Below are 112,000 nucleotides of genomic sequence, written 5' to 3'. Positions count from 1 at the left end.
TTCGCATCGGTGATCTGCGTCGGGGTGTTCATGTCGCCCATGTCTTCCTCCCTGATGGTTCGTTCCGGCGCCCTGCCGGTCGTTTGTGTGCTGCAAGCTCGATCCGAGGCGCCGACGATAAGGAGAACTTATGGATAAGAAAAGTTTGTTTTTTTCCCTTTGATATTAAGTTACGCTTATGAACCAAAGGTGCAGCAGAATGTCGCAGCGCAGCAGTTCATCGGAGCTGAGGCCTGTGTGCAGCACAAGAGGTCTTGATTTGATGGAATTCTGGCAAAGTGCTGCAGCGCGACGTATCCGCCGGTCGGTGTCGCGCTGCTTGTGAAGGTCGGGTGTCTGTGATCCCCAGTCCGGGAGTGTGTACATGCTCAAGAACGCCACGCTTCGCCAGCTTTCCGCACTGCACGCAGTCGCCCGACTGGGCAGCGTGTCGCGTGCGGCCAGCGAAATCAATCTCACGCAGCCTGCGGTGTCGATCCAGCTCAAGCTGCTGGAAGAATCGGCCGGCACGCCGCTGATCGAACGCGAAGGACGCGGCATCCGGCTGACCACGGCGGGCGAAGTGATGGCCGACTACGCCGGGCGCATTCTCGAACTGTGGCGCGAGGTGGGCGACGAAATGGCCGCACACCGCGGCGTCGTGTCGCGCCGGTTGCGCATCGGCGTGGTGACCACGGCCGAATATCTGGTGCCGCGCATGCTGGTCGTGTTCGCGCGCGACAATCCGAACGTCGAAGTGAAGCTCAAGGTGGGCAACCGCGACGAAATCGTGCGCCTGCTGTCGAGCCACGAGGTCGATCTGGTCATCATGGGCCGCGCGCCCAAGGAGCTGAAAACCCAGGCCACGCCGTTTGCGCGCCACACGATGGCCTTCATCGCCGCGCCGTCGCATCCGCTGATGGCGCGCGGCCCGCTGCTGCTGAGGGATCTGGCGCAGGAAGACCTGCTGGTGCGCGAACGTGGCTCGGGTACGCGCACCACGCTGGAAAAGCTGTTCCGCGATGCCGAGCTGAATCTGCGCGTCGGCTCCGAGCTGTCGAGCAACGAGGCGATCAAGCAGATGTGCGCCGCCGGATTCGGTCTTGCCTTCATGTCGCAGCACATCTGCCGGCACGAACTGGCATCGGGCGAACTGGCGCTGCTGCCGGTCGAACGCAACCCGATCGAGCGCGAGTGGTTCGTCATCCATCTGGCCGCGCGTACCCTGGCCCCGGTGGCCGCCGCCTTCGAGCAGTTCCTGATCGAACACGGCCAGAAACACGTGCAGGACCAGCTGCTGCGCGCACCGGTCTGACGCCTCCGGGCGCACGCTGCTGCGTCCGGACTGCTCACGGCGATCCCTGCCCGCTGCAAGCGCGCTTTCCGCCGCCTGGTGGAAAGCGCAAATCCACCTTCCACCGTCGCCTGACGACAGCCGCCGCCTGACCTGTCCGCTCGAATGCGTTTTTCGATACGGAACAAGGTCTTGATCTGAATACCTATTTTGCTGCAGCGCAAAATTTCCGTCTGGCCCGCATCTTGTTAGTCATCCCCACCACCGGCGCGAACCAGAGGTTCGATCGGGGCGTGGCATGACAACAAGACGCACAGGGAGACACCAGGATGGAAACCTTCTATGAGGTGATGCGCCGGCAGGGCATTTCGCGCCGCAGCTTTCTCAAGTACTGCTCGCTGACTGCCACGTCGCTCGGGCTCGGCCCGGCCTTCGTGCCGCAGATCGCGCATGCGATGGAAACCAAGCCGCGCACGCCGGTGCTGTGGCTGCACGGGCTGGAATGCACCTGCTGTTCCGAATCCTTCATCCGCTCGGCGCATCCGCTGGCGAAGGACGTGGTGCTATCGATGATTTCGCTCGACTACGACGACACGCTGATGGCCGCCGCCGGGCACCAGGCCGAGGCGATCCTCGAAGAGATCATGACCAAGTACAAGGGCAACTACATCCTGGCGGTCGAGGGCAACCCGCCGCTGAACCAGGACGGCATGAGCTGCATCATCGGCGGCAAGCCCTTCATCGACCAGTTGAAGCACGTGGCCAAGGACGCCAAGGCCATCATCAGCTGGGGCAGCTGCGCCAGCTGGGGCTGCGTGCAGGCGGCGAAGCCGAACCCGACCCAGGCTACGCCGGTGCACAAGGTCATCTTCGACAAGCCCATCATCAAGGTGCCTGGCTGCCCGCCGATCGCCGAGGTGATGACCGGCGTCATCACCTACATGCTCACCTTCGACCGCATTCCCGAACTGGACCGCCAGGGCCGGCCGAAGATGTTCTACAGCCAGCGCATCCACGACAAGTGCTACCGCCGCCCGCACTTCGACGCCGGCCAGTTCGTCGAGGCCTGGGACGACGACTCGGCGCGCAAGGGCTACTGCCTCTACAAGGTCGGCTGCAAGGGCCCGACCACCTACAACGCCTGTTCCACCGTGCAGTGGAACGAGGGCACCAGCTTCCCGATCAAGGCCGGCCACGGCTGCATCGGCTGTTCGGAAGACGGCTTCTGGGACAAGGGTTCGTTCTACGACCGGCTGACCGACATCCACCAGTTCGGCATCGAGGCGAACGCCGATCAGGTCGGCGCGACGGCCGCCGGCGTGGTCGGTGCAGCCGCGGTGGCGCACGCCGCGGTATCGGCGATCAAGCGCGCCTCGCACAAGAACGATACCCCCGCCAGCACGGCTGACCACTGATCACGGACCTGCCCGCGCGGGCAGGTCGGGTTCCAGCAAAGGATACGAAGATGGGTGCTTACGAAACGCAGGGTTTCAACATGGACAACTCGGGCCGGCGCATCGTCGTCGACCCGGTCACGCGCATCGAAGGCCACATGCGCTGCGAAGTGAATGTGGACGAGAACAACATCATCCGCAACGCGGTGTCGACCGGCACCATGTGGCGCGGTCTGGAGGTGATTCTCAAGGGCCGCGATCCGCGCGACGCCTGGGCCTTCGTCGAACGCATCTGCGGCGTGTGTACCGGCTGTCACGCGCTCACCTCGGTGCGTGCGGTCGAGGATGCGCTGGGCATCCGGATTCCGCTGAACGCGCACCTGATCCGCGAAATGATGGCGAAGACGCTGCAGGTGCATGATCACGCGGTGCATTTCTATCACCTGCACGCGCTCGACTGGGTGGACGTCGTGTCGGCGCTCAAGGCCGACCCGAAGCAGACCAGCGAACTGCAGCATCTGGTGTCGCCGTCGCATCCGATGTCTTCGCCCGGCTATTTCCGCGACATCCAGAACCGCCTGAAGAAATTCGTCGAAAGCGGCCAGCTCGGCCCGTTCATGAATGGTTACTGGGGCAGCAAGGCCTATGTGCTGCCGCCGGAAGCCAATCTGATGGCGGTCACCCACTACCTCGAAGCGCTCGACCTGCAGAAGGAGTGGGTCAAGGTGCACACCATCTTCGGCGGCAAGAACCCGCATCCGAACTACCTGGTCGGCGGTGTGCCGTGCGCGATCAATATCGACGGTGATGGCGCCGCCGGTGCGCCGATCAACATGGAGCGGCTGAATTTCGTCGAGGCGCGCATCAAGGAAATGATCGAGTTCAACAACAACGTCTACATCCCGGACGTTCTGGCCATCGGCACGATCTACAAGAACGCCGGCTGGCTGTACGGCGGCGGCCTGTCGGCGACCAACGTGGCCGACTACGGCACCTACGAGAAGGTGCCGTACGACCACAGCACGCACCAGCTGCCGGGCGGCGTCATCCTCGATGGCAACTGGGACGACATCCACGAAATCGATCCGCGCGATCCCGAGCAGGTGCAGGAATTCGTCAATCACAGCTGGTACAGGTACGCCGACGAAAGCAAGGGCCTGCACCCGTGGGACGGCGAGACCGAGCCGAATTACGAGCTCGGCGCCAACACGAAGGGCACGCGCACGAACATCGAGCAAATCGACGAAAGCGCGAAGTACTCGTGGATCAAGTCGCCGCGCTGGCGCGGCCACGCGGTCGAGGTCGGACCGCTGTCGCGCTACATCCTCGGCTATGCGCACGCGCTCAAGGGCAACACGTGGTGCCAGCGCGTGAAGCAGCAGATCGACGAGTCGGCGGTGGCCATCAACAGTGCCATCCCGAAGGCACTCGGCCTGCCCGAGACGCAATACACGCTCAAGCAGCTGCTGCCAACCACCATCGGCCGCACGCTGGCACGCGCACTGGAAAGCCAGTACGCCGCGGAAATGATGATGGACGACTACAAGCAGCTGATCGGCAACATCAAGGCCGGCGACACCAGCACCGCCAACGTCGAGAAGTGGGACCCGAAGACCTGGCCGAAGGAAGCCAAGGGCGTGGGCACCGTCGCCGCGCCGCGCGGCATGCTGGGCCACTGGATCCGCATCAAGGACGGCCGCATCGAGAACTACCAGTGCGTCGTGCCGACCACCTGGAACGGCAGCCCGCGTGACACCAAGGGGCAGATCGGCGCCTTCGAAGCCAGCCTGATGAACACGCCGATGGCCAATCCGGAACAGCCGGTCGAAATCCTGCGCACATTGCATTCCTTCGATCCCTGCCTCGCCTGCTCGACCCACGTGATGAGCGAGGACGGCCGCGAACTGACCACGGTGAAGGTGCGCTGAACGGCGCCCACGACAACAAGACATCAGGAGGAAACAATGAATACGTCCCCATCCATTTTCCCGGCCACCTCCATGGTCCGCCGCGTCTGCGTCGCGGCCGCCATGATGCTGGCAGCCGGTATTGCCCAGGCGCATGAAGGTCACGGCGCACACGGCCTGGCCGCCGGTCTGGCGCATCCCTTCGCCGGCGTCGATCACCTGCTGGCGATGATCGCCGTCGGCATCTGGTCGGCCGCCGTGCTGCCGGCTGCGCAACGCCTGGCCGGCCCGGCCTTCTTCCTGCTCGCGCTGCTGGCCGGTGCCTTCATCGGCGTGCAGACCGGCGCTGGTGTCTACATCGAAGCCGGTGTGGCGCTCAGCGTCGCACTGTTCGGCGTGCTGCTGCTGGCACGCCGCCAGCTGCCGGCGGCGGCCGGCTTCGCACTGGTCGCTGCCGCTGGTGCGCTGCACGGGGTGGCGCACGGCGCCGAGTGGGCGGCAGGTTCGTCCTTCGCTGCCTACGCCGCCGGCTTCATGCTCGGTTCTGCACTGCTGCATGCCGCTGGTCTCGCAGCGGGCGCTGCGCTGGCGCGCGTGCCGGCCTGGGTGTGGCGCGTGCAGGCGGCAGGGCTCGGCGTCGCCGGCCTGTTCATGTTCGCGTCGCGCATCTGAAGCAGTCAACCGCGGGAGACGACAGATGTCCGCCACTACAGAAAAGTTGTCCCACGCCACCGGCATCGATGAGGGGGCAGTCGCCCACGGCCGCTCGATCAAGTCGGTCTACGTGTATGAGGCGCCGGTGCGCGTGTGGCACTGGATCAACGCGCTGGCGATCACGGTGCTCGCGCTGACCGGCTACTTCATCGGCTCGCCGCTGCCGACCCAGCCGGGCGAAGCCAGCGCCAACTACCTGATGGGCTACATCCGCTTCGCCCACTTCGCCGCCGGCTACATCCTCGCTGTCGGTCTAATCGGCCGCACCTACTGGGCCATCGTCGGCAACCACCATGCGCGCGAGCTGTACTGGGTGCCGCTCTTTACGAAGGCCTATTGGGTCGAAGTGCTGGGCATGCTGAAGTGGTACGCCTTCATCAGCCCGCGTCCCGGACGCTATGTCGGCCACAACCCGCTGGCGCGCTTCGCGATGTTCTTCGGCTATCTGGTGCTCACCGTTTTCATGATCGTGACCGGCTTTGCGCTGTACGGCGAAGGCGCGCAGATGGGGTCATGGCAGGAACGCATGTTCGGCTGGGTCATCCCGCTGTTCGGCCAGTCGCAGGATGTGCATACCTGGCACCACCTCGGCATGTGGGCGCTGATCGTGTTCATCATCGTGCACATCTATGCGGCGATCCGCGAGGACATCATGGGTCGCTCCAGCGTGGTGAGCACGATGATTTCCGGCCACCGCACGTTCAAGGACTGACGCCATGTCGGCCGCTGCCCCCTCGTCTCCAGGCAGGCTCGTTGTGCCACCCTTGCGCCCCGGACGGTCACCGCTGCGACGCGCACCCGCCGGCATTCCGGTACGGGCGCCGTGGCATCCGGGACGATTTCTTTCGCGCAACTATCTCGAACCGCTCGGCCTGTCGCAGAGCGAAGCCGCGCGTGCGCTCGGCATGTCGCGCCGCCGCCTGCACGAAATCGTGCACGGCCAGCGCGCGATGACGCCCGACACCGCCATTCGCTGCGCCCTGCTGTTCGGCACCGACGCCGCCTTCTGGCTGGCGCTGCAGTCCGCCTGGGACAGCTTCCACGCCTGGAAGGCGCTGCGCGCCACGCCTCACGCCACGCTTCCGCGCGGCGCTCACTGATTCTTTCCGAAGGGAATTCGACCGTGACCCCGAATCCGTCCGCAAGCAGCTGTCACCCACCCCGTGACAGCATCGTCGTACTCGGCATCGGCAATGTACTGTGGGCCGACGAGGGCTTCGGCGTGCGCTGCGTCGAAGCGCTGCAGCATCGCTTCGAATTCGATTTCGCACCGGAAGGAGGCCCCGAGGTGCAGCTGATCGATGGCGGCACGCAGGGCCTCTACCTCGTGCAGCACGTGCAGGCGGCCGACTGCCTGCTCATCTTCGACGCCATCGACTATAGCCTCGAACCGGGCACGCTCAAGTGCATCGCCGACGACGACGTACCGCGCTTCCTGGGCGCGAAGAAGATGAGCCTGCACCAGACCGGCTTCCAGGAAGTGCTGATGCTGGCGCAGCTGACCGGGCGGTACCCGCGCGAAGTGCTGCTGATCGGCTGTCAGCCGGAAGAGCTGGAGGACTACGGCGGCAGCCTGCGACCCACGGTGCGCCGCGCGATGGAAGGTGCGCTGGCGCTGGGGCTGGATGCGCTGCGCCGCTGGGGCGCACGACCGGTGCCGCGCACCACGCCGCTGACCGTGCGCGAGTGCATCACCTTCGCCGAGCTCGAACTGGCGCGCTACGAGGATGAGCGTCCGCCGGAAGCGCTCGCCTGCCGCAGCGGCGACGCGCGTTTCTTTCCGAACCCCGTCGAGCGCTGAACCATGTGCCTGGGCATACCGATGCAGGTGACGGCGGTCGAGCCGGGTCGCGCGCGCTGCGCGGGCCGGCTGGGCGAACGCCGCGTGCGCAGCGCGCTGGTCGGCGACGTGGCCGTCGGCGACTGGCTGATGGTGTTCCTCGACAGCGCGCAGGAACGCATTACGGTCGAGCGCGCACGCGAAGTCGACGCCACGCTGGACCTGATCGAAGCCGTCATGCAGGGCGAAGCCGGCGATGGCGATGCCGCCTTCGCGCTGCCGTCGGCGATGAGCAGCGAACAACTGCGGGCGCTGTCCGGCGCCCGCGCGGAAGTGCAGTACACCGCACCGGAAAACTCGCAGCACACCACGCAGGGAGAAAGCGCATGAACATCGAAACCGCATCATCGGAAACGGTCGTAACGCTGCCGGTCGCCGCGCCGGCAGCCGTGTCGCCGCTGATCGACCGTCTGGTCAGCGCACACGGCGCGAACTGGCTCACCGCCGACAACGTCGCCGACTGGGCGGCCGCTGGCGGCGACCGCGTCATCCTGCTGGCCGGCGACCCGGTGCGCTTCCCCGAGGCGCTGGACCTCGCCGTCGTGCTGCCCGAACTGCATCGGCACTTCGCGCAGCGCTTCGCCATCGGCGTCGCCACGCGCGAACACGAGGACGCGATCGCCAAACGCTACGGCTCGATCCGCTGGCCGGCGCTGGTGTTCGTGCGCGACGGCCAGTACGTCACCGTGCTGTCCGGCATGCTCGACTGGCAGGTCTATGTCGAGCGCGTCGGCGAAGCGCTCGCGATGCCCGCGTCGCGCGCGCCCACCATCGGCATTCCGGTGCGCAATGGCAGCGCATCCGATTCTTCCTGTCATTGAGCGGAGTACGGCACGTGAAAGAGTTTCCCGCATTTCCCATTCCTGTCGCCGTCATCGGCCCCGGCACCCAGATCGAAGACGAAGCGCTGCACTACCTCAACATGCCGCAGGGCATGGAAACCTTCCGTCCGCCCATCCTGCCCGAGCCGGAAGAGCTGGTCGGCCACGAACAGGCACATCTGGCGCTGCGCGACGTTCTTGCCTGCCTCGGCGAGACGCGCGCGGACGGCCGCAACCGCAGCATCGACCTGACCCGTCTGCCGCCCGAGGATCTGAAGCTGATCAACCAGGTCATGGGCGAGGGCGAGGTCAGCGCGCAGGTGCGCACCGACGGAGATGCGGCCCACCACGTGGCGGTGCAGGAGTCGGTGTTCGCCGGCGTCTGGCGCGTCATCGTCAGCGATGGCGGCCGCGTCGTGTCCGACACGATGGAGGTCGGTGCCATTCCGCAGGTGCTGCGTACCTCGGCCACCGAAGACCTGTGGATCGCCGCGCCGCGCTGGCAGGGCGCGCTGCCGCCCAATGTGCAGAATGCACCGGCGCTGCTGGCCGAGATCGGCGACCAGTGGCGCGGCTGGCAGCCCGGCAAGCCGGCGCACGTGGTGAACCTGACGCTGCTGCCGATGTCGGTCGAAGACATCGGCTTCATGGACCACCACCTCGGCACCGGCCGCGTGCTCATCCTGTCGCGCGGCTATGGCAACTGCCGCATCACCAATACGCGCGTGCCCAACACCTGGCGCGTCGTGTATTACAACTCGCAGGACGTGGTCATCCTGAATACGGTCGAAGTGTCCGCGCTGCCGGAAGTCGCGCTGGCGGCGAAGGAAGATATGGAGGACTCGTTCGAGCGTCTGACCGAAGTGCTGGCCTGGGTGGAAGGCGACTGATCATGTCGGCCAATGTGCGCTTCGAAGGCAGCTATCTCGGCGACGCCGGCAAGTTGCCGGACAATGCGAAGCTCGAATGCAAGATCTGCTGGTGGGTGTATGACCCGCAGCAGGGCGACCCGGTGTGGCAGATCGCGCCGGGCACCGCCTTCGCCGACCTGCCGCCGCACTGGCGCTGCCCGCAGTGCGACGGCGATGCCGACCAGTTCATGGTGATCGACTGAGGTTGATCGCCTCACCTCACCGCACCTGAGCGACCGACATGACCGCCGACCCGATGCTCGCCTACCGTATCAGCGCCCTCGAAGCGCTGTTCCGTCAGATCGCCGACACCCGCATGGCCGGGCTGCCGATCGTGAATGCGGCGCTGCGCGTCGAGGCGGTGGGTTTCGAGCCCTGTGCGTCAGAGCCGGACCTGCCGCCGGCGGCCAGCGGCGTGCTGCTGACGCCGTGGTTCATGAACCTGGTGCGCCTGCCGTTGGCGCGCGAGGACGACCTTGGGCGCATCGGCGTCACGCGCCGGCTGGCGCTCGGGCGCGAGCGCTTCGACTTCATCGGCGCACACGAAGCCGCCATCGGCACCTTCGACGCCTGTTCGCTGTTTTCGCCGATGTTCGATTTCGCTTCGCAGGACACCGCCGTCGCCACCGCGCAGGCGGTGCTGGCTCGGCTGCGCGAACCGCTGCCCGAGGTGGCGAAGGATGCGGCGGAACAGCCGGAACGCCCGGCCCGCCGTGGCTTCCTGTTCGGGCGGAGCCGCACGCCATGATGTCGCTCGACGCACTGGCCGGTGTGCTGCGCGTGCAGCCGGGTGCCCCGCGCCCGGCCGCGCTGAGCGGTCAGCGTCCGGACTGGGCGGCGCGCCTCGCCGTCGGTCGCCCGGCGCAGTCGCTGCCCGATCTGCTCGGCGCCGTGTTCAGCCTGTGCAGCCACGCGCACCGGCTGTGCGCGCGGGCTGCGGTCGGCGCCGCGCAAGGCGTCGATGCGCAGCAGCCGGACACCCTGCACGGCGAAACACTGCGCGAACACCTGCGCCGCGTCCTGCTCGACTGGCCGGTGCTGCTGACGGCCGGGCCGTCGGCCGACGCGCAGCGCGCGCTCGCCAGCTGTCCGATGCTGCGCGACGACGGTTGTGCCGACAACATGCCGGATTGGCTCGAGCATCATCTGCTCGGTGTCGCGCCGGCGCGCTGGCTAACCGCCTTCGAGCGCGCGCCGCAGCAGGCCTTCGCCGACTGGCGCGATGCCGCGCCGTCCTGGCTGGCGCGACTGCTGCGCGATGGGGCTGCGCTGGCCGACGCACCGGTGGCCGCTGCCGCGCCGCTGCACGTGCATGCCAGCGAAGCGGCGCTGCGCGCACTCGCCGTCAGGATGACGGAGGACCCCGCCTTCACCCGTCGCCCGCGGATCGACGGCGCCTGTGCCGAAACCGGCTGCTGGACGCGGCTGGACGATGACGCCCCGCCTGCATCCGCGTCCGATCGCCTCGCCGCGCGACTGGCCGAACTGGTGCGCCTTGCCTTGCCCGGCGGCGAACACCGCCTGCGCAGCGGCCGTCTCGCGCTGGCGCCGGGCGAGGGGCTGGCCTGGGCTGAAATGGCACGCGGACTGCTCATCCATCACGTTCGGCTTGATGGCCACGGCGCTGACGCGCGCATCGAGGCCTGCCACGTGCTGGCGCCGACCGAATGGAATTTCGATGCCGATGGTGCGGTGGCGACTGCGCTCGAAGAACTGGACCCAGCAGAGCCCGACTGTGCGCGCCGTGTCGCGTTGCTGATGGCCGCCTGGGACCCCTGCGTGCGCTATGAGCTGGTCGACGCCGTGGAGGTGGTCGATGCATGAAGCCAGCCTTGCCGGGGGCATCCTGCAGCTGGTCGAACGCACCGCAGCGCGCGAGCGTTTCGCCCGCGTTACGCATCTGCGGCTGGAGGCGGGGCAGCTCGCCGGCGTCGAGTCGCGCGCACTGCGCTTCGCGCTCGAAGCCATCGCGCCCGGCACGCTGCTCGACGGCGCGCAGATCGACATCGACGAACCACCGGGCGAAGCCTGGTGCATGGACTGCAGCCTCACCGTGCAGATCGCGCAGCGTGGCGATGCCTGCATGCATTGCGGCGGCTACCGGCTGCAGCCGACCGGCGGTACCGAACTGAAGGTGATCGACATGCAGGTAGAGGATTGAGAAGCGGTTCTTGTGGGAGCGAGCTTGCTCGCGACGGGCGCCTGCACGGCGCTGCAGGATTTTTCGCGTCGTCGCGAGCACGCTCGCTCCCACAGGAAATGAAGACCCGGCCTGGACCGGGCAAGGACTGAGGAGACCGATATGTGCGTAGTGTGTGGATGTGCCGGTGACGGCAGCCAGGTGACGATGGAAGGGCACGGGCACGCGCATCCGCCCAGTCCTTATTCACCCGCGGCGCGGCGGGCGAAGTCCGGTGCGCCGGCGATCCGCCGGGCGGAACTGGCGCATGCGGGGGCCTCGCACGTCGCGGTGGACCCGGCCAGCGGCGACCTGCATTTCGGCGCCGGCGCGGCGAAGGTGTCGGTGCCCGGCATGAGCCAGGCGCGCGCGATACGGCTGGAAACCGACATCCTCGGCGAGAACGACCGCGTGGCGGCGCAGAACCGCGCGCAGTTCGCGGCGCACGGCGTGACCGCGCTGAACCTCGTGTCCAGCCCCGGCTCCGGCAAGACCACATTGCTGTGCGCCACCATCGAAGCGCTGAAGACGCGCGCCCCCGGTCTGCCGGTGGCGGTGATCGAGGGCGACCAGCAGACCTCGTTCGACGCCGACCGCATCCGCGCCACCGGCGCGCCGGCGCTGCAGATCAACACCGGCAAGGGCTGTCACCTCGACGCGCCCATGGTGGCCGAGGCCTTCGCCCGGCTGCACGACCACCACCATCACGGCCGCAGCCTGCTGTTCATCGAGAACGTCGGCAACCTCGTGTGCCCGGCGATGTGGGATCTGGGCGAGGCGGCCAAGGTGGCCATCCTGTCGGTGACCGAAGGCGAGGACAAGCCCCTGAAGTACCCGGACATGTTCGCCGCCAGCACGCTCATGCTGGTGAACAAGATCGACCTGCTGCCCTACCTGAATTTCGACGTCGAGCGCTGCATCGCCTTCGCGCGCCGCGTCAATCCGGCCATCGAAGTGATCCGCGTATCGGCCACCACCGGCGAAGGCATGGGCGACTGGCTGGCGTGGATCGACGCGCGACTGAAGGTCGACGCGGTGGCGGGCCTGCAGGCGCACATCGACGACATCGTGCGGAGCACCGCTTCATGAGCCCGCGGCTCCCCACCGTGCTGGCGGCCGGCGCCTGGCTGAAGAATGCCGCCTGCCTGTTCGAGGATGGCCGCGCCGTCTGGTCGCCGCTGCACGGCGACCTCGGCGACCCGCAGGCCTGCGTGGCACTCGACCGTTCGCTGGACACCTTGCTCGCGCAGGCAACCACGCCGATTGCAGCGATCGCGCACGACCTGCACCCGGATTTCTACAGCACGCAGCGGGCGGTCGCGCTGGCCGACCGGCTCGGCGTGCCGGCCATCGGCGTGCAGCACCACCACGCGCACATCGCCGCCGTGATGGCCGAACACGGCCTGACCGAACCGGTGATCGGGCTGGCGCTCGACGGCGTGGGCCTGGGCACCGACGGTCTCGCCTGGGGCGGAGAACTGCTGTGGGTCGCCGCCGGCGACTGGCGCCGGCTCGGCCACCTGTGGCCGCTGCGCCTGGCCGGTGGCGACGTCGCCGCGCGCGAGCCGTGGCGCATGGCCGCCGCCGCGATGCAGACCCTGGGTCGCGACGCCGAAATCGAAGCGCGCTACACCGCTGCAGTCGGCGCGCAGGCCGCGCGCACCGTCGCCCGCATGCTGGACAGCGGTCTGAACAGCCCGCCGACCACCAGCACCGGCCGCTGGTTCGACGCCGCCGCTGGCGCGCTCGGCTTCAGCGTGCGCCAGTCGCATGAGGCGGAAGCCGCCATAGCGCTCGAATCGGCCGCGCAGCGCTGGTTCGCGGCACACGGCGAGCCGCCGCTGGACAGCGCCGTCGAGGTCGCGGGCGACAGAATGCTCGACCTGCGTCCGCTGCTCGCCCGCCTGCTCGACTGGCCGCGCGACCGCGCAGACGAAGCCGCCGCGTTCTTCCACGTGGCGCTGGCCGACGGCCTCGCGCACTGGGCAATCAACGCCGCGCAGCACGCCGGGGTCGATACCGTCTGCCTCGGCGGAGGCTGTTTCATGAATGCGCTGCTGACCCGCCGCGTCACGCTGCGGCTGCAGCGCCGCGTGCTGCGCGTGCTGCGGCCGCAAGCCACCTCATGTGGCGATGCCGGTCTGGCACTCGGCCAGGCGTGGGCGGTCGCACAGCAGATCCACCTGTCACCCGGCGTGCTCACGGAGTCCCTGTCATGTGTCTAGCCATCCCAGCCCTTCTGGTCGAACTGCGCGCGGACGAACGCGCGCTGGTGAACCTAGGCGGCATCCGCAAGGACGTGTCGATCGAACTGGTGCCCGAGGCGCAGGTCGGCGACTACGTCATCGTCCATGTCGGCCACGCCATAGGCATGATCGACCCGGAAGAGGCCGAGCGCACGCTGGCGCTGTTCGGCGAAATGTCGGCGGCGATGGCTGCGGCGGAGCCGGCGCCATGAAATACATCGACGAATTCCGCGACGGCGAAGTCGCCCGCAAGATCGCCGACCGCCTGGCCATCGAAGCACGCGGCGATCGCCAGTACAGTTTCATGGAGTTCTGCGGCGGCCATACGCACGCCATCTCGCGCTATGGCGTACGCGAGCTGCTGCCGGTCAATGTGCGCATGATCCACGGCCCGGGCTGCCCGGTGTGCGTGCTGCCGATCGGCCGCGTCGACATGGCGATCAAGCTGGCGCTCGAACACGAGGTCATCGTGTGCACCTACGGTGACACGATGCGCGTGCCGGCGTCCGACAGCCTGTCGCTGACGAAGGCCAAGGCGCGCGGCGGCGACATCCGCATGGTGTATTCGGCGGCCGACGCGCTCACCGTCGCGCGCGACAACCCGGAACGCCAGGTGGTGTTCTTCGCCATCGGCTTCGAAACGACGACGCCGCCGACCGCGCTGGCCATCCTGCGCGCGCAGCGCGAGGGGTTGAAGAATTTCAGCGTGCTGTGCTGTCACGTGCTGACGCCATCGGCCATCACCCACATCCTGGAGTCGCCGGAAGTACGCCAGTACGGCACGGTGCCGATCGACGGCTTCATCGGCCCGGCGCACGTGAGCATCGTCATCGGCTCGGGCCCGTACGAGCACTTCGCCGAGGAATACCGCAAGCCGGTCGTGATCGCCGGCTTCGAACCGCTCGACGTGATGCAGGCCATCCTGATGCTGGTGCGTCAGGTGAACGACGGCCGCGCCCACGTCGAGAACGAGTTCACCCGCGCGGTCGACCGCGACGGCAACCTCGCCGCGCAGCAGAAGGTGTCCGAAGTGTTCGAACTGCGGCCCAGCTTCGAATGGCGCGGCCTGGGCGAAGTGCCGTACAGCGCGCTGAAGATCCGCCCCGCCTTCGCCGAATTCGACGCCGAGCGCCGCTTCGGTCTCGGCTACAGGCCGGTGGCCGACAACAAGGCCTGCGAGTGCGGCGCCATCCTGCGCGGCGTCAAGCAGCCGACCGACTGCAGGATATTCGGCACCGTGTGCACGCCGGAAAACCCGGTGGGCTCGTGCATGGTGTCGAGCGAGGGGGCGTGCGCGGCTCACTATGCGTACGGGAGATTCAAGGACATTCCGGTGGTGACAGCATGAACGCGAGAGACGACAGCAAGGGAGGCACGGTGCGCGCCGGCTATGTGCGGCCGCTGGACATCCGCAACGGCCGCATCGACATGGGCCACGGCGCCGGCGGTCGCGCCGCCGCGCAACTGATCGAGGAAATCTTCCTCGCCGCCTTCGACAACCCCTTCCTGCGCCAGGGCAACGACGGCGCATCGCTGGCCATTCCGCAGGGCAGCCGCCTGGTGATGGCGACCGACGCGCACGTCATTTCGCCGCTGTTCTTTCCCGGCGGCGACATCGGTGCACTCAGCGTGCACGGCACGGTGAACGACGTGGCGATGATGGGCGCCACCCCGCTCTGGCTGTCGGCCAGCTTCATTCTCGAAGAAGGCTTTCCGCTGGCCGACCTCAAGCGCATCGTGCAGTCGATGGCCGCCGCCGCGCGCGAAGCCGGCGTCGCGGTGGTGACCGGCGACACCAAGGTGGTGGAGCAGGGCAAGGGCGACGGCGTATTCATCAGCACCACCGGTGTCGGCGTGGTGCCGCACGGCATCGACGTGTCGGGCGCCAACGCGCGGCCGGGCGACGTCATCCTGCTGTCGGGCACCGTGGGTGATCACGGCGTGGCGGTGCTGTCGCAGCGCGAATCGCTGGAGTTCGAAACCACCATCGTGTCGGACACCGCGGCGCTGAATGGCCTGGTCGCCGACATGCTGGCGGTGTGCCCGGCGATTCGCACGCTGCGCGACCCGACCCGCGGCGGCGTCGCCACCACGCTGAACGAGATCGCCCGCCAGTCCGGCGTTGGCATGCTGCTCGACGAAGCAGCGATACCGGTCAAGCCGGAAGTCGATGCGGCCTGTGAACTGCTCGGGCTGGACCCGCTGTACGTCGCCAACGAAGGCAAGCTCATCGCCATCGTGCCGGCCGAGCACGCCGACGCCGCGCTGGCCGCGATGCGTGCGCATCCGTACGGCGCGGACGCGGTACGCATCGGTGTCGTGCAGGAGGACGCGCACCACTTCGTGCAGATGAACACCCGCTTCGGCGGCCGGCGCGTGGTCGACTGGCTGAGCGGAGAGCAGTTGCCGCGCATCTGCTGATGCATGCGCTGCGCATCCTGCTGCTGTGCCACAGCTTCAACAGCCTGAGCCAGCGCCTGTACGTCGAACTGACGGCGCTCGGTCACACGCTGTCGGTCGAACTGGATATCGCCGACGCGGTGACCGAAGAGGCGATCGCGCTGTTCTGCCCTGACCTCGTGCTGGCGCCCTTCCTGAAGCGACGCACCCCGGAGCCGGTGTGGCGCGCCGTGCCGTGTTTCGTCGTGCACCCGGGTCCGCCCGGCGATCGCGGCCCGGCCGCGCTCGATTGGGCGATTCTGGAAGGGCGGCGAGAATGGGGCGTCACCGTGCTGCAGGCGGATGGCGATTTCGACGCCGGCCCGGTGTGGGCGCACGCCTGTTTCCCGCTGCGTGCGGCGTCCAAGGGCGCGATCTACCGGCGCGAGGTGACCGAGGCGGCGGTCGCGGCGACCTTGCAGGCGCTCGCACGCTTCGCTGCCGGCGATGCGCCGCAGCCGTTGGCGCCCGCTGCCGACGGCTGGCGCGGCGTGCTGCCGCAGTCGCGCCGCGCCATCGACTGGTCGAGCGACGACAGCGCCACGGTGCTGGCGAAGATGCGCGCCTCCGACGGCCAGCCGGGCGTCGTCGACACGCTGTTCGGCCGCCCCTGCCGGCTGTTCGACGCACACCCGGCGAGTACGGACGCGCTGGCCGGCCTCGGTGGAGAGCCGGGCGATGTGGTGGCGCAGCGCGAAGGTGCGCTGCTGCGCCGGACCGTCGATGGTGGCGTCTGGATAGGGCGCGTGTCGGTCTTGCCCGGCGATGCCGCGTCGCCGATCAAACTGCCGGCGACGCAGGCCTTTGCGGCAGAGGCAGCCACGCTGCCCGAACGTCCAGTGCCGCTCATGCGGGCGGCCGATGAGTGGGGCGAGCTGCGCTATACCGAGCGCGGCGAGGCGGACGCCCGCGTCGGCGTGCTGAGTTTCGATTTCTGCAATGGCGCGATGTCGACCGCACAGTGCCTGCGCCTGCGCGACGCGCTGGTCGAAGTGAAGCGGCGCGACACGCAGGTGCTGCTGATTGCCGGTGGCGACGGTTTCTTCAGCAACGGCATCGATCTGAACTGCATCGAGGCGGCGGCCCACCGCGACGGCGACAGCGCGGCCGACGAATCGTGGCGCAACATCAACGCGATGAACGACGTCGCGCTGGAAATCATCACGACGACCGACCGCCTCACCGTGTCGCTGCTGCGCGGCAACGCCGGTGCGGGCGGCGCCTTCCTCGCGCTGGCGGCCGACGAGGTTTGGGCGCAGCGCGGCGTCATGATGAATCCGCACTACAGGAACATGGGCAATCTGTATGGCTCGGAATACTGGACCTATCTGGCGCCGCGACGGCTCGGCGCAGATGGCGCACGCACGCTGATGCAGCGCCGGCTGCCGCTGTCGGCGCCCGAGGCGCTGCGCATCGGCTTCATCGACCGCTGTCTCGACATGCCGGCCGGCGACGCGCTCGATGCGGCGGTGCGGGAAGCCCGCCTGCTGGCTGCGTCGTACAATCTGCGCGATCGCGTGATGCGCAAGCAGACCGAGCGCGCAGCCGACGAAGCCGAATGTCCGCTCGCCGATTACCGCCAGGAAGAACTGTCCCGCATGCACCGCAACTTCTACGGCTTTGACCCCAGCTTCCACATCGCACGCCACCACTTCGTGCACAAGCTGCCGCATGCCTGGACGCCGCGCCATCTCGCCACCCACCGTGAGGTCGCTGCGCAATGAACGCCGCACCGCGCCTTCCGACGGTGCTGGTGGTTGACGACGAAGTGCGTTCGCAGGACGCGATGCGCCGCACGCTGGAAGAGGATTTCTCCGTGCTCACCGCCAGCGGTGCCGACGACGCGCGCCAGCAGCTGGAGCGGCACGAGGTGAACGTCATCCTGTGCGATCAGCGCATGCCCGGCCTGACCGGCGTGCTGTTCCTGAAAGAGGTGCGCGAGCGCTGGCCCGACGTCGTGCGCATCGTCATTTCCGGCTACACCGATTCGGAAGACATCATCGCCGGCATCAACGACGCCGGCATCTACCAGTACATCCTGAAACCATGGGTGCCCGACCACCTGCTGGCCACCGTGCGCAACGCCGCCGAGGCACAGACGCTGCAGCAGGAAACCGCCCGCCTCGACCTCGAACTGCGCACCGCCACACCGGTGCTGCGCCAGCGCGCCGCGCACAAGCTGGAGCGCGCGCGCCGCACCTTCGGTTTCGACCGCATCGAACGCTCGGCCGGCAGCCCGCTGGATTCGGTGTGCGAGATGGCGGCGCGCGTCGCCCGCTATGACCTGTCGGTGCTGGTGCTAGGCGAATCCGGCACCGGCAAGGAACTGCTGGCGCGCGCCATCCACTACGCCAGCCCGCGCGCCGGCGGCGCCTTCGTCGTCGAGAACTGCGCGGCGATACCGGAAACACTGCTCGAATCCGAACTGTTCGGTCACAAGCGCGGTGCCTTCACCGGCGCCTACGAAGACCACATCGGTCTGTTTCAGCGCGCCGATGGCGGCACCGTGTTCCTCGACGAAATCGGCGAAACCTCGCCCGCCTTCCAGGTGCGCCTGCTGCGTGTGCTGCAGGAAGGCGAGGTGCGGCCGGTCGGCGGCACGCGCGCGCTGCCGGTGGACGTGCGCGTCATCGCCGCCACCCACCGCGAGCTCGAACAGCGGGTGCGCGAAGGCCTGTTCCGCGAGGATCTGTATTACCGCATCGCCGGCGCCACCTTCACCGTGCCGCCGCTGCGCGAACGCGTCGGCGACATCGAGCCGATCGCCCGTCGCGTCGTCGAAGAGGTGGGCATCGAACTGGGCCGCCCCGGCGCCTCGCTGAGCGACGAGGCGATGGCCTGTCTGATGGGCTATCCGTGGCCCGGCAACATCCGCGAGCTGCGCAATGAACTGGCGCGCGCGCTGGCGCTGAGCGACAGCGAACGCATTGAGGCGCAGTCGCTGTCGCTGCGCGTGCTGCACGGTCAGGCCGGCCTGACCGCCACCGCCAGCGCCACCCCGCTGCCGGCCAGCGGCACGCTGGCCGAGCGGCTGGATGCCATCGAAGCCATGGTGCTGCGCGAAACGCTGCTGCGTCACCGCTGGAACAAGACGCGCGCCGCCAAGGAACTGGGGCTGTCGCGCGTCGGTCTGCGTGGAAAGATGGCGCGCTTCGGGCTGGAGGGATGATGGGCGACAACGCGGAAGTCCTCGGCGGGGCGGCACGGACAGCCGCCGACGCCGTGCTCGACCGCTGGCAGCGTGATCCGCACGCGCTGGTGCAGGTGCTGCGCGAAACGCAGGCAGTCACGCACTACCTGCCGCGCCCGCTGCTCGCCCACATCGCCGGCGCGCTCGGTCTGACGCTGGCCCACGTTGAAGGCGTGGCCGGCTTCTACCGTTTCTTCCACACCCGCCCGGTCGGCGGCACGCGGCTGCTGTTCTCCGACAACATCACCGACCGCATGCTGGGCAGCGAAGCGCTGCTGGCGCAGCTGTGCGCACGCCTCGGCGTCGTACCGGGCGAGGTGGACGCGCAGGGGCTCTTCAGCGTCGATCGCTGTTCCTGTACCGGGCTGTGTGACCAGGGGCCGGCGCTGCTGGTGAATCACCATCAGGTCATTACGCGACTGGACGCGGCGCGCGTCGATGCACTGGCCGATCTGCTGCTGGCCGGCACGCCGGTCGAGCAGTGGCCGGCGGCGTGGTTCGCGGTGGTCGATGGTGTGCAGCGAGCAGACCTGCTGCTGAGCGGTCTCGCCGCCGACGCGCCGACGTTGCCGGCCGTGCTCGCGCGGTCGCCGCAGGCCCTGCTCGACGGAGTGGCGCGGTCCGGCCTGCGCGGCCGCGGCGGCGCAGGCTTTCCGACCGCGCGCAAGTGGCAGGCCTGCCGCGACGCGGCCGGCGACCTGCGCGTCGTCGTCTGCAATGCCGACGAGGGCGAGCCCGGCACTTTCAAGGACCGCGTGCTGCTGGCGGTTCACGCCGACGCGGTGTTCGACGGCATGACGGTGGCGGCGCGCGCGATCGGCGCGCAGCAGGGCTTCGTGTACCTGCGCGGCGAGTACCGCTTCCTGCTGCCGCAGCTCGAAGAAGTGCTCGCGCGCCGCCGCGCGCAGGGCCTGCTCGGGCGCGATGCGTGCGGCGTCGCTGGCTTCGATTTCAACATCGCGATTCATCTGGGCGCCGGCGCCTACGTCTGCGGCGAAGAATCGGCGCTGATCGAATCGCTCGAAGGCAAACGCGGCACGCCGCGCATCCGCCCGCCCTTCCCGGTGCAGGCCGGCTATCTCGGCCGGCCGACGGTGGTGAACAACGTCGAAACCTTCTGCGCGGTCGCCCATATCGCGCGCCGCGGCGGCGCCTGGTGGGCCGGCATCGGCACCGCGCAATCGACCGGCACCAAGATCCATTCGGTGTCCGGCGACTGCGCGCGGCCCGGCCTGTACGAATACCCGCTGGGTACGACCATCGCGCAGATCCTCGCAGACTGCGGCGCCGGCGACGTACAGGCGGTGCAGGTCGGCGGACCGTCCGGCGCCTGCGTGCCGGCGTCCGAATTCAACCGCGCCATCGCCTTCGAGGACGTGCCCAGCGCTGGCGCCTTCATGGTGTTCGACCGCACGCGCGACCTGTTCGAGGTGGCGCGCCACTTCGCCCGCTTCTTCGCGCACGAGAGCTGTGGCCTGTGCACGCCCTGCCGCGTCGGCACCGAACTGGTGGTGCGGCGGCTGGACAAGCTGGCACACGCGCGCGGCGCCGGCCGGGCTTCGGCCTTCGACATCGAGCGCCTGCTTGACCTCGACACCGTGCTGCACAGCGGCACCCACTGCGGCCTGGGCGCGTCGGCCTGCAATCCGCTGCGCGACACGATGCGGCATTTCGGCGACGCCTATGCGCAGCGCTCGACCGCGCCGCAGTTCCAGCCGGACGTCGACCTCGACGCCGAACTGTCGTCTGCGCGCCGCGTGACCGGCCGGACCGACGCGGGCGCGCATCTGCACACGGACACGCCGGCATGAGCGCCGTCGATCCGACCTTCGAGCTTGACGGCCAGCCGGTCGCGCTGCAGCCGGGCGACACGATACTGGCCGCCGCAGCGCGCGCCGGGCTGGACATTCCCTACCTGTGCTGGAGCGCCGAGGTGTCGGCCAGCGCTTCGTGCCGGCTGTGCACCGTGCTGGCCGACGGCCGCCCGGTGGCCGCCTGCGTGACGCCGGCGGTGGCCGGCCAGAAGGTCGAATGCCGCACCGCGTCGCTGGCCACACAGCGGCTGCGCCTGCTGCAGATGCTGTTCGTCGAGGGCAATCACTTCTGTCCCGGCTGCGAAAAGAGCGGCAACTGCCTGCTGCAGGTGCAGGCCGAACGCGCCGGCATGACCGACCTGCATTTCGAAACGCTGAATCCGGAACGGCCGGTCGATGCCAGCCACCCGGACGTGCTGTTCGAACCCAACCGCTGCATCCTGTGCCAGTTGTGCGTGCGCGCCAGCGACGAAATCGACGGCAAGCGGGTGTTCGCCATCGGCGGCCACGGCATCGCCACCCGGCTGCTGATCGACAGCCCGAGCGGCCGCCTCGGCGACAGCGCGCTGTCGGTGGGCGACCGCGCCGCCCACATCTGCCCGGTCGGCGCGCTGCTGCCCAAGCGGGTCGGCTTCGCGGTGCCGATCGGCCGGCGCCGCTTCGACACGGAGGACACGCGCGGATGAATGCGAGCTCCCCATCGCCGCGCAAGCTGCGCGTCGCCACCGTGTCGCTGGCCGGCTGCTTCGGCTGCCACATGTCGCTGCTGGACATCGACGAGCGGCTGTTCGAACTGATCGAGCGGGTCGAATTCGACCGCTCGCCGCTGACCGACATCAAGACTGTCGGCCCCTGCGACATCGGTCTGGTCGAGGGCGGCCTGTGCAACGCCGAGAACGTCGAGGTGCTGCGCGCCTTTCGCGCGCACTGCAAGGTACTGGTGGCGGTCGGCGCCTGCGCCATCACCGGCGGCCTGCCGGCGCTGCGCAATCACCTGGACGTCGGCGACATCCTGCAGTCGGTGTACGGCGAGGTGCCGGATGACCCGGAGCTGCCGCTGCCGCTGAACCGCGTGCTGCCCATCCACGAGGTGGTGCATATTGACCACGCGCTGCCCGGCTGTCCGCCGCCGGCCGATGCCTTCTGGCAACTGCTGCAGGACCTGATCGCCGGTCGCACGCCGGTGCCGGCACCCGGCCTGATCCGCTACGACTGAAGCCATGAATACGCGCTCGCTCGAAATCGCTCCCGACCCCAAAGGATTGCGCCGCATCGCCATCGACCCGCTGTCGCGCGTCGAAGGGCATGGCAAGGTGACGCTGCTGCTCGACGACGACAATCGCGTGCGCCAGGCGCGGCTGCACATCGTCGAATTCCGCGGCTTCGAGAAATTCATCGAAGGCCGGCCATACTGGGAAGTGCCGGTCATGGTGCAGCGGCTGTGCGGCATCTGCCCGGTGTCGCACCACCTCGCGGCGTCGAAGGCGCTCGACCGCGTGGTCGGCGGCTGGCCGGTGCCGCCGGCGGCCGACCGCATCCGCCGGCTCATGCACTACGGGCAGATCGTGCAGAGTCACGCGCTGCACTTCTTCCACCTCGCCTCGCCCGATCTGCTGTTCGGCTTCGACGCCGAGGTCGACCGCCGCAACATCGTCGGCGTGGCCGCCGCCTTCCCGGACGCCGCGCGCCAGGGCGTCATGCTGCGCAAGTTCGGGCAGGAGGTGATCCGCATCACCTCCGGCAAGCGCATTCACGGCACCGGCTCGATACCCGGCGGCATGAACCGCGCGGTCGACCCGGCCGAGCGCGACGCGCTGCGCGCCGAACTGCCGCAGGTGCTGGCCTGGGCGCAGGACGCGGTGGCGCTCGCCCGCCGGCTCCACGTAAGCCTGCCGGCCCGCTACGCCGACTTCGCCGACACGCCGGCGGCGATGATGTCGCTGGTCGGCCGCGACGGCGCGATGGAGCTGTACGACGGCGTGCTGCGCCTGCGCGAAGCCGACGGGCGCATCGCGGTCGACGGTTTCGACGATCAGTGCTACCGGGAACTGATAGACGAGGCGGTCAAACCCTGGACCTATATGAAGTTTCCCTACCGCCGCGACCTCGGCGTGGATGACGGCTGGTACCGCGTCGGTCCGCTGGCGCGCGTGCAGAACTGCGACTTCATCCCGACGCCGCGCGCCGAAGAGGCACGCCAGGCCTTCGTCGCTGCGCACGGCGGGCAGCCGGTGCACACGGTGCTGGCTACCCACTGGGCGCGCATGATCGAACTGCTGCACGGCGTCGAAACGGTCGCCGCGCTGCTCGACGACGCGCTGATCACCGGCGGTCCGCTGCAGGCCGAGGGCACGCACCAGCGCTCGGGCATCGGCATCATCGAAGCGCCGCGCGGCACGTTGATCCACGAATATGAAGTCGGCGACGACGATCTGGTCACCCGCTGCAACCTCATCGTGTCGACCACGCACAACAACCAGGCGATGAACGAGGCGGTGCGCGCGGTGGCGCTGCGCTACCTCGATGGCGAAGCGATCACCGAAGGCCTGCTCAACCACATCGAGGTGGCGGTACGCGCCTACGATCCCTGCCTGTCCTGCGCCACGCATGCGCTCGGCCAGATGCCGCTGGCGGTGAGCCTGCGCGCGGCCGACGGCCGCGTGCTCGACCACGTGCTGCGCAGTTCGACCGGCGAACTGCTGCGCGACGGCGCGGCGCACGATGCCGAGGCGGCGCAATGACGGCGCCGCTGCTGGTGCTGGGCTGGGGCAACCCGAGCCGCGGCGACGACGCGCTCGGCCCCATGCTGGTCGATGCTCTGGCGGCGTACGCCGGACGCGCCCTGCCTGCCGGCAGCGTGGACTGCCTGACCGATTACCAGCTTCAGATCGAGCATGCGCTCGATCTGGTCGGGCGCGAACGCGTGCTGTTCGTCGATGCGGCGCTCGGGCTGGACGCGGCCTTTGACGTGCGCAGTGTGCAGCCGCAGCGCGAGCGCCGGATCACCAGCCACGCGCTGTCGCCCGAGGCACTGCTGCAGGTGTTCGTCGATACGCAGCGGCGAGCACCGCCGCGCTGTGATGTACTGGCCATCCGCGGCCGCCGCTGGGAACTGGGCGAGCAGCCGGATGCGCGGGCCGCGGCCGATCTCGAACAGGCGCTCGCCCGGGCGCGCGGCTGGCTGCACGACACCGTCGCCCGCGGCGAGCACACCGAAGGAGTGAATGCATGAACGTGCTCTGGTTGCAGTCCGGCGGCTGCGGCGGCTGCAGCATGTCGCTGCTGTGCGCCGACACCGACGATTTCCACGGCCAGCTGCGCGATGCCGGCATCGATCTGCTGTGGCATCCGTCGCTGTCGCTCGACAGCGGCAACGAAGTGACCGCGCTGCTCGGCCGCATCCTCGATGGCGATCTGCCGCTGGACGCGCTGTGCGTCGAAGGGTCGCTGCTGCGCGGGCCGAACGGCACCGGCCGCTTCCATGTCATGGCCGGCACCGGCGTTCCGATGGTTGAGTGGGTGAGTCGCCTCGCCGCGAAGGCACGTCACGTGATCGCCATCGGCAGTTGCGCCGCCTGGGGCGGTGTCACCGCCGGCGGCGACAACCCGACCGACGCCTGCGGCCTGCAGTACGAGGACGACGTGCGCGGCGGCCTGCTCGGTGCCGGTTTCCGCGCGCACGGCGGCCTGCCGGTGATCAATATCGCCGGCTGCCCGACCCATCCGAGCTGGGTGCTCGACACGCTAATGGCGCTGGCCGCCGACGGCTTCACCGAAACCGACCTCGACACGCTGGGCCGGCCGCGCTTCTACGCCGACCAGCTGGTGCACCACGGCTGCACGCGCAACGAGTACTACGAATTCAAGGCCAGCGCCGAGAAGCCCTCGGACCTCGGCTGCATGATGGAGAACATGGGCTGCAAGGGCACGCAGGCGCACGCCGACTGCAACACCCGGCCGTGGAACGGCGAAGGCTCCTGCACCCGCGGCGGCTACGCCTGCATCAGCTGCACCGAACCCGGCTTCCAGGAACCCGGCCACCCCTTCCACGCCACGCCGAAGATCGCCGGCATCCCGATCGGCCTGCCGACCGACATGCCCAAGGCCTGGTTCGTCGCGCTGGCGTCACTGTCGAAGTCGGCGACGCCGAAGCGGGTCAAGGTGAACGCGGTGTCGGACCACGTCGTCGTGCCGCCGGTTGCGCGGCGGACACGGCTGAAATGACGCTGGCGCGGGTGCGGAATTCAGCGCCGGCGGCGGCTCAGTGCGCCCAGCGTGATCAGGCCTGCAATGGCAAGTGCCCAGGGTTGCGGCTCCGGTACCGGCGCCAGCACGATGCCCGGATAGAACGTGTTCTGTTCCGGTGCGCCGAAGATGGGCAGCAGCCCATAGGGCGAGGTCGTGATCGCGACGGAGGGGTCGCCGTCTTCCGTCGCACTGATCAGCGTCAGTTCGAGACGCATGCTGTCGAACTTGAGGCCGGCGTCGAGCGAGATGGTGTTGGTACCGACATGGACCGACGAATTCACCACATCGGCCGCCGTATCGCTGAATACCTCGGCCGCGTCGTTGTAGAGCGAGAACATGTAATTCACGGTGCGGTCGCCGGCCTCGCTGACGCCGAAGGCCATCAACGGAAAGAAATCACCGGATTCCAGCACTTCCCAGTAACGATCGTCAGCGATGGACAGGGTCCAGACGAAGGTGTCGCCGTCGTAGAGCACGGTGCCCTCCGGATCGTCGCTGCCGGCGGCAAGAGCGGCCACACCCGCGCCCTGATACAGCACGTCGAAGGTGTAGCTGGCCGCGTGGGTGGCGGGAGCAATCGCCAGACCGCCGATCAGTGCAGCCAGCGCGGCGCGGCGATGAAACGGGGTGCTCGGTCGGTGTGCAGACATGTCGTTCTTTCCTTCCGCGGAGGTGGATACACGCCCGATCCGTCGAGGCCGGACGCGTCATGAGCGTGCGGGTAGGCACGTCGTCGACAGCAACCTGGATGAAAGCAGGGATCGCGCCAGACTTGTTGCGCCGACGCCGGATGCAACAGCCGGCGCGGAATGCATGGCTAAAAGGCGGGTCTGTGTCGGCAGGGATCGACGCATCCCTGCGTAGTGGTGTAAAGCGTTTCGACAATTGCCGCACGCTCTTCAGGAAGTTCTCATGACCCGCCTCCTCGTCGGCCCCTTCAACCGCGTCGAAGGCGATCTCGAAGTCACGCTCGACATCGCCGATGGCCGCGTCGCATCGGCGCACGTCAATGCGCCGATGTATCGCGGCTTCGAGCAGATACTTCGCGGGCGAGAGCCGCACGACGCGCTGGTGTATGTACCGCGCATCTGCGGCATCTGTTCGGTGTCGCAGTCGGTGGCGGCGGCGCGCGCGCTGGCCGCGCTCGGTGGCATCACGATGCCGGCCAATGGCCAGCACGTGACCAATGTCATCCTCGCCACCGAAAACCTGGCCGATCACCTGACTCATTTCTATCTGTTCTTCATGCCGGATTTCGTGCGTCCGGTCTATGCCGACCGGCCCTGGCATGCCGAGGCGGTGCGCCGCTTCACGCCGCAGACCGGCGAACAGGTGCGCGCCGCGATTGCCGCGCGCCAGCGCTGGTTCACATTGCTCGGCACATTGGCCGGCAAGTGGCCGCACACCCAGAGCATCGATCCCGGCGGTTCGACGCGCGCCATTGACGCCGCCGAACGGGTGCGTCTGCTGGCGCGCGTGCGCGAATTCCGCCGCTTCCTCGAAACCCGCGCCTATGCGGCGCCGCTGGAACAGGTTGCCGCGCTCGATTCGGAAGCGGCACTCGATGCCTGGCATCACGGCACCGATCCGCTGGCCGGCGACCTGCGCTTCTTCCTGACCGTCGCGCGCGACGCGGAGCTGGCCGCACTCGGCGCCGGACCCGGCCGCTTCCTCAGTTACGGCGCCTACCCGCAGCCGGACGGCGGCAGCGCACTCGGCGCCGGCGTGTGGCACGCCGGCGCGCTGTCGCCGCTCGACCCGGCCGCCATCCGCGAAGACGCCACGCACGCCTGGCTGCGCGACGCCGACGGCCCGCAGCATCCGCGCAGCGGCGTTACGCTGCCGGAGCCGGACAAGGCCGGCGCCTATACCTGGAACAAGGCGCCGCGGCTGGCCGGCGAGGTGGTCGAAACCGGCGCCATCGCTCGCCAGCTGGCGAGCGGCGATCCGCTCATCGTCGATCTGGTCGGCCGCCACGGCGGCACCGTCTACACCCGCGTCGTCGCCCGCCTGCTCGAACTGGCGCGTGTGGTGCTCATGATGGAAGACTGGCTGCGCGCGGTGCGGCCGGGCGAGCCCTTCTGCACGCCGGGCCGGCTGCCGGACGAAGGCAGCGGCGCCGGTCTCGGCGAGGCGGCACGCGGCAGCCTGGGCCACTGGGTTTCGGTGCGCGACGGCCGCATCGCCAATTACCAGATCGTCGCGCCCACCACCTGGAACTTCTCGCCGCGCGACGCCGCCGGCCGCCCTGGCGCGCTGGAAGCGGCACTCGAAGGCGCGCCGGTGCGCGAGGGCGAAACGACACCGGTCGCGGTGCAGCACATCGTGCGGTCCTTCGATCCGTGCATGGTGTGTACGGTGCATTGAGTGTGCAAGCGGGACGCGGGACGCGGGGCGCATCGGATCGCGCCATATCCCGGTTGGCGCGATTTCCCGTTTTGTGCCAATATATTGGCGCGATAAATGAATTGCGCCACTCAAATGACCCGGCCCCGCTCGTCCATCGATCCGCACACGCTTGCCGCACAGATCGCTCGCCATCCGGAGGGCGTCGGTGTGGACGGCTTGCTGCGCGCGCTGGGCGAGGGCGTGGCGCGGCGCACGTTGCAGCGCCGGTTGGCCGAGCTGGTCGCGCAGTGCCGCGTCCTGACGCGCGGCGAGGCGCGGGCGCTGAAGTATTTCCCGGCGCCCGTCGGCGCCGCGCTGGCGGCGATGGAGCCTCTGCCAGCCGCCGCCCCGGCCCCCTATGTGACGTTGTCGGCCGAAGGCGCCGAGTTGCGCGATCTGGTGCGCCGGCCGCTCCATCTGCGTCGCCCGGTCGGTTACGACATCGGCTTCGTCGAGCGTTATCGCGCCAATGACACCTTCTATCTGCCGGAGCCGCTGCGCGCGCAACTGCACGTGCTGGGCCGCTCACCGGTCGGCGAAGCGGCGGCGGGCACCTTTGCCGGCGACATCCTGAACCGGCTGCTGATCGACCTGTCCTGGGCCTCGTCGCAACTGGAGGGCAACACCTATTCGCGGCTCGATACCGAACGCCTGATCGAACTGGGCGAGATCGCCGAGGGCAAGGACGCGCTCGAAACGCAGATGATCCTGAACCACAAGGCGGCCATCGAGTATCTGGTGCATGGCGCGGGCCGCATCGGCATCGATCGCGAAACGCTGCTGTCGCTGCACGCGCTGCTGTCCGACGGCCTGCTGCGCGATCCGCAGGCAGGCGGCCGGGTGCGCAGCCGGGCGGTCGAGATCAGCGGCTGCGTGTACCGGCCGCTGGCGTTGCCGCAGCAGCTCGACGAGCTGTTCGGCATCGTCACCGACATCGCCGCCGACATTCTCGACCCGTTCGAGCAGGCCTTCTTCCTGATGGTGCATCTGCCCTATCTGCAGCCCTTCGAGGACGTGAACAAGCGGGTGTCGCGGCTGGCCGCCAACATTCCGCTGATCCGCACCAATCTGTGCCCGCTGTCCTTCATCGACGTGCCGCAGCAGGCCTATGTCGATGCAATGATCGCGGTCTACGAGCTGAACCGCATCGAGCTGCTGCGCGACGTGTTCGTCCAGGCATACGCCCGCTCGTGCCAGCAATACGTGGCGGTAAAACAGCAACTGGTGCCGCCCGACACCTTCCGCCTGCGCCATCGCAAGGCGCTGACCGAAGCGGTGCGCGCGGTCGTGTTGGGCGGTCTGCCGGCGAACGCAGCGACAGCACGCACCGTGATGCCGGCTGACGTGGCGGCAACAGAACGCGCGCGCTTCGTTGAACTGGTGCTGCAGGAGTTCCGCTCGCTGCACGAAGGAAACGCCGTCCGTTTCGGCCTGCGTCCGCTGGAATTTGCCGACTGGCTGGCCACGAACGGCACGTCGATCGATACGACCTCACCGGAGCCATGACATGCAGCGCTTCACCATATCCCTCGACGACCAGCTGGCCGCCCAGTTCGACGACTGGATCGCGCAGCGCGGCTACGGTAACCGCTCCGAGGCGGTGCGCGACCTGTTCCGCGCCGAACTGGACCGCACGGCGCAGCAGACCGGCAGCGCGACGCACTGCGTGGCCTGCCTGTCGTACGTGTTCAATCACCACGAGCGCGACCTGGCCGAACGCATCATCAGCCTGCAGCACGCGCACCACGATCTCACGGTGTCGTCGATGCACGCCCACCTCGACCACGACCACTGCCTTGAAACCGTCATCCTGAAGGGCGAGATCGCAGCGGTGCGGCAGTTCGCCGATGCGGTGTGCGCCGAGCGCGGCGTGCATCACGGCAAGATCAACCTGATCAGCGTCGAACTGGATGCCGGCCACCACCACACGGGACCGGGCGGGCACAGCTATGCGCGGCGGCACGAACGCGGCGGGCATGGCCACGTGCATATCAAGCCCAGCACCTGACGCAAGCGCCGCTGCCGCCGCACCGATCGAAACGGCAGCGCACTGACCACCTCCACCCCGACTGTCTCGCCGGACCGCCGGTCCCGCGTGGCGCCATGACTGGCACGCTTTTCGCGTATGAAGATTGCCTTAAATCTTCATACAAGAACATGAGCACAGTGAAAGACCTGTCCGGGATGGGTTTGCGCGCCTCGGCCGCAGTGGCGCGGGGCGTGTTCCGGCTGCTGTGCGTGCCCGTCATCGGGGCGTGCGGCACCGCGCTGGCGCACGAAGCATCGCCGTCTGCCCACCATCTGGAAACGGTGACGGTCGAGGGCCATTACGACAACGCGGTCGGCACGTCCGACGCGGCCAGTCAGGGCCGCGTCACGGCGCGCCTGATCGAAAGCCGGCCGACGCTGCGTCCGGCCGAGGTACTGGAATTCGTGCCCGGGGTGATCGTCACGCAGCACAGTGGCGGCGGCAAGGCGAACCAGTACTTCCTGCGTGGCTTCAACCTCGACCACGGCACCGACTTCGCCACCTACATCGATGGCATGCCGGCCAACATGCCGACGCATGCGCACGGCCACGGCTACACCGACCTGAACTGGCTGATACCGGAGCTGGTCGGTCGCATCGACTACCGCAAGGGACCGTACTATGCGGAAGAGGGTGACTTCGCGTCGGCCGGCTCTGCGCGGCTGCGGCTGGTCGATCGTCTCGACTACGGCACGGCTGAATTGACCATCGGCCAGGATGGCTACCGGCGCGGCCTGCTGATGAATTCGCACGCGCTTGGCGCCGGTACGCTGCTTTATGCGCTGGAGACCTCGCGCAACGACGGCCCCTGGGACAATCCGGAAGACTTCCGCCGCATCAATGGCGTACTGCGCTACACGCTGGGCGAGGGCGCGGACCGTACCTCGGTCACCGCGATGGCCTATACCGCGCGCTGGGACTCGACCGACCAGATTCCGCTGCGCGCCGTGCAGTCCGGCCTGATCGGCCGCTACGGCACGGTGGACCCGACCGACGGCGGCAAGACCCAGCGCTACAGCCTGTCGATCGACCATCAGCGCGCCCGGGACGACGGCGCCTTCCGCTTCAACGCCTACGCGATCCGGTCCGAACTGGACCTCTGGTCAAACTTCACCTATTTCCTCGAAAACCCGGCCGACGGCGACCAGTTCCGGCAGTCGGAACAGCGCACCGTGTTCGGCGTGGCGATGAGCCGCAGCTGGGACGGCCAGCTCGCCGGTCGGCCGATGACCAACACGCTGGGCGTGCAGATGCGGCACGACCGTCTGAACCCGGTCGGGCTCTACACCACGGTCGCGCGCCGCACCACCGGTGTGACGCAGCAGAGCGACGTACGCCAGACCAGCTTCGGCCTGTACGGCGAAAACAGCGTGCAATGGACGCCCTGGCTGCGCAGCCTGGTCGGGCTGCGCCTCGACCGCTACGACTTCGACGTCAGCAGTTCGATCGCCGCCAACAGCGGCAACGCGAACGACCACATCGCGTCGCCCAAGCTGTCGTTCATCTTCGGGCCCTGGGCGCGCACCGAGTATTTCGTGAACTACGGCTACGGCTTCCACAGCAACGACGCCCGCGGCACCACGGCACGCGTCACCGCCCGGGGCGGGCTGCCGGCCGATCCGGTCGATGCGCTGGTGCGCACCAAGGGTGGCGAAGTCGGCGTGCGCACGGAGCTCGTGCCGGGGCTGCAAAGTTCGCTTGCGGTGTGGACGCTGAAGCTGGATTCGGAACTGCTGTTCGTCGGCGACGCCGGTGAAACCGAGCCCAACCGGGCCAGCCGGCGCAGCGGCATCGAGTGGAACAACCGCTGGACGGTGCGTCCGTGGCTGCTGTTCGACCTCGACATCGCCGCGTCGCGCGCCCGCTTCACCGAGGACGACCCGGCCGGCAACCACGTGCCGGGCGCGGTCGACCGCGTCGTCGCGGCCGGCCTGAGTCTGACCGACGACAATCCGCTGGCAAACGGCTGGTTCGGGCACCTGCAATTGCGCCACGTCGGCCCGCGCCCGCTGGTCGAAGACGATTCGGTCCGTTCGGGCTCGACCACGCTGGCCTATCTGCGCGTCGGCCACCGGCTCAGCCGCGACGTGCGACTGATGCTGGACGTGTTCAACCTGTTCGACAGCGGCGACAGCGACATCGAGTACTTCTACACCTCGCGCCTGCGTGGAGAGGTGGCGGGCGGTGTCGACGATCGCCACTTCCATCCGGTCGAGCCGCGCAGCCTGCGCCTCACGTTGAGCGCGCGCTTCTGACCGCGGGCACGATTCGACGGGTTGGCGGAGCGAACGCCGTCGGCGCTACCATGCGCTGCTGACGCCTCCCTGCCTGCCGCGATGACCGACCACCCGAAGTCCGCCAACACCAGCGCCTTGCTCGCAGGTGCCCACATCGAAGGCGTGGACGAGGCAACCTGGCTGGACGTGATCCAGCGCATGGACGAGGTGTATTCCCAGCTGGTCAGCGACGAAATCGCGCTCGAGCAGAAGAACGTCGAACTGGAACAGTCGCAGCAGTTCATCTTCAGCGTCATGTCGGCGATGTCGGACGTGCTGCTGGTGTGCAACGAGCGCGGCGAGATAGAGGAAACCAACGCCGCGCTGTGCGAACTGGTCGGTTGCAGTGACGACGCGCTGCGCGGCACGCCGGTGTTCGCGTTGCTGGCCGACGACGAAAGCCGCACCCGCATGCGCGGCGTGCTCGATGACGCCAACCCGTCGCGCCGGGGTGAGGCGGTCGAGCTGAACCTGCGCGACGCCGCGGGCGCCGGGGTGCCGGTGGACACCAATCTGACGCCGCGTTTCACGCGCAACGGCCGGCGTGCCGGCACCGTGCTCGTCGGCCGGCCGACGGCCGAACTGAAGCGCGCCTACCATGAGCTGCGCGAGGCGCACGAAGCGCTGAAGCTGGCGCAGCAGCAGTTGCTGCATTCGGAAAAGATGGCTTCGCTCGGTCGCCTGGTGGCCGGTGTCGCGCACGAGCTGAACAACCCGATCAGCTTCGTGCTCGGCAACGTGCATGCGCTGAAGAAGTACAGCGAACGCATGGGGAGCTACATCGACGCCGTGCACGCGGGAGCGTCCGACGAGGAACTGGGCGCGCTGCGCGTCAGGCTGCGCATCGAGCATCTGCTGAAGGATCTGCCGTCGTTGATAGAAGGCACGATGGAAGGCGCGCAGCGCACTGCCGACATCGTCAACGGGCTGAAGCGCTTTTCCGCCGTCGATCCGGAAGGGCGCAGCGCCGTCGATCTCAATGCGGTGATCGAACGGGCCATCCACTGGATACAGAAGGGCACCAGCGAGGTCGTCGCGCTGCACTGGGCGGCGCGCGAACCCTGCGTGGTCACGGGCAGTGCCGGTCAATTGCAGCAGGTGGTGATGAATCTGCTGCAGAACGCCTACGACGCAGCCGGTGCGGAAGATCGTGTCGCCGAGCTCACGTTGAGCTGCACCAACGAGGGCGACCGGGTGCGCATGAGCGTGCGCGACAACGGACCGGGCATACCCGACGAGTACCTGTCGCGCATTTTCGAGCCCTTCTTCACGACCAAGCCGGTCGGCAAGGGTACCGGCCTCGGCCTGTCGATCAGCTACGGCATCGTCGAACAGCACGGCGGCGTGCTGTCCGCCCGCAACCACCCGGAGGGTGGCGCGGAATTCGTGCTGGACCTGCCGCGCGCGCTGGCCGGCCCGTCGGAGGTCGCCGCGTAACGGCCTCCGACGGACGTCCTTGCGACGACTACTCGACCTTGTCCAGCGCCGCCTTGAAGTTCTGCACCGTGCGTTCGACGTTCTGCAGCTTGTCCAGACCGAACAGGCCGATGCGGAAGCTGCGGAAATCGGCCGGTTCGTCGACCTGAAGCGGCACACCGGCGGCGATCTGCAGACCCTGCGCCATGAACTTCTTGCCGTTCTGGATTTCCGGATCGCTGGTGTAGCTGACCACGACGCACGGCGCCTTGAAACCTTCGGCGGCAACGCTTTCGAAGCCGCGCGCTTCCATCAGTGCGCGGATCTGGCGGCCCAGCTCGATCTGGTTGGCTTTCACCTTGTCGAAACCGAAACTTTCGGTTTCCAGCATGACATTGCGCAGTTGCGTCAGACCGTCGGTCGGCAGCGTGGCGTGATAGGCATGGCCGCCGCCTTCATAGGTTTCCATGATCTGCAGCCACTTCTTCAGGTCGGCGGCGTAGCTGGTGCTGGTGGTCGAATCGATGCGCGCGCGGGCGCGCTCGCCCAGCATGACCAGGCCGGCGCACGGCGAGCCGCTCCAGCCCTTCTGCGGCGCGCTGACGACGATGTCGATGCCCAGTGCGCCCATGTCCACCCACAGCGTGCCGGCGGCGATGGCGTCAAGGACGAACAGGCCGTCGACCTCGCGCACCGCGGCGGCCACTTCGCGCAGGTAGTCGTCCGGCAGCTGCAGGCCGGCCGATGTTTCGACCTGCGGTGCGAACACCACGGCCGGTTTGTGTTCGAGGATGGCGGCGACCACTTCGGTGATCGGCGGCGGCGCGAACGCCTTCTGCGAGCCGGGCACCGGCTGGCGCGCCTTCAGAACGACGGATTCGGACGGGATGTGGCCCATGTCGAAAATCTGCGTCCAGCGGAAGCTGAACCAGCCGTTGCGGATGACCATCACCTTCTTGTCGGTGGCGAACTGGCGCGCCACCGCTTCCATGCCGAAGGTGCCGCTGCCCGGCACGACGACCGCCGATTTCGCGTTGTAGACCTGCTTGAGCACGCGCGAAATATCCTTCATGACGCCCTGGAAGGACTGCGACATGTGGTTCAGCGCGCGGTCGGTATACACGACCGAATATTCGAGCAGCCCCTGGGGGTCGACGTTGGGCAACAGGCTGGGCACGGTGTTCTCCGGATAGATGAGGTGGTGTGACAGGACCGCGCCGTCGCTCGTGGCGGCGGCAGGGCAGTGCCTGTGACGATTCGACGGGTCGTCGGTCGGCGGGTGGCCGCGCCGTGCGTACTCGAAGGCCCGCGATTCTAAATCACCACGGGCCGGTCCGCTCGACCGGCCCGCGCAACCTGTCAGGGCAGCGTTGGCCCGGTCTGCTAACGTCCGGTCTGGCAGTCATCGTGCGGGCAGGCTGCGCGCCGGGTAGCCTGCCGCATCACAAGCCGTGAGGACGAACAATCGTGTCTGACCTGAAGGACCCGCGCGTGCTGTTTGCCGCCGAGCGCACGCTGCTGGCTTGGAGCCGCACCAGTCTGGCGCTGATCGCCTTCGGTTTCGTCGTCGAACGCGCCGGCATCCTGATCCGGCTGGTGTCGCCGGCACAGCATGGAGCCGGACTGTCCGGCGCATCGCTGTGGTTCGGGCTGGCGTTCATCGCGCTTGGCGCAGCGGTGGCTGCATGGTCTTCGCGGCAATACCTGCGCCTGCTCGGCACGCTGACGCCGGCCGAATTTCCGCCCGGCTACGGCGCCCGCTGGGGCGCCTGGGTCAATCTGGTCGTGGCGGCGCTGGGCGCCGGGTTGGCGGTCATGCTGTACCGGGCTGCCTGAGCGCCTGTTCTGAAGCGGGAGAGATGATGACGCGCCGATTGATCGATTCGGGTTCCACTTTCGAGGCGCAGGCGGCCTACTCGCGCGCCGTGGTCGACGGTGACTGGATCTTCGTGTCCGGTACCACCGGTTTCGACTATGCGTCGATGACGATCGCCGACGATCTCGTCGCGCAGACCGAACAGTGCTTCCGCAACATCGAAGGCGCGCTTGCGCAGGCCGGTGCGACGCTGGCGGACGTCGTGCGCGTGACCTACATCGTGCCCGATGCAGCGTCGTTTCCGCAGTGCTGGCCGGTGCTGCGCAGCCACTTCGGAGACGTACGGCCGGCCGCCACCATGCTGTCCGCCGGTCTGGCCGATCCGCGCATGAAGATCGAGATCGAAGTGACGGCCCGGCGTCGAAGTGGCCCGAACGATTGATTCCGATGGCATGACGGGTCAGGGTGTGCGCTAGACTTCGCCCATTGCATCACATGACGATCACATGTCACTCGCCATCCTGCGCAGCCGTGCGCTGGCCGGCCTGCACGCACCGGAGGTGGCGGTCGAAGTGCACGTCGCAAACGGGTTGCCCGCGTTCTCGCTGGTCGGTCTGCTCGATGCGGAAGTGCGCGAAGCGCGCGACCGCGTGCGTGCGGCCATACTCTGTTCAGGCTTTGAATTTCCGGCCCGGCGCATCACCGTCAATCTGGCGCCGGCCGACCTGCCGAAGGAATCCGGCCGATTCGACCTGCCGATCGCGCTCGGCATCCTGATCGCGTCCGGTGCGCTCGCCGCGCCCACGCTCGACCGCCACGAGTTTGCCGGCGAACTGTCGCTGACCGGCGCGCTGCGCCCGGTGCGCGGCGCGCTGCCGATGGCCCTTGGCGCGCGCGACGCCGGTCGCTGCTTCGTGCTGCCGGCGGAATCGGCAGCCGAGGCGGTCACGGTGGCCGGCGTCGATGTGCGTGCCGCCCGCTCGCTGCTCGACGTGTGCGCCCACCTGTGCGGTCGCGAGGCGCTGCCCCGCGCGAGTGCGCCGGCGCAGCGCGCAGCACCGGTCTGGCCGGATCTGGCCGATGTGCGGGGCCAGCTGCAGGCCCGCCGAGCGCTGGAAATCGCCGCTGCGGGCAATCATTCGCTGTTGCTGAGCGGCCCGCCCGGCACCGGCAAGTCGATGCTGGCGGCACGTCTTCCCGGCCTGCTGCCCGATCTTGAAGAGGCCGAGGCGCTCGAAACAGCGGCCGTGCTGTCCGGCGCCGGCCTGTTCGATGCCGCCCGCCTGACGCACCGGCCGTTCCGCGCGCCGCACCATTCGGCCAGCGCGGCTGCACTGGTGGGTGGCGGTGCGGTACCGCGACCGGGCGAGATTTCGCTGGCGCACCACGGCGTGCTGTTTCTCGACGAACTGCCTGAGTTCGACCGCCGCGTGCTCGAAGCGCTGCGCGAGCCGCTGGAAACCGGCCATGTGACGATTGCCCGCGCCGCCCACCGGGCACGGTTTCCGGCCCGTTTTCAGCTGGTCGCGGCGATGAATCCGTGCCCGTGTGGCTATCTGGGTCATCCGTCGGCGCACTGTCGCTGCACACCCGAACAGGTGGCGCGTTACCGCAGCCGCCTGTCGGGTCCGCTGCTCGACCGCATCGACCTGCTGGTGACCGTTGCACCGCTGGCCGAGCACGAATTGCGCACCGGGCCCGGCGAAGCGACAGCGGTGGTGCGGGCGCGTGTGCTGGCTGCACGCAGCCGGCAGCTTGCGCGTCAGGCGCGGCCGAACCAGTCGCTGGAGGCGGCCGACATCGATCTGCACTGCATGCTCAGCGATCCGGCGCGCACGCTGCTCGGTCAGGCGATGACGACGCTGAACCTGTCGGCGCGCGCCTATCACCGTTGTCTCAAGGTGGCGCGGACGATCGCTGATCTGGCCGGGATGGATTGCATCGCCCCGGCGCATGTGGCCGAAGCGATCCAGTACCGGCGCGCGCTCGACGTGCCGGCAAGATAGATCGCTCGTTCAGTTCTGGCCGGCGAGCTGGCGGAAGCGTACGAGATCCTCCTGGAAGCGCTGCTGTGTCTCGATCAGATCGCGCTCTTTCGCTGCGATGTTCTCGGCCAGCAGGCGCATGTCCTGCGCGTTGGTGTCCAGCCGGTCCTTGATGCCCGGCGGTATCGGCTTGCCGACGAAGCGTGCGGCGTCCGCTTCGAGATTGACGTGCCGCTGCCTGAGCGTCTGCTGCTGGTCGCGCAGTTGCACAAGCAGCTCCTCGATGTCGGTCACCCGGCGCTTGCGCGCCATGTCGATGTCGCGCTCGCTGGAATAGGTATTGAGCAGCGTGGCGTCGCGCCGACGCTGTTCCTCGCGCGCGCGGTCTTCCGCGCTGGCCCTTTGCGCCTCGGCGTCGCGCTTTGCGCGCTGTTCCGCACTGATCGGCGCATCGACCTGCTTCACCGTCGCGCCCTGCTTGTTCAACTCGCGGTAACTGCGGTCGGCACAGGATTCCGGCAGCACGTCGCCGCACACCTGATGCCCGCGCGCGTCCTTGCAGCAATAGACGCGCGCCTCGGCGAACGGGGCGAGCATCAGGCCGATCAGAGCCAGGGCGGGCAGCAGGTGACGCAGTTCCAGGGTGATCATCTTCAGGTGCCGACTCCGTATTGCGTGCGGTACGCCTGTACCGCCGCCAGATTGCTCTCCATGCCGGGGGTGAGCTGCAGATAGCCCACCAGATCATCGAGACTGGCGCAGGCCACCACCGGCATGCCGTATGAACGTTCCACTTCCTGAACCGCTGACAACGCCCCGCTGCCGCGCTCCATCCGGTCGAGCGCGATGGCGACGCCGGCCGGGATCGCGCCGGCGGCACGGATCAGTTCGACCGACTCGCGCACCGACGTACCGGCGCTGATCACGTCATCAATGATCAGCACGCGACCCTTGAGTGGCGCGCCGATCAACGTGCCGCCTTCGCCGTGGTCCTTCGCTTCCTTGCGGTTGAACGCGAATGGCACGTCGCGACCGCGTTGCGCCATCTGCATCGCCGCACCGGCGGCCAGCACGATGCCCTTGTAGGCCGGTCCGAACAGCATGTCGAACGCAGGCGCACGGTTCAGGATGGTTTCGGCATAGAACTCGGAAAGCTTTAGCACCGACGCGCCGCTGTTGAACAAACCGGCGTTGAAAAAGTACGGTGACTGGCGGCCCGCCTTGGTGGTGAAGCTGCCGAAGCGCAGCACGCCGGTTTCGCAGGCGAACTGCACGAATGAACGTCTAGAATCCACGGATTTTCCCAACGAATCGGATGAACCGACCATGTTACGTATCGTGTCGCTCAACCTCAACGGTATCCGCTCGGCCACGACAAAGGGTGTGTGGCCCTGGCTGGCGGGCGAATCGCCCGACGTGCTGGCGGTGCAGGAACTCAAGGCGCAGGCGGCCGATCTCGATGACACGATGCGCGCGCCAGCCGCTCTCGGCGGCCTGCCCGGCCATTTCCACTACGCGCTGAAGAAGGGCTACAGCGGTGTGGGGCTGTACGCGCGGCGGTCACCCTCTCGCGTGATCACCGGTTTCGGCGAGCAGGAATTCGATGACGAAGGCCGCTACGTGGAAGCCGATTTCGGCGACCTGACGGTCATTTCGCTCTATCTGCCGTCCGGCTCCAGCGCACCGGAGCGGCAGCAGGCGAAATTCCGCTTCCTGGACGCGTTTGTGCCGCATCTGGCCGCGCTGCGCGCCAGCGGCCGCGAGATCGTCATCTGCGGCGACTGGAACATTGCGCATCGGGAAATCGACCTCAAGAACTGGAAGGGCAATCTGAAGAATTCAGGTTTCCTGCCCGAAGAGCGGGCGTGGATGAGCACACTGCTCGGGCAGGGCGGCTGGGTCGATGTGTATCGCAGCCTGCACCCCGACGCGACCGACGACTGCTACACCTGGTGGAGCAACCGCGGCCAGGCGCGCGCAAACAACGTCGGGTGGCGCATCGACTACCAGATCGCGACCCCGGGAATCGCGGCAAAGGCCTGCGCAGCAAGGGTCTTCAAGGATCAACGATTCAGTGATCATGCGCCGTTGATTGTCGACTACGATGTCAGTTCGACCTGATTCGCCAGCCGCGACTCATCGGTTTTCCGTTCATCACAGGAGTGCCTCATGAAGACCAGCCGTGCCGTGTTGTTCGCCCTGCTGACCGCGCCGTTCGCGCTGCCGCTGTCCGCTTCGGCCTATGACCGCATCTATGCCTTCGGCGACAGCCTGTCGGATGACGGCAATCTCTACTCGCTGACCGGAAACCTCTATCCGCCCGTCCCGTACTTCGAAGGGCGGTTGTCGAATGGCATCACGGCGGTCGAGTATCTGGCCGACATGCTCGGCGCCGGACTGTCGAACTTTGCCGTGGCAGGCGCGCGAACCGGCACACCGGTCGGCGGTGGCTCGGACAACTTCATCGATGACGACGATTCGCTGTTCCCGCCGAATTTTTTCAACGGCACCGGCGTCATTGCGCAGGTCAATGGCTACCTGGGCGCCAGCGGCGGAACGGCCAGCGCGAGCGATCTGTACTTCATCTGGGCCGGCCCGAACGATTACTTCCTGCTGTCCGAAGCGACACCGGGATCGGTCGATCCGCAGGACTACGTGACAAACGCCATCGGCAATCTCTACACCTCGGTCACCACGTTGTATGCCGCAGGTGCAAAGAATTTCCTGATCCCGAACCTGCCCAATCTCGGTCTGGTGCCCGAGCTTGCCGATGACGATCCCTTCATTTCGCTGGTGGCGACGCAGATTTCGCTCGGGCACAACGCCGCCCTGGCCGATCTGCTGGCAAGTCTCGACGCTGCGCTGCCGGATGCGAGCTTCTTCACCGCCGATACTTTCGCGCTGACCACCGCGGCCAATGCCGATCCGCAGGCGTTCGGCTTCACGAACGCAACCGACGCCTGCGTCGAAAGCGTGTCCTGCGTCGATGGAAATGGTGCCGGATATCTGTTCTGGGACGGCGTGCATATCACCACGGCCGCTCACCAGCAGGTCGCTGCCGCGTTTGCGTCCGCACTCGCGCCGGTGCCTGAGGCACAGACCTGGGCCATGCTGCTGGCGGGTCTCGGCCTGATCAGCGTAGCCGGTGGCCTACGTGCTTCAAGGGTACCGGCCCACACGGGTGCGTTGCGCGAGGCAACTTAAGGGGTTAACTTCGTGTCTTTAAAGACACCCCATTCAACAAGGAGAACATCAATGTCCGAACTCATCGATCAATCAACGGTAACCAAGCAAAAGCTGATTGCGGACCTGAAGGTGGTGATCGCAGACGCGGAAGAACTGCTGAAGGTCACGGCCAATCAGGCGGGCGAAAAAGTTGGCGAACTGCGCGTGCGCATGCAGGAAAACCTGACCTCCGCACGGCACAAGCTGGCCGACGCCGAAGCCGCGCTGAAGGAAAAGTCGCGCGAAGTGGCGCGCGTCACCGATGACTACGTGCATGATCACCCGTGGAAGGCGATCGGCGTTGCGGCCGGCGCCGGGCTGCTGATCGGGCTGCTGATCGGTCGTCGCTGAGCGCGATGTCGGAACCGCAACGGCCCGAGCGTCTTGCCGTATCGCTGAAGGGGTTCTTCTCCAGCCTGATCGAACTTGTTCATGTCAGGCTGGAACTGGTCACGGTCGAGGCGCGCGATGAAGCGCTACGTCTGACCGAACTGCTGGTGTATGGCGCGCTGGCCATCGCCTTTCTCACCTTCGGCATCGCCTTTCTGGCGGTATTGTTGACGGTGCTTCTGTGGGACAGCCACCGCCTGCTGGCGCTGACGCTGTTTTCCACGCTGTTCATCACGCTCGGGGTGCTCGCGGCGGTCGTCGCGCGGGCACGCATGGCGGAGGGCACGCGCCTGTTCGCATCGTCGCTCGACGAACTGAAACGCGACCGCGATAGTCTGCAGCCATGAATCCGCAACGCATGCGCCTTGCTTTGACGCGCGAGCGGCTGCTGGAGCGCTCGCGCACGCTGCGCAGCATTGCGGTGGAACAATCGGCCGCGCTGTCGCCGGCATTGCGCTTTGGCGACACGGTGCGCGAAGGTGTGCAGTGGGTGCGGATGCATCCTGAAGCCATCGCCGCGGCAGCGGTAGGCATCTTCCTGCTGCGGCCGCGTCGCGTCTGGCGCTGGGGCCTGCGGCTGTGGGGGGGCTGGCGACTGCTGCAGCAGTTGCAGCACCGACTGGGTTCCGACAGCAGGCGATCATGAGCCGTGCGCGAAGCGGGAAGACCCCTCGGCGGGCCCCGCGCCAGCGCCGGTAACTCAAGTTTTCGGCAAGATTGCCGAATTCAGCTAACTGCCACCGTTCCGACACCCGACATGTCCTCCCATACCGCACAGGAACTGGCGCAGCGCACGACAGAACTGGTGACCCTGCCGGCCATCTACCATCGCGTGAAACAGGTGTTCGACGACCCGGAAGGTTCGGTACTCGACCTCGCGAAAGTGGTGGTGGCGGATCCCGGAATCACGATGCGCGTGCTGCGCGTCGTCAATAGCGTGTTCTACGGCTTTCCAGGCAAGGTCGAAACCATGTCGCGCGCGGTCAGCGTGCTCGGCATGCAGCAGGTGCACGACATCGTTCTGGCCACCACGGTGACCGCCGTCTTCTCCGGCATGCGCCCCGAGCGCATGGACGTCGCCCGCTTCTGGCGCGCGTCCGCGATGCGCGGGCTGCTGGCGCGCGCGTCCGCCAAGAGCTGTGGCCTGCTCGATGCCGAACGCCTGTTCGTCGGCGGCCTGCTGGCCGACATCGGCCACATGGTGATGTACATGCATGTTCCTCAACTGGCCGAGGCTGCGCTGGCGGAGTGCCGGGCGTCCGGCGCCGCGCCGGAATTGATCGAACGCGACGTCATCGGATGTGACTATGCCGCTGTTGGTGCCGAACTGCTGCGATCATGGCAATTGCCGACCAGCTTTTCGACCGCCATTGGCGCGCAGATAGACCCGGCACGCGGCGCGCCGCACGAGTTCGAAGCCTGCCTGCTGCATTTTGCGCGCTGCGCGGTCGGTCACGACGGCGAACTGCTCGATTCGGCGCGGATTGTGGCCACCGTGTTACCCGAGGCGTGGAGCATGACCCGGCTGGAACCGCAGGCTTTCGAAGGCGCATGCGCCGAAGCAAGCAGTTCTATGGCCGCGGTGATGGGGCTGTTCTTCCCGGAATACGCCTGACCTCACTGTCGTTCGACCGGCACCGCTGCGCGGTGGGTCGGCGGGGCTGGTATCTTCCGGCCTTGTTCCCCGCCCTGCGCCTCGCCCGTGACCCTGCAATCCACTGATGCCGGCTGGCTCGACAGTCTGAAGGTGTATGCCCACCCGCGCGTCGCCGGCATGCTGTTTCTCGGCTTTTCCGCCGGTCTGCCGCTGATTCTGGTGCTCGGCTCGCTGTCGTACTGGCTGCGCGAGGCGGGCATCGATCGCTCTACCATCGGCTATTTCAGCTGGATCGGTCTCGCCTACGCCTTCAAGTGGATGTGGTCGCCGCTGGTCGATCGCCTGCCACTGCCGCTGCTGACCGGACTGCTCGGTCGGCGCCGCAGCTGGCTGCTGGCGTCGCAGCTCACCATCGCGCTGGCGCTGCTCGGCATGGCCGCAACCGATCCGGCGCAGAACCTGAGCCGCATGGCGTACTGTGCGCTGGCGGTTGCCTTCGCCTCGGCGACGCAGGACATCGCGCTCGACGCCTACCGCATCGAGGCGGTCGAGCAGCGGTTGCAGGGCGCGATGGCAGCGACCTACCAGGGCGGCTACCGCATCGCGATGATCGTCGCCTCGGCCGGTGTGCTGTGGCTGGCGGCGTCGGTCGATGCGACCGAGCTGGTCTATGAGCACGCGCCCTGGCGCTTCGCCTACCTGGTGATGGCGGCCAGCATGTCGGTCGGCGTGGTGACCACGCTGCTGATCCGCGAACCCGAGGTGGTGGTGTCGGCCGAAACCGTGCAGCGCGAGGCGCGCGCCCGGGACTGGCTGATGCGCGAGGGCCTGCACGGCCCGCTGCTGCGGCTTGCTGCCTGGCTGCACGGTGCCGCACTGTCGCCACTGCTCGACTTCATCCGACGCTACCGCTGGCAGGCCGTGCTGCTGCTGGCGCTCATCGGCACCTACCGCATTTCCGACGTGGTCATGGGCATCATGGCCAACGCCTTCTATGTCGACATGGGCTACACGAAGGACGAGGTGGCGACGGTCGCCAAGGTGTACGGCGTGGGCATGACGATCGCCGGCGCGGTGATCGGCGGCGTGCTCACTGCCCGCATCGGTGTCATGAAGACGCTGTTTCTCGGTGCGCTGCTGTCGTCGGTCACCAATCTGCTGTTCGTCTGGCTGGCCGGTCGCGGCCACGACGTCAGCGGTCTCATCTTCGCGATCTCGGCCGACAACCTGTCGGCCGGCATCGCGTCGTCCGCCTTCGTCGCCTATCTGTCCGGGCTGACCAATGTGGCGTATTCGGCCACGCAGTACGCGCTGTTCAGTTCGCTGATGCTGCTGCTGCCCAAATTCATCGCCGGTTTTTCCGGCGTCGTGGTGGACGCACGCGGCTACGAGTTCTTCTTCACCGGCACCGCACTGCTCGGCGTGCCGGTGCTGGCGCTGGTCTGGCTGGCGGCGCGGGCGGAGCGGAGCAGGTAGCAAGGCTCAAGGCTGCGCCTGTTTCCGGGTGTGGCCGTCGCGTTGCGCGACCGCTTCCCGGTTTCAGCGTCGCTTCGCGCGCGCCTGCTCCAGCTGTTCGCAAAGTTGCGCCGCGCCGTCGAGAACGCGTGGTGTATTGCGCTGCAGCTGTTCCGGCGGAATGAAGTAGAGGTTGTCCCGGGCGACGGCCGGCAGGCTGCGCCAGCGCCGCCAGGCGTCCAGCCACGCGGGCCGCGCATCGGCCGTGCCGCTGGCGACGATGACCTCGGGTGCTGCGGCGAGCACCGCCTCTTCGGTCACCGTCGGCGCGAGTATGGCCAGATCGGCGAACACATTGCGCCCGCCGCACAGCGCCATCACGGCGCTGATCAGGTGCTGGCCGTTGACCGTCATCGGTGGCCGGTCCCAGATCTGGTAGAACACGCCGACCGGTGGGCGGGACGCATAGCGCGCCGCCAGCCTGTCGCGTCGCGTGCGGAAGTCGAGCGCCGCGGCCTCCGCGTCCTTCGTTGTACCGGCCAGCCGGCCGAGCAGTTCGAGCGTGCGCGGAATGTCATCCAGCGAGCGCGGTTCGCTGACGAAGACCGGAATGCCCAGCCGGTCGAGCTGACCGTATTGCGCGACCCGGGTGCCGCTCTGCCAGGCGATGACCAGATCGGGCTTCAGCGCTGCGACCGCCTCGATGTCGACGGCACTGGAACTGCCGACCCGCGGCAACGCCTGCGCGGCCGGCGGATAGTCGCTGTATTCGACAGCGCCGACCAGCTTTCCGCCGGCGCCGGCGGCGTACAGCAGTTCGGTCACATGTGGCGCCAGACTGACGATGCGCTGTGCGGCTGCCGGCAGCACGACGCGGCGTCCGGTGTCGTCGGTCACGCTGACACCGGCGCGCGCCGGGGCGGCGGCAAGCATCAGTCCGAGCAGCAGCCAGGCCAGGCGCATCATGCCGGCACGAAATAGCGACGCTCGCCGTCGCGCAGCTCACGCAGCGGATGGCAGAACGCGCGCGACAGCGTGTCCGGCTGCAGCACCGCGTCGACGGCGCCGCAGATCCACTCGCCGCCGCCGGTCAGCAGCAGCACGCGGTCGCAGAAACGCAGCACCTGATTGAGATCATGCAGCACGGCCACCACGGCGCGACCCTCGTCATGCGCCATGCCGGCGAACAGCGCCAGCGTGTCCATCTGGTAATCGAGGTCGAGATGGGTGACCGGCTCGTCGAGCAGGCACAGCGGTGCGTCCTGCGCCAGCAGCGCGGCGATGGCCACACGCTGTCGTTCGCCGCCGGACAGCGTGCGCACATCGCGCGCCTCGAAGCCGGTGAGCGATACGCGGGCCATCGCGTCGAGCGCGACCTGCATGTCGTGCGGGCTGTCGTCCGACCAGCGGCCGATGTGAGGATGGCGACCGACCAGCACGGTGTCCAGCACGGTCGAAGCGAAGGCGTCTTCGTGCGACTGCGCCAGCAGCGCGCGCCGGCACGCCAGCTCGCGCGGCGCCATCGAGGCGAGCGGCAGATCATCCAGCGTCAGGCTGCCGGCGAGCGGTGCGCGCAGCCCGGCCAGCGTGCTCAGCACGGTGGACTTGCCGATGCCGTTGCGGCCGATGACGGCGAGCATTTCACCGGACCGGATGTCGAGATCGAGCGCGGCGCACAGGGTGCGGCCGTCGATGCCGACGGTGACACCGCGCGCGACGAGCAGGGGCGAGGTGGCGCTCATCGGCGGCGATGCAGCAGGAACAGGAATACCGGCACGCCGAGCAGCGCCGTCAGCACGCCGACCGGCAGTTGCGCCGGCGCAATGAGGGTGCGCGCCGCAGTATCGGCCAGCAGCAGCAGCAGCGCGCCGGCCAGCGCACTGGCCGGCAGCAGCAGTCGCTGGTCGTTGCCGAGCGCCAGCCGCATCAGGTGCGGCACGACCAGACCGATAAAGCCGACCGCGCCGACCGTGGTCACCGCGACCGCGGTCAGCGCCGACGCGATCAGGTAGATCGCCAGGCGCAGGCGCAGCACCGGTACGCCGAGCGTTTGCGCGGTGAGGTCGCCGCGTGCCAGCAGGTTCAGGTCGCGCGCCAGCGGCACGCACACCAGCACGCCGGCAGCCAGCGTCCACAGCGCAGCCGCGGGCGGCGCGGCCACGCCGGCGTCGCCCATCAGCCAGAACAGCATGCCGCGCAGCGACTGCTCGTTCGCCACCGTCAGCATGAAGGACACCGCCGCACCGCAGCCGGCCGACACGATGACCCCGGTCAGCAGGAGCCGGGTCGGCGTGCGCCCGCCCTCGCCGTGGGCCAGGCCGAACACCAGCGCCATCGCCGCCAGCGCGCCGGCAAAGGCGGACAGTTCGAACAGCGCGCCCGCCAGGCCGGCTGTCATGGCGAGCAGCGCGCCGACCGAGGCGCCGCCGGAAATGCCGAGCACGTAGGGGTCGGCCAGCGGATTGCGCAGCAGCACCTGCATCAGTGCGCCGGCCAGCGCGAGCAGGCCGCCGCAGGCTGCGGCCGCCAGCACGCGTGGCAGCCGCAGGCCAAGCACCACGTCGCCGGCCACCCCGGCATCGCCACCGGTCGCGATCTGCCACAGTTGCGCCAGGCTCACCGGTATGCTGCCGAGCGACAGCGACAGCGCGATCGACAGCAGCAGGCCGACGGCGAGCAGCGGCAACGCCAGCGTGCGGCGACGCGGCGCGCGGGTGTGCACGGACGCAGGGGGCGGCATGGCGTCAGCACGGATGGACATGTGCCGCTAGCTCCGCCCGAGGCGTTCGTCGAGCGTGCGTCCGGCTCGTTCGCTGACCACCAGCACCAGCTTCATCATGGCGCGCGTGGCGCCGACGAAAAGCTTGCGCAGCGTGCGCTCGTCGAGCGCATCGAAGTCGACTTCGGCCAGGATGACCGCCGGCGCCGACTGACCCTTGAACCGGTAGACCGATTCGATCAGCACATCACCCTCGGAGTACTCGGGCTGGCCGAGCAGGTCGTACTGGCCGGTGAAGCTGCGCAGCGCGTTGGCGCCGAGCCGGTCGTGACGCAGCAGTTCCGACTGTTCGCGGCCACGCCAGCTGACGATGGCGACGTCCTCGGTGCGAAAGCCGGCGGCAAAGCACAGGCGGATCGCCTCCTTGACGCGCTGGGTCAGCGGATGCTCGGCGTCATACACCAGTCTCTCGACGTCGTCGGCATCGAACGGCGATGCCGCCTCGATCTGTGCGGCTTCGGGCAGCACGTCCTGCAGCAGCGTCTGCAGCATGTGCACGACCGGGCGCGGGCTGCGGAAATTGCTGCGCGCACGCAGCGTCACCCAGCCGGGAAGATCGATCGGCGTGCGGCCGTACAGGTTCTGCATCGGGTCTTCCAGCCAGATCAGACGCGCCTCGTCTGCGGCATGGCGCCAGAGCCGGGTCGCCCAGTCGGCGGAAAAGTCCTGGCCCTCGTCGACGATGACGGTGTCGAAACGCAGGGCATCCGGCACGTCGAGTTCGCCGGCGCGCGCGATCAGCGCGTCGAACGCGTCGGGGCGTGCGTAGTCGGGCCGCTCGCCGTGTTCGGCCAGCACGCGTTCGCACAGGTGGTGGAAGGTGCACGCCAGCCCGCCCTCGGGCGCGATGCGCGCCAGGTGATCGGCCAGCGGCCGGTTGAAGCAGACATACAGCGGACGCCGGCCGGCTTCGACTGCCGCGCGGTACTCGGCGAGCGCGAGCTGCGTCTTGCCCGAGCCGGCCGTACCGACGACGCGCAGCCGGTAGGGCGTGAAGTCGAGCGCGCGCGCCCACTGCGACAGGCCGCCGGCAACCCGGGTCACGCGCTCGCGCGCCATGCCCATGCGCGCGCTGACGTCGGCTTCGAGCTTGATTTCGTCGCGCAGGAAACGATGCACTTCGGCGGCGCGCGCGCCGTGCTCGCCCGGAGGAAGAATCGACTGGATGCGCGCTGCCAGTGTGTCGCGCAGCGCCGCATCGACAATGCGTTCCGGCTCGATGCCGGCGGTATGCGCCTGGCGCACGAAGTGGTCGGGGCAGTACAGCAGGTATTCGAGGGTGGGTACGGCCACATCGGCGCCGCCCAGACGCGATGCCAGACGGGTGTGCAGCGCATGGCGTGAGCGTGCGATGCCGACCGCGACATTGCGGTCGCGTCCGCGGTGGCGGGTCAGCAGGCCGTGCGGACCTTCTTCGAGATAGCCGCTGCGCTGTTCGATGGCGAGCAGGTTGCCGGCGGCATTGACGATGACGAAGTCAATGTCGCCGTAGATCGAATAGCCCTGATCCAGACGTGTCCAGTGCACGCCGTGATAGACGGTGTAGGCCGCCGGCAGCGCACGCTCGAGCAGCGCCAGCGTGGCGCGTTCGCGCTCTGCTGCGGCACCCGGACGGATGGCATCGCCGGCGTCGTTGCCGCCATCCATTTCGCGCCAGCCATCGGGTACCACCTTTGCCACGTGTTGCGTCCTGTCGTCAGATCGGTGCGAGCTTACACGGCGTGTGCCGATCGCCGTGCGCGGCATGCCGGTTATCCACAGTATCTGTGGACAAGATGCTTCATCACGCGGTAACACCGGCCGGAGCGCCGCACGCTGCAACGGTGTCAATAGGGTTGCTCATTATTGAGGCAGGGTGCGGACAATTGAGGTGGTCGCTCGTGCATCCGGGTCACTCAGTCCATCCACAGTTTCTGTGGACAAGGCTGTGGGCGAAAGCTGTATGGCGAGGGCAGCGCCGCCGCCAGCAAGGATGTGGGCACGACGCCTCATTTGCAGGCAGTGTGCTCAATCGGGGCCACGGGCGCCGAGCAGTTCGTGCAGGTTCTCGGCCACCATTTCCTCGAAACCGGTTGCCGGGTCGATCTCGCGCCGGATGTCCCAGCCGGTGGCGATGCCGAGCACCAGTTCCATCGTGGTGCGCACGATGCTGCCCGCCAGCAGGTGACCACCGGTGACGCGCCCGTCGGCGTCGGCCACCATCATGTGCAGATGAACGCCGTGCCGGCTCACGGTGCCGGACAGCGTCAGCAGCTCGCTGTCGCCGTCGATGATGGTGGCCGTGTCGCGACCGGCCAGACGCAACATGGCGGGTGCAAGGCTGCCCACCGCCGACAGCACGAAGGCGGCGCCGATGTCCTGCCGGCGCGCGATGGCTTCCAGGCTGCGCCGCAGATCGTCGCCCGGGCGCAGCCGCTCGATGTGCAGGGTGATCACAGGCGTACGTTCAGCCGAAGGGCTTCACGCCGATCAGCGCGAGGTGCAGCCAACCGGCGAACACCGCCCAGCCTGCGACACCGACGACGATGGCGATCGCATCGCGCGGTGCGCTGCCCGGGCGCTGCACACCTGCCGCGCGGTCGCGCCGGCGCAACGTGGCGAACATGACGACCGACCACACCAGAAAGCTGCCGAACAGCAGCAGGTCGGCCAGCGTGCCGTTGGCGACAAGGTGGGCGAACGCCCAGATCTTCACGCCGGCCACCATCGGATGGCCAAGCTTTGCGCGGATGCGCGTGCCCGGCACATAGGCACAGGCCATCAGCACGAAGGCCGGCAGCGTGAGCAGCGCGGCCAGGTGACGCGTCCATACCGGCGGCGCCCACAGCAGCGTCGGCGCCATGCGCGCGTCGCCATAGCCCTGCACGATAAGCGCCAGCCCGATCAGGGACAGCGCCGCATAAAGGACTTTCCACGGCAGCAGACCGAGGCGCGCGACACCCGCATCGCGCAGGCCGGGGGCAATAAGCCGCGTCGAGTGCACGCCGAGCAGCAGCGCCAGACCGAGTACCAGCATAGCCATCATATGTTCTCCAGGACAGGGATCAGAGCGCGAGCGTACCCGAGACGGGCCACGCGCACGTGAGTCGATGCGGGAATCGTCCTACAGCCAACCCTCCATGCGGACGACAGGCGACGGCATGGCCGCTGCACATACTGCAGTCGTGTCATGCAGACGGAGAAACGCATCATGACGATTCGATTGCTGATGTCGGCGCTGTTCGGCGCTCTATTGAGTGCGGGGCTGCTGACCGCCTTCCAGATGGGACGCGGCGCAGCAGCCACACCCGACAGCGTATCTGCGATGTCGCGGCTTGATGGCCGCGAGGTGTTCGATGCGGATGGGGTCACGCTCGGCGTGGTCGAGCAGACCATATCCGGGCGCCACGGTGAACGCAGCGCACGCTATGCGATGGTGCGCGTGTCGCGCTCCGGCAACGCCGGCCTGCGTCTGGCGGTACCCGCCTACCGCTTGCAGGCGGTGGACGACGGCCTGATGTTGACGACCGATACAGAGGATGACCCGGCTGATGCGGGCGAAGACGGTGAAATCGTGCCGGCTGTGTCGCAGCTTCGCAGCACGATCTGAGTGTCACAGGCAGGTTTTCTGAACGCAATACCCACTTCCCCAACGGAGACGAGCATGAACAAGCTGATGACGATACTTATTCTGAGTGCCGGTCTTGCACTGGCAGGCTGCAACACGATTGCCGGCGCCGGCAAGGACATCGAGTCCGGCGGCGAGGCGGTGCAGGACACCGCGCGCGACGTGCAGAAGAAGATGTAGCTCCACGCTTCACCCCTTCCCGTTTTGCCCGACTCAGGCCTCGAGTCGGGCATTTTTTTGGCATCCATCGATCCGCTGCGGGCTCGGCCGGCGATCCCGATCGGGACCATGCCGCATGACGCGATCAAACGCGTCGCGCGCGCCACCTCGGAGAAGCGTCGCACCCGCCGTCCGTTCGCCCGCGTCAGGCGGATTTCTTTGCAGTGGCTTTTTTCGGGGCAGCCTTCTTCGGCGTGGTCTTCTTCGCTGCAGCCTTGGTCGGGGCAGCCTTCTTTGCGACCGCCTTCTTCACTGGCGCTGCGGCAGGCGATTCGCCTTCCGCCACGTCGGCGCCTGGCGTTGCCGCCTTGGCCTCCTTGGCCCCGGCTTTCGGCTTGACCGCACGCGGCTCGAATTCAAAGCCCACCTTGCCGTCCGGCTGGCGCACCAGGAAGGCGGAGAACTTGCGTTTGGTGCGCGACGACACGAATCCCTTCAGCAGATCGGTGCGGCCGGCCTCCAGCAGCTTCTGCATCTGCTCCGGTTCGATCGGCTGCTGCAGGATGATCTTGCCCGAGCGGAAGTCGCAGGACTTTTCCGGACCGACCGCCTTTTCGCAGATGTAGGACATCGGCTGTTCGTACACTTTTGCCGCGCACTTCGGGCACGCGCCGAGCGGCGTCTGCGACGAGAAATCGACCGGCTCGGCGTTTTCGTCATCGCGCGGCTGGCCGAAGTCGAACTCCGGTTCCATCTTGTCATTGAGCTTGATCAGCGCATTGAACGGCCGGCCCATCTTGTTGCGGAAGCCGGTCAGCGGTCCGACCTTGTGATCGCGCAGCAGGGTGTCGATTTCGTGCGTTTCGAACTGGCGGCTGGCGACGATCTTCCACAGCGCGAAGTCACAGCTCTGGCACTGGAACTTCTTGTAGTTTTCCTTCACGACACCGCCGCAGCGCGGGCACTTTTCTTCCAGCGTCGCGAAATCGCCCGGAATGGTGTCGCTTTCGTAGCTCTTCGCCTGATGCACGATGCGCTGCGTCATGTCTGCGATTTCGCCCATGAAGGCTTCGCGCGACAGCTCGCCGCGCTCGATCTGCGACAGCTTGTATTCCCACTCGCCGGTCAGTTCGGGCGAACTGAGTTCGTCGATCTTCAGGCCGCGCAGCGCGATCATCAGCTGGAAACCCTTGGCGGTCGGAATCAGCTCGCGGCCTTCGCGCAGCATGTAGCTTTCGAGAATCAGGTTTTCGATGATCTGCGCTCGCGTCGCCGGCGTGCCCAGACCGCGCCCGGCCATCGCCGCGCGCAGTTCCTCGTCGTCGATGGTCTTGCCGGCGCCTTCCATCGCGGACAGCAGCGTCGCTTCCGAGTAGCGCGCCGGCGGGCGCGTCTGCTGCGCCTTTACCAGCATGTCCTCGACCTTGACCGTCTCGCCCGGCCTGACCGGTACCAGACTGGCCGCAACGGTTTCGCCCTTGGCCTTCGCCTCGTCATCGACCAGTGCCGCTTCCTTGCCATACACGGCCAGCCAGCCGGCATTCACCAGCACCTTGCCTTCGGTCTTGAAGGCTTCGCCCTCGACGCGGGTGATCCGGGTCGTGATCTGGTATTCGGCGGCCGGAAAGAACACCGCGAGAAAGCGGCGCGTCACCAGGTCGTAGATCTTCGCTTCGGCTTCGGACAGCGACTTCGGCTCGGTGCCGGTCGGAATGATGGCGAAGTGATCGGAAATCTTGGCGTTGTTGAAGATGCGCTTGTTCGGCTTGACCCAGCCCTGCTTCACGATTTCGTTGGCATGCGGTGCATAGGTCTGCGGCAGGCGCGCGAGCACGTCATTGACCGTCTGCAGATAGTCTTCCGGCAGCGCGCGTGCATCGGTACGCGGATAGGTCAGCACCTTGTGCTTTTCATACAGCGCCTGCGCGATCTGCAGCGTGACGCGGGCAGAAAAGCCGAAGCGCCCGTTGGCCTCGCGCTGCAGCGACGTGAGGTCATACAGCAGCGGCGACAACTGCGTCGATGGCTTGGCCTCTTCCTCGACCGTACCGGTCTTGCCGGCGCACTTGGCCTGGATGGCACGCGCCTTCGCCTCGTCCCAAACGCGTTCGGCGCGGGCGTGCTCGTCGCCTTCCGGCCGCTTGAATTTCTCGTCGATCCAGCGGCCGGCGTACTCACCGGCCACGGCGCCGAAACGACCTTCGATTTCCCAGTAGTCGCGCGACTTGAAGCGACGGATTTCTTCCTCGCGTCGCACGACGATGGCCAATGTCGGTGTCTGCACCCGGCCGACCGTCGTCAGATGGAAGCCGCCGGTCTTCGAGTTGAAGGCGGTCATCGCGCGTGTGCCGTTGATGCCGATCAGCCAGTCGCTCTCGGCGCGCGACATCGCGGCCTGACGCAGACCTTCGACTTCCTGCGCACTGCGCAGCTTCACGAAGCCGTCGCGGATCGCCGTCGTGGTCATCGACTGCAGCCACAGGCGCTCGATCGGCTTGGTCGATTTGCTGTGCTCGACGATGTAATTGAAGATCAGTTCGCCCTCGCGGCCCGCGTCACAGGCATTCACGAGGCTGTCGACGTCCTTGCGCTTGATCAGCCGGGTCAGCAGGCGCAGTCGCTCCGCGGTCTTGTCGATCGGATTGAGCGTGAACCGGGGCGGGATGACAGGAAGATGGGCAAACGACCACTTGCCGCGTTTGACCTCGTATTCCTCGGGCACGGCCAGTTCCAGCAGATGGCCGACAGCGGACGACAACACGTAGTCGTCGCTTTCGAAGTAGTCACCTTCGCGCGTGAATCCGCCGACGGAGCGCGCGATGTCCTGCGCGACCGACGGTTTTTCCGCGATGATCAGTTTTTTGCCCATGCCTGCCCGATGACCCGATCGCCGACTGCGGCGCACCGGGTGCGCGCCGGATCAAGCGGCGTGAAAGCGGCGCATGATAGGGACAAAAATTCCGAACAGGCAAGCGAATACGCGGGAGCTCGCCAAGCCCGTCGCGTCGCGCGCCGGATCAATGCGGGGCGCGCGGCTCGTCTTCGTCGGACAGCAGCTCCTCGAGGACCAGGGTGTCGGTGGTTGCCTGCTGGTTCCACAGCACCATCAGCACGATCACCTTGAGCTGGCTCAGCGACACCTCGTCATCCTCCAGCGCCAGCGCACGCTCGACCACGATTTCACGGGTCAGGGCGTTGATCGCACCGGCATCTTCGAGGAATGAGAGGAAGCCGCGGCATTCCGTGTCGAGCCGCGATTGCTCCGCTGCCGAGTACAGCCGGATGGAGCGGCTTTCTTCGGCAATCTTCGGCTTGTCTGCGCCACCGGCGCTTTCAAGACCGGACAGCCAACCCATGGCTTCCTCGATTTCGTCCTGCTCGAAACCGGCAGCCGTGAGCTTGCGTGCGAGCTGGTTGGGCTCGGGATAGCTGTCCAGATGCGCGTAAGTTTCGAAAAGATAGACCAGAACGTCGATCATGATTCGGCTCCGCGCGTGCCGGTTGGCGGCAAAGCCCACCGGCGGTTTGTCACCCGGCTCGGGCGGACCCGAACCGTATCACCTGATTCGCTGGAATCGCCCGTCGGGCAGCAACGCAACCCGCCTTTCGAGTTCCAGCGAAAGCAGCATGGCGGAGAGGGTGTCTGCCGTCAAGCCGGTATGTTGCGCGAGCAGGTCGATTCCGATCGGATCGAAGCCCATTGCATCGAGCAGCCCCGAGATGTCGTCAGCCAACGGTGCTGCGGCGGCAGCGCCGGCAGGAGCCACCTCCGGCTGCAACTCGGACAGGATGTCGCGCGCGTCATCCACCAGTTTGGCCCCCTGGCGGATCAACTGGTGGCAGCCCTTGGACAGCGGCGAGTGGATGGACCCCGGAATCGCGAACACCTCGCGTCCCTGGTCGCCGGCAAGACGGGCGGTGATGAGCGTGCCGCTGCGTGCTGCCGCCTCGACCACCAGCACACCACGAGAAAGGCCGGAAATGATGCGGTTGCGGCGCGGAAAGTTCTCCCGCAGCGCCGGCGTGCCGAGCGGAAACTCGCTGAGCACGGCACCCTGTGCCGCCACGCGGCGCGCGAGTTCCTGATTGCGCGGCGGGTAGATGCGGTCGGCACCGGTGCCGATCACCGCAATGGTCGAACCCGGACCGTCGAGCGCGCCGTTGTGGGCTGCAGCGTCGCAGCCTAGCGCGAGGCCGCTGACGATGGTCAGGCCGCCGCGCGACAATTCGCGCGCAAATTGTTCGGCCGTCTGCGCGCCCTGTGCGGTGGCGTTGCGCGCACCGACGATGGCCAGCGCACGCCGGTTCAGCAACTCGACGCGGCCTTTCACATACAGCAGCGTCGGTGGGTCGGCTATTTCGAGCAGTGCTTGCGGATACGCGGCGTCGGCAAGCGTCACGAGGTGATTGCCCTGCTGGTGCGCCCAGTCGAGCGTACGTGCGATCGCCGCATCGTCATCGAAGGCGGCCAGCAGGCGGGCCGCCCTGTCGCCGACCGCCGCGGCGATCGCCGGGCCGGACGCCGCGAACACCCGCTCCGGCGGACCGAATGCAGACAGCAGACGGCGCTGTGCTTCCAGCCCGAGTCCGCGTGTCAGCGTGAGCCGCAGCCAGGCTGCGAGCGACGCATCGGATACGCGCTCCACCGGCGACCGCGCGATCGAGCCGTCGGCGTTCAGGGCTTGCGGAAGCGGTCGCCGACGGTGATCGGGCGCTTGGCATCCATCACCAGCGCATAGGAAATGGTGTCGAATACCCGGAACACGAACACGACGCCCGAGCGCTCATCCGGCATCTGGAAGGTGTTGATCTGCTGGTCGAGACGCTCGGTGATCTTCTTGCCGGCGACGAAGGCGGCGAACACGTGGCCGACCTCGACACCATCGTTCGCGCCGCGGTTCAGCAGCACGACGTTGTGGCGTCCGGCCGATGCCACGCCGCCGACGATGCGCGCCACGCTGCCTTCGATCTCCTTCTCGGGGGCTCGCGGTACATAGGCGACCAGTACAGCCGGGGGCGCCGGAATCAGCCGGTCGCCCTTGCCCATTTCGAACTGCGCCTTCTCGACCTCGAATGTCGCCGGGTCGCCTTCGCGCGTCAGCCGGGCATCGCCGAGGTATTCGGCCTCGAAGCCCAGCACGGCCTTGGTTTCCGGATCGCGGATCGGCGCAGCCGGCCGATAGACATGCCACAGCGACGCGCTGTCGGTCACGCCGGTCACATAGGCCACATCGCCCGCGCTGAGGTACACGCGGCCTTCCTGCGTGCCGACGATGCGCGGCGCCGTTTCGTTGAAACCGGCTTCCACCGCAATCGGCCTGGTCAGGAAGGGTTCGATGGCCTTGTGCGGAATCGAGGCGATCGGCTCGGGCACCGCTTCTTCGTAGGTCTTGGGCGACAGCTTGACCGGCTGACCGACGCGCAGGCGAGGCGAGCCGTTGAAATCTTCCAGATAGACGATCTGCCCGGGGTAGATCAGGTGCGGGTTGCGGATCTGTTCGCGATTCATCCGCCAGACTTCGGGCCAGCGCCACGGCTCCTTCAGGAACAGGCCGGCAATGCCCCACAGCGTGTCGCCCGGCTTGACGACATGGCGGTCAGGCGCGTTGCCGGCAATGGCGGGCGCAGCGTCTGACTGGGCGAAGGCGGTCGCGCTTGAAAGGGCGACCAGCAGGGAGCATATAATCTTGCGCATGTTGTGGCCTCGCACTGGCGGACGCCGGTAGCACAACGGTTACGGACGGATGGTCGCCGCGTTTCGTGTTGCACCGCCGGAACCCGGCCGGGGGTTTGCCTCTCGATATTGGTTCAAGCGTTTGCTACGGCAGCGTGCGCGGCGACTTGAGCTGCGCACGTTCTGGTTCCGCCGCCGAAAATCATGGGTTGCATCATGGATTGCGGCACGCGTTGCATGACGGCAGGCAAGGCTCAGGCCATCGGCATGCATCAGTGTAGCAAGCTGCTTCAACTAATGACAGTCTGCATGAAAATTCACTGCTAATCCATTAAATCAGCACGACTTTTATGGCACTACTTCCGATACTGAAATTTCCCGATCCCCGTCTGCGCAAGAAGGCGTCGCCGGTGCAGCAGGTCGATGAAAGCACCCGCAGACTGGCCGCCGACATGGCGGAAACGATGTATGCCGCACCCGGGATCGGACTGGCTGCGACCCAGGTCGATGTGCACAAGCAGGTCATCGTGATCGATATCAGCGAGGACAGGAGCGGGCTGATCACGCTGATCAACCCGCGCATCGTCGCGCGTGACGGCGAGCAGGTGTACGAGGAGGGGTGTCTGTCGGTGCCCGGCATCTATGAAAAGGTGACGCGCTCGGAGCACATCCGCGTCAGCACGCTGTCGCTCGACGGCGCCGAGCACGAAATCGATGCACACGGCCTGCTCGCCGTATGCATCCAGCACGAAATGGATCACCTTCAGGGCAAGGTGTTCGTCGATCACCTGTCGCAGCTCAAGCAGAGCCGCATCAAGAACCGCATCGCGAAGCAGGCCCGCGAAAGCGCCTGATGCCCTCACGTACCCCCACGGCCCGGCCGCGCATCGCGTTCGCCGGCACACCTGAATTCGCCGCTCGTGCACTCGACGCGCTGATCGGTTTCGACTGCGACATCCCGCTCGTGCTGACCCAGCCTGACCGGCCGGCCGGCCGCGGCATGAAGCTCGCGCCCAGCCCGGTGAAGGCGCGTGCCCTGGCGCATGGCCTGATGGTGGCTCAGCCGGATACGCTGAAAACGCCGGAACTGCGTGCGCCGCTGGCGCAGGCCGCGCCCGACCTGCTGGTGGTCGTCGCCTACGGCCTGCTGCTGCCGCGCGCCGTGCTCGACATTCCGCGCCTCGGCTGCATCAACATCCATGCGTCGCTGCTGCCGCGCTGGCGTGGCGCCGCGCCGATACAGCGCGCCATCGAAGCGGGTGACGCCCGGACCGGCATCACGCTGATGCAGATGGACATCGGTCTGGACACCGGCCCGATGCTGGCAGAGCGCATGGTCGCCATCACGGACATCGACACTGCCGCCTCGCTGCACGACCGGCTGGCTGAAGCCGGCGCGCGGCTGCTGATCGATACCCTGCCCGACCTGCTGGCAGGCCGCGTCACGCCGCGCGCGCAACCGGACCATGGCGCGTGCTACGCGGCCAAGATCAGCAAGGCCGAAGCGGCCCTCGACTTTCGTCGTCCCGCGCTCGAACTGGGTCGCCGGTTGCGCGCCTTCGATCCTTTCCCCGGCGGGCTGATGACGGTGGAGGGAACGCCGATCAAGCTGTGGCGGGCCGACGTGCTGGCCGAGCCGGGCGCACCCGGCCTGATCAGCCGGGTCGATGATCACGGCGTGGTGATCGGCTGCGGCGACGGCTCGCTGTGTGTCACCGAACTGCAGAAGGCCGGCGGGCGCCGGCTGCCAGTGGCCGAATTCCTGCGTGGCCACACGCTTGCAGCAGGCCAGCAGGTACAGCTGCCGGGCTGATCGTCGGCCGGGGTCCGGCTGCGTTGCGCGTCCTTGCAGGGAGCCATCCTGCCGCGTCGTCGCGCCTTGTCAGACACTCTGCCGCCCCTGCCTGCAACGCCGGTCAACTGAGGTTTCCGGCTTGAATTTTCAGCTGAGTGCGCAATCTATATGGCGTCCGATTTCACTGACGGGTAAGCACAATGTTTGGCAACTGGCTGAAAACCTCGATCCTGATGGCCGGCATCGTCGCGCTGTTCGGCGTCGTCGGCGCAGCCATCGGCGGGCAGCAGGGCATGCTGCTGGCGCTGCTGTTCGGCGGCGCGATGAATGTGTGGGCCTACTGGTTTTCCGACAAGATGGTGCTGCGCATGTACAAGGCGCGCGAAGTCGACGCCGCGTCGTCGCCCTATCTTTACAACATGGTGGCCGAACTGGCGCAGCGGGCCGAACTGCCGATGCCGCGCGTCTACCTCATCGACGAGGCGCAGCCGAATGCCTTCGCGACCGGTCGCAACCCGGAGAACGCGGCCGTGGCGGCGACCACCGGCATCGTCCGCATGCTGTCCGCGCGCGAGTTGCGTGGCGTGATGGCGCATGAGCTGGCACATGTGAAGAACCGCGACATCCTGATCTCGACCATTTCGGCCACGGTGTCCGGCGCCATCTCCGCGCTGGCGCAGTTCGGCATGCTGTTTGGCGGCAGCCGCGATGCGGAAGGGCGCCCTGCCAATCCGGTGGTCGGCATCATTGTTGCCCTGCTGGCGCCGATTGCTGCCATGCTGATCCAGATGGCGATATCGCGCACGCGCGAATTCGGAGCCGATCGGGGTGGTGCGGAAATATCGAATGATCCGCATGCATTGGCCGACGCCCTCACTAAAATAGACGCTTACGCGCGGGGTATCCCCATGGCAACCGCCGAAGCGCACCCGGAGACCGGCCAGATGATGATCATGAATCCCCTTTCGGGCGGCGGCCTGCGCGGCCTGTTCAGCACGCATCCGGCAACAGTGGAACGCGTGGCGCGCCTGCGCGCGCTGGTCCGCTGACATGGACCGCGACTGGCGGCCCGACGGCAATGCCCGCAACGTGCTTGGCGGGCCGCTCGAGCCCTGTTCGTTCAAGCCGCTGACCGGATTTTTCCGCGATGGCTGCTGCAACACCGACGACAACGACTTCGGCTCGCACACTGTGTGTGCGGTGCTGACCGACGACTTCCTGCTGTTTTCCCGCGCGCGCGGCAACGATCTGTCGACGCCGCGCCCGGAGTACGACTTCCCCGGCCTGCGGGCCGGCGACCGCTGGTGCCTGTGCGCAGCACGCTGGCGCGAAGCCTTTGACGCCGGTCAGGCGCCGAAGGTGATCCTGGTCGCCACGCACGAGGCTGCGTTGCGCTATGCGTCGATCGAAGCGCTGCGCCAGCACGCCTGGACGGGTTGATCGTCCGCTTATCCCCGATCAGAACCCGCTCCGGAGCGGGTCTGACTCGCCTCTTGCCGGTACCCATGCATTGAATTCCGCATCTTCTGCCGGTCAGCCGGTCGCCGCCGATTCACTGGCTGCAGCCCTGCTCGGAGCAGCCCACGCCGTGGCTGCCGTGCTCAAGGGTGATGCGCTGGACGACGCGTTCAGTCGCACGCCTGACGCCCTGTCATCCAATACCGCCGCCGTGCGCGATCTTGCCTACCAGTGCCTGCGCGCGCATGCCGCGATCGAGGCCCGGCTCGCCGTGCTGGTGCCCAAGCCGCTGCGCGAGCTCGATCGGCGTGCGCTGCTGCTGGTTGCGCTGTGCCGCCTCGACGCGCGACCCGACAGCGCACACACCACGGTCAGCCAGGCGGTCGACGCTGCGCGCACGCTCGGTGGTGACCGCTTCGGCGGGCTGATGAATGCGGTGCTGCGCAGCGCGCAGCGGCGTGGCGACGAGTTGGCTGCCGCGGTCGCGGGTGACGACGCAGCGCGCCTGCAACACCCGCGCTGGTGGCTTGACCGGCTGCGCCGTGACCACCCGAATCACTGGCAGGACATCGCGCAGCAGGGCAATACCCATCCGCCGATGGCGCTGCGCGTCAATCGCCGGCGCGCCACCGTCGATGAAGTACAGGCCCGCCTCGCGGCCGAGGACATCGCGACAACCCGACACGGCGACGCCGGTCTGCTGCTCGACAAGCCGTGCCCGGTCGCCCGGCTGCCGGGGTTTGCCGATGGCCTGATGTCGGTGCAGGACCTCGGTGCCCAGCGCGCCGCCGGCCTGCTCGACGTGCGCGCCGGGCAGCGCGTGCTTGATGCCTGCGCAGCACCCGGCGGCAAGGCGTCGCATCTGCTCGAATGCGCCGACATCGAACTGCTGGCGCTCGACCACAGCGCGCCGCGCGCACAGCGCATCAGCGAAAACTTCGCGCGGCTCGGGCTGACCGGCCGGGTGCAGATCGGCGACGCCGCGGCGGTCGATACCTGGTGGGACGGCCGCCCCTTCGACCGCATCCTGGCTGACGTGCCGTGCAGCGCGTCCGGTGTCGTGCGGCGGCACCCGGACGCGAAGTGGCTGCGCCGGCCGGACGATATCGCCCGTTTCGCCAAGCAGCAGCGCGCCATGCTGGACAGCCTTTGGCGCGTGCTGGCGCCCGGTGGTAAATTGCTGTACGCCACCTGTTCGGTCTTCCGCGCGGAAAACCACAAGCAGGTGGCAGCCTTCGTGACCCGCCACGCCGACTGCCAACGCCTGAGCCCATGCGGCGCTTTCGATCTGCAACTGCTGCCGGACGCCGAGCATGACGGGTTCTTCTACGCCCTGCTGCAGAAAACCCGCGGTGTCTGAACGACCCCCGACCTGGCCGGGGGTCTGGCGCTGCATCGTGACCTGCCTGCTGACGATCTGCCTGATGGCGCCCGGCCATGCTGCTGCTGGCGTGGAAATGCGCGATGTCCGGCTCGATCACAGCGACGAGGGCTACCAGCTGTCCACCGACATCGGCGTCACGCTGTCGCCTCGGCTGGCCGAAGCCGTCACGCGCGGCGTGGCACTGTACTTCGTGCTCGAGTTCGAAATCAGCCGGCCACGCTGGTACTGGCTCGATGAAGACGTGGTCGAGCGCGCGCTGACCTACCGCCTGAGCTATCACGCACTGACCCAGCAGTACCGGGTATCCACCGGCGCGCTGCACCAGGGCTTCGACACGCTGGACGAAGCGCTCAAGCTGATCGGCCGGCTGCGCAGCTGGCCGATCATCGACTCGGGGCGTCTGAAGGCCGGCGGCAGCTATGTCGCGGCGTTGCGTCTGCGGCTCGATGTGACCCAGCTGCCCAAACCGTTCCAGCTCAGCGCGATGAGCAATCGCGACTGGACGCTGGAGTCCGAATGGCAGCGCTGGGGCTTCACCGCGCAGCAGGCGGTGCCGCGATGAGGAACTTCATTTTCGCCAGCGCCGCGCTCAGTGGCGTGCTGCTGCTGCTGCTGTCGCTGGCCAGCGAAAACACCGCGCTGTTCGCGCGCAGCTACCCGCTGCTGCTCGGCCTGAACGTTACTGTGGCGCTCGGCCTGCTCGGTCTGGTGACGTGGCTGGTGGCGCACCTGCTGCGCGAGCACCGCGCCGCCGTGTTCGGCTCGCGCCTGAAACTGCGTCTGTTCGCGGCATTTGCCGCACTGGCGGTGGCGCCGGGCGCGCTGATCTACGTGCTGTCGGTGAATTTCGTGTCGCGTTCCGTCGATTCGTGGTTCAACGTGCGCATCGAACAGGCACTCGAAGGCGGTCTCATCCTCGGGCGCAACACGCTCGACTACCTGTCAGCCGACCTGCTCGACAAGGCCCGCACGATGGCGCGCGACCTGTCCGATACACCACCGCTCAAGCGCAGCGCACGGCTCGACGTGCTGCGCGAACAGGCCGGTGTGGCCAGTGCAACGCTGTTTTCCCCGCAGGGACAGGTGGTGACGACCAGCGCGGCGGCCACCCGGCTGGTACCTGCTCTGCCATCGCCGTCGCAGCTGCGTCAGGCGCGCCAGGGCATGGGCTTGACCACGGTGGACACCGACAGCAACGACGGCCTCACCGTGCGTGCGCTGGTGTTCATCGGCGGCGCGACACTGGCATCCGACGCGCCGGTGCTGCAGCTGCTGCAGCCGCTGCCGGCTTCGCTGGCATTGAACGCGGAGGCGGTGCAGAGTGCCTATCGCGACTATCAGGAACTGTCGCTGGCGCGCGCCGGACTCAAGCGCATCTTCGCGCTGACGCTGACGCTGGCGCTGCTGCTCGCGCTGTTGTCGGCACTGGCCGTGGCTTTCGTGATCAGCCGGCGCATGTCGGCGCCGCTGTCCATTCTGGCGCGCGGGACCGATGCCGTGATGCAGGGCGATTTCAGCCCGATTCCGGCGCTCGCCACGCGCGACGAACTGGGCACATTGACCCAGTCCTTCCGCCGCATGACAGAACAGCTCAACGATGCGCGTGCGCAGGCCGAACGCAGCCGCAGCGAAACCGAGGCGGCACGCACCTACCTCGAAGGCGTGCTCGGCAACCTGTCGACCGGTGTGCTGGCATTCAGTCCGTCCACCCGGTTGCGTGCCGCCAACCAGGGCGCGCTGGCCATCCTGGATGACCGGCTAGAAGGCTGGGAAGACATTGCGCTGGCGCAATGGCCGCGCCACCCGGAATTGCGCGACACCATCCTGGCGGCCATCGACGAGGGGCAGGAGTCGTGGAGCCGACAGATCGACATCGCCGATCCGTTCGGCCCGGGCAAGACTTTGCTGCTGCGCGGTTCGCAATTGCCGCAGGCCGGCGGCGGCGGCTTCGTCGTCGTGTTCGACAACATCACGCAGCTGATCGCCGCGCAGCGCAGCGCCGCATGGGGCGAAGTGGCGCGCCGGCTGGCGCACGAGATCAAGAATCCGCTGACGCCGATCCAGCTGTCGGCCGAACGGCTGCAGTTCAAGCTGTCGGACAAGCTTGACGAGGACGGCCAGCGCCTGCTGGCGCGCGCCACATCGACCATTGTCGATCAGGTCGAGGCGATGAAGAACATGGTCAATTCCTTCCGCGACTACGCGCGGCTGCCGCAGCCGGTACTGACGCCGCTCGACCTGAACCGGCTGGTGGACGAAGTGCTCGGCCTGTACGAAACCTCGACCCCCCGCATCGAACGGCATCTGGCGACCGATCTGCCGCACATCAGCGGCGACGCCGGCCAGCTGCGCCAGGTCATCCACAACCTGCTGCAGAATGCGCAGGACGCCTCGGCCGAAGCAGGCACGCCGCAGATCAGCGTGCACACGCGCCGCCGCGGCAATCGCGTCGAACTGTCGGTGCGCGACAACGGGCACGGCTTTCCGGCCCAGGTGCTGGCGCGCGCGTTCGAACCCTATGTCACGTCGAAAGCACGTGGCACAGGCCTGGGGCTGGCCATCGTGAAGAAGATCGTGGACGAGCACGATGGTCGTATCGAAATCGAAAACATCGCGCCGCAAGGCGCTGAAATCCGCATAGCGCTGCCGCTGGCAGCCTGAAAGTCAGGAAAACATGGCTCGCATACTGGTGGTCGACGACGAGATGGGCATTCGGGAGTTGCTGTCCGAAATCCTGCGGGACGAAGGGCACGACGTGACGCTGGCGGAAAACGCGGCGGCGGCGCGCAGTGCGCGACTTGCCGCGCGACCCGATCTGGTGCTGCTGGACATCTGGATGCCCGACACCGACGGCATCACGCTGCTGAAGGAGTGGGCTTCGGGCGGGCAACTGACGATGCCGGTCATCATGATGTCCGGTCACGGCACCATCGATTCGGCGGTCGAGGCGACACGCATCGGCGCGCTCGACTTCCTCGAGAAGCCGATCGCGCTGGCCAAGCTGCTGTCCAGCGTGAAGCGCGCGCTGATCCGCAGTGCACCGGCCGAACAGCGCCCGGCGGCACCTTCGCTGGCCGGCATCACGCGTGGTGGTCCGCTGCGCGACCTGCGCCGTCGTCTGGAACAGATGGCCAGCCGCTCGCGCATCATCATGCTGCGCTGCGGTCCGTCGAGTTTTGCCGAACTGGCTGCGCGCACGCTGGCGGTGCCGGGACGGCGCTGGATCGAACTGGCCGGCATTCCGGGCGCCATCACGCAGGAACAGCTCGATGCGGCACGCGGCGGCGTCATCCACGCCGGCGACATCGGCGCGCTGTCGCGCATGCAGCAGAAAAACCTCGCCTTCGCGGTCGACCGGCTGGAGCGGCTCGACGCGAAGCTGATTGCCAGCTGCGCCCAGGCGCCGGCAGAGCTGCAGGCCGCCGGCTGGGACGAAGCCGTGCTGTCGCGGCTGTTCGACGTCGTGCTGCCGCTGCCGACGCTGGCCGAACTGCGTGACGAGATCGGCGATCTGGCCGACGACGTGCTCAAGCACATGGCGGACGCGGGCGAAATTCCGCTGCGCGCACTGGCCGAGTCGGCCCGCCCGCTGCTGCGTCAGCATCCGTGGCCGGGCGGCTACGGAGAACTTGTGTCGGCGCTGCGCTCGGCCGCGCTGGCCACCCTCGATGACGATGTGGACGCGAGTGCGCTGCGGGCGCTGCTGCGCCCCGCCGGCAACGCGGCGCTACCCGGTCTGAACCAGCCGCTGCGCGACGCGCGCGAGGCGTTCGAGCGGCTGTATTTCGAACACCACATGGAACGCGAAGGTGGCAACATGACGCGGCTGGCCGAGCGATCCGGGCTGGAGCGCACCCACCTGTACCGCAAGCTCAAGCAGCTCGGGCTGCCGGTCGGCCGGCGCACCGAGCATCAGGACTGAAGTCCGGAACCGAGCCGCAGGACCGGGCCGATAGCCCGGGCCGCGGGATCGCCGCCGTCAGGCGCGCTGGCGGAACGTCAGGTAATACACCCCGGCGACCAGAATGCTGCCGCCGACGATGTTGCCCAGCGTCGCCGCGACCAGATTGCCGGCCAGCCCGGCCGCGGTGAGGCCGGACAGATCGACGCCGGCCGGCAGCACACCGTTGGCGTGCAGCAGCATGCCCATCGGAATGAAGTACATGTTGGCGATGCAGTGTTCGAAGCCGGCGGCGACGAAGGCCGACACCGGAAACACGATGGCCAGCACCTTGTCGGTCACGCTGCGCCCGGCGGTTGCCAGCCACACCGCGAGACAGACCAGGGCGTTGCACAGGATGCCCTTCACGAACACGACCAGGAAGGGCGTCGCCGTCTTCGCCGCCGCCACCTTCACATAGGTTTCGGCCACTGCGCCGCCGTTCATGTCCCCGTGATGGGACAGGAACACCAGCGCCACCATGCCCAGTGCGCCGACTGCATTCGCCACATAGACGATGGCCCAGTTGCGCGCCAGCAGGCTGAACGGAATGCGCCCCTCGGCCCAGGCCATGACCAGGAAATTGTTGCCGGTGAACAACTCGGCGCCGGCCACGGCCACCAGGATGAGGCCGAGCGAGAATGCCAGCCCGCCCAGCACGCGGGTCAGCGCGAAGCCGAGCGAGGCATCGCTGGCCACCAGCGTGAAGTACAGCGCACCGAAGCCGATGAAGGCGCCGGCCAGCACCCCGAGCATGAACATCGTGCGCACCGGAAGGTTGGCTTTGACGATGCCGATGTTTTCGACCTTCTCGGCAATCTCCTTCGGTGAGTAGAGGTCGATCCCCAGATTGCTGGCCATGCGTGCTCCTTGTCGGTTTTGTGTGCGGAACCCGTCTCGCGCGGGCAGGCCGACAGTGTAGGATGCTCACCGTGACGCCGGTAGATTGCCGGCCCCGCGGCAGCCCACCAGTTAGCTCGCCGCGCGGAACATGCACCACAGAAGTCAGCCAGACGCACAGTGCCGGTGAGCAATCCGCCCGCCGGCCCGCGCACCCGCCGGACCACCCGTCACGGCCAAGCGTCGCACGAAAACCCCTGACCGGCCTTCTCCGCAACGCAGCGGAGCAGCACCGGCGTCGGGGTTCAACGCCCTCTCTTGACATTGACGGAGTACGACCATGAGAACCCGCCTCACCCTGACGCTCGACGACGCGCGGCAGATTGCGGCCGCGGCAGAAGCCGAAGCCCTGAAACGCAACTGGCCCGTCACCATCGCCATCGTCGACGACGGTGGCAACCTGATGTGGCTGCAGCGCCTTGACGGCGCGCCGCCGATGAGCACCCAGATCGCACCGGAGAAGGCCCGCACCTGCGCTCTGGCGCGCAAGCCGAGCAAGGCGATCGAGGACGTGGTCAACAGCGGCCGTCTGGCCGCGTTGCGCATGCCGGTGCTGCCGCTGGAAGGTGGCGAAATGATCATCGTGGACGGCGAATGCGTCGGCGGGGTCGGCGTATCGGGCGTGAAGTCCAGTGAAGACGCCATCGTCGCCCGCGCCGGCATCTCGGCCATCGGCGCGAGCTGGGAACTGCCGGCCTGAAGAGCCCATACGGGCGCGGTCCTGTGGGAGCGGTCCTGTGGGAGCGGCGGCCCCGCCGCGATACGCACGCTGATCATCGACCATCGCTGCTCGATCGCGGCGGGGCCGCCGCTCCCACCGACCGCCGTTAGCGGCCGAACAGCCCTTTCAGCTTGTCGCCGACCTGTTCCTGCACCTTGTCACGGGCTTTTTCCTGCAGTTTCTGGCTCTGTTGCTCGACCGCCGTCCTGGCGGCGCCCTTCACCAGATCGGCGAACTCGATCTTGTAGTCGAGGCTGGCGAACGGCCCGTACAGGCGCACCGGTACGGTCACGCCCCTGAGTTCGTCGGCGGCACGGCCGTCCTGCCCCTTGCTCGTCGCAGCCAGCGTGACGCGCGCCAGGTAATCCACACTGGCGTCGGGCAGATTGATGGTACCGGAGCCGGCCAGTCGCAAAAAAGGCGAGCTGGCTGTCAGATCCGAATTGCGGGCGATGCCGTCGTCGATGCGAAAGCTGGCGCTTAGCGCCGAGAAATCGGTCTTTTCGGTGGTGCTGGCCTGCTGCACGGTGGTGCCGCCGCCCAGCTTCGCCTTCGCTTCGCGCAGGCTCTTCGCGAGATTGATGCCGCGGATGGCACCGTCGCGCAGCTTCAGCGATGCACTGCCGTCGAGTGCACGCTTCAGCGCACCGACCGTCGTGCCGGCCGTCGCGACATCCAGCGTGACCGTGCCGCGCCCCTCCAGCAGGTCCTTGCCGGCCGCGTCGCGGATCAGTGGGTGCACGTCGATGTCCGACAGCGTCTGCTTCAGCGCGATGCGGTTGCCATCGGCATTCAGGCTGAGCGCACCGCTGGCCGCGCCCTGATAGAGCGCGGCCGAATAGGGCGACACCTCCAGCTTTCCGTTCGACGCCTTCACGTTCAGCGTCATCTTCGTCATCTTGACGCCGGCCAGCTGCAGTGCACCGATGCGTACGCTGCCGCTGGCGTTGATGCCGCGCAGCGCGGACAGGTCGACCGGGGTGTCGTCCGCATTGCCGGCTGCGGGTCTGGCCGCCTCGCCGGCCGGCGCGGGCGAGCGATAGCGATCCAGATCGAGCTGGTCGATGTCGACGTCGAAGGTCAGCGCCAGCGGTTGCAGGCGGGTCGCGGCGAGCTTGAGCAGGATGTGGCTGTCGTCGAGCCGCGTGTCGAGATCGAGCGCTGCGGTCTGCGCCTTCAGGTCTGCGCGCGCCGAGCCCTTGACCGGAAGCTTGATGCTTTTCATCGGCAAGGACGGATGCGCGATGTCCAGCGAACCTTCGAGCGCCGACAGCTCGCCGGATGGCCCGTCCAGCTGAACGTTCAGCGGCGTGGCCAGGGCGGCCTTTACGGTGGCGGTGTCCTGACGCGCGTCCAGCGCCAGCGTGAGGCCGGCCACCCGGATCGCCTGCGCGCTGCCTTCGATGCCCTTGAGCTGCAGCTTGATGTCCGCCATGCGGGCACTCGAATCGATCTTCGCCGCCAGACTGACCTCATCACCACGGGCGCCGCCGGCATCGAGCTGCAGCGCGGGCGCCGCCAGTTTCGCCGACAGCGCCTCACCGGCCCGGCGGGCGGACAGGTCAAGCGCCAGTTTCTGGATGTCGATGCGGCCGTCGGCGGCGGCTTCGAGCCGCTCCGAGGTCAGTGCGGCACGCAGATCCGTCAGGTCTGACAGCGTGCCGTCCATCGTCGCGTTCAGCGCTTCGAGCGCGAAGCGCTGCGCCGGCAGGTCATAGTCGTAGCCGGCAGCCAGCATGATGTGCGAATCGGCCGCCGGCTGCGCAGACGTCCAGCGCGCCGTCATGTCGAGCCTGCCGCGCGCCGCGTTCGACAGCTTGCCGACCGACAGTTCGATGTCGCCCAGCATGTGCGCCGCAGCGCTGCCCTCGTCGCGGAAAGCGAGTGCCGAGCGCGACAGCTTCAGCCCGGCGATATCGAAGCGGACCGGCGAGCTCTCGTCCTTCTCGGCCGAGAGCAGGTCTTCGAAGTTGAACGAGCCGTCCTTGTAGCGGATCAGCGCGACGCTCGCACCTTCGATCCGGATTTCGTCGACCACCAGCGAACCCGACAGCAGCGGCAGCACCGCAACCGATACGCGCGCACTGTCGATGGCTGCGAAGCGCTCGGTCGAATTGTGTTCGGACAAGGCGGTGCGACCGAGCTTGAGTCCGAGGTTCGGATAGAAGGACAGGTCGACATCACCTTCGATATCCAGCGTGCGCTGCTTCTGTTCGAGCACGACCCGCCTGAGCTCTTCCTTCACGCGGACGGCATCGAAGGTGATCGCCACATACAGCACGACCGCAGCGAGCAGCGCAGCGATGCCGCCGAGCGCGAAAGCCGCAAGCTTGAGTATCTTCATGCCTTCTCCATACGAAACAGACCGGCTGATGACACATGCCGCGTTGCCGGACGGTGCTCGATCCGGCTGGCGCAAGCGGCACGGTGGCTGGCGAGCGTATCAGAGATGGCGGCGGGCAGCCCGGACCGGCGCCACGCCGGCCGTGTGCTATCTTCCTCGCCGCCGGAAGTCATCGGTTCGCGCGCGCCGCCCGCACGCGAATTGCACCCATATCAACAAGGAGACCAGCATGAGCTTCGTTTCGGAATTCAAGGCATTCGCCATGAAGGGCAATGTCGTCGACCTCGCAGTCGGCGTCATCATCGGCGCAGCCTTCGGCAAGATCGTCGACTCGGTCGTCGCCGACCTGATCATGCCCATCGTGGGTGCGATTTTCGGCGGCCTGGATTTCAGTCAGTTCTTCATCGTGCTCAAGGACATTCCACCCGGCGTACCGGAAACGCTGGCCGACCTGAAGAAGGCGGGCGTGCCGGTGTTCGCCTGGGGCAGCTTCCTGACGATCGCACTCAATTTTGTCATTCTCGCCTTCATCATCTTCATCATGGTGAAGCAGATCAACCGGCTCAAGCGTGAAGAGGCGGCGGCACCGGCGGCACCGGCAGAGCCACCCGAAGAAGTCGTGCTGCTGCGCCAGATCCGCGATTCGCTGTCGAAGTAGTCCGGATCGGGCGGGCAACAAAAAAGGAGCCAAAGGCTCCTTTTTTCGTTGTTGGCCTGCGGGCGCTGCAGGTCAGTCCATCGCTTCGCCTTCGTTCGGCCGGGCGTCACCGGACACCCGCTCCAGCCGGTAGCCATAGTTGTAGGTCGACGCCAGTCGATAACCATTCTCCGGACGCAGGGCGAGCTTGGAACGCACGCGCGACATGTGGGTATCGACGGTCCGTGTCGGCACATCGCCCTTGCGGCCCCACAGCGATTCGAGCAGGTGACCGCGCGATACCAGGCGACCGACGTTGCGGAACAGGAACACGGCCAGTTCGAACTCGCGTTCGGTCAGATCAACAACCTCGTTGTGCAGGCGCGCCGTGTGTGAATTCAGATCGAAATGATAGGGCTCGGCTTCGACCACCGGCTGGTCTGCCGGTGGACGGCTGCGCCGCAGCACGGCCTCGATCCGGGTCAGCAGTTCCAGCCGGCGCGCAGGCTTGACGATGTAGTCGTCGGCACCGGCGGCCAGTGCGGTGACGATATCGTTCTCGTCCTGCCGCGCCGTCACGAAAATGACCGGCGTCTGCAGCTGGCGCTCGTTGCGCAGCCAGCGCAGCACATCGGCACCCGGCAGATCGGGCAATTCCCAGTCGATCAGCAGCAGGTCGTAACTTTCACGCACCGCTTCGCGCATCAGGTCACGAGAACGCATGAACACATGCACGTCGTGGCCTGCGGCACGCAGCCAGGTGCCCAGTATTTCAACCTGGACCGGGTCGTCTTCCAGCAAAGCTATTCGGGCAGTCTGCACGGCGGGATCTGTATCCGTAGAAATGGGCGGGTCAGACAGGGTTGACGGCAGGCAGGTCGCGGACTGAAGGGCCGGAATGCATGATAAGTGCCGCCTGAAGCGTGACCGGGTGCCGCTCAATGTACGTTCGAGTATGCCACAGCGGGGTCAGCGGCCTTTCACGGCGGCGAAGCGCGCAATCATCCACTGAAGATAGCGCGTCGCTGCCGGGTCGCCCGGAGCGGGTGCCCACGGTGCGAGCTCGTCGATAGCGAGCGGCCGATAGGGCCCCGACTTCGCTTCGAACATGACCGAGCCTGATTCGAGCGACACCAGGCTGTGAAACTGGCCATGACCGATGTCGATGCCACAGGCGTGGCCCGCACCCAGTCGATGCAGCGACTGCACGGCGCCCGCGTCGTCGAACAGGATGCAGCCGAGCATCCCGCGCAGGCAGAGCAGGGTTTCATCCTTGGCTGGATCGAGGTGGCGATGGGGCTGGACATAGCTGTCCGGCTCGATGGCATTGAGCAGGCGGTGCGTCGGATGGTCGTCATGCGGATGCAGGTTGTCGTTCATCCGCCGACGCGGGCTGGCCTGCGCCCGCATCGTCAACGCGTCGAGCGCGGACTCGTCGATCAGGCGCGTGCGCGCTGGCGCGCGCTCAGGCATAGGTGACGCCGACCGATTCAGGTGGCAGCCAGTCGCGCAGCCCGTCGAACAAGGCGTCGTCCAGCCGCACGCGCCACTGGTCGCCGAAATCGAGGGGTGCGATGGCCTGGCCGCTGCTGTAGTGAAGCCGCACCCGGCAACCGCCTTCGGCGCGGAACGGTTCGAGCAGGCTGCGCAGGCGGGCGCAGGCGGCGCGCGCACCGCCTGCGCCCGCCACTTCGCCATTGACCCTGAGTTCGAGCCGGCGGGCGAAGCGGGCGCGAGCCTCACCGGCGGTCAGCAGGCTTTCGGCCACGACGCGCATCGAATTGGAGTAGTCGTCGAACTGCGCGCGGCCCTCGATCACCAGCACTTCGTCTTCGCGCAGCTTGTTGCGCGAAGCGTCGAACAGTTCGTTGAACACCGACACCTCGACCTGCGCCGTGCCGTCGTCGAGCACGACGAAAGCCATCTTGCCGCGACGCGTCATCTGCACGCGCGAACTGACGACCAGTCCGGCGACCACGGTCGGGTCGCGCGACGATTCGAGTTGCGCCAGCTTGCGCCGCGCAAAGCGCGAGAACTCCTGCGCATAGCTGTTGAACGGGTGACCCGACAGATAGAAGCCGAGCGCCTGCTTCTCGTTCTGCAGCTTTTCGCGTTCGCTCCATGGCTTGCAGCTCACGTACTCGGGGGCGCGCGTGCCGACGCCCGCCGGGGCGTCGTCGAACAGGCCTCCCTGATGCGCGTTGGCCGCCGCCTGTTCGGCCGCTTCCATGGCGAGTGCAACGCTGGACATCAGGATGTTGCGGTCCGGGTCGGCGCCCTCGCGCGTCGAGTCGAAGGCGCCCGCGCGGATCAGCGCCTCGATGGTGCGACGGTTCACGGTGCGGCGGTCGACGCGCAGGCAGAAGTCGAACAGGTCGACAAAGGGCCCGCCGCTGGTGCGCGCCTCGATGATGGCGTTCACCGCCTGTTCGCCGGTGCCCTTCACCGCACCCAGGCCATAGCGGATTTCGCTGCGCGACACCGGCACGAAGCGGTATTCGGACCGGTTGATGTCCGGCGGCAGCACGCTGAGCCGGTTCTTCTTCGCGTCGAGGAAGAAAATGTTCACCGTGTCGGTGTTGTCCATGTCGGACGACAGCGACGCGGCCATGAAGGCGGCGCAGTGATGCGCCTTCAGCCAGGCCGTGTGATAGGTGACGACGGCATAGGCGGCGGTGTGCGACTTGTTGAAGCCGTATTCCGCGAACTTGGTCATCAGGTCGAACAGCTGTTCGGCCAGCGCCGGATCGTAGCCCTTGGTGGCGGCACCCGCGGCGATGGTTTCGCGGTGCTTGGCCATTTCCTCCGGCTTCTTCTTGCCCATGGCGCGCCGCAGCATGTCCGCACCGCCGAGCGTGTAGCCGCCGATGATCTGCGAAATCTGCATCACCTGTTCCTGATACACGATGACGCCATAGGTCGGCGACAGGCAGCCTTCGAGATCCGGGTGGAAGTAGTCGATCGCCTGCTGACCCTTCTTGCGCAGGATGAAGTCGTCGACCATGCCGGAGCCGAGCGGCCCCGGGCGGTATAGCGCCAGCACGGCGATGATGTCCTCGAAGCGGTCGGGCTGCAGTTTGGACAGCAGCTTCTTCATGCCTTCCGATTCCAGCTGGAAGATCGCCGTCGTGTTGGCTTCCTTCAGCACCTGGTAGGCGGCCGGATCGGTGAAAGGCAGACTCAGCAGATCGGGCCGCTCGCCGGTCATGCGCTCGATGTAGTCGACCGCGAGCTCGATGATGGTGAGGTTGCGCAGGCCCAGAAAGTCGAACTTCACGAGGCCGATGGCTTCGACGTCGTCCTTGTCGAACTGGCTCACCGGCGCCGCGTCGTCGCCGTCCTGCTGGTACAGCGGACAGAAATCGGTCAGCTTGCCGGGCGCGATCAGCACGCCGCCGGCATGCATGCCGACATTGCGCGCCAGGCCCTCGAGCGGCTCGGCCAGGCGCAGCAGTTCGCGCACCTCCTCCTCGTTCTGCTCGCGCTCGGCCAGTTGCGGCGCCTGTTCGCGCGCCTCGGCCAGCGACAGCGGCTTGTTCTGCACCACCGGAATCAGCTTCGACAGCTGGTCACAGAAGTTGTAGCCCATGTCGAGTACGCGGCCGACGTCGCGGATGACCGCGCGCGACGCCATCGTGCCGTAGGTGGCGATCTGGCTCACCGCGTCGGCGCCGTATTTCTGGCGCACGTACTCGATCACCATCCAGCGCTTGTCCTGGCAGAAGTCGACGTCGAAGTCGGGCATCGACACCCGCTCCGGATTCAGGAAGCGCTCGAACAGCAGCGCGTAGGCGAGCGGATCGAGGTCGGTGATGCCCAGCGAATAGGCGACCAGCGAACCGGCGCCCGAGCCGCGACCCGGCCCGACCGGCACGCCGTTCTTCTTGGCCCAGTTGATGAAGTCGGCCACGATCAGGAAGTAGCCGGGGAAACCCATCTGGATGATGGTGTCGCACTCGAACTTGAGCCGTGCCTCGTACTCGTCGCGTCGCGCCGCGCGCACCGCCTCGTCCGGAAACAGCAGCGCCAGCCGCGTTTCCAGGCCGGCTTTCGCTTCGGCGATCATGAAGTCGTCGATCGTCATGCCGGGCGGCGTCGGAAACTGCGGCAGGTAGTTCTTGCCCAGCGTCAGCGTGAGATTGCAGCGGCGCGCGATCTCCAGCGTGTTTTCGATGGCCTCCGGTATGTCGGCGAACAGTTCAGCCATTTCGGCCGATGTCTTGAAGTACTGCTGTTCGGTGAAATCGCGCGGCCGCCGCTTGTCGGTCAGCACATAGCCCTGGGCGATGCACACGCGCGCCTCGTGCGCCTTGTAGTCGTCCGGTGCCATGAACTGCACCGGGTGTGTGGCGACCACCGGAATGCCGGTCTCGATGGCCAGTGCGCATGCGTCGGCCACATACACCTCGGTGTTCGGATGGCCGGCGCGCTGCAGTTCGATGCAGTAGTCGCCGTTGAACAGCCGTGACCAGTCGGCGGCCAGCCGGCGTGCCGATTCCATGTTGCCGGCCAGCAGCGCCAGCCCGACATCGCCCTGCATCGCGCCGGACAGCGCGATCAGGCCGGCCGCGCCGGTATCGGCCGCCTCGAACCACTCGCGCCGGATTTCCGCCCGGCCGCGGTGCTTGTTTTCCAGATAGGCGCGGGTTAGCAGGCGGCACAGCGTGCCGTAGCCTTCGCGATTGCGCGCCAGCAGCAGCAAGCGATGGGGCTTGTCGCGTTCGGCCTCGTTGGTGATGAAGACATCGACCGCGGCAACCGGCTTCACGCCCTTGCTGCGAGCCGCCTTGTAGAACTTCACCAGGCCGAACACATTGGTCAGGTCGGAAATGGCCAGCGCCGGCATGCGGTCCTGCGCGGCCGCCTTGACGGCCGCGTCGAGCGTGACGATGCCGTCGACGATGGAAAATTCGCTGTGCACGCGAAGATGGACGAAGGCGGCTGCAGCGGCGGCTGGCGCGGAAGAAATTGCTGCTGGGCTGATGTCTTTCATGGGCCCGATTTTACGTCGGACCGCGTGCGCGGCATCGGGCTATCGTCAGTGCGCCTATTATCGGGGCCTTCGTCGAAGCTCGAATGGGTTCTTCATCATGATCCGCTCCACCCTTGCGCTCGCGTTCGCGCTGAACGCCGGACTGACTTTCGCCGCCGCCCCGCCCAAGGACAGGGAATGGTCCACCTTCGGGCTGGATCACGCAAACACGCGCCTGGCCGACCTGCCGGGCGTCACGCCGAAGACCGTGCAGAAGCTGGTGCCGAAGTGGATCTACCAGAGCGGCATCGCGCAGACCTTCCAGGCCACGCCTCTGGTGGTCGGCGGAAAGATGTATGTGTCGCTGCCCGGTTCGCACGTGGTGGCGCTCGACGCGCGCACCGGCGCCGAACTGTGGCGCTACACGCACAAGAAGCGCACGGAGAAGGTGTGCTGCGGCCCGGCGAATCGGGGCGTGGCATTCGATGACGGCCGCGTGTTCGTCGCCACGGTGGATGCACGCCTGGTGGCGCTCGACGCCGCCACCGGCAAGCCGCACTGGGACATCGAACTGGCGCGGCCGGACAACGCGACGACCGAAAGCAGCGAAGGCATCAAGGGCGAGGTCGGCGGCGGTTCGGGCGTCGGCGCGGCCGCTGCACCACTGGTGGTGGACGGCAGGGTGATCGTCGGCATCAACGGCGTGGGTTACGGCCTGCATCTGGACGTGCCCGGCTCGGCAGGCCAGCTGGCGTCGGTCGTCGGCATGGCGGGCAAGTACGGCGGCATCGGCTTTCTGGCGGCATTCGACGCGAAGACCGGTCAGCGGGTGTGGCAGTTCGACACCGTGCGCAAGCCGCAGGAGGGCGGCTGGGAAGGTGATTTCGTCGAGAAAACCGCAGACGGCCTGCCGCTGAACCGCGACATCGCCGGCGAGCGCGCCAGCGCGCCGCAACACAAGGACGCGTGGGAATACGGCGGCGGCTCGGTGTGGAATGCGCCGGCCTATGACGCGAAGTCCGGCCTGCTGTACTTCGGCACCGGCAACCCGAGCCCGCAGATCAACGACACCACTCGCCCGGGCGACAATCTGTATACCGCGTCGCTGGTCGCCATCCGTGCGAAGACCGGCGCCTACGCCTGGCACTTCCAGCAGATTCCGCACGACAAGTGGGGCTACGACGTGGCCAGCCCGGCGGTGCTGTTCGACCACCGCGAGCCGGATGGTCGGGTCGTGCCGGCGGTCGGTCAGGCGTCGAAGCTGGGCTGGTTCTATGTGCATGACCGCGCCAGCGGCGCGCTGCTGTACAAGTCCGAGCCCTTCGTGCAGCAGGACAACCTGTTCGCCGGTGCCAGCAAGGAAGGCACGCGCATCACGCCGGGCGTGGCGGGCGGCGTGAACTGGTCACCGGTCGCCGTCGACGTCGGGCGCGGACTGGCCTTCGTCGCCGCGATGCACATGCCGATGCGCTACTGGATCAAGGAAAGTACCGCCACGGCGGGCAAGCCGGCGCAGCGCTACGACAGCATGGAGCCGGCGGACGAAGCGAACTGGGGCGTGCTTGCGGCGATCGATCTCAGGCAGCGCGGCAAGCTCAAATGGACCGCGCGAACCGATGAACCGCTGGTCGGCGGCGTGCTTGCGCTGAAATCCGGCGTGGTGTTCACCGGCGAAGGCAACGGTCACCTGTCCGCGTTCGACAGCGTCAGCGGCAAGCGGCTGTGGCGCTTCCAGACCGGCGCCGGCGTGAATGCGCCGCCGATCGCCTTCGCCCTCGACGGCAAGCCTTATGTGGCGGTGGCGGCCGGCGGCAGCGCCATCTGGGGCTATCGTCAGGGTGACGCCGTCATCGTGTTCGGACTGCCGGACTGACCGCCTTCGGGCGTCGAAGAATCTTGCATGGCGGAGGTCGCCAGCCCGTTCTGGGCCGCTTCAAGGTGCAGGCGCATGACGGACGCTGGCGGCGATACGGACGGCGAATTCCTCCCCGGGCCTCGCACTGGTTGGCGCTGCCGCGCGCGGCGATGACTGCAACAGGATGCAACCGGCGGGTCGGTCATCCCCTACAGCGGGCTTCGCGATCGCCCGCAGCCCGGATGGCCGCGTTTCCCTAGGATGAAGTCTCGACAGCGCAGTTGGCTGTCACTCATCCCAAGGAGACATCATGAACCAGAGCGAAACGATTGAAGTGCTGAACGGCCTGATCGAAACCTGCAAGGATGGCGAGTACGGATTCAACACCTGCGCCGATCAGGCGGACTCGGTGAAGTTGCAGTCGATGTTCAGGCAGCGGGCGCTGGAATGCAGCACTGCGGCACAGGAACTGCAGACGGAGGTGGTGCGCGCGGGCGGCGAGGCCGACACGTCGGGAACGGTGGTCGGCGCGCTGCATCGCGGCTGGGTCAGCGTGCGCGGCGCGCTGCCGGGCAAGGACGATGTGGCGATGCTGGAAGAAGCCGAACGCGGCGAGGACCGCGCGCTGGCCCGCTACCGCAAGGCACTGGAAGCGGCGTTGCCGCCGGAGCTGCGCAATCTGGTGCAGCGTCAGCTGATCGGCGCGCAGCGCAACCATGACCAGATCCGACAGCTGCGCGACCAGTACCGCGCCGCCGCCTGATCCGCTTGCATGAGGACGGCGGTCAGATGACCGCCCGGCACGGGAAGCCGGCCCCCTGGGGTCGGCTTTTTTACGTGTCGAGCAGATGCGGAAATTCCGGCGCCGCACGCAACGGGTCGAAAAGACAGGTCGGTCGCGCTCGAATAATGCATTGCGTTCACAAATTGTTCTCCTAAAGAAACTTTTTTGATCGTCGTGAATATCTCGTCACCGAACCCGAGCTCGATCATGAATCTGCACACCCTGAATCTGCGCACCAAGCTGCTGGCCTCCACCGTAATCACCGTCCTGCTCTGCTTTTCGGTCACGCTGGGCGTACTCGCCTGGCGCAGCCATCAGGCGGTACTGGAACAGGGGCTGGCGCGCGCCGAGAGCGTGGCGACCTCGGTCGCGCATGACGTTGGCGCGGATCTGGACGAGGCGATGGCGGTGTCGTCCACGCTGGCGCTATCGCTCGAAGGCCTGCATGCGAAAGGGACGCTGGATCGCGACGCCGTCAGTCGCCTGCTGCGCCGCACGCTGGAAGGCCGGCCCGCGCTGCTGGGCGTCTACACCGGCTGGGAAGCCAATGCCTTCGACGCACGCGACGCCGACTTCGCCGGTGCCGCCGGTCATGACGTGAGCGGCCGCTTCGTGCCCTACTGGAGCCGCAGCGGCGACACGCTGTCGGTCGAAGCGCTGGTCGACTACGACAAGCCGGGCGCCGGCGACTACTACCTGCAGCCGAAGCAGACCGGCCGCGCCTATCTCGCCGAACCATACGAGTACATGGTCGGCGGCAAGAAGATGCTCATCACTTCACTGGTCAAGCCGCTGACCGTCAATGGCCGCTTCGCCGGCATTGCCGGCGTCGACATGGCGCTCGACCGGCTGGCCGACGATCTGGGCCGCATCAAGCCGCTCGACGTCGGCACGGTTGCGCTGTATGCGCCGTCCGGCCTCGTGGTCGCGCATGCCGACACCGCCCGCATCGGCAAACCGGCCACCGACCTGCCGGCCGATGCGCTGGCGGCATTGCGCGAAGGTCGCAGCCTGCAGTGGCGCGATGCCGCCGGCGTGCGTCATTTCCTGCAGCGCGTAGCGTTGAGCGACGGCGACGCCTGGTGGGGCAGCGTGGTGTCGGTGCCCGAGGGCGTGATCACCGCGTCGGCGGATTCGCTGCGCAACACCGCCATCGCGATGGGCGTCATCAGCGTGCTGCTGACCGCCGGCGTGCTTTTCGCATTGCTCGGTGCGATGACCCGGCCGCTGGAAACCCTGGCCGACGCAATGAAGGCGCTGGCCAGCGGCGAAGGCGACCTGACGCGCCGTCTGCCGGAAACCGGCAGCCGCGACGAGCTGGGCCGCGTCGCCACCTCGGTCAATGCCTTCCTCGGCAGCCTGCAGCGCATGTTCATCGAGGTGCGCGACCAGAGCCACACACTGGTCAGCGGCATCCGCGAAGCGTCGGACGCCACCCGCCAAATCGCCGGCAGTTCGCGCTCGCTGGCCGGCACCACCGGCGACAACGCAGCGACGATAGAGGAAATCACCGTGTCGATCGGCCATATCGCCAGCCACGCGACCGAAGCCAACGGTGTCATGCTCGACACGCACACCGCCTCGCAGCGCAGCGGCGAAGCGGTGCGCGGCATGCAGACGCACATGCGCGACATCGCCGGCAGCATGGAAACGCTGGCCGGTTCGCTGACCGGTCTGGCCGAACGTTCGGTGCAGATCAACGGCATCGTGCAGGTGATCCGCGAAATCGCCGACCAGACCAATCTGCTGGCGCTCAATGCCGCCATCGAAGCCGCCCGCGCCGGCGAACAGGGCCGTGGCTTCGCGGTGGTGGCCGACGAGGTGCGCAAGCTGGCGGAACGCACCAGCAACGCGACCACCGAAATCCGCGACATGATTTCTGCCATGCACGGCGAGACCGACCGCGCCGTGCAGAGCATGAACAGCACGCGCGACGCGGTTGAATCGGGCGTCGAACGCGCTGCCCGCGTGGCCGAGGAGATCGGCGGCATCGAAGCCGGCATGCAGCGCGCCGCCGAAAGGGTGCGCGAAATCGCCGAAGCGACGCAGGAACAGTCGGCGGCGACGACGGCGCTGGCGCAGTCGGCAGAGCAGGCTTCCGAAGTGGTGCAGAGCACCGATCACGCGATACAGCGCACCTCGGCCACGCTGTCGCAGATCGGGCGCGCATCCGATCATCTCGGCGAACTGGTGGGCCGCTTCAAGCTGTAGGCGCACGGCCGGCACCGCACCGACCCCGGCGGTCCGGCTTTTCTACATTCCGAGCAGACGCGGCACGTCGGGGGCGTCGAGCAGCAGCACGTATTCCAGACCGTCGATCTCGTCGATGAACGATGCGATGCGCCGGAAACCCGCGCTGGCGAGCAGCGCGCACGATGCAAGGTTGTCCGGGCTGACCGACGCGACGAAGCGCGGCACACCCTGCTCGACGTGGGCCCAGCGGATCAGCGCGACCAGCGTTTCGCGTGCCAGACCTTGCCGGCGGTGACGCGGGTAGATCGTGTAGCCGATTTCGACCGCATCGGCGGCGTACGGCGCCAGATAATCGGGCGCCGGGCGGGAATGAAAACCCGCATGGCCGACCATTTCGCCGCTGCCGCGCAGTGCCAGCGCGCGCACCGACCAGGGCAGGCTGGCCGGGTCGGTCGTGACGTCATGCAGACGCAGGGCTGCCAGATCGGCTTCGCGCAACCACGCGGTGGCCACCTTCAGACCGATCAGAGAGGACAGTTCGTCGATGTCCCGCCCGTCGGCCGACGCAGCCAGGAACTCTGCACCCATGGCGCGCAGCCGCAGACGCGGCGTCAGGATGTCGGAGGGCGTCATGGTCATGCAGACCGGCGACGGGCGGCGCCGTGACCTCGATAACCCCGGTTCAGCGTGCCGCCAGCGCGAAGTACAGGCTGGCCGCCAGTGCCACGCTGAACACCACGGCGGCGGCGAGCATGACGCGCGAGCGCAGGCGCAGTACTTCGATCTCGCGTACCAGCTGCACATTCTGTTCGGCCAGCGAGCGGATCAGCTGCGACGAGGCGAGCGCCTCCTTCTGCAGTTCGCTGACCACCTGTTCGAGGGCGGCCAGCCGCACCTCGGCCGGCGCGCCGGCCGGTGCCGTCGCCGGTGCATCCGCCGGCTCGCCTTTCGGCCGCTTTTTCGCAACGCGATCCCACAACGCATTGGCGCCCTGCACCACGCTCGGGGCCGCCGCGATGACGTCGCCCCAGGGCACGGCTTTCACTGCGCCGAGCAGACTGATGGACATGAGGTGTGCTCCTTCCGGATTTCGATCGATACTGATAGTACTGCGCACTCAGGCACACTGCGGCGCTGCCGGAACCGCATGACCTGACCCCGACCATGAACGACACTCTGCTCCATGTTGCCGCCGCGGACTTCGAAGCCGCGCGCCGCCTCGATCACCTGCCGACCGCACACCGGGCGCACGCGCTGCATGGTCACAGCTTCACCGGCTGCGTGCGTGCCGCGCTGCCCGAGGGCTGGGGCGGTGTGGCCGGCGGAGAGGTCGATGCGCTGGCGGCGCGGCTGCGCACGGTGCTCGCGCCGCTCGACTACCGGCTGCTGAACGACACCGTCACCCGGCCCGGCGATGAAGATCTCGCGCGCTGGCTGCGCGGGCAGCTCGACCTGCCCGATGCGTACGCGGTCGGCGTGCGCAGCACCTCCCAGGCCGGCGTGCAGCTGGATCGGCACGGCGACGCCCACGTGTGGCGCCGCTACGTGTTCCAGTCGGCGCACCAGCTGCCGCGCGTGGCACCCGGCCACAAGTGCGGCCGCATGCACGGCCACGGCTTCGAAGTGCTGCTGCACGCGAAGCCGGCGCCCGATGCAGCGGTCGACCCGGAACGGATCGATGCCGTGTGGGCGCCGCTGCACGCGCAACTGCATCTGGCCTGCCTGAACGACATCGCCGGGCTCGACAACCCGACCAGCGAAAACATCGCGGCCTGGATCTGGCATCAATTGAAGCCGGCGCTGCCCGGCCTGCGCTGGGTCACCGTCTACGAAACCGCCAGCTGCGGCGCGCAATTTGATGGCCGGCAGCACCGCGTATGGAAGGAGTTCACGCTCGACAGTGCGGTGCGGCTCAAGCGCGCACCCGACGGCGACCCGCGCCGGCGCATTCACGGACACACCTTCACGCTGCGTCTTCATCTGGCTGCGCCGCTCGACCCGATCATGGGCTGGACGGTCGATTTCGGCGACGTGAAGGCGCAGTTCGCGCCGCTGTTCGACCGGCTCGACCACGCGCCGCTGCACGAACTGATGGAGGGCGGTGGCAGCGACGCGGACACCGCCAGCCTGGCGCGTCGCATCATGACGCTGGCGACGCCGCTGATCCCGTCACTCGAACGGCTTGACCTGTACGAAACCCGCGGCTGCGGCATCATCCTGCAGCGCGGCGGCAGCGAGCCGGCGCTGCCTGTGTGACGGGTTGCTGCCGGACGCACCGCAGGACAGTCGTTGTCCGCCAGGGACTTACCAGCGGCCCAGGTCGATGCCGAAGGTCACCATGAAGCCAGCGGTGCCGAGCAGCGCGACCTGGGCGTTGTAGCGGTCGTACTGGTAGCCCAGCGCCGGAATGACCGCAAACGCGACACCCTTGCGGTTGAATGGAATCTTGTCTTCGTACTCGCCCGAATAGCCGAGCAGCGCGCCGGCAGTCACCTTTACGTACAGGTTCGGGCTAACCGCTTCGATCGGCCAGCTCCGGCCCCCGTAGTAGTACTCGCTGGCCTGGTCGAACGAGTTGCGGAACCAGGCCGCGCCGACATTCCAGCGCGTCGGCGACTCGTATTCGAGGCCGAACAAGGCCGGCACGTTGTTGTGGTCAGGTTCACGGTCCCAGTGGTGAATATAGGGTCCGAACTGCAGGCCGATGCGGTGTGACGGTGCGGTGGCATCGGCCGAGGCGACGCCACTGGCAAGACAGGCCACGCACAGCAGGATGCAGCGGAAGGGAGGTGTCAAGACGAAAGCCCGATAGCGAATACCAATCGGGCAACACAAACTGCCTGGCGTTCCCGGGCGGCCCCTTTGCTGTGTTGCACCATGTTTCAGCGCCGACGCGGACGGCCCGCCCGGCACCCGCGTCGACTCAGTCGCGGCGGCGTCCCAGCAGTCGATCGACCGACAGCGCGCCGGGTCCGAACACCGCGATCACCAGCAGCCCGACGCCCCACCACAGGTGCGACTCGACAGCCGCCGGGCACTCGAATTCCCACAGCGCGGGGTAGGACACGACAGCCATGATGTTCACGATGAACAGGCCCAGCGCGGCGAAGCGCCCGGCCAGACCGATGGCGAGCAGTGGCGGCAGAACGATTTCGCCGGCCGTGCCCATGAGGGCCGCGATGGCCGGCGGCAGCAGCGGCACCTTGTACTCTTCGGTGAACAGGAAAAGCGTGCTGTCCCAGTCCTCGATCTTGGTCAGACCGGCCTTGATGAATACCCATGCAATGTACAAACGCAGGGCGAGCAGCAGCAGCGGCTGCACGTGGTCGGCGAGGCGCGCGAGCGGTGCGCCGAAGTCGTAGGCGCGAGTGACGGCATTCATTGTTCTTGTCCCCTGGTTTCGATGTGGTGCAGCCAGCCGCAGGCAATGGCCTGTTCGATGGCGGCTGCAAGGTTGAAATCCTGTTCGTACTGGATGGCGCCGGCCCAGGCGTCGCCGAAGCCGGCGCCGACCAGCGCAATGGCGGCCCAGAATGTGTAGGCGCCGGCGGGCAGCGGCGCCACCCGCACACGCAGCCCGTCGCGCCACACGACGGCGTACTGCGCCTGTTCGAGATCGATGTCGAGTTGATCGCCCGACCCGCCGTCAGCGCCCGGCTGATGCTGCAGCCAGATGTCGGCAATCGGCCATGCACTGCCGAGCAGCGCGAAGCCGGGCGTCATGTGCAGGCGGGCCGTGGCCAGCGCATCGGGGTCGAGGCCGGCAAAGGCCCCGCCGCCCAGCGGCGCGGCGTCGGCCGCCGTTGTCGCGACATGCACCGACCACTCGAGACGGGCCACGTCCGGCAGATAGGGCAGCGCGCGCACCGGCTCGAAGCCGTCGAGAAAGTCGGCAAAGCGGTGACCGTAGCGATTGAGGTCGCCGTCGGTCGAAGGCGTCTGCGCCCAGTAGCGGCGCACCAGCGCGTCGAAGTAGTCGTCGCCGGTGATCTGCCGGCACACCGGGTAGGCCAGCGTCAGTGCGGCGTTGGCGTTCGCCACCGCATTGCCGCGATAGACGCCGAGCAGGCTTCGGTTGCGTACGGCGTCACCGGTCAGCAGCGGCAGCATGGCCGGTTCGCCCCGCGCGCTGCGCAAGGCACTCGCGAAGCGCCGCTGGGCGTCAAGCAGCGCAGACACGGGGCAACCCATTCGATTCGTCCGTGACAGCGCCGATGCGATCGGCCCGGGCGGCTTCGGCCAGCAATACGTCGAGTTCCGGCAGATCGGTGTCCCACTCGATCAGCGCCGGAGCGCAGACACCACGTCGGCGCACCGCGGCAAGCAGCGCCCACACCTCGTCGCACACCGCGCTGCCATGGGTGTCGATCAGGCCGTATTCGGTCACCGCGTGACCGGCCAGATGGATTTCCCGCACCGCGTGCATCGGCAGCCGTTCGAGCGCATCCATAGGGTCGCTGTCGAAATTGCGCGCATTCACGTACAGATTGTTCAGGTCGAGCAGCAGACCGCAACCGGTCAGGCAGACCAGATCGGCGAGAAAGTCGGCCTCGGTCATCTGCGCGTCCCGATACTGCACGTAGGCCGACAGGTTTTCGATCATGACCGGGCGGCGCAGGCGGTCCTGCAGCGCATTCACGCGCGCCGCGACCAGCGAAAGTGCCTCGTCTGTATAGGGGAAGGGCAGCAGATCGTTGAAGTGGATGCCATCGACCGCGCCCCAGCACAGATGCTCGGACACGAATTCGGGTTCGATGCGCTCGACCAGCTTCGCCAGTCGTTCGACATGCGCGTCATGGCGCGCGTCGACCGACGCCAGCGCGAGACCGACGCCGTGCAGGCTGACCGGATAGCATTCGCGGGCGCGCTCCAGCGTGCGCAGTGCGGCGCCGCCGTCATGAAAGAAGTTTTCGCTATGCACCTCGACGAAGCCGATGCGCGGTCGCTCTTCCAGGACGCGGGCGTAGTGCGGCTGGCGCAGACCGATGCCGGTCGGCGAGGCAGGATGCAGGATCATGGGAGTCTCGCGACAGGGATGCGGCCCGACGGCCGCATCCCCAGGGCATCAGCCCTTCTTCGGCGCTGTGGTCTTGCCGCCCATCTTTTCGCACGTGCCGGTGGCGACGGACACCCATTCGTTCGGGTCGTTGTCGGTCTTGGCCTGACCGGCGCAGCTGTGCGAGCCATTGGCGGACGCACAGTCATTGGCGCCCTTCTTGGCCACGCCGTAGCACTTCTCCTTGCCTTCCGCAGCCGCGGCGATGGGGCTTGCCACGATGCCAAGGGCGAACACGGAAGCGAGTGCGGCAGAAAGGGCGGCGGACTTGTTCATGGGTGATCTCCTGAGGGTGGAAAAATCAAACCATTCATGTGGTTTGCACCGCAGTAGACCCTGCAGTGCGCCGAACCTTACCGCACCGCAGACAAAAACCTGCGTCGTCTACCAGAGCCAGGCGGCGCCGCGCACGCCGGAGGAATCGCCATGCATCGGCGAGCACAGCCGGGTCGTGATCAGGTCGGAAAAGACATGCGGCCGCCAGTGCTCCGGCACCCGCTCATACAGACCCGGCAAGGCGGACAGCCCCCCGCCGAGCACGATGATCTGCGGGTCGAGCAGGTTGATGACGCCGGCGAGCGCGCGCGCCAGCCGGATTTCGTGGCGCGCCAGCGTGGCTGCGCAGGCGGCATCACCGGCGGCTGCGCGCGCGACGATCTGCTCCGGTGCCAGCGCATCGCCGGTCATCCGGCGATGATCGGCCGCAAGTGCCGGACCGGACAGCCAGGTTTCGATGCAGCCGGCGCGACCGCAGTAGCACGGCGGCGGCGCGCTGCCTTCGATATCCGGCCCTGGGGGCATCGGATTGTGACCCCACTCTCCGGCCACGCCATTGGCGCCATTCAGCACCCGCCCATCGACGACGATGCCGCCGCCGACGCCGGTGCCCAGGATGACGCCGAACACCACCTGCGCACCGCGTCCCGCGCCATCGACCGCCTCGGACAGCGCAAAGCAATTGGCGTCATTGGCCATGCGCACCTCGCGCCCGAGTGCGGCTTCCACGTCCTGCTGCAAGGGCTGGCCGTTCAGGCAGGTGGAATTGGCGTTGCGCATGCGCCCGGTCAGCGGCGACCGCGAACCTGGCGTGCCGATGCCCACCGTCGTGGGCACGCCCAGCCGCTGTTCGGCGTCGCGCACCAGCCGGGCGATCAGGGCGACCGTCGCGGCGTAGTCGCCGGAGGGCGTCGGCTCGCGCCGGCGCAGACGCTCTGTTCCGTTGCCGTCCAGCGCAATCAATTCGGTCTTTGTTCCACCCAGATCAATGCCGATGCGCATGCTGTCTCCCGCGCGATGCGACAATCAAAACTTCTTCATCCGACGGCGCAAGCATCATGATCATCACCTTCAAATCCCGGGCCACTGCGGACACCATCATGTTCGGCGACGTTGCGAAGGACCTGCTGTCGCTGATGGGCAAGGCTTTCGAGCCGCGCGGAATTATCACACTCGAGCAGCTGCCCGACGCCATCGCGCGGCTGCGCGAGGCGGCAGAGCGCAGCCGCGCGGCGCAGCGCGGCCAGCCCGAGCCGGACGACGTCGATCCGGCCCGCGCACCGGTGCCGGTGTCGCTGGCACAGCGCGCGGTTCCGCTGATCGAACAGCTGGAACGGTCACTGCGTGCCAGCCAGCCGGTGATCTGGGAAAGCTGAGCGGCATTCAGCCGGGGCGCCCGCGGCCGATAACGAAGCACCCAGACGTCGGAAAAGTGCATGCCTCCCGATTCAGACATTGCTGCGAACCCGGTCATCGACGCGGTACGGATTGATGATCTGCGCGCGCTGCTCGGCGACGCGCTCGACGACATCCTGCGCACCTGGCTCGAAGACGCGCCGGCCGGTCTGGCGGCCGCGCGCCGGGCAGGACAGGCCGGCGAACCGGATGCGCTGATCAAGGCAATCCACGGCGTCAAGGGCAGCGCCGGAAACGTTGGCGCAATCGAGCTGTCTGAAGTTTCAGGCGTGCTGGAACGACGCTTGAAACGTGCCGATCCGGCGCTCGACCTGGATGCCGAACTGACTCGACTTGATACCTGCTACACCCGCGCCGCCTGCCATATCCGCACACTGATTCGATCATGACCGACCTGACCATCGCCCGCCCTGCCATCCCGACCGACCCGGCTCCGGTACCACCCAGCATGCCGATGGATTCCGAATGCTGCGAATCCGCCTGCGAACGCTGCGTGTGGACCGTGTATCAGGAAGACAAGCTGGAGTACGAGCGCCGTTACGCCGCGTGGCTGATCCGCCACCCGGAACACGCCCCTCATATATAGATAGGCTCAGCGCACGCAGGTCTTCGTCCAGACCGTCGCCGCCGGCCACTGACCGCGTGTGGCGGCGCGGCCGCCGGCCAGCGTGACCCAGCCCTGCTGGCCGTAGTGCGGCAGGGCGCGTGTCGCCTTTGCCAGCGCGTCGGCGTCGCGCGCGGCGACCAGCGCCAGCGTGCCACCGGCCGGAGCGCGCAGCGCCCAGGCAACGACCTCGCCGTCCCGGTCGCGCGCCGGCAGACGGTGCCGTGCCAGCCAGCCGTCCATGGCCGCGAAACTGCCGATGACCATGCGCGACGCCCGGCCCGGCGCTTGTGCAGCGTCGACGATGGTCGGCGTGCGGTCGAGCCACTGTGCCGTCAGCGTGCGGGCCGCCGTCGCGAGGCGCTCGTCCCCGGGCAGAACGGTCAGGCCGAGCGCGTCGTCCAGCGTGGCTTCGCGCAGCACCGGCGGTGCTTCGCCCGGCGCCAGACGGCGGGCCAGACGGAAATCCGGGTCCAGCGCCAGCTCGGCGCAGCCCGCCGTGAGCGGCACGCTGACCTGTGTCTGCGCACCATGCAGTGCCACCCGTTCGACCCGCGTCTCCCCGGCAATCCGCACATGCAGCGGCACCGCCAGCGGATAGTGTGGTGTCGGCTGCTGCAGCGTGACGGTGAGACGGTCGGGTCCGGCCACGGCGTTGGTGATCGAGGGCGCAGCCAGCCCTCCGCCGTCCACCCACAACGCGAAATAGCGGCCGAGATCGCGGCCGGAAGCCCGTTCGAACGCCGCGCGCAGATCCTGCCAGCCGGCCCGCCGGTGCCGGTATGTCTGCCAGAAGTCGCGCAGCGCACTGTCGAATGCCGTCGCGCCCAGCGTATCGCGCAGCATCAGGAAAACGAGTGCAGCCTTGTGATATCCGATGGCTTGCGACGCGTCATGCGTGCGTCCACCAAAGCCGGCCAGGCTGCCGTGCGCTGCCGGCGACAGCGCCGACAGGCCGCGCAGCCAGTCAAGCCGCATGGCGCGCGCGCCATCGTCGCCCTGGGCCTCGCGCAGCGCATAGTCGGCCATGAACGTGGTCAGCCCTTCTGACCAGTTACCGCCCGCGAGCGCCAGATAGACGCCATTGCCCCACCAGTTGTGCAGGATTTCGTGCGGCAGCGAGGTGTGGCGGATGAAGGGCAGACGCAGCACGTCGATGCCCAGATAGGTCAGGCCGGCCATGCCGAAGCCGGTCGGCGTCGGTGACGACGCAATGGTGAAGCGGCTGTAGGGATAGGCGCCGAGGGTCTGTTCGATGCGCGCGAGATGGCCGGCGGCGGCGTCCAGGTAGCCGTCGGCCTGATCGGCGATGTCCGGGTGAAACAATGTGGCCAGCGTCAGCGGGCGGCCATCGATCGAGCGCACGCTGCGCTCGGCTTCGACCCACGGTCCGGCCATCAGGTCAGCCCCTTCGCTGTCCTGCGCCATGTCGAAGCGCACCGTGCGCCGGCCGTCGCGCAACGTGTCGACCAGACGGTCGCCGGGCGCCAGTGCGCGCTGCTCCGCCGGCAGGTCGACGGTCAGGCGGTAGCGGTGCAGCAGCGGGCCCGCGTCGTCGAAAGGCAGTGGATACCAGGCGCCGCCGGCCGGCAGGAAGCTGCCGGCTTCGCCGATCTGCGGCGCAAAGGCGGTCAGCGTGTCGCGGTGCGAGGCGGTGGCGTCCGGCGCATCGGCGCGGATGGCCCAGCGCAGTTCCAGCTGGCGTGGCTGCTTCGCCGCTGCAATGCGGATGCGCTGCAGTCCGCCTTCGGTCGAGGCACGCAGCGCGCCGCCGTCGAGCTGCATCGACGTGACGCGATGGCGGGCATCAAGGCGCAGGTCGATCGCCTCGTGCGCCGGCAGCGCAATCAGCGCGCGCGCGCTCAGGCTGCCCTGCGCGGGTTCCAGCCCGACCGTGAGGTCGAACTGCGGGGCAGCGAGCGCCGGCAGACCGGGGAGCGCTGCGCACAAGACCAATGCAAGCGCACGCCAGCCGGCCACCCGCATCAAGGCTGCGCGCTCCGCGCCGGTGGCACGATGCCGAATACCGCATCGGCCACCCCGGCGACCAGATCGGCGCAGTCGCCGTCAGCGTCCCACGGCAGCAGGCTGCCGACGTCGGGCACGCCGAGATCGCGCAGCTGGTGTTCCACGCCATAGCCGTGGATGACGTGGCCGCTGCCCATCAGGCCGACCACCAGCGCATCCGGCTGTTCGCGTACTGCGCCGGCCAGTGCCTCGGCCATGGCGCGGTCCCACAGCAGCTGACCATCGAGAAAGCGGGTGAAGGCGTCGTCCTGCACCGCCTTGCCGGCCGGCATGTGGTCGCTCCAGACCTGTCTGAGCCAGTCGCGATAGGGTGGCTGGGCGCGCGCCGGCATGCCGACGCCTTCGCGGCTCGCCGCCGGCACACCGGCCAGCCCCAGCCGCGACACCTCGCGCACCACCTTGCGGTCGATATTGAGTGCGCGCAGCGGCACCGCCTTCTCGCGGGCGAAGCGGAAGATGCCCGCGTACAGCTCGGGCGGCATGCCCCAGACACGCTTCCAGTCGGTGCGCTCGAACAGCGCCGCCTCGCTCAGTTCGCCCCGCACCCAGGCATCGAGCACCGGCTGGGCGCCGCGCGGCAGCATTTCGAGCCCGATCACCATGCGCGGGCGCAGCGCATGCAGCGCGCGCAGCGTGTCGAGCTGCCAGTCGTGGTGAGCGGCGCTGTCATGCGTTTCGCCCAGCAGTACGACTGATTGCCGGCTCATGCGCCGCATCAGCGCGGCACTTTCGGTCTCGCCCTGCCCCGGTTCCAGCCAGCTGCCTGGCGTCACGCAGGAGGCAGCCGGAAGCGCAGGCGCCAGAACAAGTCCGCCGCACAGGGCGGCCATCCGCATCATTGATCGCATCGCAAGGTCATCAGGTGGGGTGGACAGCGTGTGTGAAAACGCCAGGGTGGATCGTCAGGGCTTGCAGGCCGCAGCCTACACGGCTGAAGTGGACGCATCGGCCGGGCGTTCGTTCCGCACACTTGCCCGGGGTGGAACGGCCTTAACATGCAGATCAGTTTATCGCCGACACGTGATCGTGCCTCATTCCGTGAAGATCGCTCCGCTGCTCGCCGCCGTGCCTGCCTATGCCGCTGCCGTGCTGCTCGATCCGCTGCTCGGGCTGTCGGACGGCCAGCCGCCGGTCATCCAGCTGGCGCTCGGCGCGGCGTTCGCCATCGTGCTGCTGTTCGGCCTGCGTCACCTGCCCGCCATCATGCTGACCGACCTCGCGCTGGCGCTGCAGGCCGGCGAGACGCCGCTGTCGGCGCTCGGCTCGGCAGTCGTCATCGGTCTGCTGACCGGCGCCGGCACTCAGGTGCTGCGCCATTTTCCGGTGCAGCCCTTTCCGCGCATGCGCGCCGATCACTACATGTGGTTCCTCGCGGTTGCGCTGTTGCTGTCGGTCATGCACGGCGCCCGGCTCGCCTGGCATCCGGGCGCGCCGATGTATGTGTCGGACTGGACGCTGCATGCAGCCGCCAGCTTCGCAGGTACGGTGCTCACGGTGCAGCTGGTGGCCGGCTGGCTGGACAGGCAGGACTGGCAGCGTTTAGCGGCCGATCTGCCGAAGGTGCTGCCCTGGTTCGCGCTGACCCTGCTGACCACGGCGGCGATCTTCCTGCGCGTGCTGGATGGCCCGGAGCCGTTCATGTTCCTGCTGCCGGCCGTGCTGGTGCTGTCGGCCATCCGCCTCAAGGTACGCTGGATGAGCCTGCTGCTGGTGCTCATGCACGGGCTCGCCTTCTGGGGCACGAGCCAGGGTACAGGGCCGTTCGGCAACGACACGCCGCTGCGCTCGCTGCTGCTGCTGCAGACCTTCATCATCACGCTGTCGATCGCGTCCTATGCCCTGTCGATCACGCTGAACGAGCGCGCGAGTGCGTCGCGCCGGGCGCGCACACGCGAGGCGCAGCTGCTCGACCTGTTTGATGGCTCGATCCAGGGCATCCTGATTCATCGACGCTTCCAGCCGCTGTTCGCCAACCGGCGGGCGGCTGAACTGCTCGGCTTCCAGTCGGTGGCTGACCTGATGGCGCAAGGTTCCCTGGCCGACATGATCGTCGCCGACGATCTGCCGGTGGTCGACAGCGACAGCAACCGCCGCCAGCTGTCGTCCGGCCGCATCCTGCCGATGCAGGCGGGTGTGACGCGCGCCGACGGCGAGCGACGTACGCTGGACGCCTACATCCGGCAGGTCATGTGGCGGGGCGAGCCTGCCATCCAGGCCACCTTCATCGACGTGACCGACGATCTGCGCGCGCGGCGCGAACAGCGCAGTCGGCTCGAGCGGCAGGACAAACAGCTGGCAGCGATCATGCGCCTGAGCACAGACCCCGCGCTGTCGGCCGGTGACGATGATGCGCTGGCCACACTGACCGAAGTCGCTGCCGCGTCGCTGTCGGTCAACCGCGCCAGCGTGTGGCGACTCGACGACGACACGCGGCAACTGGTCTGCCTAGATCTGTTCGACATCGACCAGCTGGCCATCGCGCGCGGCCACACGCAAGGCCAGGTGCTTGATGCCGCGGCGTTCCCCGACTACTTCTCGGCGCTGCGCAGCGGCCGCACGATCACTGCCGGCGACGCGCGCGCGCACCCTGCCACCGCACAGCTCGCCGATAACTACCTCGACCGGGAAGGGCTCGCCGCCATGCTCGATGCGCCGGCCTTTCTCGACGGTCGGCTGGCCGGCGTGGTCTGCCTTGAGCAGCGTGGCCGGACACGCGAGTGGGCGCATGACGAAGCCCGCTTCGCTGCCGAACTGGCTTCGCAGCTGGGGCGCTTCCTGGTGGCGCGCGAAAGGCGTCTCGCCCAGCAGGAACAGGCGCGCCTGTCGGCAATCCTCGATGCGACCCCGGACTACGTGTCCACCGTCGACACCGACCTCAATGTGTCCTATCTCAATCTGGCGGCGCGCCGCATGCTCGGACTGCCTCTGGACGAACTGCCGGAACAGCTGCAGGCACGCGATTTCTATCCGGCCGACAGCTACCGCCACTACATCGATGTGCAGTTGCCGACCGTGCTGCGCGACGGCATCTGGATCGGCGAAACGATGCTGCGCGCAGGCAACGGCGCGCTGGTGCCGATGTCGGCGGTGCGGCTGGCGCATCTCGATGGCAGCGGCAAGGTGCAGTACATTTCAAGCGTGCTGCGCGACATCGGCGACATCAAGCGCAACGAGGCCGCGCTGCGCGAGGCCAACGAAACGCTGGAACAGCGCGTCACCGAACGTACCGCCGAACTGGCACAGGCCAATGAACAGCTGAAGGACCTCGACCGGCTCAAGTCGATGTTCATCGCATCGATGTCGCATGAACTGCGCACACCGCTCAATTCCATCATCGGCTTCACCGGTGTCGTGCTGGCCGGCATGGCGGGCGAACTGACCGCGCGCCAGCAGGATCAACTGCAGCGGGTTTATGGTTCGGCGAAGCACCTGCTCGCCCTGATCACCGACGTGATCGACATTTCGAAGATCGAAGCCGGCTTCATCGACGTATTCGAGGAGCGCATCGAAGTGGCTGCGCTGGTCGATGAAGCCGTGCAGACCGTGCAGCCAGCCGCGCGCGAGAAGAAGCTGGAGATCAGGGTGTCGGTGCCGCCAGGCATCATGGTCCAGACAGACCGCCGCAGGCTGCTGCAATGCCTGCTGAATTTCATGAGCAACGCGGTAAAGTACACCGTCGAAGGGACTATCACTGTGGAGGCGTGTGTGCGTGGAAACTGGCTCGACATCAGTGTTGAAGACACGGGCATCGGCGTGGACGAAGCCGGATTGAGCCGCCTGTTCCAGCCCTTCGAACGCATCGATTCCCACCTGCGCGTGAAAACCCCTGGCACGGGCCTCGGCCTCTATCTGACGCGCAAGATCGCCACCGAACTGCTGTCCGGCTCGGTCGAGGTCAGCAGCACGCCGGGTCTAGGCAGCCGTTTTACGCTGCATGTGCCGCGCGAGGGCTCGGGTCGTGCCAGCGACGGGGTCAAGCCATGAAGACGGCGCTGGTGGTCGAAGACAACGAGAACAATCTCGAGCTGATCACGTTCATCCTGCATGCCGGTGGCTATGCCACGCGCTGCGCGATCACCGGACTGGATGGCGTGGCCGAGGCGCTGCGCGAACGTCCCGACTTCATCCTGCTCGACATCCAGCTGCCCGACATCGACGGTCTCGAAGTGGCGCGCCGCATCCGCGCTGGCGAGACCGGTGCACCGATCCCGATGATCGCCATCACATCCTTCGCCATGGCAGGCGACCGCGAACGCGTGCTGGCGGCCGGCTGCAACGGCTACATCGAAAAGCCGGTCGATCCGCTGCGCGTGATGGAGCAGATCGAAAACGTCCTGATGCAGGCCATCTGATGCACATCCTGATCGCCGAAGATGACGAAAACTCACGCCTGATGCTGAGCGCAGCGCTCGAAGCGCGTGGCCACCAGGTGCAGGCCGCGACGGACGGACGGCAGGCGCTCGAACTGGCTCTCGCCGGCACGCCCGACCTGATCGTGTCGGACATCCTTATGCCTGAGCTGGACGGTTATGGCCTGTGCCGCGCGGTGCGCGCCCACCCGCAGCTGTCGGGCGTGCCGTTCGTGTTCTACACCGCCACCTTCACCGACCGGCGCGACGAGGAACTGGCCTACCAGCTGGGTGCCGACCTCTTCCTGGTCAAGCCGTGCGAAATCGACAAGCTCATCCTCGAACTGGAATCGGCCGCGAGCCGCAATGCGATCAGGCCGGTGCCGATCGACGCCGACGCACTGTATGCCGAGCGCCTGCGCGACAAGCTGGACAAGAAGATCAGCGAACTGGAAGCGGAACGTACCCGGTTGCGCGACTTTGCAGAAGCGGCGGCCGACTGGTTCTGGGAAACCGACATCGATGGCGTCATAGTGCATACCTCGGACGGCGCCTGGCCGCTGCGCGGGCTCACGCTGGACGGCCTGTTCGCGATGCGCCGCCCCGGCCTGCAGCGGCCGGACGATCCGGCGCAGCTGGCGCGCGAGGTGCGCAGCTTCCGCGACGTCGTGATCGACTGGCGACAGCAGGACGGCAGCGTGCGCATCATGGCGCTGTCCGCCCGCCCGTGGCGCGATGCCAACGGCCACATCGCCGGCTACCGCGGCAGCGCGCGTGACGTCAGCCGCCAGGTGCGCGCCGAAGAAGAGCTGCGCGCGCTCAATCAGGAGCTGGACGAGCGGGTGCGCAGCCGCACCGCCAGCCTGAAGGCCGCGTTCGAGGAACTGGAAAGCTTCAGCTATTCGGTGTCGCACGACCTGCGCGGGCCGCTGCGTGCGATCCACGGCTTTGCCAGCGTGCTCGACACCGAACTGAACAGCCCCGGCGTGACCGGCCTGCCCGACAGTGCGCGCGATTCGCTGCAGCGCATCCTGCGCGCCGCGCTGCGCATGGAACATCTGGTGGACGATCTGCTTGAACTGGCGCGTGTCACGCGTTTGCCGCTGCAGCGCCAGCCGGTCGATCTGAGCGCGCTGGCACAGGACATCACTGACGTGCTGCGCAACGCAGAGCCGTCGCGCCAGTGCGACGTCCGCATACAGCCCGGCCTGCTGGTCGCCGGTGACGTCGGCCTGCTGCGCATCGTGCTCGACAATCTGCTGCGCAATGCCTGGAAGTTCTCCGCCCCGACCGCGCATGCGCAGATCGAAGTCGGCAGCGAAGGCAAGGGCCAGCAGGCCGTGATCTACGTGCGGGACAACGGCGTCGGCTTCGACATGGCCCATTCCGACAAACTGTTCCACCCGTTCAACCGGCTGCACCGCGACGGCGAGTTCGACGGCACCGGCATCGGTCTGGCGCTGGTACAGCGCATCATCCGTCGCCACAACGGCCGCGTCTGGGCGCGTTCCGAACCCGGCGCCGGCGCCACCTTCTGCTTCACGCTGGGCGACACCGAATCCAGCCTGCCGTCGCTCGCTGCCTGACGCTCAGCGGCGCCCGACCCACAGCACACCCGCCACGACCAGTACGGTGCCGGCCAGCTGCAGCCCGGAAACCGGTTCGGCGAGCAGCCACCAGGCGAGGAACACCGTGATGACCGGGCCGGTGCTGCCGACCAGCGCCGCAGTTTGCGCGCCCATGCGGCGGATCGCGGCCGACTGCAGGAACACCGGCAGCACGGTGGCGAACAGCGCCATCGCCGCCGCCAGCCACCAGACCGATGCCGGTTGCGCCAGCGCGTCGAACGGTCGCACTGCGGCGAAGTGCAGGGCGACGGCGACCGTGGACACCAGCGTCGCCAGCGCGGAAAAGCGCGTCGCGCCGAGCTTGCGTATCGGTGCGCCCGCCCCGGTCAGATAGATGGCGAAACTGAGTGCCGAACCGAACACCAGCAGGCAGCCGAGCGCGATGGTCGCCGCTTCGCCGCTGACTTCGATGTCGTGTACCACGGCCAGTGCGATGCCGCCGTAGCACAGCAGGCTGGCGACGATTTCGCGCGGCGTGATGCGGCGCCCTTGCGCCAGCCAGCCGATCAGCAGGGTCAGCGTCGGGTAGGTGAACAGCACCAGACGTTCCAGCCCGGCGGATATGTAGAGCAGGCCGTAGAAATCCAGCATGCTGGCACCGTAATAACCAAACAGGCCAAGCACGACGACCGTGCTCCAGTCACGGGCCGTCAGCGGCGCACCGCGCGCCGCTTCGCGCCACGCAACGACGATGAACACCGGTGCCGACAGCAGCATGCGCAGCGCAACCAGCGTCACCGGATCCACGCCGTGCGGATATGCCAGCTTGGCCAGGATGGCCTTCAGCGAAAAACCGGCCGACGCGATGACGGCCAGCCAGATGCCGAGCCGGGCGTCTGCGGCGGCAGGCGGTGCGGCTATTTTCGTCGCCCGCCGAGGATGGAGCCGAGCACGCCGCGCATGATTTCGCGGCCGACCGAACTGGCGATGGTGCGCGCGACCGTCTTGGCCGCCATCTGCGCAATGCCGTCGCGCTGACCGCCGCGCGGCCCGGTCGAGCCGAACACCAGATCGTTCAGACCACCGAGCAGGCCACCGTCGCCTGCGGCAGGCGTGCCGGCGGTCGGCGCAGACGCAGTGGATGACGGCGTCGCCGATGTACCGGCGGCCACCGACGCAGTCAGCTTTTCGTAGGCGGATTCGCGGTCCAGCGTCTGTTCGTAGCGACCGCGCATCGGCGAGTGCTGGATGATGGCGGCACGCTCGGCCTCGGTCAGCGGGCCGAGGCGGGACGCCGGCGGCAGCACGAAGGCGCGCTCGACGACCGAAGGCCGGCCCTTTTCGTCCAGGAAGGACACCAGCGCTTCGCCGGTGCCCAGTTCCATGATGGCCTGTTCGGCATCGAACTTCGGATTGGCGCGCATGGTCTGCGCCGCGGTCTTGACCGCCTTCTGGTCGCGCGGCGTGAAGGCGCGCAGCGCGTGCTGCACGCGGTTGCCGAGCTGTCCCAGCACGGTGTCCGGCACGTCGAGCGGGTTCTGCGTAACGAAATACACGCCGACCCCCTTGGAGCGGATCAGCCGTACCACCTGTTCGATCTTTTCCAGCAGCGCAGGTGGGGCGTCGTTGAACAGCAGGTGCGCCTCGTCGAAGAAGAACACGAGCTTGGGTTTGTCCATGTCGCCGACTTCCGGCAGCTGTTCGAACAGTTCGGCCAGCAGCCACAGCAGAAAGGTGGAGTACAGCTTGGGTGAGTTGTACAGCTGGTCGGCTGCCAGCACATTGATGGTGCCGCGACCGTGTTCGTCGTGCGTCATCAGGTCGGCGATGTCGAGCATGGGCTCGCCGAAGAAGCGGTCGGCACCCTGTTCTTCCAGCGTCAGCAGTCCGCGCTGGATGGCCCCGATCGATGCCGTCGACACATTGCCGTACTGCGTCTTGAACTGTGCTGCGTTGTCGCCGACATGCTGCACCAGCGCGCGCAGATCCTTCATGTCGAGCAGCAGCAGGCCGTGGTCGTCGGCCACCTTGAACACGATGGTCAGCACGCCGGTCTGGGTGTCGTTCAGGCCGAGCAGGCGGGCCAGCAGCAGCGGGCCCATGTCGCTGACGGTGGCGCGGATCGGATGTCCGGACTGGCCGAACACGTCCCAGAAGCAGACCGGGCTCGGGTAGGGCGTGAAATCGGTGATGCCGAGCAGGTCAAGCCGCTGCTGCAGTTTCGGGCTCACGCTGCCGGCTGCCCCCATGCCGGACAGGTCGCCCTTCACATCGGCCATGAAAACCGGTGTACCTATATAGGAGAAGCGCTCAGCCAGCGACTGCAGCGTCACCGTCTTGCCGGTGCCGGTGGCGCCGGTGATCAGCCCATGACGATTCGCCATATTGGGCAGCAGGGCGAGCGAGAGATCGCCCGCGCGGGCGACGTAGAGCGGATCGGCCATGGCTTTCGGTCCTTCGGAAGGGATGTCGCGATGCTACCAGCGGACGCTGCCCGGCTGGCAAGCTGGTGCGGTGCAGGGGGCCGTCAAGTCGCCGCCGGGCCGTCCCAAGGCGACGTGCCCGCCTCGGGGGGCGGGTCGGGCGCGGTGCGGTGCAAGGGGGGCCGTCAAGTCGCCGCCGGGCCGTCCCAAGGCGACGTGCCCGCCTCGGGGGGCGGGTCGGGCGCGGTGCGGTGCAAGGGGGGCCGTCAAGTCGCCGCCGGGCCGTCCCAAGGCGACGTGCCCCCCTCGGGGGGCGGGTCGGGCATCGCCCGACCCAGGGGGCCGTCAACTCCCGGCCGCGAAGCGGAACTGCGATTTGCCTGCGCGCTTCGCTTCGTACATCGCGTCATCGGCGCGGCGCATCAGCTTGTCGGCCGCGTCCGCCGGCGTTGCCGTGTAGGCCACACCGACACTGGCACCGATGGTGGCCGACTGGCCGTCACCGCAGTCGACCGGGCGCGCCAGCGTGCTGACGATCTTCGATGCGATGAAGCGGGCCGTGTCGGCGCTTTCGAGCGCGCACAGCACGACGACGAATTCGTCGCCACCGATGCGGGCGACCAGATCGGTGCGTCGTACCACCGCCTCCAGGTGACGGGCGGCGGCGACCAGCACGCGGTCACCCGCATCGTGCCCCATCGTGTCATTGACCTGCTTGAAGCCGTCGAGATCGACCACCATCAGCGCCAGGCCGGTGTCGGGCCGCAGTGTGGCCAGTGCATCGCCGAGCCGGTGTTCGATGCCGCGGCGGTTCAGCAGACCGGTCAGCGGGTCGCGCTCGGCCATGGCGATCGCGCTGGCTTCGGCCCGCTTCTGTTCCGTCACATCATTGACGATGCCCTGCATCAGGTTGCCGGGCATCGGGTTGAGCACCAGATGCAGCCAGAGCGAACCTGCCGTGCCGTGCGGTATTTCGAAATCGGCTGCGGCCGGGCGCTGGTCGCTCAGCGCGCGCACCATCAATGCATCGAGCCGCGACGTGTCGTCGCCCAGCAGCGCGCCCAGCGCATAGCGGCGGGCGGCGTCACCGTGCGCCGGCAGGCCCAGCATGCGGGAAAACCAAGGATTCCAGTCGTGCAGCACGCCTTCACCGTCGAGCGTGAAGATGCCGGTCTGCGCACTTTCGAACAGCAACCTGAACTTGCGCTCCGATTCCTCGCGCTGCGCCCGCATGTCGCGTTCAGCTGCCAGCAGATCACCGGTGCGGCCGATCAGGCTGTTGATGTCCTCGGTCAGCCGGCCGATCTCGTCGTTCCGGTGACCGGGCGGCAACACGATCAGCTCGCCGCTGCCCACCTTGAGCTGGTGCAGGTCGTCGGACAGTTTCTTCACCGGACGCGTCACGACATTGAGCACCACCCAGGCGACTGCCAGCACGACGACGACCACCTGCACCAGCAGAATGATGGCGATGTAGCCCGAATAGGCACCGGCGTCATGGTCGATCCGTTCGCTGGCCGGCCACAGTTGCAGATCGCCGACCCGTTCCGACGGATCGAACGGGGACGCGAGCGCCAGCGTAAGTACCGGCAGTGTCACCGTTCGGGTATCGACCGAGGCTTCGCCGACCGCCGCCAGTTCGTTGTCGCCTTCGCGGATGACCACCCGCGACACCGTGCCGTTGCGCAGCAGACCGCGCGCGACCTCGTAGGCCAGTTGCTCGTCGCGGGCGAAAGCGGCGACGCTGGCGGTGCGCTCGACCGTCTCCATCAGCTCGACCAGGCTTTGCTGCATGCGCTGGCGTTCTTCGCGCGCCACCATCACCGTGCTGGCCAGCGCGACCAGAATGCCGACCAGTCCGGCAAAAAACAGGATGAGCAGCGTGGTGCGCCAGACGACGCTTGCACCGAGCCGGCGCGACGGCGCCATGCCGGCACTGGCATCCTGGGGACGCGTCAGCGGATCAGTCCTCAAGGCGCAATACCGGTCTGACGCGCGAGTCGACCAGGGCGCCATCGATGTAGCCGATGGCGTTGCGGTCGCGTGCGACGCGTTCGATCACCATCTCGGCGCTCTCGATCTGCATCGGCGGCTGGGTGCGGCCGGAAAAGCGCAGGCGCGCCCAGTAGGCATCGATCTCCGGTAGGCCGCGCCGCACCAGCGCCTGATAGAAGGCCTGGCGCAGCGGCAGGGTGTCGATGACCACGGCCGGCGTGCCGGGCAGCAGGTGCTTGATGCGACCAAGAAACAGATGGCTCACCTCTTCACGGCTGATGCTGTCGATACCGCTGTCGGGATTGACGATCACCGCGATGCCATGGGCAGCGGCCGCAGCGCCGTACAGCGCGAGCCATAGCGCCAGGAGCAGGCGGGACAAAAGAAGTGTAGCCGGCTTCAAAACACGAAATCCAGTGCGATCGAATAGAGCGTCATGCCGACATCACGCGCCGACATACCACGGGAATCGATGATCAGTATCGACTCGGCGGCGTTGATCCGATCAATCTGGAACTTGAGGGCGTAGTTTGGCGCGAAGTCATAGCGCACACCGGCGCCGACGCTGCGCTGATTCATGGTGAGGCGGTCGACAGCGCCAGCGTAGGCCGATTGCAGGCCCGCAAGGGGGGCGGGCAGTGACAGGTCGGTCTCTTCACTCGGGTCGAGGGATACGCGGGAGTACGTCACATAGGGCTTGAACGCCCCCACCCGGTAACCCAGGATGACGTTGGCCCCCTGTCCGCGATAGGTCGGAAACTGCGAGAAACGCGACCAGCTGAACATGCCCTGTGCCGAGAACGGACCACGTTCGAAAAGAAAGCCGAGGCCGGCAAAGGTCAGGTGATGTGACGTATCGAACTGCGCCGCCCGGGTCTGTGCCAGCGGAATCGGCACCGATGCCAGCGCGGTAGCCAGTGGCTGCAGCGACGTATCGCGCGCTGTATAGGTGTCGCCCCAGGCGGCGCGCAGCGTCAGCCCTTCGCTCACCCAGTCAAGGGTGGCACCGAGCCGGCGCGCATCCGGCGGACGATACTGACGGCCATACAGCGAAAGGTCTCCTCGCGAACGCCCGCCGTACAGGCGCAGGCTGAGCAGCCCGTCTCCAGCCGGGCGGCGCAGCGTCAGGTCGATGCCGTCGAACAGGTCCTGCGTGACCACGCCCAGCACTTCCGGTGCCGGGCGTACGGCGGTGAAGGCATAGCCGACATGGCGCGAGTCGCCATCAAGGTAGAGATCCACGCCCAGCCTGCCGATGCGCATGTCCAGCGTGTCCGATGGCGTGTAGCGCAGAAAGGTCCAGGACAGTTGCGGCGTCCATTTTCCTTCGCTGTCGAGCCGGCTGACGCTCTGGATCTGTGCCGACCAGCGGGCATCGAAGCTTGCGCTGGCCTGCACGCCGATCCGGCTGTCGCCACGAAATCCTAGGCGGCCGCCGTCATGGCCGCCGGCCTGTTCGAGGTCGCGCCGATAGGTGAGGTCGTCGCTGCCGTGATAGCCGGCGCCGAACGTGCCAAAGCCGCCAAAGCGCCAGATCGGTTCCTGCGTGCCGGTGTCGGCGCTGGCGGCGGCCGATAGCGACAGGAGAATGGCCAGCAGGCAATGCGTTGTCGAGTGTCGAGTCTTCATGCGTTGAGGCAAAAGTCCATAAGATCCGGGCGTGGCAAGCCTTACCCGCACAGCGTTAACGGGTACCCTGCGTCCCACTTGAGCGCGCGCGAGCGACGCTCTCGACTAAAATCACTCCTCGCACAACACGGACGGAAGTCATTCATGGCAGGTCATTCGAAATGGGCCAATATCCAGCACCGCAAGGGGCGGCAGGACGCCAAGCGGGGCAAGGTATTCACCAAGCTGATCAAGGAAGTCACCGTGGCCGCCCGCATGGGTGGCGGGGACCTCAACTTCAACCCGCGCCTGCGCGTGGCGGTCGACAAGGCCAAGGCGGAGAACATGCCGGGCGAAAACATCGAGCGCGCCATCAAGCGCGGTACCGGTGAGCTCGAAGGCGTGAGCTACGAGGAAATCCGCTACGAGGGCTACGGCATCGGTGGCACGGCGGTCATGGTTGACTGCCTGACTGACAACCGCACGCGCACCGTGGCCGACGTGCGCCACGCGTTTTCGAAGTACGGCGGCAATCTGGGCACCGACGGCTCGGTCGCCTTCATGTTCAAGCATTGCGGCCAGTTCATCTTCGCACCCGGCACGCCGGAAGATGCGCTGATGGAGGCCGCGCTCGAAGCCGGCGCCGACGACGTCGTCAGCAACGACGACGGCTCGATCGAAGTGCTCAGCCCGCCGAATGATTTCGTCGCCGTCAAGGATGCGCTCGAAAAGGCCGGCTTCAAGCCCGAGTTCGCCGAGGTGACGATGAAGCCGCTGAACGAGAACGTGCTGACCGGCGACGACACGGCCCGGATGCAGAAACTTCTGGATGCACTGGACAGTCTGGACGATGTGCAGGATGTCTACACCACCGCCGTGATGGACGAAGACTGACCAACCAGGGAAACGACACATGCTGATGACCACCACGCAGACGCTCGAAGGCCGACCGATACGTCAGTACTACGGCGTCGTCACCGGTGAGGCCATCATCGGCGCCAACATCTTCAAGGACATGTTCGCCAGCATCCGCAATGTGGTCGGCGGCCGCGCCGGTGCCTACGAAAGCACGCTGGCCGATGCGCGAGAAGCCGCGATGGCAGAGATGGGCGAAGTCGCCGCGAAGCTCGGCGCCAACGCCATCGTCGGCATCGACATCGACTACGAAGTGCTGGGCGCCGACAATGGCATGCTGATGGTGTGTGTCAGCGGGACTGCGGTCAGCATCTGACCCAGATGGCCCGAGATTGACAAACCCGCCCGTTTCGCCAGAATGCGGGTTAAGTGTGGTGCGCCGATTTGTCTCAGCTTGCGGGCGCATAATAAATACGGCTAAAGCGAGGGCGACCCGGTCCTGGCTTTGGCCTACCGGGTTTTTTCATGGCCGATGATTTTCCTCTTTCCTCCGGCAGCGTAGGCGTCGTCGCACCGCTGTCGGCCCGTTTCGACACGCCGCTGACACTCAGGAGCGGTGCCGTGCTGCCCGGTTTCGAGCTGATGTACGAAACCTACGGTGCGCTCAATGGCGCGCGCTCGAACGCCGTGCTCGTGTGCCCGGCGCTGTCCGGTCACCACCACGCGGCCGGTGTGCATGCCGACGCGCCGAACAACATCGGCTGGTGGGACAACCTGATCGGCCCCGGCAAGCCGCTTGATACGTCGAAGTTCTTCGTCGTGAGCATCAACAACCTGGGCGGCTGTCACGGCTCGTCCGGTCCGGTCAGCGCCAATCCGGATACCGGCCGGCCCTGGGGTGCCGATTTTCCGATCGTGACGGTCGAAGACTGGATGGCTGCGCAGGCGCTGCTGGCCGACCGGCTGGGCGTGGAGAGCTGGGCCGCCATCATCGGCGGCAGCCTGGGCGGCATGCAGGCCATGGCCTGGGCCATCCACCTGCCGGCGCGCGTGCGCCACGCCATCGTGATCGCGTCGGCGCCCAAGCTGACGGCGCAGAACATCGCATTCAACGAGGTGGCGCGTCAGGCCATCATCACCGACCCGGAATTCCACGGCGGCCACTTCTACGAGCACGACACGCTGCCGCGCCGCGGCCTGAGACTGGCCCGCATGCTGGGCCACATCACCTATCAGTCGGATGACCTGATGGCCGAGAAATTCGGCCGCCGGCTGCGCGAGGGCGGACGCAAGTTCAGCTTCGAGGTCGAATTCGAAGTCGAGTCCTATCTGCGCTACCAGGGCGACAAGTTCGCCGCCAGCTTCGACGCCAACACCTATCTGCTGGCCACGCGCGCGCTCGACTACTTCGATCCGGCGGGCGACGCCGGTGGTGATCTTGCCGCTGCTTTCGCGCCGGCCACGGCCGACTTCCTGCTGGTGTCGTTCTCGACCGACTGGCGGTTCGCGCCGGCGCGCTCGCGCGAAATCGTCGATGCGCTGATGCGCAACCGGCGCAACGTGAGCTACGCAGAAATCGAATCGAGCGCCGGCCACGATTCATTCCTGCTCGACGACCCGCACTATCACGCGGTGCTGCGCGCCTACTTCGACAACATCACGGTGTGAGGACGACATGAGCACACTGGACATCCGCATCGACCACGACGTGATCGCCTCCTGGGTCGCAGAAGGCGCGCGCGTGCTCGACCTGGGCTGCGGCGACGGCGAATTGCTGCGTTACCTGAAGGACAGGCGCGGCGTCAGCGGCTATGGCGTCGAGATCGACGTCGATCGCGTGATCGCCGGCATGAAGAACGGCATCAACGTGCTGCAGATCGACCTGGAAGAAGGGCTGTATGACTTCGAGGACCAGAGTTTCGATCTGGTCATCATTTCGAATGCGCTGCAGACGCTGCACCGCACCGAAAAGCTGCTGTGCGAAATGCTGCGTGTCGGCCGCGAGGCGGTGGTGAGCTTCCCGAACTTCGCCTACTGGAAGCACCGCGTGGCCATCATGGACGGCCACATGCCGGTGTCCGACCGGCTGCCCTTCCAGTGGTACGACACGCCGAACGTGCGCTTCTTCACCGTCGCCGACTTCGAGGCGCTGTGCGACAAGCTGGGCATTTCGGTGCGCGAGCGACTGGTGCTCGACGACGCCGGCAAGCCGGTGACCGAAGAACACAACTTCCTCGGTAGCTTCGCGCTGTATCGGCTCGGTTGACCCGAGGCGCGGTCAGCGCGCCTGCGCCAGAAAGCGGTCCAGCGCCGCGGCGAAGGCGCGGCCGTCGCTGACCGAGAATGCCGACGGCCCGCCGCTCATGACGCCGCTGTCGCGCAGATCATTCATCAGTGCGCGCATCTGCAGCCGCTCGTGGATGGTGCCGGGCGAAAACCACTCGCCGCGCGGCTCCAGTGCGTGCGCGCCGCGCGCCAGCACGGCCGCCGCCAGCGGAATGTCGGATGTGATCACCAGGTCACCGGCGACCACTGCCTCTTCGATGTGGCGATCAGCGGCGTCGAAACCGTGCGCCACCTGCACGGCGCGGATCAGCGGCGACGCCGGCACGCGCAGCAGCCGGTTGGCGACCAGCGTCAGCCGCAGACCGGTGCGCGTGGCGGCGCGGAACAGGATGTCCTTCACCGGCGCAGGGCAGGCATCGGCGTCGACCCAGATCGACATCGCCGAAGTCGCGCCGCTCACCGGAACCTAGTCCAGCGCCTTGCGCAGCAGTTCGTCGGTCAGGTCGTTCAGCGACATCTGCCGTTCGGTTGCCAGATCGCGCAACCGCGCCGCCAGCGCCGAATCGATCTTCACCGCGAAAGGCACCAGGCCGCGCGCCTGATCGAGCTTGCGCTGCTCCTTGCGGTCCGGTGCGGGCGCCTCGCCCAGTGTGGTGCGCTGTCCGGCGGCATGCTTCATCTGAGCCACCACTTTGAGGCGGTCATTCTTGTACAGATCGGTCTTCTTCAAGTCGGTATCCTGTCGGGTCTTGTTTCACGGCTCCGGCGCGCATTCGACGCGCCGGAACACTCACGGGACAGCATTGTCGGCCATGGCTCTGAAATCCACCATCTACAAGATCAATCTGAACGTGTCGGACATGGACCGCGGCTACTATGCGGAACATGCGCTGACCGTCGCGCGCCATCCGTCGGAGAACGACGAGCGCATGATGGTGCGCGTGCTGGCCTTTGCGCTGCATGCGTCCGAAGACCTTCGCTTCGGGCGCGGCCTGAGCGCCGAAGACGAGGCGGATCTGTATGAAGCCGACCTGACCGGCGCCATCCGGCTGTGGCTCGACGTCGGTCTGCCGGACGAAAAGCTGGTGCGTCGCGCCGCCTCGCGCGCCGGCAGGGTGGTCGTCGTGACCTATGGCCGCACCGCGGTGCAGTGGTGGGAACAGTCGAAGGCGACGCTGGCGCGGCTGAACAATCTCACCGTGCTGCGCCTCGCCACGGCCGACACGCTGGCGCTGGCCGGACTGGCGCAGCGCGCGCTGAACCTGCAGTGCATCGTCAACGAAGGCCAGATCTGGCTGGGCGACGACGGCGCGATGCTGCAGCCGGTACCGGAACGCGTGTTCGGCCCGGATCCTGCCGGACGCTGATGTTTCTCCCGTGGCAGGCGGGGTCCGGCCAGCACGCGGAAAACATCCGGTTCGCAGGCACGGTGAGCTGACGGCTTTCGACGGGCCAGCGTTCCCGGGGTGCGGTCGATAACGGGGGATCGACCACAGGTCGCCGATGTCGCCACCTCGAAGGCCGGGGCCTTTCAGGCGGCGCCGTCCGGAACGGTTCCGGGTTTTTTCCGCGCCGCCGCCAATTTCGCCCGCGCGCGTTGCAGGCGCATCAGGCGGCGCTGGATTTCATCCGAGTCCATCCACAGGTCGCTGCCCTTCAGGATTCTTCCGATTTCGCTGTCGGACAGGAAGGGGGTGCAGATACGGCCCATTGCCTTTTCGAACCACTTTCCGACCGCAATCACTTCGGCCTGCTGTTCGTTGCCGCGCCCCGCGAAACTGCCTGAGTAGATGTGGAACATGAGCTGGCAGTTGTCGTGGATGACCAGTTCGTCGCCACTCAGGAAGATCAACGCCGCCATCGAATAGGCGCGCGCTTCCAGCACTGTAATCACGTGTGCTTCGGAGGCGAGGATGTTGTTGATGATCTGCAGACCGGTATCGAATTCTCCGCCGGGCGAGTTCAGATGCAGATAGATCAGGTCGGTCTCGCTTGCGGTGCGCAGGGTGTAGAACAGTTCGGTGTAGTGCTGTGGTTCTCCGATGTCACCGCAGAGGTAGTACGAAATCTGGTGGATCGGCATCTGCCGCTCGTAGCGGATCAGGCCGTTGAAGTGCTCCGTCGTTTCCACCGGCGCGTCCGGTTCTGTCTCTTCTGCGGTCGTTCTGTTCTGCATCGCGGGCTCCTCGCTGGATCTCGGCGGATTATGTGCCCATCGCCGGCTGTTTTGCCGAAGCCCCGGGGAGGCACGGCGCGCGTCCGGCCGGTAATCGGTACGCCAGCGCACAGAGCAGCCGGCCGGATTGGCACACAGTCGAAGCGTCACGCTTGGCTGACCTGTGCGGTATGGCTGAAATGCAAACATCTTCCCGCAGGCGGTCCGGAGTCGTGGCAATCGCTGCCGCGCTTGCAGGTCTGGGCGTCGTGTCGGCCGCCGGTTGCAGCGGGCGAGGCGAGGCGGCCATCCCGGCCGCGCCGCCGCGGGCGTCCGCCGAAGTCATCGACGACCCGCTGGTGACCAGCGTCCGGTCCAGCATGCGCAAGGATACGGAAGTGACGAGGCAGGTCAGGATTGCGCTGCTGCAGGACGCCGGTGTCAGTCGCTTCGATATCGACGTCATCACCCTGACAGGCCGTACCAGCCTGATCGGCGTGGTCGAGCACCGGCATCAGGCCGATCGCGCGCTCAAGCTCGCCAGTGCGGTCGATGGCGTGCTGGCGGTGCGCGACGAGCTGAGTCTCAAGCCGGATTGATGCGGCCGGGCAATTCGCAGATCCGGCACGCCGCGAGCGCGGCTCAACATTCAACGGTCAAGCCTTCACACGCCCACGCGCTCATGGCGCGCGGCACCGCAGCCTTCGTCGCCGCGAGGTGGGCGTTGAGCAGCGCCGCGCGGTCACGCTTGTTGCGGGGGTTTGCCGCACCGCGACGCCCGCATCACCAGACGCCCGGAGACTTCGGTCTGGTCGCCCATCCGTTGCGCATCCCGGCCACAGGCGGCAAGACACTGTTCGCCTGGTGGGTACCGACGGCCCCACGCGCCGCCCTGCCATCTGCTGCGGTGCTGGTGATCCACGGCTGGGGCGTCAATGCGGCCATGATGCTGCCGGCCATGCTGCCGCTGCACGCGGCCGGCATGGCCGTGCTGCTGATCGACGCACGCTGCCATGGCGCCAGCGACGAAGAGGATTTCATGTCGATGCCGCGCTTTGCAGAAGACATTGCCAGCGGCCTAGACTGGCTGCATCAGCGACCCGAGGTCGATGCCACGCGGCTGGCGGTACTTGGCCATTCGGTCGGCGCGGCGGCCGCGCTGCTGTGCGCGGCCCGGCGTTGCGATGTGGCGGCCGTTGTCAGCCTGTCGGCGTTCGCCCACCCGGCTGCGCTGTTGCGCCGCGTGCTGAGCGGTCGGCGTGTGCCGTGGATGCCGCTGGGCTGGGCGCTGACGCGCTATGTGCAGCACATCATCGGCGCCCGTCTCGACGATATCGCACCGCTCACGACCTTGCCGGCCCTGAACTGTCCGGTACTGCTGGTGCACGGCATGCACGACGAGATCGTGCCCTATGCCGATGCGCTGAGGCTGCAGGCAGCCAGCGGCGGCCGGGCGGAGCTGCTGCCGGTGGCTGCCGGTCATGACATCAGCGTTGCGGTAGGCTCTTGCGCCGGCCGCATCGTGGGCTTCCTCACCCGTACTCTTCATGTCTGATACATCACGCAGCCCCTGGCGCCGACCGCGCGTCGTCGCCATCATCGTGCTGCTCCTGCTGCTGACCGCCATCGCGATCGGCGAGTGGCGCGGCTGGCCTTTCCTCGTGTCGCCGCTGCAGAACCTGCTGTCCGGGCAGCTGGAGCGGCGCGTGCGTTTCATCAACGACGCGCCGGGCACGTTCACCGTGCGTTTCATCGGCGGCGTGCACCTGCACAGCGCACGGCTCGACATCTCGAGCCCACCGTGGAGCACCGCGCCGCATCTGGTGAGCGGCCGCGACGTCAGCCTGCGGCTGCGCTACGTGGATCTGTGGCGCGCCTCTCGCGGGCAGCCGCTGCGCATCGAAAGCCTGCAGGCGGGTGCGCTCGACGCCCACCTCGAACGACTGGCTGACGGACGCGCATCCTGGCAGTTCGCCGCCGACAGCTCCTCCGATGACACGACCGAATGGCCACGCTTCGGCGCGTTCCGGATCCATGATGGTCTGCTGCGCTACAGCGACCTGCGACATGACGTCACGCTCGAGGCGCGCGTTTCGGTCACCGGCGAGCAGGCGGACAGCCTCCTGGAGGTCGATCTGACCGGCGCCTATCGCGACCAGCCGGTACAGATCGCGTTGCGCGCCAGCGGCACCCGACCGGAGAGCGCCACCGCTGCACAGACCACGGCAGTCGCCTTGACGGTCAGCGGCGCGGTCGGTCGCGCGACACTGGAGTTCGCCGGCAGCGCCAGCAAGGTGCAGGACTTCGGCCAGCTGGCCGGACGCTTCAAGCTTGCCGGTCCGTCGCTGGCGGCGATCGGCGATGCGATCGGCGTCACGCTGCCCGGTACGCCGCCGTTTCGCATCTCCGGCACGCTGGACAAGACCGGCGGCGACTGGCAGGTCGGCGTCGATGACGCCAGCGTAGGATCGAGCCAGCTGCAGGGTGATTTTCGATATGGGGCCGGCACGGGCCGGCCATTGCTGAGTGGGCGTCTGGGTGGTGCGCGTCTGCTGCTGGCCGATCTGGGCCCCGCGCTCGGCGGCGCCAGGCCCGTCCGTCGCGAAGGCAAGGTGCTGCCTGGCGGCGATTTCGATCTCGCCGCATTGCGCGCCATGGACGCCGACGTTGCGATCGACATCGCCGCAGTCGATCTGGGCACCCCCCTGCTGGGCGCCCTGCAGCCGCTGCGCGCACAGCTCAAGCTGGCAGACGGCGTGCTGTCGATAAGCGGACTTGACGCCCGCACTGCCGACGGCTGGCTCAGGGGCGGTATCGAACTGGATGGCCGGGGCGATCTTGCGCTGTGGTCGGCCGATCTTCGCTGGGGCGACGTGCGGCTGGAGCAGTGGCTGCGCCAGGCGCGCACCGACGCACCGCCGTATGTGGCCGGTCGCCTCGGCGGCCGCGCCACGGTGACCGGTCAGGGGCGCTCGACGGCAGACATCCTTGCCAGCCTGAAAGGCCGGGTGCAGGCGCAACTGCGCGACGGCCGCATGTCGCATCTGGTGGTGGAAGCCGCCGGGCTGGATCTGGCGGAAGCGCTCGGCCTTCTGGTCAGCGGCGACAGCACGCTGCGGTTGGACTGCGCCGTGGCCGACATTCAGGCTGACGCAGGCGTGCTGCGCCCGCAGGTCATGGTGCTCGACACCGAAGATTCGACCGTGTCGATCAGCGGTTCGCTGTCGCTTGCGGCCGAAACGCTGGACCTGACCGCGATTGCGCTGCCGAAGGATTTCAGTCCGCTGACCTTGCGTTCGCCGTTGCGGGTGCAGGGCAGTCTGGCCGATCCGCAAGTGTCGCTGCAAAAGGGACCGATCGGCATGAAGGTGGCGGGTTCTGCGCTGCTGGCGCTGCTCAATCCGCTGGCGGCGCTGCTGCCGCTGGTTGATACCGGCAACAGCGACGAAGCGGACCGTCTTGCCGCCGGCTGCGCCGCACTCGCCCGGCGAGGCGCGGAGAAGCGCGTGCCGGCGAAATAGAGAGATTTCGAAAAACATCCCCTGACCATCCGCTTGGATGGTGTTAGGATGGTCCGCATGAATACAGTCCGAGCACTTTCCGCCGTCAAGGTGAAGCCTGCCGAGTCAGAGAAGATCACCATCAATCTCGGTTTTGTCGATCTTGGCCAGATCGATCTGCTGGTCGCCGAGGGCTTCTACGGCAATCGCAGCGACTTCATCCGTACCGCCATCCGCACGCATCTGGCCAGCCATGCCGATGCGGTGAAGCACGTCGTCACGCGCCGCATGTTCGTGCTCGGCCTGCAGCATTTCAGTGCGGCCGACCTGCAGGCCGTGTGCGACGGCGGCGAGACGCTGCAGATACGTGTACTCGGGCTGGTCACGCTGGCCGACGACGTCACGCCCGAACTGGCCTGCGCTGCCATCGCCTCGATCGATGTGCTGGGTGCGCTGCATGCGAGCCCCGCGGTGAAGGCCGCACTGGCCGATCGCGTGCCCTGAGCTCCGACGACACCCGCTTCCATGAATGAGGTTTCCATGAACACCCAATTCCAGCTTCTCATGCGCGACGCCACCCGGCTGACGCAGGCCGGGCGGCTGAACGAAGCCACCGAAGCGATCCAGCGCGCGCTCGAAGGGATGGCGGCGGCGGCCGGCATGCCTTCGCATACCGTCGACGGCGAAGCTTTCGAGGTGAACGAACTGCCATCCGGCCTGCTCGGTACCGCTCAGCCGGCGGTGCGGCCAGATGCGTCGGCCAGACAGACAAGCTGCTTCTCCGACGAGCGCTTCGTGCACGGCGGAATGGCGCTTCAGTACAAGCTGTACCAGCCGGCCGGACGTAGCGGCGAGGCGCTGCCGCTGGTGGTGATGCTGCACGGCTGCACGCAGAACCCGGACGACTTCGCCGCGGGAACCGGCATGAACGCACTGGCTGACGAACTGGGCTTCGTCGTGCTCTACCCGGCGCAGTCGCAGGCGGCCAATCCGCAGGGCTGCTGGAACTGGTTCGAGCACAGCCATCAGAAGCGCGGCAGCGGTGAGCCCGCGGCCCTGGCTGCGCTGACGCTGTCGGTGATAAAGGCGTACGGCATCGACGCCCGGCGCGTGTACGTTGCCGGGTTGTCGGCCGGGGGGGCGATGGCGGACATCGTTGCCAACGCCTACCCGGACATTTTCGCGGCAGCGGGCGTGCATTCGGGTTTGCCATGTGGCGCGGCCGGCAGTGTTGCCGAGGCGTTCGCAGCGATGTCGGGTGGTTCGCCGGATGCTTCGCCGCTGAAGGGTGTGATGAAGAAGCGCCGCGGCGCGGCGCAGCCGGAAGTGCGCGCAGTTCCGACCATCGTCTTTCACGGCGATCGCGACCACACCGTGCATCCGCGCAATGGCGAACAGGTGATTGCCGCCGCGCTCGGCCGCGTCGCCGGTCAACCGGAAAGACGCCGCACCCACACGCAGCAGGGGATGTCGGAAAAGGGGCGTCACTACACGCGAATCGTGCATGACGACCACGACGGGGCTGCCCTCGCCGAGCACTGGGTGGTGCACGGCGCCGGACACGCATGGTCAGGCGGACAGGCGGCCGGCTCCTACACCGATGCCGGCGGCCCGGATGCCACGCGCGAAATGCTGCGTTTCTTTCTCGCGCAAGCGCTCGCGCCGGGCGCCTGATCGTTTCAGGCGCCCGGGCGGATCAGCGGAAGCCGAAGAAGGACAGGACGGCGAGAACGATGACGACGGCGCCGACGATATAGACAATGCTGTTCATGAAAGGAGTCCGGGTACAGGTGAAGTCGGATTGACGGGGCTTACCGGCAATCGCCGGCACGCCGATGCCGACCGTAGCGGATTGCTGCCGGGCGCTCAGTCTGCCAGCGCACAAATCTCCGGCTGCGATGTCAGTCACCGGGCGCTAGTCCGTTCGTCACTGTGCCTGTCTCGGGCAGCACGTAGATCACCGCCGGCCGTTGCGATGGCGGACCGGGCCGGATATGGCGGTCATAGAAGGCGACCGGCACGTTGATGCAGCCAAATGAAATGCGGTTGTCCGCAGGCGTCGGCGTCGCCAGTCGCTCCAGACGCCGGTCCGAGGGTTTGCCGATGCGAACGCGGTGCAGCGATACCGCATTGTCGTAATCCACCCAGGTCACGTCCTCGCCTTTCAGATTCGTACCCTGTTCAGAGACAAAGCGCCCGGCAGGCGTCGTGCGCTCCTCCGGCCTGATCTGGTCCATCGGCCGTTCGCCGATGCCGGGGACGGAATGGTCGCCGATGGCCGCGCCCAACAGCACCGCGCTGGCGCCGAGCAGGCGTCCGCCGGCATCGAACGCGAACAGGCGTGCCTGTCTCTTGTCGATGACGTGGAAGGGCGCGCCGCCGTTGTCCCGCGATGCGATGATCCAGGTGACGGTGCGGCGCACCTCGGGCGAAGCCGCCGCGAGCGCCGGATCGGCGCCGGGTCCGGCAGCGCCCGCCGGCAACGGCAGTCCCGAAAGAACGGCGAGCGCGCCCAGCCGCGCAGCATTGTCACGGATGACACTTTGAAGTCGTCGCCATGCCGCCCAGGGGACGGCATGCATACAGCGCGAGTCAGGCGCTTTCAGTTGCGGTCGGCACGTGCAGCCCGCGTGGTCGGCGTGCTGTCGCCTGCCGCGGTCGCGCCTTCATCCGACAGCTTCCGGGCTTCGTTCATCGAATCCTGCGACGCGGCATTCGATGAATTCATGCGCAGCCGCTCATCAGCGCTGGTGTTGTTCATCCGTTCCTGCGCAGCGGAACGCGGTTGCGCCGTGCTGCCCCTGACCGCGTCCGGAGAGGTGGTCAGATTTTTCTGTGCGCCGTCGATCGCAGGGTGTGACGGTGACGCCGGTACCTGGGTCGTCGCCGGATCGGCGATCAGCGGGCTGCTGACTTCGCCGCTCGCACCGGCGGCCTTCGCCGGGTCGGACTGGGCCAGCGCGTAGCCGGACAGCGCAAACGCGGTGAAGCCTGCAACAATCATGTTCGATGTTTTCATGGGATGTACCTCGAGTAGGGTGGGCCGGCTGGCCGGTCTGGCGCAGCCGGATGACCCAACATAGGCGTCCCATCCGCGCGGTTCAGTGCGACAGCGAACCAATCGCC

General features: G+C 67.4%; 115 protein-coding genes (1 of these 115 cut by a window edge). 74 read left to right on the top strand and 41 right to left on the bottom strand.

From position 1 onward, the window contains the following. Positions 1-41 carry the start of a form I ribulose bisphosphate carboxylase large subunit gene (locus BSY238_RS09265; RefSeq protein ID WP_069038877.1) on the bottom strand. The gene continues 1,426 nt to the left of window position 1, outside the view, so only the first 41 of its 1,467 coding nucleotides appear in the window; its start codon is at positions 39-41; its stop codon lies beyond the left edge, outside the window. 323 nt (positions 42-364) lie between these two features. Between BSY238_RS09265 and BSY238_RS09260 the strand changes: the two genes are divergently transcribed. From BSY238_RS09260 to BSY238_RS09130, 27 genes are all read left to right on the top strand, one after another. Further along, complete coding sequence (locus BSY238_RS09260; protein ID WP_069038876.1) at positions 365-1,294, top strand: LysR family transcriptional regulator; 930 nt, start codon at positions 365-367, stop codon at positions 1,292-1,294. Positions 1,295-1,602: 308 nt separating this feature from the next. Continuing rightward, the gene (locus BSY238_RS09255; protein WP_069038875.1) at positions 1,603-2,688 is read left to right on the top strand and encodes a hydrogenase small subunit; all 1,086 of its coding nucleotides are present in this window, start codon (positions 1,603-1,605) and stop codon (positions 2,686-2,688) included. A 50-nt stretch (positions 2,689-2,738) separates the two neighbouring features. Further along, a complete protein-coding gene (locus BSY238_RS09250) occupies positions 2,739-4,595 on the top strand; it encodes a nickel-dependent hydrogenase large subunit (RefSeq protein WP_069038874.1) in 1,857 nt (618 codons plus the stop codon). 36 nt (positions 4,596-4,631) lie between these two features. Further along, positions 4,632-5,246 carry a HupE/UreJ family protein gene (locus BSY238_RS09245; RefSeq protein WP_069038873.1) on the top strand — a complete coding sequence of 205 codons (615 nt, stop codon included), beginning with the start codon at positions 4,632-4,634 and terminating at the stop codon, positions 5,244-5,246. 25 nt (positions 5,247-5,271) lie between these two features. After that, a complete protein-coding gene (gene cybH, locus BSY238_RS09240) occupies positions 5,272-6,000 on the top strand; it encodes a Ni/Fe-hydrogenase, b-type cytochrome subunit (protein ID WP_069038872.1) in 729 nt (242 codons plus the stop codon). A 4-nt stretch (positions 6,001-6,004) separates the two neighbouring features. Then, positions 6,005-6,388 carry a HigA family addiction module antitoxin gene (locus BSY238_RS09235; RefSeq protein ID WP_223300078.1) on the top strand — a complete coding sequence of 128 codons (384 nt, stop codon included), beginning with the start codon at positions 6,005-6,007 and terminating at the stop codon, positions 6,386-6,388. 23 nt (positions 6,389-6,411) lie between these two features. Beyond that, positions 6,412-7,089, top strand: a complete 678-nt coding sequence (locus BSY238_RS09230; protein ID WP_069038871.1) for a HyaD/HybD family hydrogenase maturation endopeptidase — start codon at positions 6,412-6,414, stop codon at positions 7,087-7,089. A gap of 3 nt (positions 7,090-7,092) precedes the next feature. After that, complete coding sequence (locus BSY238_RS09225) at positions 7,093-7,458, top strand: HypC/HybG/HupF family hydrogenase formation chaperone (RefSeq protein ID WP_069038870.1); 366 nt, start codon at positions 7,093-7,095, stop codon at positions 7,456-7,458. Then, a complete protein-coding gene (locus BSY238_RS09220) occupies positions 7,455-7,949 on the top strand; it encodes a hydrogenase (protein WP_069038869.1) in 495 nt (164 codons plus the stop codon). Before BSY238_RS09225 ends, BSY238_RS09220 begins: the two co-directional genes overlap by 4 nt. A gap of 14 nt (positions 7,950-7,963) precedes the next feature. Then, a complete protein-coding gene (locus BSY238_RS09215) occupies positions 7,964-8,839 on the top strand; it encodes a hydrogenase expression/formation protein (RefSeq protein ID WP_069038868.1) in 876 nt (291 codons plus the stop codon). 2 nt (positions 8,840-8,841) lie between these two features. Continuing rightward, entirely contained in the window at positions 8,842-9,063 is a 222-nt protein-coding gene (locus BSY238_RS18745) for a rubredoxin (protein ID WP_069038867.1), read from the top strand. Between the two features lie 38 nt (positions 9,064-9,101). After that, on the top strand, positions 9,102-9,608 hold the full coding sequence (hybE, locus tag BSY238_RS09205; protein ID WP_069038866.1) for a [NiFe]-hydrogenase assembly chaperone HybE: 507 nt from the start codon (positions 9,102-9,104) through the stop codon (positions 9,606-9,608). After that, the gene (locus BSY238_RS09200) at positions 9,605-10,684 is read left to right on the top strand and encodes a hydrogenase formation protein (RefSeq protein ID WP_069038865.1); all 1,080 of its coding nucleotides are present in this window, start codon (positions 9,605-9,607) and stop codon (positions 10,682-10,684) included. The genes hybE and BSY238_RS09200 overlap by 4 nt, the downstream gene beginning before the upstream one ends. Next, positions 10,677-11,021, top strand: coding sequence for a hydrogenase maturation nickel metallochaperone HypA/HybF (locus BSY238_RS09195; RefSeq protein ID WP_069038864.1), 345 nt, complete (start codon positions 10,677-10,679; stop codon positions 11,019-11,021). The genes BSY238_RS09200 and BSY238_RS09195 overlap by 8 nt, the downstream gene beginning before the upstream one ends. A gap of 141 nt (positions 11,022-11,162) precedes the next feature. After that, positions 11,163-12,128 (top strand): hydrogenase nickel incorporation protein HypB, encoded by a 966-nt coding sequence (gene hypB / locus BSY238_RS09190; protein WP_083223990.1) that lies wholly within the window; start codon positions 11,163-11,165, stop codon positions 12,126-12,128. Next, positions 12,125-13,264, top strand: a complete 1,140-nt coding sequence (locus tag BSY238_RS09185; protein ID WP_069038862.1) for a Kae1-like domain-containing protein — start codon at positions 12,125-12,127, stop codon at positions 13,262-13,264. The genes hypB and BSY238_RS09185 overlap by 4 nt, the downstream gene beginning before the upstream one ends. Continuing rightward, positions 13,255-13,497, top strand: a complete 243-nt coding sequence (locus tag BSY238_RS09180) for a HypC/HybG/HupF family hydrogenase formation chaperone (RefSeq protein WP_069038861.1) — start codon at positions 13,255-13,257, stop codon at positions 13,495-13,497. The genes BSY238_RS09185 and BSY238_RS09180 overlap by 10 nt, the downstream gene beginning before the upstream one ends. After that, positions 13,494-14,633, top strand: a complete 1,140-nt coding sequence (gene hypD, locus BSY238_RS09175; protein WP_069038860.1) for a hydrogenase formation protein HypD — start codon at positions 13,494-13,496, stop codon at positions 14,631-14,633. The genes BSY238_RS09180 and hypD overlap by 4 nt, the downstream gene beginning before the upstream one ends. Then, positions 14,630-15,706 carry a hydrogenase expression/formation protein HypE gene (gene hypE, locus BSY238_RS09170; RefSeq protein WP_069038859.1) on the top strand — a complete coding sequence of 359 codons (1,077 nt, stop codon included), beginning with the start codon at positions 14,630-14,632 and terminating at the stop codon, positions 15,704-15,706. The genes hypD and hypE overlap by 4 nt, the downstream gene beginning before the upstream one ends. Further along, positions 15,706-17,448 (top strand): enoyl-CoA hydratase-related protein, encoded by a 1,743-nt coding sequence (locus tag BSY238_RS09165; RefSeq protein ID WP_069038858.1) that lies wholly within the window; start codon positions 15,706-15,708, stop codon positions 17,446-17,448. Before hypE ends, BSY238_RS09165 begins: the two co-directional genes overlap by 1 nt. Next, a complete protein-coding gene (locus BSY238_RS09160) occupies positions 17,445-18,893 on the top strand; it encodes a sigma-54-dependent transcriptional regulator (protein ID WP_069038857.1) in 1,449 nt (482 codons plus the stop codon). The genes BSY238_RS09165 and BSY238_RS09160 overlap by 4 nt, the downstream gene beginning before the upstream one ends. After that, the gene (locus BSY238_RS09155) at positions 18,893-20,725 is read left to right on the top strand and encodes an NAD(P)H-dependent oxidoreductase subunit E (protein WP_069038856.1); all 1,833 of its coding nucleotides are present in this window, start codon (positions 18,893-18,895) and stop codon (positions 20,723-20,725) included. Before BSY238_RS09160 ends, BSY238_RS09155 begins: the two co-directional genes overlap by 1 nt. Further along, a complete protein-coding gene (locus BSY238_RS09150) occupies positions 20,722-21,414 on the top strand; it encodes a 2Fe-2S iron-sulfur cluster-binding protein (RefSeq protein ID WP_069038855.1) in 693 nt (230 codons plus the stop codon). The genes BSY238_RS09155 and BSY238_RS09150 overlap by 4 nt, the downstream gene beginning before the upstream one ends. Then, positions 21,411-21,944, top strand: a complete 534-nt coding sequence (locus BSY238_RS09145) for an NADP oxidoreductase (protein WP_069038854.1) — start codon at positions 21,411-21,413, stop codon at positions 21,942-21,944. Before BSY238_RS09150 ends, BSY238_RS09145 begins: the two co-directional genes overlap by 4 nt. Positions 21,945-21,948: 4 nt before the next feature. Next, positions 21,949-23,469 (top strand): Ni/Fe hydrogenase subunit alpha, encoded by a 1,521-nt coding sequence (locus tag BSY238_RS09140; RefSeq protein WP_069038853.1) that lies wholly within the window; start codon positions 21,949-21,951, stop codon positions 23,467-23,469. Then, positions 23,466-23,960 carry a hydrogenase maturation protease gene (locus BSY238_RS09135; protein WP_069038852.1) on the top strand — a complete coding sequence of 165 codons (495 nt, stop codon included), beginning with the start codon at positions 23,466-23,468 and terminating at the stop codon, positions 23,958-23,960. The genes BSY238_RS09140 and BSY238_RS09135 overlap by 4 nt, the downstream gene beginning before the upstream one ends. Then, positions 23,957-24,952, top strand: coding sequence for a HupU protein (locus tag BSY238_RS09130; protein WP_069038851.1), 996 nt, complete (start codon positions 23,957-23,959; stop codon positions 24,950-24,952). The genes BSY238_RS09135 and BSY238_RS09130 overlap by 4 nt, the downstream gene beginning before the upstream one ends. Before the next feature lie 20 nt (positions 24,953-24,972). Here BSY238_RS09130 and BSY238_RS09125 read toward each other — a convergent pair whose 3' ends face one another. Beyond that, entirely contained in the window at positions 24,973-25,626 is a 654-nt protein-coding gene (locus BSY238_RS09125) for a hypothetical protein (RefSeq protein WP_069038850.1), read from the bottom strand. 262 nt (positions 25,627-25,888) lie between these two features. Here BSY238_RS09125 and BSY238_RS09120 point away from each other — a divergent pair, with 262 nt between their 5' ends. From BSY238_RS09120 to BSY238_RS09100, 5 genes are all read left to right on the top strand, one after another. After that, entirely contained in the window at positions 25,889-27,343 is a 1,455-nt protein-coding gene (locus BSY238_RS09120) for a nickel-dependent hydrogenase large subunit (RefSeq protein ID WP_069038849.1), read from the top strand. 114 nt (positions 27,344-27,457) lie between these two features. Continuing rightward, on the top strand, positions 27,458-28,870 hold the full coding sequence (locus BSY238_RS09115) for a Fic family protein (protein WP_069038848.1): 1,413 nt from the start codon (positions 27,458-27,460) through the stop codon (positions 28,868-28,870). Between the two features lies 1 nt (position 28,871). Beyond that, positions 28,872-29,372 carry a nickel-responsive transcriptional regulator NikR gene (gene nikR / locus BSY238_RS09110; protein ID WP_069038847.1) on the top strand — a complete coding sequence of 167 codons (501 nt, stop codon included), beginning with the start codon at positions 28,872-28,874 and terminating at the stop codon, positions 29,370-29,372. 149 nt (positions 29,373-29,521) lie between these two features. Continuing rightward, positions 29,522-31,648 carry a TonB-dependent receptor gene (locus BSY238_RS09105; RefSeq protein WP_150123912.1) on the top strand — a complete coding sequence of 709 codons (2,127 nt, stop codon included), beginning with the start codon at positions 29,522-29,524 and terminating at the stop codon, positions 31,646-31,648. Between the two features lie 81 nt (positions 31,649-31,729). After that, positions 31,730-33,106 (top strand): sensor histidine kinase, encoded by a 1,377-nt coding sequence (locus tag BSY238_RS09100; protein ID WP_069038846.1) that lies wholly within the window; start codon positions 31,730-31,732, stop codon positions 33,104-33,106. Positions 33,107-33,134: 28 nt separating this feature from the next. Here the strand turns inward: BSY238_RS09100 and BSY238_RS09095 are convergent, their stop codons facing one another. Further along, positions 33,135-34,262 (bottom strand): aminotransferase class V-fold PLP-dependent enzyme, encoded by a 1,128-nt coding sequence (locus tag BSY238_RS09095; protein ID WP_069038845.1) that lies wholly within the window; start codon positions 34,260-34,262, stop codon positions 33,135-33,137. Between the two features lie 290 nt (positions 34,263-34,552). Here BSY238_RS09095 and BSY238_RS09090 point away from each other — a divergent pair, with 290 nt between their 5' ends. From BSY238_RS09090 to BSY238_RS09080, 3 genes are all read left to right on the top strand, one after another. Beyond that, positions 34,553-34,921 carry a YidH family protein gene (locus tag BSY238_RS09090; RefSeq protein ID WP_069038844.1) on the top strand — a complete coding sequence of 123 codons (369 nt, stop codon included), beginning with the start codon at positions 34,553-34,555 and terminating at the stop codon, positions 34,919-34,921. A 26-nt stretch (positions 34,922-34,947) separates the two neighbouring features. After that, on the top strand, positions 34,948-35,343 hold the full coding sequence (locus BSY238_RS09085) for a RidA family protein (protein ID WP_069040585.1): 396 nt from the start codon (positions 34,948-34,950) through the stop codon (positions 35,341-35,343). 64 nt (positions 35,344-35,407) lie between these two features. Then, positions 35,408-36,907: a YifB family Mg chelatase-like AAA ATPase gene (locus BSY238_RS09080; protein ID WP_069038843.1), complete on the top strand. Its 1,500-nt coding sequence runs from the start codon at positions 35,408-35,410 to the stop codon at positions 36,905-36,907. Positions 36,908-36,916: 9 nt separating this feature from the next. Here the strand turns inward: BSY238_RS09080 and BSY238_RS09075 are convergent, their stop codons facing one another. Next, positions 36,917-37,537: a hypothetical protein gene (locus tag BSY238_RS09075; RefSeq protein WP_069038842.1), complete on the bottom strand. Its 621-nt coding sequence runs from the start codon at positions 37,535-37,537 to the stop codon at positions 36,917-36,919. Between the two features lie 2 nt (positions 37,538-37,539). Continuing rightward, positions 37,540-38,160, bottom strand: a complete 621-nt coding sequence (gene pyrE, locus BSY238_RS09070; protein WP_223300347.1) for an orotate phosphoribosyltransferase — start codon at positions 38,158-38,160, stop codon at positions 37,540-37,542. 52 nt (positions 38,161-38,212) lie between these two features. Here pyrE and BSY238_RS09065 point away from each other — a divergent pair, with 52 nt between their 5' ends. From BSY238_RS09065 to BSY238_RS09035, 7 genes are all read left to right on the top strand, one after another. Further along, entirely contained in the window at positions 38,213-39,007 is a 795-nt protein-coding gene (locus tag BSY238_RS09065) for an exodeoxyribonuclease III (protein WP_069038840.1), read from the top strand. A gap of 48 nt (positions 39,008-39,055) precedes the next feature. Continuing rightward, positions 39,056-40,090 carry an SGNH/GDSL hydrolase family protein gene (locus tag BSY238_RS09060; protein WP_069038839.1) on the top strand — a complete coding sequence of 345 codons (1,035 nt, stop codon included), beginning with the start codon at positions 39,056-39,058 and terminating at the stop codon, positions 40,088-40,090. A 51-nt stretch (positions 40,091-40,141) separates the two neighbouring features. Further along, entirely contained in the window at positions 40,142-40,462 is a 321-nt protein-coding gene (locus BSY238_RS09055; protein WP_069038838.1) for a DUF883 family protein, read from the top strand. Positions 40,463-40,467: 5 nt separating this feature from the next. Continuing rightward, positions 40,468-40,848: a phage holin family protein gene (locus tag BSY238_RS09050; RefSeq protein ID WP_069038837.1), complete on the top strand. Its 381-nt coding sequence runs from the start codon at positions 40,468-40,470 to the stop codon at positions 40,846-40,848. 11 nt (positions 40,849-40,859) lie between these two features. Continuing rightward, positions 40,860-41,147, top strand: coding sequence for a YqjK family protein (locus BSY238_RS09045; RefSeq protein WP_223300333.1), 288 nt, complete (start codon positions 40,860-40,862; stop codon positions 41,145-41,147). Between the two features lie 111 nt (positions 41,148-41,258). Next, a complete protein-coding gene (locus BSY238_RS09040; RefSeq protein WP_069038835.1) occupies positions 41,259-42,116 on the top strand; it encodes an HDOD domain-containing protein in 858 nt (285 codons plus the stop codon). Positions 42,117-42,275: 159 nt separating this feature from the next. Further along, entirely contained in the window at positions 42,276-43,574 is a 1,299-nt protein-coding gene (locus BSY238_RS09035; RefSeq protein WP_150123999.1) for an AmpG family muropeptide MFS transporter, read from the top strand. Positions 43,575-43,637: 63 nt separating this feature from the next. On the opposite strand, the gene BSY238_RS09030 is transcribed toward BSY238_RS09035, so the two are convergent. The 6 genes from BSY238_RS09030 to BSY238_RS09005 form a co-directional block, all read right to left on the bottom strand. Then, complete coding sequence (locus tag BSY238_RS09030; protein WP_223300332.1) at positions 43,638-44,519, bottom strand: cobalamin-binding protein; 882 nt, start codon at positions 44,517-44,519, stop codon at positions 43,638-43,640. Beyond that, positions 44,516-45,295, bottom strand: a complete 780-nt coding sequence (locus tag BSY238_RS09025) for an ABC transporter ATP-binding protein (RefSeq protein ID WP_069038834.1) — start codon at positions 45,293-45,295, stop codon at positions 44,516-44,518. Before BSY238_RS09025 ends, BSY238_RS09030 begins: the two co-directional genes overlap by 4 nt. Further along, the gene (locus BSY238_RS09020; RefSeq protein ID WP_069038833.1) at positions 45,292-46,314 is read right to left on the bottom strand and encodes a FecCD family ABC transporter permease; all 1,023 of its coding nucleotides are present in this window, start codon (positions 46,312-46,314) and stop codon (positions 45,292-45,294) included. The genes BSY238_RS09025 and BSY238_RS09020 overlap by 4 nt, the downstream gene beginning before the upstream one ends. Positions 46,315-46,320: 6 nt before the next feature. After that, positions 46,321-48,012, bottom strand: a complete 1,692-nt coding sequence (locus BSY238_RS09015; protein ID WP_069038832.1) for an ATP-binding domain-containing protein — start codon at positions 48,010-48,012, stop codon at positions 46,321-46,323. Between the two features lie 327 nt (positions 48,013-48,339). Next, the gene (locus tag BSY238_RS09010) at positions 48,340-48,768 is read right to left on the bottom strand and encodes a PPC domain-containing DNA-binding protein (protein ID WP_069038831.1); all 429 of its coding nucleotides are present in this window, start codon (positions 48,766-48,768) and stop codon (positions 48,340-48,342) included. A 10-nt stretch (positions 48,769-48,778) separates the two neighbouring features. After that, entirely contained in the window at positions 48,779-49,357 is a 579-nt protein-coding gene (locus tag BSY238_RS09005) for an NnrU family protein (RefSeq protein WP_223300331.1), read from the bottom strand. Between the two features lie 165 nt (positions 49,358-49,522). Here BSY238_RS09005 and BSY238_RS09000 point away from each other — a divergent pair, with 165 nt between their 5' ends. Both BSY238_RS09000 and BSY238_RS08995 read left to right on the top strand, forming a co-directional pair. After that, positions 49,523-49,921 carry a hypothetical protein gene (locus BSY238_RS09000; protein WP_069040581.1) on the top strand — a complete coding sequence of 133 codons (399 nt, stop codon included), beginning with the start codon at positions 49,523-49,525 and terminating at the stop codon, positions 49,919-49,921. A gap of 54 nt (positions 49,922-49,975) precedes the next feature. After that, entirely contained in the window at positions 49,976-50,119 is a 144-nt protein-coding gene (locus BSY238_RS08995; RefSeq protein WP_069038830.1) for an entericidin A/B family lipoprotein, read from the top strand. A gap of 184 nt (positions 50,120-50,303) precedes the next feature. Here BSY238_RS08995 and BSY238_RS08990 read toward each other — a convergent pair whose 3' ends face one another. The 4 genes from BSY238_RS08990 to BSY238_RS08975 form a co-directional block, all read right to left on the bottom strand. Then, positions 50,304-52,967 (bottom strand): DNA topoisomerase III, encoded by a 2,664-nt coding sequence (locus tag BSY238_RS08990; protein WP_069038829.1) that lies wholly within the window; start codon positions 52,965-52,967, stop codon positions 50,304-50,306. Positions 52,968-53,115: 148 nt separating this feature from the next. After that, positions 53,116-53,577: a DUF494 family protein gene (locus tag BSY238_RS08985; RefSeq protein ID WP_069038828.1), complete on the bottom strand. Its 462-nt coding sequence runs from the start codon at positions 53,575-53,577 to the stop codon at positions 53,116-53,118. A gap of 78 nt (positions 53,578-53,655) precedes the next feature. Then, positions 53,656-54,744, bottom strand: coding sequence for a DNA-processing protein DprA (gene dprA, locus BSY238_RS08980; RefSeq protein WP_150123911.1), 1,089 nt, complete (start codon positions 54,742-54,744; stop codon positions 53,656-53,658). A gap of 29 nt (positions 54,745-54,773) precedes the next feature. Then, complete coding sequence (locus BSY238_RS08975; RefSeq protein WP_069040580.1) at positions 54,774-55,793, bottom strand: LysM peptidoglycan-binding domain-containing protein; 1,020 nt, start codon at positions 55,791-55,793, stop codon at positions 54,774-54,776. Positions 55,794-56,122: 329 nt separating this feature from the next. On the opposite strand from BSY238_RS08975, the gene def reads away from it, so the two are divergent. The 8 genes from def (at position 56,123) to BSY238_RS18980 (ending at position 64,331) form a co-directional block, all read left to right on the top strand. Beyond that, positions 56,123-56,626 (top strand): peptide deformylase, encoded by a 504-nt coding sequence (gene def, locus BSY238_RS08970; protein WP_069038826.1) that lies wholly within the window; start codon positions 56,123-56,125, stop codon positions 56,624-56,626. After that, positions 56,626-57,585 carry a methionyl-tRNA formyltransferase gene (gene fmt / locus BSY238_RS08965; RefSeq protein WP_069038825.1) on the top strand — a complete coding sequence of 320 codons (960 nt, stop codon included), beginning with the start codon at positions 56,626-56,628 and terminating at the stop codon, positions 57,583-57,585. Before def ends, fmt begins: the two co-directional genes overlap by 1 nt. A gap of 182 nt (positions 57,586-57,767) precedes the next feature. After that, the gene (gene htpX / locus BSY238_RS08960; protein WP_069038824.1) at positions 57,768-58,616 is read left to right on the top strand and encodes a zinc metalloprotease HtpX; all 849 of its coding nucleotides are present in this window, start codon (positions 57,768-57,770) and stop codon (positions 58,614-58,616) included. A gap of 1 nt (position 58,617) precedes the next feature. After that, positions 58,618-59,007: a DUF2237 family protein gene (locus BSY238_RS08955; protein ID WP_069038823.1), complete on the top strand. Its 390-nt coding sequence runs from the start codon at positions 58,618-58,620 to the stop codon at positions 59,005-59,007. Positions 59,008-59,164: 157 nt separating this feature from the next. Continuing rightward, positions 59,165-60,385, top strand: a complete 1,221-nt coding sequence (gene rsmB, locus BSY238_RS08950; protein ID WP_236952624.1) for a 16S rRNA (cytosine(967)-C(5))-methyltransferase RsmB — start codon at positions 59,165-59,167, stop codon at positions 60,383-60,385. Further along, positions 60,378-60,971, top strand: coding sequence for a DUF4390 domain-containing protein (locus BSY238_RS08945; RefSeq protein WP_223300330.1), 594 nt, complete (start codon positions 60,378-60,380; stop codon positions 60,969-60,971). Before rsmB ends, BSY238_RS08945 begins: the two co-directional genes overlap by 8 nt. Further along, a complete protein-coding gene (locus BSY238_RS08940; protein ID WP_069038821.1) occupies positions 60,968-63,070 on the top strand; it encodes a sensor histidine kinase in 2,103 nt (700 codons plus the stop codon). Before BSY238_RS08945 ends, BSY238_RS08940 begins: the two co-directional genes overlap by 4 nt. 13 nt (positions 63,071-63,083) lie before the next feature. Next, positions 63,084-64,331 carry a sigma-54-dependent transcriptional regulator gene (locus BSY238_RS18980; RefSeq protein WP_069038820.1) on the top strand — a complete coding sequence of 416 codons (1,248 nt, stop codon included), beginning with the start codon at positions 63,084-63,086 and terminating at the stop codon, positions 64,329-64,331. Between the two features lie 57 nt (positions 64,332-64,388). Here BSY238_RS18980 and BSY238_RS08930 read toward each other — a convergent pair whose 3' ends face one another. Continuing rightward, positions 64,389-65,210, bottom strand: coding sequence for a formate/nitrite transporter family protein (locus BSY238_RS08930; protein WP_069038819.1), 822 nt, complete (start codon positions 65,208-65,210; stop codon positions 64,389-64,391). Between the two features lie 319 nt (positions 65,211-65,529). On the opposite strand from BSY238_RS08930, the gene BSY238_RS08925 reads away from it, so the two are divergent. Then, entirely contained in the window at positions 65,530-65,949 is a 420-nt protein-coding gene (locus BSY238_RS08925; RefSeq protein ID WP_069038818.1) for a GlcG/HbpS family heme-binding protein, read from the top strand. Between the two features lie 127 nt (positions 65,950-66,076). On the opposite strand, the gene BSY238_RS08920 is transcribed toward BSY238_RS08925, so the two are convergent. Continuing rightward, positions 66,077-68,314, bottom strand: a complete 2,238-nt coding sequence (locus BSY238_RS08920; protein ID WP_069038817.1) for an AsmA family protein — start codon at positions 68,312-68,314, stop codon at positions 66,077-66,079. 229 nt (positions 68,315-68,543) lie between these two features. On the opposite strand from BSY238_RS08920, the gene mscL reads away from it, so the two are divergent. After that, on the top strand, positions 68,544-68,972 hold the full coding sequence (gene mscL / locus BSY238_RS08915) for a large conductance mechanosensitive channel protein MscL (protein WP_069038816.1): 429 nt from the start codon (positions 68,544-68,546) through the stop codon (positions 68,970-68,972). A gap of 72 nt (positions 68,973-69,044) precedes the next feature. On the opposite strand, the gene BSY238_RS08910 is transcribed toward mscL, so the two are convergent. From BSY238_RS08910 to dnaE, 3 genes are all read right to left on the bottom strand, one after another. Next, positions 69,045-69,773, bottom strand: a complete 729-nt coding sequence (locus BSY238_RS08910; RefSeq protein ID WP_223300329.1) for a response regulator transcription factor — start codon at positions 69,771-69,773, stop codon at positions 69,045-69,047. A gap of 147 nt (positions 69,774-69,920) precedes the next feature. Next, on the bottom strand, positions 69,921-70,424 hold the full coding sequence (locus tag BSY238_RS08905) for a WbuC family cupin fold metalloprotein (protein WP_069038814.1): 504 nt from the start codon (positions 70,422-70,424) through the stop codon (positions 69,921-69,923). Continuing rightward, a complete protein-coding gene (gene dnaE, locus BSY238_RS08900) occupies positions 70,417-73,944 on the bottom strand; it encodes a DNA polymerase III subunit alpha (RefSeq protein WP_069038813.1) in 3,528 nt (1,175 codons plus the stop codon). The genes BSY238_RS08905 and dnaE overlap by 8 nt, the downstream gene beginning before the upstream one ends. A gap of 97 nt (positions 73,945-74,041) precedes the next feature. Between dnaE and BSY238_RS08895 the strand changes: the two genes are divergently transcribed. From BSY238_RS08895 to BSY238_RS08885, 3 genes are all read left to right on the top strand, one after another. Further along, a complete protein-coding gene (locus tag BSY238_RS08895; protein ID WP_069038812.1) occupies positions 74,042-75,796 on the top strand; it encodes a pyrroloquinoline quinone-dependent dehydrogenase in 1,755 nt (584 codons plus the stop codon). 292 nt (positions 75,797-76,088) lie between these two features. Beyond that, complete coding sequence (locus tag BSY238_RS08890) at positions 76,089-76,541, top strand: ferritin-like domain-containing protein (RefSeq protein WP_069038811.1); 453 nt, start codon at positions 76,089-76,091, stop codon at positions 76,539-76,541. A 228-nt stretch (positions 76,542-76,769) separates the two neighbouring features. Continuing rightward, entirely contained in the window at positions 76,770-78,773 is a 2,004-nt protein-coding gene (locus tag BSY238_RS08885; protein ID WP_069040578.1) for a methyl-accepting chemotaxis protein, read from the top strand. Positions 78,774-78,815: 42 nt separating this feature from the next. Here BSY238_RS08885 and BSY238_RS08880 read toward each other — a convergent pair whose 3' ends face one another. Then, entirely contained in the window at positions 78,816-79,394 is a 579-nt protein-coding gene (locus BSY238_RS08880; protein WP_223300328.1) for a GNAT family N-acetyltransferase, read from the bottom strand. A gap of 43 nt (positions 79,395-79,437) precedes the next feature. Continuing rightward, the gene (locus tag BSY238_RS08875) at positions 79,438-79,824 is read right to left on the bottom strand and encodes a hypothetical protein (protein WP_069038810.1); all 387 of its coding nucleotides are present in this window, start codon (positions 79,822-79,824) and stop codon (positions 79,438-79,440) included. A gap of 95 nt (positions 79,825-79,919) precedes the next feature. On the opposite strand from BSY238_RS08875, the gene BSY238_RS08870 reads away from it, so the two are divergent. After that, positions 79,920-81,011, top strand: a complete 1,092-nt coding sequence (locus tag BSY238_RS08870; protein ID WP_069038809.1) for a 6-carboxytetrahydropterin synthase — start codon at positions 79,920-79,922, stop codon at positions 81,009-81,011. Positions 81,012-81,059: 48 nt separating this feature from the next. Here the strand turns inward: BSY238_RS08870 and BSY238_RS08865 are convergent, their stop codons facing one another. From BSY238_RS08865 to BSY238_RS08840, 6 genes are all read right to left on the bottom strand, one after another. After that, positions 81,060-81,551 carry a hypothetical protein gene (locus tag BSY238_RS08865; RefSeq protein ID WP_069038808.1) on the bottom strand — a complete coding sequence of 164 codons (492 nt, stop codon included), beginning with the start codon at positions 81,549-81,551 and terminating at the stop codon, positions 81,060-81,062. 127 nt (positions 81,552-81,678) lie between these two features. Continuing rightward, positions 81,679-82,137, bottom strand: a complete 459-nt coding sequence (locus tag BSY238_RS08860) for a DoxX family protein (protein WP_069038807.1) — start codon at positions 82,135-82,137, stop codon at positions 81,679-81,681. Then, the gene (locus BSY238_RS08855) at positions 82,134-82,934 is read right to left on the bottom strand and encodes an HvfC/BufC N-terminal domain-containing protein (RefSeq protein ID WP_069038806.1); all 801 of its coding nucleotides are present in this window, start codon (positions 82,932-82,934) and stop codon (positions 82,134-82,136) included. The genes BSY238_RS08860 and BSY238_RS08855 overlap by 4 nt, the downstream gene beginning before the upstream one ends. Then, the gene (bufB, locus tag BSY238_RS08850; protein WP_069038805.1) at positions 82,918-83,772 is read right to left on the bottom strand and encodes an MNIO family bufferin maturase; all 855 of its coding nucleotides are present in this window, start codon (positions 83,770-83,772) and stop codon (positions 82,918-82,920) included. The genes BSY238_RS08855 and bufB overlap by 17 nt, the downstream gene beginning before the upstream one ends. A gap of 48 nt (positions 83,773-83,820) precedes the next feature. Next, positions 83,821-84,087 (bottom strand): BufA1 family periplasmic bufferin-type metallophore, encoded by a 267-nt coding sequence (locus BSY238_RS08845; RefSeq protein ID WP_069038804.1) that lies wholly within the window; start codon positions 84,085-84,087, stop codon positions 83,821-83,823. Between the two features lie 108 nt (positions 84,088-84,195). Beyond that, entirely contained in the window at positions 84,196-85,089 is an 894-nt protein-coding gene (locus BSY238_RS08840) for an ROK family protein (protein ID WP_069038803.1), read from the bottom strand. Between the two features lie 56 nt (positions 85,090-85,145). On the opposite strand from BSY238_RS08840, the gene BSY238_RS08835 reads away from it, so the two are divergent. The 3 genes from BSY238_RS08835 to BSY238_RS08825 are packed head-to-tail and all read left to right on the top strand — an operon-like array spanning position 85,146 to position 86,089. Beyond that, positions 85,146-85,463, top strand: coding sequence for a DUF1840 domain-containing protein (locus BSY238_RS08835; RefSeq protein ID WP_069038802.1), 318 nt, complete (start codon positions 85,146-85,148; stop codon positions 85,461-85,463). Between the two features lie 60 nt (positions 85,464-85,523). Beyond that, positions 85,524-85,892 carry an Hpt domain-containing protein gene (locus BSY238_RS08830; RefSeq protein WP_069038801.1) on the top strand — a complete coding sequence of 123 codons (369 nt, stop codon included), beginning with the start codon at positions 85,524-85,526 and terminating at the stop codon, positions 85,890-85,892. Next, positions 85,889-86,089, top strand: a complete 201-nt coding sequence (locus BSY238_RS08825; RefSeq protein WP_069038800.1) for an oxidoreductase-like domain-containing protein — start codon at positions 85,889-85,891, stop codon at positions 86,087-86,089. Before BSY238_RS08830 ends, BSY238_RS08825 begins: the two co-directional genes overlap by 4 nt. A gap of 6 nt (positions 86,090-86,095) precedes the next feature. Here the strand turns inward: BSY238_RS08825 and BSY238_RS08820 are convergent, their stop codons facing one another. Together BSY238_RS08820 and BSY238_RS08815 are read right to left on the bottom strand one after the other, a co-directional pair. Beyond that, positions 86,096-88,057 carry a M1 family metallopeptidase gene (locus tag BSY238_RS08820; RefSeq protein WP_223300327.1) on the bottom strand — a complete coding sequence of 654 codons (1,962 nt, stop codon included), beginning with the start codon at positions 88,055-88,057 and terminating at the stop codon, positions 86,096-86,098. Between the two features lie 35 nt (positions 88,058-88,092). Continuing rightward, positions 88,093-88,965, bottom strand: a complete 873-nt coding sequence (locus BSY238_RS08815; protein ID WP_223300326.1) for a ChaN family lipoprotein — start codon at positions 88,963-88,965, stop codon at positions 88,093-88,095. A 196-nt stretch (positions 88,966-89,161) separates the two neighbouring features. Here BSY238_RS08815 and BSY238_RS08810 point away from each other — a divergent pair, with 196 nt between their 5' ends. The 3 genes from BSY238_RS08810 to BSY238_RS08800 are packed head-to-tail and all read left to right on the top strand — an operon-like array spanning position 89,162 to position 94,070. After that, positions 89,162-92,119 (top strand): ATP-binding protein, encoded by a 2,958-nt coding sequence (locus BSY238_RS08810; protein WP_223300325.1) that lies wholly within the window; start codon positions 89,162-89,164, stop codon positions 92,117-92,119. Then, a complete protein-coding gene (locus BSY238_RS08805; protein WP_069038797.1) occupies positions 92,116-92,487 on the top strand; it encodes a response regulator in 372 nt (123 codons plus the stop codon). The genes BSY238_RS08810 and BSY238_RS08805 overlap by 4 nt, the downstream gene beginning before the upstream one ends. Further along, the gene (locus BSY238_RS08800) at positions 92,487-94,070 is read left to right on the top strand and encodes a sensor histidine kinase (protein ID WP_069038796.1); all 1,584 of its coding nucleotides are present in this window, start codon (positions 92,487-92,489) and stop codon (positions 94,068-94,070) included. The genes BSY238_RS08805 and BSY238_RS08800 overlap by 1 nt, the downstream gene beginning before the upstream one ends. 3 nt (positions 94,071-94,073) lie before the next feature. On the opposite strand, the gene BSY238_RS08795 is transcribed toward BSY238_RS08800, so the two are convergent. From BSY238_RS08795 to BSY238_RS08775, 5 genes are all read right to left on the bottom strand, one after another. Then, positions 94,074-94,973 (bottom strand): DMT family transporter, encoded by a 900-nt coding sequence (locus BSY238_RS08795; RefSeq protein ID WP_069040575.1) that lies wholly within the window; start codon positions 94,971-94,973, stop codon positions 94,074-94,076. Further along, the gene (locus BSY238_RS08790; protein ID WP_069038795.1) at positions 94,970-96,496 is read right to left on the bottom strand and encodes a helicase HerA-like C-terminal domain-containing protein; all 1,527 of its coding nucleotides are present in this window, start codon (positions 96,494-96,496) and stop codon (positions 94,970-94,972) included. The genes BSY238_RS08795 and BSY238_RS08790 overlap by 4 nt, the downstream gene beginning before the upstream one ends. Before the next feature lie 324 nt (positions 96,497-96,820). Next, entirely contained in the window at positions 96,821-98,449 is a 1,629-nt protein-coding gene (locus tag BSY238_RS08785) for a diguanylate cyclase domain-containing protein (protein ID WP_223300324.1), read from the bottom strand. Further along, a complete protein-coding gene (locus tag BSY238_RS08780) occupies positions 98,439-98,852 on the bottom strand; it encodes a hypothetical protein (protein WP_150123909.1) in 414 nt (137 codons plus the stop codon). Before BSY238_RS08780 ends, BSY238_RS08785 begins: the two co-directional genes overlap by 11 nt. Positions 98,853-98,869: 17 nt before the next feature. Continuing rightward, complete coding sequence (locus BSY238_RS08775; RefSeq protein ID WP_069038792.1) at positions 98,870-100,099, bottom strand: signal protein; 1,230 nt, start codon at positions 100,097-100,099, stop codon at positions 98,870-98,872. A 144-nt stretch (positions 100,100-100,243) separates the two neighbouring features. Between BSY238_RS08775 and BSY238_RS08770 the strand changes: the two genes are divergently transcribed. The 4 genes from BSY238_RS08770 (at position 100,244) to metW (ending at position 103,199) form a co-directional block, all read left to right on the top strand. After that, entirely contained in the window at positions 100,244-100,972 is a 729-nt protein-coding gene (locus BSY238_RS08770) for a YebC/PmpR family DNA-binding transcriptional regulator (protein ID WP_069038791.1), read from the top strand. A 19-nt stretch (positions 100,973-100,991) separates the two neighbouring features. Further along, positions 100,992-101,309: a heavy metal-binding domain-containing protein gene (locus BSY238_RS08765; RefSeq protein WP_069038790.1), complete on the top strand. Its 318-nt coding sequence runs from the start codon at positions 100,992-100,994 to the stop codon at positions 101,307-101,309. Positions 101,310-101,458: 149 nt separating this feature from the next. Then, positions 101,459-102,601: a homoserine O-succinyltransferase MetX gene (metX, locus tag BSY238_RS08760; protein WP_069038789.1), complete on the top strand. Its 1,143-nt coding sequence runs from the start codon at positions 101,459-101,461 to the stop codon at positions 102,599-102,601. A 7-nt stretch (positions 102,602-102,608) separates the two neighbouring features. After that, positions 102,609-103,199 carry a methionine biosynthesis protein MetW gene (gene metW, locus BSY238_RS08755; RefSeq protein WP_069038788.1) on the top strand — a complete coding sequence of 197 codons (591 nt, stop codon included), beginning with the start codon at positions 102,609-102,611 and terminating at the stop codon, positions 103,197-103,199. A gap of 12 nt (positions 103,200-103,211) precedes the next feature. Here the strand turns inward: metW and BSY238_RS08750 are convergent, their stop codons facing one another. Together BSY238_RS08750 and BSY238_RS08745 are read right to left on the bottom strand one after the other, a co-directional pair. Beyond that, entirely contained in the window at positions 103,212-103,658 is a 447-nt protein-coding gene (locus BSY238_RS08750) for a YaiI/YqxD family protein (RefSeq protein ID WP_069038787.1), read from the bottom strand. Positions 103,659-103,685: 27 nt separating this feature from the next. Next, positions 103,686-103,949: a hypothetical protein gene (locus BSY238_RS08745; protein ID WP_069038786.1), complete on the bottom strand. Its 264-nt coding sequence runs from the start codon at positions 103,947-103,949 to the stop codon at positions 103,686-103,688. Positions 103,950-104,031: 82 nt separating this feature from the next. On the opposite strand from BSY238_RS08745, the gene BSY238_RS08740 reads away from it, so the two are divergent. Further along, the gene (locus tag BSY238_RS08740; protein ID WP_069040574.1) at positions 104,032-104,586 is read left to right on the top strand and encodes a YaeQ family protein; all 555 of its coding nucleotides are present in this window, start codon (positions 104,032-104,034) and stop codon (positions 104,584-104,586) included. A 164-nt stretch (positions 104,587-104,750) separates the two neighbouring features. Here BSY238_RS08740 and BSY238_RS08735 read toward each other — a convergent pair whose 3' ends face one another. Further along, positions 104,751-105,545, bottom strand: coding sequence for a Clp protease ClpP (locus BSY238_RS08735; RefSeq protein ID WP_223300323.1), 795 nt, complete (start codon positions 105,543-105,545; stop codon positions 104,751-104,753). 62 nt (positions 105,546-105,607) lie between these two features. Here BSY238_RS08735 and BSY238_RS18050 point away from each other — a divergent pair, with 62 nt between their 5' ends. The 5 genes from BSY238_RS18050 (at position 105,608) to BSY238_RS08710 (ending at position 110,548) form a co-directional block, all read left to right on the top strand. Continuing rightward, positions 105,608-105,973, top strand: coding sequence for a BON domain-containing protein (locus tag BSY238_RS18050; protein ID WP_190295072.1), 366 nt, complete (start codon positions 105,608-105,610; stop codon positions 105,971-105,973). A 152-nt stretch (positions 105,974-106,125) separates the two neighbouring features. Beyond that, entirely contained in the window at positions 106,126-106,929 is an 804-nt protein-coding gene (locus BSY238_RS08725; RefSeq protein ID WP_223300322.1) for an alpha/beta hydrolase, read from the top strand. Continuing rightward, entirely contained in the window at positions 106,922-108,895 is a 1,974-nt protein-coding gene (locus BSY238_RS08720) for an AsmA family protein (protein ID WP_069038784.1), read from the top strand. Before BSY238_RS08725 ends, BSY238_RS08720 begins: the two co-directional genes overlap by 8 nt. 57 nt (positions 108,896-108,952) lie before the next feature. Next, positions 108,953-109,378 carry a CopG family transcriptional regulator gene (locus BSY238_RS08715; RefSeq protein WP_069040571.1) on the top strand — a complete coding sequence of 142 codons (426 nt, stop codon included), beginning with the start codon at positions 108,953-108,955 and terminating at the stop codon, positions 109,376-109,378. A 36-nt stretch (positions 109,379-109,414) separates the two neighbouring features. Further along, complete coding sequence (locus BSY238_RS08710) at positions 109,415-110,548, top strand: extracellular catalytic domain type 1 short-chain-length polyhydroxyalkanoate depolymerase (RefSeq protein ID WP_069038783.1); 1,134 nt, start codon at positions 109,415-109,417, stop codon at positions 110,546-110,548. 22 nt (positions 110,549-110,570) lie between these two features. Here the strand turns inward: BSY238_RS08710 and BSY238_RS08705 are convergent, their stop codons facing one another. The 3 genes from BSY238_RS08705 to BSY238_RS08695 are packed head-to-tail and all read right to left on the bottom strand — an operon-like array spanning position 110,571 to position 111,893. Beyond that, positions 110,571-110,783, bottom strand: a complete 213-nt coding sequence (locus BSY238_RS08705) for a hypothetical protein (protein WP_069038782.1) — start codon at positions 110,781-110,783, stop codon at positions 110,571-110,573. Beyond that, on the bottom strand, positions 110,776-111,456 hold the full coding sequence (locus BSY238_RS08700; protein WP_223300321.1) for a hypothetical protein: 681 nt from the start codon (positions 111,454-111,456) through the stop codon (positions 110,776-110,778). Before BSY238_RS08700 ends, BSY238_RS08705 begins: the two co-directional genes overlap by 8 nt. A 20-nt stretch (positions 111,457-111,476) precedes the next feature. After that, positions 111,477-111,893 carry a hypothetical protein gene (locus BSY238_RS08695; protein WP_069038781.1) on the bottom strand — a complete coding sequence of 139 codons (417 nt, stop codon included), beginning with the start codon at positions 111,891-111,893 and terminating at the stop codon, positions 111,477-111,479. Between the last annotated feature and the right edge of the window lie 107 nt (positions 111,894-112,000).

It is taken from the genome of Methyloversatilis sp. RAC08 (assembly GCF_001713355.1).
Taxonomy (GTDB): Bacteria; Pseudomonadota; Gammaproteobacteria; order Burkholderiales; family Rhodocyclaceae; genus Methyloversatilis.
This window is presented reverse-complemented; position numbering and strand designations above follow the sequence as displayed.

What these genes read in the sequence shown, in the direction of transcription:
- hypB (WP_083223990.1), top strand. Translation starts at nt 11,163, where the DNA reads ATGTGCGTAGTGTGTGGATGTGCCGGTGACGGCAGCCAGGTGACGATG.
- BSY238_RS09115 (WP_069038848.1), top strand. Translation starts at nt 27,458, where the DNA reads ATGACCCGGCCCCGCTCGTCCATCGATCCGCACACGCTTGCCGCACAG.
- BSY238_RS08925 (WP_069038818.1), top strand. Translation starts at nt 65,530, where the DNA reads ATGAGAACCCGCCTCACCCTGACGCTCGACGACGCGCGGCAGATTGCG.
- BSY238_RS09220 (WP_069038869.1), top strand. Translation starts at nt 7,455, where the DNA reads ATGAACATCGAAACCGCATCATCGGAAACGGTCGTAACGCTGCCGGTC.
- BSY238_RS08905 (WP_069038814.1), bottom strand. Translation starts at nt 70,424, where the DNA reads ATGCCTGAGCGCGCGCCAGCGCGCACGCGCCTGATCGACGAGTCCGCG.
- BSY238_RS09120 (WP_069038849.1), top strand. Translation starts at nt 25,889, where the DNA reads ATGACCCGCCTCCTCGTCGGCCCCTTCAACCGCGTCGAAGGCGATCTC.
- BSY238_RS09165 (WP_069038858.1), top strand. Translation starts at nt 15,706, where the DNA reads ATGCATGCGCTGCGCATCCTGCTGCTGTGCCACAGCTTCAACAGCCTG.
- BSY238_RS09020 (WP_069038833.1), bottom strand. Translation starts at nt 46,314, where the DNA reads ATGTCCATCCGTGCTGACGCCATGCCGCCCCCTGCGTCCGTGCACACC.
- BSY238_RS09000 (WP_069040581.1), top strand. Translation starts at nt 49,523, where the DNA reads ATGACGATTCGATTGCTGATGTCGGCGCTGTTCGGCGCTCTATTGAGT.
- BSY238_RS08845 (WP_069038804.1), bottom strand. Translation starts at nt 84,087, where the DNA reads ATGAACAAGTCCGCCGCCCTTTCTGCCGCACTCGCTTCCGTGTTCGCC.
- fmt (WP_069038825.1), top strand. Translation starts at nt 56,626, where the DNA reads ATGCCCTCACGTACCCCCACGGCCCGGCCGCGCATCGCGTTCGCCGGC.
- BSY238_RS08880 (WP_223300328.1), bottom strand. Translation starts at nt 79,394, where the DNA reads ATGACCATGACGCCCTCCGACATCCTGACGCCGCGTCTGCGGCTGCGC.
- BSY238_RS09085 (WP_069040585.1), top strand. Translation starts at nt 34,948, where the DNA reads ATGACGCGCCGATTGATCGATTCGGGTTCCACTTTCGAGGCGCAGGCG.
- BSY238_RS09235 (WP_223300078.1), top strand. Translation starts at nt 6,005, where the DNA reads ATGTCGGCCGCTGCCCCCTCGTCTCCAGGCAGGCTCGTTGTGCCACCC.
- BSY238_RS09030 (WP_223300332.1), bottom strand. Translation starts at nt 44,519, where the DNA reads ATGATGCGCCTGGCCTGGCTGCTGCTCGGACTGATGCTTGCCGCCGCC.
- dnaE (WP_069038813.1), bottom strand. Translation starts at nt 73,944, where the DNA reads ATGAAAGACATCAGCCCAGCAGCAATTTCTTCCGCGCCAGCCGCCGCT.
- BSY238_RS08840 (WP_069038803.1), bottom strand. Translation starts at nt 85,089, where the DNA reads ATGCGCATCGGCATTGATCTGGGTGGAACAAAGACCGAATTGATTGCG.
- BSY238_RS08825 (WP_069038800.1), top strand. Translation starts at nt 85,889, where the DNA reads ATGACCGACCTGACCATCGCCCGCCCTGCCATCCCGACCGACCCGGCT.
- BSY238_RS09080 (WP_069038843.1), top strand. Translation starts at nt 35,408, where the DNA reads ATGTCACTCGCCATCCTGCGCAGCCGTGCGCTGGCCGGCCTGCACGCA.
- BSY238_RS09255 (WP_069038875.1), top strand. Translation starts at nt 1,603, where the DNA reads ATGGAAACCTTCTATGAGGTGATGCGCCGGCAGGGCATTTCGCGCCGC.
- htpX (WP_069038824.1), top strand. Translation starts at nt 57,768, where the DNA reads ATGTTTGGCAACTGGCTGAAAACCTCGATCCTGATGGCCGGCATCGTC.
- BSY238_RS09250 (WP_069038874.1), top strand. Translation starts at nt 2,739, where the DNA reads ATGGGTGCTTACGAAACGCAGGGTTTCAACATGGACAACTCGGGCCGG.
- def (WP_069038826.1), top strand. Translation starts at nt 56,123, where the DNA reads ATGGCACTACTTCCGATACTGAAATTTCCCGATCCCCGTCTGCGCAAG.
- BSY238_RS08835 (WP_069038802.1), top strand. Translation starts at nt 85,146, where the DNA reads ATGATCATCACCTTCAAATCCCGGGCCACTGCGGACACCATCATGTTC.
- BSY238_RS09135 (WP_069038852.1), top strand. Translation starts at nt 23,466, where the DNA reads ATGACGGCGCCGCTGCTGGTGCTGGGCTGGGGCAACCCGAGCCGCGGC.
- BSY238_RS08770 (WP_069038791.1), top strand. Translation starts at nt 100,244, where the DNA reads ATGGCAGGTCATTCGAAATGGGCCAATATCCAGCACCGCAAGGGGCGG.
- BSY238_RS09100 (WP_069038846.1), top strand. Translation starts at nt 31,730, where the DNA reads ATGACCGACCACCCGAAGTCCGCCAACACCAGCGCCTTGCTCGCAGGT.
- BSY238_RS08720 (WP_069038784.1), top strand. Translation starts at nt 106,922, where the DNA reads ATGTCTGATACATCACGCAGCCCCTGGCGCCGACCGCGCGTCGTCGCC.
- BSY238_RS09150 (WP_069038855.1), top strand. Translation starts at nt 20,722, where the DNA reads ATGAGCGCCGTCGATCCGACCTTCGAGCTTGACGGCCAGCCGGTCGCG.
- BSY238_RS18745 (WP_069038867.1), top strand. Translation starts at nt 8,842, where the DNA reads ATGTCGGCCAATGTGCGCTTCGAAGGCAGCTATCTCGGCGACGCCGGC.
- BSY238_RS09260 (WP_069038876.1), top strand. Translation starts at nt 365, where the DNA reads ATGCTCAAGAACGCCACGCTTCGCCAGCTTTCCGCACTGCACGCAGTC.
- BSY238_RS09160 (WP_069038857.1), top strand. Translation starts at nt 17,445, where the DNA reads ATGAACGCCGCACCGCGCCTTCCGACGGTGCTGGTGGTTGACGACGAA.
- BSY238_RS08750 (WP_069038787.1), bottom strand. Translation starts at nt 103,658, where the DNA reads ATGTCGATCTGGGTCGACGCCGATGCCTGCCCTGCGCCGGTGAAGGAC.
- BSY238_RS08765 (WP_069038790.1), top strand. Translation starts at nt 100,992, where the DNA reads ATGCTGATGACCACCACGCAGACGCTCGAAGGCCGACCGATACGTCAG.
- BSY238_RS08975 (WP_069040580.1), bottom strand. Translation starts at nt 55,793, where the DNA reads ATGCGCAAGATTATATGCTCCCTGCTGGTCGCCCTTTCAAGCGCGACC.
- BSY238_RS18980 (WP_069038820.1), top strand. Translation starts at nt 63,084, where the DNA reads ATGGCTCGCATACTGGTGGTCGACGACGAGATGGGCATTCGGGAGTTG.
- BSY238_RS09155 (WP_069038856.1), top strand. Translation starts at nt 18,893, where the DNA reads ATGGGCGACAACGCGGAAGTCCTCGGCGGGGCGGCACGGACAGCCGCC.
- BSY238_RS08715 (WP_069040571.1), top strand. Translation starts at nt 108,953, where the DNA reads ATGAATACAGTCCGAGCACTTTCCGCCGTCAAGGTGAAGCCTGCCGAG.
- BSY238_RS08895 (WP_069038812.1), top strand. Translation starts at nt 74,042, where the DNA reads ATGATCCGCTCCACCCTTGCGCTCGCGTTCGCGCTGAACGCCGGACTG.
- hypD (WP_069038860.1), top strand. Translation starts at nt 13,494, where the DNA reads ATGAAATACATCGACGAATTCCGCGACGGCGAAGTCGCCCGCAAGATC.
- nikR (WP_069038847.1), top strand. Translation starts at nt 28,872, where the DNA reads ATGCAGCGCTTCACCATATCCCTCGACGACCAGCTGGCCGCCCAGTTC.
- BSY238_RS08920 (WP_069038817.1), bottom strand. Translation starts at nt 68,314, where the DNA reads ATGAAGATACTCAAGCTTGCGGCTTTCGCGCTCGGCGGCATCGCTGCG.
- BSY238_RS08985 (WP_069038828.1), bottom strand. Translation starts at nt 53,577, where the DNA reads ATGATCGACGTTCTGGTCTATCTTTTCGAAACTTACGCGCATCTGGAC.
- BSY238_RS08930 (WP_069038819.1), bottom strand. Translation starts at nt 65,210, where the DNA reads ATGGCCAGCAATCTGGGGATCGACCTCTACTCACCGAAGGAGATTGCC.
- hybE (WP_069038866.1), top strand. Translation starts at nt 9,102, where the DNA reads ATGACCGCCGACCCGATGCTCGCCTACCGTATCAGCGCCCTCGAAGCG.
- BSY238_RS08695 (WP_069038781.1), bottom strand. Translation starts at nt 111,893, where the DNA reads ATGAAAACATCGAACATGATTGTTGCAGGCTTCACCGCGTTTGCGCTG.
- BSY238_RS09125 (WP_069038850.1), bottom strand. Translation starts at nt 25,626, where the DNA reads ATGTCTGCACACCGACCGAGCACCCCGTTTCATCGCCGCGCCGCGCTG.
- BSY238_RS09105 (WP_150123912.1), top strand. Translation starts at nt 29,522, where the DNA reads ATGAGCACAGTGAAAGACCTGTCCGGGATGGGTTTGCGCGCCTCGGCC.
- BSY238_RS09225 (WP_069038870.1), top strand. Translation starts at nt 7,093, where the DNA reads ATGTGCCTGGGCATACCGATGCAGGTGACGGCGGTCGAGCCGGGTCGC.
- BSY238_RS09185 (WP_069038862.1), top strand. Translation starts at nt 12,125, where the DNA reads ATGAGCCCGCGGCTCCCCACCGTGCTGGCGGCCGGCGCCTGGCTGAAG.
- BSY238_RS08955 (WP_069038823.1), top strand. Translation starts at nt 58,618, where the DNA reads ATGGACCGCGACTGGCGGCCCGACGGCAATGCCCGCAACGTGCTTGGC.
- BSY238_RS09145 (WP_069038854.1), top strand. Translation starts at nt 21,411, where the DNA reads ATGAATGCGAGCTCCCCATCGCCGCGCAAGCTGCGCGTCGCCACCGTG.
- BSY238_RS09065 (WP_069038840.1), top strand. Translation starts at nt 38,213, where the DNA reads ATGTTACGTATCGTGTCGCTCAACCTCAACGGTATCCGCTCGGCCACG.
- BSY238_RS09045 (WP_223300333.1), top strand. Translation starts at nt 40,860, where the DNA reads ATGCGCCTTGCTTTGACGCGCGAGCGGCTGCTGGAGCGCTCGCGCACG.
- BSY238_RS08990 (WP_069038829.1), bottom strand. Translation starts at nt 52,967, where the DNA reads ATGGGCAAAAAACTGATCATCGCGGAAAAACCGTCGGTCGCGCAGGAC.
- BSY238_RS08805 (WP_069038797.1), top strand. Translation starts at nt 92,116, where the DNA reads ATGAAGACGGCGCTGGTGGTCGAAGACAACGAGAACAATCTCGAGCTG.
- BSY238_RS08890 (WP_069038811.1), top strand. Translation starts at nt 76,089, where the DNA reads ATGAACCAGAGCGAAACGATTGAAGTGCTGAACGGCCTGATCGAAACC.
- mscL (WP_069038816.1), top strand. Translation starts at nt 68,544, where the DNA reads ATGAGCTTCGTTTCGGAATTCAAGGCATTCGCCATGAAGGGCAATGTC.
- BSY238_RS08870 (WP_069038809.1), top strand. Translation starts at nt 79,920, where the DNA reads ATGAACGACACTCTGCTCCATGTTGCCGCCGCGGACTTCGAAGCCGCG.
- BSY238_RS09005 (WP_223300331.1), bottom strand. Translation starts at nt 49,357, where the DNA reads ATGATGGCTATGCTGGTACTCGGTCTGGCGCTGCTGCTCGGCGTGCAC.
- BSY238_RS08700 (WP_223300321.1), bottom strand. Translation starts at nt 111,456, where the DNA reads ATGCATGCCGTCCCCTGGGCGGCATGGCGACGACTTCAAAGTGTCATC.
- BSY238_RS09025 (WP_069038834.1), bottom strand. Translation starts at nt 45,295, where the DNA reads ATGAGCGCCACCTCGCCCCTGCTCGTCGCGCGCGGTGTCACCGTCGGC.
- metX (WP_069038789.1), top strand. Translation starts at nt 101,459, where the DNA reads ATGGCCGATGATTTTCCTCTTTCCTCCGGCAGCGTAGGCGTCGTCGCA.
- BSY238_RS08790 (WP_069038795.1), bottom strand. Translation starts at nt 96,496, where the DNA reads ATGGCCGATCCGCTCTACGTCGCCCGCGCGGGCGATCTCTCGCTCGCC.
- BSY238_RS09200 (WP_069038865.1), top strand. Translation starts at nt 9,605, where the DNA reads ATGATGTCGCTCGACGCACTGGCCGGTGTGCTGCGCGTGCAGCCGGGT.
- BSY238_RS09195 (WP_069038864.1), top strand. Translation starts at nt 10,677, where the DNA reads ATGCATGAAGCCAGCCTTGCCGGGGGCATCCTGCAGCTGGTCGAACGC.
- BSY238_RS09050 (WP_069038837.1), top strand. Translation starts at nt 40,468, where the DNA reads ATGTCGGAACCGCAACGGCCCGAGCGTCTTGCCGTATCGCTGAAGGGG.
- BSY238_RS09040 (WP_069038835.1), top strand. Translation starts at nt 41,259, where the DNA reads ATGTCCTCCCATACCGCACAGGAACTGGCGCAGCGCACGACAGAACTG.
- cybH (WP_069038872.1), top strand. Translation starts at nt 5,272, where the DNA reads ATGTCCGCCACTACAGAAAAGTTGTCCCACGCCACCGGCATCGATGAG.
- BSY238_RS08815 (WP_223300326.1), bottom strand. Translation starts at nt 88,965, where the DNA reads ATGGCCGCCCTGTGCGGCGGACTTGTTCTGGCGCCTGCGCTTCCGGCT.
- BSY238_RS08830 (WP_069038801.1), top strand. Translation starts at nt 85,524, where the DNA reads ATGCCTCCCGATTCAGACATTGCTGCGAACCCGGTCATCGACGCGGTA.
- BSY238_RS08800 (WP_069038796.1), top strand. Translation starts at nt 92,487, where the DNA reads ATGCACATCCTGATCGCCGAAGATGACGAAAACTCACGCCTGATGCTG.
- BSY238_RS09055 (WP_069038838.1), top strand. Translation starts at nt 40,142, where the DNA reads ATGTCCGAACTCATCGATCAATCAACGGTAACCAAGCAAAAGCTGATT.
- BSY238_RS08860 (WP_069038807.1), bottom strand. Translation starts at nt 82,137, where the DNA reads ATGAATGCCGTCACTCGCGCCTACGACTTCGGCGCACCGCTCGCGCGC.
- BSY238_RS09075 (WP_069038842.1), bottom strand. Translation starts at nt 37,537, where the DNA reads ATGATCACCCTGGAACTGCGTCACCTGCTGCCCGCCCTGGCTCTGATC.
- BSY238_RS09130 (WP_069038851.1), top strand. Translation starts at nt 23,957, where the DNA reads ATGAACGTGCTCTGGTTGCAGTCCGGCGGCTGCGGCGGCTGCAGCATG.
- BSY238_RS09245 (WP_069038873.1), top strand. Translation starts at nt 4,632, where the DNA reads ATGAATACGTCCCCATCCATTTTCCCGGCCACCTCCATGGTCCGCCGC.
- BSY238_RS09180 (WP_069038861.1), top strand. Translation starts at nt 13,255, where the DNA reads ATGTGTCTAGCCATCCCAGCCCTTCTGGTCGAACTGCGCGCGGACGAA.
- BSY238_RS08995 (WP_069038830.1), top strand. Translation starts at nt 49,976, where the DNA reads ATGAACAAGCTGATGACGATACTTATTCTGAGTGCCGGTCTTGCACTG.
- BSY238_RS09035 (WP_150123999.1), top strand. Translation starts at nt 42,276, where the DNA reads ATGCTGTTTCTCGGCTTTTCCGCCGGTCTGCCGCTGATTCTGGTGCTC.
- BSY238_RS08875 (WP_069038810.1), bottom strand. Translation starts at nt 79,824, where the DNA reads ATGTCCATCAGTCTGCTCGGCGCAGTGAAAGCCGTGCCCTGGGGCGAC.
- BSY238_RS08885 (WP_069040578.1), top strand. Translation starts at nt 76,770, where the DNA reads ATGAATCTGCACACCCTGAATCTGCGCACCAAGCTGCTGGCCTCCACC.
- BSY238_RS08940 (WP_069038821.1), top strand. Translation starts at nt 60,968, where the DNA reads ATGAGGAACTTCATTTTCGCCAGCGCCGCGCTCAGTGGCGTGCTGCTG.
- BSY238_RS09060 (WP_069038839.1), top strand. Translation starts at nt 39,056, where the DNA reads ATGAAGACCAGCCGTGCCGTGTTGTTCGCCCTGCTGACCGCGCCGTTC.
- BSY238_RS09140 (WP_069038853.1), top strand. Translation starts at nt 21,949, where the DNA reads ATGAATACGCGCTCGCTCGAAATCGCTCCCGACCCCAAAGGATTGCGC.
- bufB (WP_069038805.1), bottom strand. Translation starts at nt 83,772, where the DNA reads ATGATCCTGCATCCTGCCTCGCCGACCGGCATCGGTCTGCGCCAGCCG.
- metW (WP_069038788.1), top strand. Translation starts at nt 102,609, where the DNA reads ATGAGCACACTGGACATCCGCATCGACCACGACGTGATCGCCTCCTGG.
- BSY238_RS08740 (WP_069040574.1), top strand. Translation starts at nt 104,032, where the DNA reads ATGGCTCTGAAATCCACCATCTACAAGATCAATCTGAACGTGTCGGAC.
- BSY238_RS08710 (WP_069038783.1), top strand. Translation starts at nt 109,415, where the DNA reads ATGAACACCCAATTCCAGCTTCTCATGCGCGACGCCACCCGGCTGACG.
- BSY238_RS08775 (WP_069038792.1), bottom strand. Translation starts at nt 100,099, where the DNA reads ATGAAGACTCGACACTCGACAACGCATTGCCTGCTGGCCATTCTCCTG.
- hypE (WP_069038859.1), top strand. Translation starts at nt 14,630, where the DNA reads ATGAACGCGAGAGACGACAGCAAGGGAGGCACGGTGCGCGCCGGCTAT.